The sequence below is a fragment of the Nostoc sp. genome, from assembly GCF_036916985.1.
In the GTDB taxonomy this organism is placed as follows: Bacteria; Cyanobacteriota; Cyanobacteriia; order Cyanobacteriales; family Nostocaceae; genus Nostoc.
This window is the reverse complement of record NZ_JBALFD010000018.1, coordinates 115,344-230,686: the sequence shown is the minus strand read 5'-3', so window position 1 is coordinate 230,686 and position 115,343 is coordinate 115,344. Positions and strand designations below refer to the sequence as shown.

Annotated in this window: 89 protein-coding genes and 1 tRNA gene (1 of these 90 only partly in view); 34 read left to right on the top strand and 56 right to left on the bottom strand. The window is 40.6% G+C overall.

What is annotated here, in order from left to right; all coding sequences use genetic code 11:
- Positions 1-18 precede the first annotated feature (18 nt).
- Entirely contained in the window at positions 19-249 is a 231-nt protein-coding gene (locus V7L07_RS06980) for a DUF6737 family protein (protein WP_335056264.1), read from the bottom strand.
- A 62-nt stretch (positions 250-311) separates the two neighbouring features.
- Positions 312-1,931 carry a cyclic peptide export ABC transporter gene (locus V7L07_RS06975; protein WP_335056262.1) on the bottom strand — a complete coding sequence of 540 codons (1,620 nt, stop codon included), beginning with the start codon at positions 1,929-1,931 and terminating at the stop codon, positions 312-314.
- A 340-nt stretch (positions 1,932-2,271) separates the two neighbouring features.
- On the opposite strand from V7L07_RS06975, the gene V7L07_RS06970 reads away from it, so the two are divergent.
- The 4 genes from V7L07_RS06970 to hpnI all read left to right on the top strand — a co-directional run bounded on the left by V7L07_RS06970 (position 2,272) and on the right by hpnI (position 8,573).
- Positions 2,272-3,927: a B12-binding domain-containing radical SAM protein gene (locus V7L07_RS06970; protein WP_335056260.1), complete on the top strand. Its 1,656-nt coding sequence runs from the start codon at positions 2,272-2,274 to the stop codon at positions 3,925-3,927.
- A 212-nt stretch (positions 3,928-4,139) separates the two neighbouring features.
- The gene (hpnJ, locus tag V7L07_RS06965; protein WP_335056258.1) at positions 4,140-5,594 is read left to right on the top strand and encodes a hopanoid biosynthesis associated radical SAM protein HpnJ; all 1,455 of its coding nucleotides are present in this window, start codon (positions 4,140-4,142) and stop codon (positions 5,592-5,594) included.
- Positions 5,595-5,828: 234 nt separating this feature from the next.
- Positions 5,829-6,761 carry a hopanoid biosynthesis-associated protein HpnK gene (hpnK, locus tag V7L07_RS06960; RefSeq protein ID WP_335056256.1) on the top strand — a complete coding sequence of 311 codons (933 nt, stop codon included), beginning with the start codon at positions 5,829-5,831 and terminating at the stop codon, positions 6,759-6,761.
- 585 nt (positions 6,762-7,346) lie between these two features.
- On the top strand, positions 7,347-8,573 hold the full coding sequence (gene hpnI, locus V7L07_RS06955) for a bacteriohopanetetrol glucosamine biosynthesis glycosyltransferase HpnI (RefSeq protein ID WP_335056254.1): 1,227 nt from the start codon (positions 7,347-7,349) through the stop codon (positions 8,571-8,573).
- 301 nt (positions 8,574-8,874) lie between these two features.
- Here the strand turns inward: hpnI and V7L07_RS06950 are convergent, their stop codons facing one another.
- From V7L07_RS06950 to V7L07_RS06905, 10 genes are all read right to left on the bottom strand, one after another.
- The gene (locus V7L07_RS06950; protein ID WP_335056251.1) at positions 8,875-10,488 is read right to left on the bottom strand and encodes an iron uptake porin; all 1,614 of its coding nucleotides are present in this window, start codon (positions 10,486-10,488) and stop codon (positions 8,875-8,877) included.
- A 228-nt stretch (positions 10,489-10,716) separates the two neighbouring features.
- The gene (locus V7L07_RS06945) at positions 10,717-11,763 is read right to left on the bottom strand and encodes a Gfo/Idh/MocA family oxidoreductase (RefSeq protein ID WP_335056249.1); all 1,047 of its coding nucleotides are present in this window, start codon (positions 11,761-11,763) and stop codon (positions 10,717-10,719) included.
- 319 nt (positions 11,764-12,082) lie between these two features.
- On the bottom strand, positions 12,083-13,483 hold the full coding sequence (locus V7L07_RS06940; protein ID WP_335056247.1) for a sugar porter family MFS transporter: 1,401 nt from the start codon (positions 13,481-13,483) through the stop codon (positions 12,083-12,085).
- Between the two features lie 106 nt (positions 13,484-13,589).
- The gene (locus V7L07_RS06935; protein WP_335056245.1) at positions 13,590-14,588 is read right to left on the bottom strand and encodes an ABC transporter permease subunit; all 999 of its coding nucleotides are present in this window, start codon (positions 14,586-14,588) and stop codon (positions 13,590-13,592) included.
- A complete protein-coding gene (locus V7L07_RS06930) occupies positions 14,585-16,141 on the bottom strand; it encodes a sugar ABC transporter ATP-binding protein (RefSeq protein WP_335056243.1) in 1,557 nt (518 codons plus the stop codon). The genes V7L07_RS06935 and V7L07_RS06930 overlap by 4 nt, the downstream gene beginning before the upstream one ends.
- A gap of 419 nt (positions 16,142-16,560) precedes the next feature.
- Positions 16,561-17,616, bottom strand: coding sequence for an ABC transporter substrate-binding protein (locus V7L07_RS06925; RefSeq protein ID WP_335056241.1), 1,056 nt, complete (start codon positions 17,614-17,616; stop codon positions 16,561-16,563).
- 120 nt (positions 17,617-17,736) lie between these two features.
- The gene (locus tag V7L07_RS06920; protein WP_335056239.1) at positions 17,737-18,738 is read right to left on the bottom strand and encodes a substrate-binding domain-containing protein; all 1,002 of its coding nucleotides are present in this window, start codon (positions 18,736-18,738) and stop codon (positions 17,737-17,739) included.
- A gap of 957 nt (positions 18,739-19,695) precedes the next feature.
- Positions 19,696-20,592, bottom strand: a complete 897-nt coding sequence (locus V7L07_RS06915; RefSeq protein WP_335056237.1) for an inositol oxygenase family protein — start codon at positions 20,590-20,592, stop codon at positions 19,696-19,698.
- Between the two features lie 372 nt (positions 20,593-20,964).
- Entirely contained in the window at positions 20,965-21,288 is a 324-nt protein-coding gene (locus V7L07_RS06910; RefSeq protein WP_334696371.1) for a DUF1815 family protein, read from the bottom strand.
- A 138-nt stretch (positions 21,289-21,426) separates the two neighbouring features.
- A complete protein-coding gene (locus V7L07_RS06905) occupies positions 21,427-21,936 on the bottom strand; it encodes a gluconokinase (protein WP_335056235.1) in 510 nt (169 codons plus the stop codon).
- A 191-nt stretch (positions 21,937-22,127) separates the two neighbouring features.
- Between V7L07_RS06905 and V7L07_RS06900 the strand changes: the two genes are divergently transcribed.
- From V7L07_RS06900 to V7L07_RS06870, 7 genes are all read left to right on the top strand, one after another.
- Positions 22,128-23,156, top strand: a complete 1,029-nt coding sequence (locus V7L07_RS06900; RefSeq protein ID WP_335056233.1) for a LacI family DNA-binding transcriptional regulator — start codon at positions 22,128-22,130, stop codon at positions 23,154-23,156.
- A gap of 142 nt (positions 23,157-23,298) precedes the next feature.
- Positions 23,299-24,726 carry a glucuronate isomerase gene (gene uxaC / locus V7L07_RS06895; protein ID WP_335056231.1) on the top strand — a complete coding sequence of 476 codons (1,428 nt, stop codon included), beginning with the start codon at positions 23,299-23,301 and terminating at the stop codon, positions 24,724-24,726.
- Positions 24,727-24,782: 56 nt separating this feature from the next.
- Entirely contained in the window at positions 24,783-25,619 is an 837-nt protein-coding gene (locus V7L07_RS06890) for an SDR family oxidoreductase (protein ID WP_335056229.1), read from the top strand.
- Positions 25,620-25,621: 2 nt separating this feature from the next.
- Positions 25,622-26,905 carry a lactate racemase domain-containing protein gene (locus V7L07_RS06885; RefSeq protein ID WP_335056227.1) on the top strand — a complete coding sequence of 428 codons (1,284 nt, stop codon included), beginning with the start codon at positions 25,622-25,624 and terminating at the stop codon, positions 26,903-26,905.
- A gap of 169 nt (positions 26,906-27,074) precedes the next feature.
- Entirely contained in the window at positions 27,075-27,710 is a 636-nt protein-coding gene (tmk, locus tag V7L07_RS06880) for a dTMP kinase (RefSeq protein WP_335056225.1), read from the top strand.
- Between the two features lie 458 nt (positions 27,711-28,168).
- Positions 28,169-28,384 carry a hypothetical protein gene (locus V7L07_RS06875; RefSeq protein ID WP_335056223.1) on the top strand — a complete coding sequence of 72 codons (216 nt, stop codon included), beginning with the start codon at positions 28,169-28,171 and terminating at the stop codon, positions 28,382-28,384.
- Positions 28,384-28,644, top strand: a complete 261-nt coding sequence (locus tag V7L07_RS06870) for a type II toxin-antitoxin system RelE family toxin (RefSeq protein WP_335056221.1) — start codon at positions 28,384-28,386, stop codon at positions 28,642-28,644. The genes V7L07_RS06875 and V7L07_RS06870 overlap by 1 nt, the downstream gene beginning before the upstream one ends.
- Before the next feature lie 58 nt (positions 28,645-28,702).
- Here V7L07_RS06870 and uvrB read toward each other — a convergent pair whose 3' ends face one another.
- Positions 28,703-30,700 (bottom strand): excinuclease ABC subunit UvrB, encoded by a 1,998-nt coding sequence (gene uvrB / locus V7L07_RS06865; RefSeq protein WP_335056219.1) that lies wholly within the window; start codon positions 30,698-30,700, stop codon positions 28,703-28,705.
- Positions 30,701-30,954: 254 nt separating this feature from the next.
- Here uvrB and V7L07_RS06860 point away from each other — a divergent pair, with 254 nt between their 5' ends.
- Both V7L07_RS06860 and V7L07_RS06855 read left to right on the top strand, forming a co-directional pair.
- Entirely contained in the window at positions 30,955-31,419 is a 465-nt protein-coding gene (locus V7L07_RS06860) for a hypothetical protein (protein WP_335056217.1), read from the top strand.
- A gap of 728 nt (positions 31,420-32,147) precedes the next feature.
- A complete protein-coding gene (locus tag V7L07_RS06855) occupies positions 32,148-32,330 on the top strand; it encodes a CsbD family protein (protein WP_179063932.1) in 183 nt (60 codons plus the stop codon).
- Between the two features lie 660 nt (positions 32,331-32,990).
- On the opposite strand, the gene V7L07_RS06850 is transcribed toward V7L07_RS06855, so the two are convergent.
- The 5 genes from V7L07_RS06850 to V7L07_RS06825 form a co-directional block, all read right to left on the bottom strand.
- Complete coding sequence (locus V7L07_RS06850) at positions 32,991-33,788, bottom strand: WecB/TagA/CpsF family glycosyltransferase (protein ID WP_335056424.1); 798 nt, start codon at positions 33,786-33,788, stop codon at positions 32,991-32,993.
- Between the two features lie 789 nt (positions 33,789-34,577).
- Positions 34,578-34,661: transfer RNA gene (locus tag V7L07_RS06840), tRNA-Leu, on the bottom strand.
- A gap of 93 nt (positions 34,662-34,754) precedes the next feature.
- Positions 34,755-35,894, bottom strand: coding sequence for an alpha-hydroxy acid oxidase (locus V7L07_RS06835; protein ID WP_335056213.1), 1,140 nt, complete (start codon positions 35,892-35,894; stop codon positions 34,755-34,757).
- Between the two features lie 3 nt (positions 35,895-35,897).
- A complete protein-coding gene (locus tag V7L07_RS06830; protein ID WP_335056422.1) occupies positions 35,898-36,782 on the bottom strand; it encodes a hypothetical protein in 885 nt (294 codons plus the stop codon).
- A gap of 249 nt (positions 36,783-37,031) precedes the next feature.
- Positions 37,032-37,910, bottom strand: coding sequence for a M48 family metallopeptidase (locus tag V7L07_RS06825; RefSeq protein WP_190943730.1), 879 nt, complete (start codon positions 37,908-37,910; stop codon positions 37,032-37,034).
- 315 nt (positions 37,911-38,225) lie between these two features.
- Between V7L07_RS06825 and V7L07_RS06820 the strand changes: the two genes are divergently transcribed.
- Positions 38,226-38,630: a hypothetical protein gene (locus V7L07_RS06820; RefSeq protein ID WP_335056211.1), complete on the top strand. Its 405-nt coding sequence runs from the start codon at positions 38,226-38,228 to the stop codon at positions 38,628-38,630.
- A gap of 91 nt (positions 38,631-38,721) precedes the next feature.
- On the opposite strand, the gene V7L07_RS06815 is transcribed toward V7L07_RS06820, so the two are convergent.
- Entirely contained in the window at positions 38,722-38,892 is a 171-nt protein-coding gene (locus V7L07_RS06815) for a hypothetical protein (RefSeq protein WP_335056209.1), read from the bottom strand.
- 51 nt (positions 38,893-38,943) lie between these two features.
- Between V7L07_RS06815 and V7L07_RS06810 the strand changes: the two genes are divergently transcribed.
- The gene (locus V7L07_RS06810; protein WP_335056207.1) at positions 38,944-40,161 is read left to right on the top strand and encodes an acetate kinase; all 1,218 of its coding nucleotides are present in this window, start codon (positions 38,944-38,946) and stop codon (positions 40,159-40,161) included.
- 33 nt (positions 40,162-40,194) lie between these two features.
- Here V7L07_RS06810 and V7L07_RS06805 read toward each other — a convergent pair whose 3' ends face one another.
- The 3 genes from V7L07_RS06805 to V7L07_RS06795 all read right to left on the bottom strand — a co-directional run bounded on the left by V7L07_RS06805 (position 40,195) and on the right by V7L07_RS06795 (position 42,708).
- A complete protein-coding gene (locus tag V7L07_RS06805) occupies positions 40,195-41,145 on the bottom strand; it encodes a hypothetical protein (protein ID WP_335056205.1) in 951 nt (316 codons plus the stop codon).
- Positions 41,145-42,020 (bottom strand): hypothetical protein, encoded by an 876-nt coding sequence (locus V7L07_RS06800; protein WP_335056203.1) that lies wholly within the window; start codon positions 42,018-42,020, stop codon positions 41,145-41,147. Before V7L07_RS06800 ends, V7L07_RS06805 begins: the two co-directional genes overlap by 1 nt.
- 223 nt (positions 42,021-42,243) lie before the next feature.
- On the bottom strand, positions 42,244-42,708 hold the full coding sequence (locus tag V7L07_RS06795; protein WP_335056201.1) for a hypothetical protein: 465 nt from the start codon (positions 42,706-42,708) through the stop codon (positions 42,244-42,246).
- A gap of 608 nt (positions 42,709-43,316) precedes the next feature.
- Between V7L07_RS06795 and V7L07_RS06790 the strand changes: the two genes are divergently transcribed.
- Positions 43,317-44,105, top strand: coding sequence for a hypothetical protein (locus tag V7L07_RS06790; protein WP_335056199.1), 789 nt, complete (start codon positions 43,317-43,319; stop codon positions 44,103-44,105).
- A 59-nt stretch (positions 44,106-44,164) separates the two neighbouring features.
- Positions 44,165-44,443: a hypothetical protein gene (locus V7L07_RS06785; protein WP_335056197.1), complete on the top strand. Its 279-nt coding sequence runs from the start codon at positions 44,165-44,167 to the stop codon at positions 44,441-44,443.
- On the opposite strand, the gene V7L07_RS06780 is transcribed toward V7L07_RS06785, so the two are convergent.
- Together V7L07_RS06780 and V7L07_RS06775 are read right to left on the bottom strand one after the other, a co-directional pair.
- Positions 44,385-46,097 (bottom strand): efflux RND transporter periplasmic adaptor subunit, encoded by a 1,713-nt coding sequence (locus V7L07_RS06780; protein WP_335056195.1) that lies wholly within the window; start codon positions 46,095-46,097, stop codon positions 44,385-44,387. The two genes, V7L07_RS06785 and V7L07_RS06780, sit on opposite strands and share 59 nt — an antisense overlap.
- 376 nt (positions 46,098-46,473) lie before the next feature.
- Positions 46,474-46,740 carry a hypothetical protein gene (locus V7L07_RS06775; RefSeq protein WP_335056193.1) on the bottom strand — a complete coding sequence of 89 codons (267 nt, stop codon included), beginning with the start codon at positions 46,738-46,740 and terminating at the stop codon, positions 46,474-46,476.
- A 190-nt stretch (positions 46,741-46,930) separates the two neighbouring features.
- Between V7L07_RS06775 and V7L07_RS06770 the strand changes: the two genes are divergently transcribed.
- From V7L07_RS06770 to V7L07_RS06755, 4 genes are all read left to right on the top strand, one after another.
- On the top strand, positions 46,931-49,639 hold the full coding sequence (locus V7L07_RS06770) for a DUF3131 domain-containing protein (RefSeq protein WP_442936016.1): 2,709 nt from the start codon (positions 46,931-46,933) through the stop codon (positions 49,637-49,639).
- A gap of 702 nt (positions 49,640-50,341) precedes the next feature.
- Positions 50,342-52,348, top strand: coding sequence for a glycosyltransferase (locus tag V7L07_RS06765; RefSeq protein WP_335056189.1), 2,007 nt, complete (start codon positions 50,342-50,344; stop codon positions 52,346-52,348).
- A 46-nt stretch (positions 52,349-52,394) separates the two neighbouring features.
- A complete protein-coding gene (locus V7L07_RS06760) occupies positions 52,395-53,108 on the top strand; it encodes a PIG-L deacetylase family protein (protein WP_335056187.1) in 714 nt (237 codons plus the stop codon).
- A gap of 106 nt (positions 53,109-53,214) precedes the next feature.
- Complete coding sequence (locus V7L07_RS06755) at positions 53,215-53,541, top strand: STAS domain-containing protein (RefSeq protein WP_335056185.1); 327 nt, start codon at positions 53,215-53,217, stop codon at positions 53,539-53,541.
- 131 nt (positions 53,542-53,672) lie between these two features.
- On the opposite strand, the gene V7L07_RS06750 is transcribed toward V7L07_RS06755, so the two are convergent.
- Positions 53,673-54,863, bottom strand: a complete 1,191-nt coding sequence (locus V7L07_RS06750; RefSeq protein ID WP_335056183.1) for a SpoIIE family protein phosphatase — start codon at positions 54,861-54,863, stop codon at positions 53,673-53,675.
- Positions 54,864-55,013: 150 nt separating this feature from the next.
- On the opposite strand from V7L07_RS06750, the gene V7L07_RS06745 reads away from it, so the two are divergent.
- Complete coding sequence (locus tag V7L07_RS06745; RefSeq protein ID WP_335056181.1) at positions 55,014-55,430, top strand: ATP-binding protein; 417 nt, start codon at positions 55,014-55,016, stop codon at positions 55,428-55,430.
- Positions 55,431-55,484: 54 nt separating this feature from the next.
- On the opposite strand, the gene V7L07_RS06740 is transcribed toward V7L07_RS06745, so the two are convergent.
- The 4 genes from V7L07_RS06740 to V7L07_RS06725 all read right to left on the bottom strand — a co-directional run bounded on the left by V7L07_RS06740 (position 55,485) and on the right by V7L07_RS06725 (position 65,060).
- Entirely contained in the window at positions 55,485-57,548 is a 2,064-nt protein-coding gene (locus V7L07_RS06740) for an ATP-binding protein (RefSeq protein WP_442936019.1), read from the bottom strand.
- A 355-nt stretch (positions 57,549-57,903) separates the two neighbouring features.
- Complete coding sequence (locus V7L07_RS06735) at positions 57,904-58,065, bottom strand: hypothetical protein (protein ID WP_335056177.1); 162 nt, start codon at positions 58,063-58,065, stop codon at positions 57,904-57,906.
- A gap of 545 nt (positions 58,066-58,610) precedes the next feature.
- Entirely contained in the window at positions 58,611-63,308 is a 4,698-nt protein-coding gene (locus tag V7L07_RS06730) for a response regulator (protein WP_335056175.1), read from the bottom strand.
- A 321-nt stretch (positions 63,309-63,629) separates the two neighbouring features.
- A complete protein-coding gene (locus tag V7L07_RS06725; RefSeq protein WP_335056173.1) occupies positions 63,630-65,060 on the bottom strand; it encodes a hypothetical protein in 1,431 nt (476 codons plus the stop codon).
- A gap of 335 nt (positions 65,061-65,395) precedes the next feature.
- On the opposite strand from V7L07_RS06725, the gene V7L07_RS06720 reads away from it, so the two are divergent.
- The gene (locus V7L07_RS06720) at positions 65,396-65,983 is read left to right on the top strand and encodes a Uma2 family endonuclease (protein ID WP_335056171.1); all 588 of its coding nucleotides are present in this window, start codon (positions 65,396-65,398) and stop codon (positions 65,981-65,983) included.
- Between the two features lie 2 nt (positions 65,984-65,985).
- On the opposite strand, the gene V7L07_RS06715 is transcribed toward V7L07_RS06720, so the two are convergent.
- The gene (locus V7L07_RS06715; protein WP_335056169.1) at positions 65,986-67,461 is read right to left on the bottom strand and encodes a hypothetical protein; all 1,476 of its coding nucleotides are present in this window, start codon (positions 67,459-67,461) and stop codon (positions 65,986-65,988) included.
- Positions 67,462-67,966: 505 nt separating this feature from the next.
- Positions 67,967-69,694 (bottom strand): ShlB/FhaC/HecB family hemolysin secretion/activation protein, encoded by a 1,728-nt coding sequence (locus V7L07_RS06710; protein ID WP_335056168.1) that lies wholly within the window; start codon positions 69,692-69,694, stop codon positions 67,967-67,969.
- 587 nt (positions 69,695-70,281) lie between these two features.
- Between V7L07_RS06710 and V7L07_RS06705 the strand changes: the two genes are divergently transcribed.
- The gene (locus tag V7L07_RS06705) at positions 70,282-73,098 is read left to right on the top strand and encodes a CHAT domain-containing protein (protein ID WP_335056166.1); all 2,817 of its coding nucleotides are present in this window, start codon (positions 70,282-70,284) and stop codon (positions 73,096-73,098) included.
- 231 nt (positions 73,099-73,329) lie between these two features.
- Here V7L07_RS06705 and V7L07_RS06700 read toward each other — a convergent pair whose 3' ends face one another.
- The 7 genes from V7L07_RS06700 to V7L07_RS06670 all read right to left on the bottom strand — a co-directional run bounded on the left by V7L07_RS06700 (position 73,330) and on the right by V7L07_RS06670 (position 82,361).
- Positions 73,330-76,269 carry an S-layer family protein gene (locus V7L07_RS06700; protein ID WP_335056164.1) on the bottom strand — a complete coding sequence of 980 codons (2,940 nt, stop codon included), beginning with the start codon at positions 76,267-76,269 and terminating at the stop codon, positions 73,330-73,332.
- A 77-nt stretch (positions 76,270-76,346) separates the two neighbouring features.
- On the bottom strand, positions 76,347-77,003 hold the full coding sequence (locus V7L07_RS06695) for a DUF928 domain-containing protein (protein WP_335056162.1): 657 nt from the start codon (positions 77,001-77,003) through the stop codon (positions 76,347-76,349).
- Positions 77,004-77,169: 166 nt separating this feature from the next.
- Entirely contained in the window at positions 77,170-79,050 is a 1,881-nt protein-coding gene (locus V7L07_RS06690) for a sensor histidine kinase (protein WP_335056160.1), read from the bottom strand.
- Positions 79,051-79,081: 31 nt separating this feature from the next.
- Entirely contained in the window at positions 79,082-79,792 is a 711-nt protein-coding gene (locus V7L07_RS06685; RefSeq protein ID WP_335056158.1) for a response regulator transcription factor, read from the bottom strand.
- Between the two features lie 691 nt (positions 79,793-80,483).
- Positions 80,484-81,203 carry a hypothetical protein gene (locus V7L07_RS06680; protein ID WP_335056156.1) on the bottom strand — a complete coding sequence of 240 codons (720 nt, stop codon included), beginning with the start codon at positions 81,201-81,203 and terminating at the stop codon, positions 80,484-80,486.
- 382 nt (positions 81,204-81,585) lie between these two features.
- Complete coding sequence (locus V7L07_RS06675; RefSeq protein WP_335056154.1) at positions 81,586-81,981, bottom strand: hypothetical protein; 396 nt, start codon at positions 81,979-81,981, stop codon at positions 81,586-81,588.
- 152 nt (positions 81,982-82,133) lie between these two features.
- Complete coding sequence (locus V7L07_RS06670; RefSeq protein ID WP_335056152.1) at positions 82,134-82,361, bottom strand: hypothetical protein; 228 nt, start codon at positions 82,359-82,361, stop codon at positions 82,134-82,136.
- A gap of 584 nt (positions 82,362-82,945) precedes the next feature.
- Here V7L07_RS06670 and V7L07_RS06665 point away from each other — a divergent pair.
- A complete protein-coding gene (locus tag V7L07_RS06665; protein WP_335056150.1) occupies positions 82,946-83,398 on the top strand; it encodes an Hsp20/alpha crystallin family protein in 453 nt (150 codons plus the stop codon).
- A gap of 85 nt (positions 83,399-83,483) precedes the next feature.
- On the opposite strand, the gene V7L07_RS06660 is transcribed toward V7L07_RS06665, so the two are convergent.
- From V7L07_RS06660 to V7L07_RS06615, 10 genes are all read right to left on the bottom strand, one after another.
- Entirely contained in the window at positions 83,484-85,667 is a 2,184-nt protein-coding gene (locus V7L07_RS06660) for a CHASE2 domain-containing serine/threonine-protein kinase (protein WP_335056148.1), read from the bottom strand.
- Between the two features lie 297 nt (positions 85,668-85,964).
- A complete protein-coding gene (locus tag V7L07_RS06655; protein WP_335056146.1) occupies positions 85,965-88,076 on the bottom strand; it encodes an FHA domain-containing protein in 2,112 nt (703 codons plus the stop codon).
- Complete coding sequence (locus V7L07_RS06650; RefSeq protein ID WP_335056144.1) at positions 88,073-88,276, bottom strand: DUF6760 family protein; 204 nt, start codon at positions 88,274-88,276, stop codon at positions 88,073-88,075. The genes V7L07_RS06655 and V7L07_RS06650 overlap by 4 nt, the downstream gene beginning before the upstream one ends.
- Complete coding sequence (locus V7L07_RS06645; RefSeq protein WP_334778302.1) at positions 88,219-88,602, bottom strand: phage tail assembly protein; 384 nt, start codon at positions 88,600-88,602, stop codon at positions 88,219-88,221. Before V7L07_RS06645 ends, V7L07_RS06650 begins: the two co-directional genes overlap by 58 nt.
- A 118-nt stretch (positions 88,603-88,720) precedes the next feature.
- On the bottom strand, positions 88,721-88,966 hold the full coding sequence (locus V7L07_RS06640) for a hypothetical protein (protein WP_335056142.1): 246 nt from the start codon (positions 88,964-88,966) through the stop codon (positions 88,721-88,723).
- 70 nt (positions 88,967-89,036) lie between these two features.
- Positions 89,037-89,384 carry a hypothetical protein gene (locus V7L07_RS06635; protein WP_335056140.1) on the bottom strand — a complete coding sequence of 116 codons (348 nt, stop codon included), beginning with the start codon at positions 89,382-89,384 and terminating at the stop codon, positions 89,037-89,039.
- Between the two features lie 11 nt (positions 89,385-89,395).
- The gene (locus V7L07_RS06630; RefSeq protein WP_335056138.1) at positions 89,396-89,890 is read right to left on the bottom strand and encodes a phage tail protein; all 495 of its coding nucleotides are present in this window, start codon (positions 89,888-89,890) and stop codon (positions 89,396-89,398) included.
- A gap of 99 nt (positions 89,891-89,989) precedes the next feature.
- A complete protein-coding gene (locus tag V7L07_RS06625; protein WP_335056136.1) occupies positions 89,990-90,445 on the bottom strand; it encodes a phage tail protein in 456 nt (151 codons plus the stop codon).
- A 143-nt stretch (positions 90,446-90,588) separates the two neighbouring features.
- The gene (locus V7L07_RS06620; RefSeq protein WP_335056134.1) at positions 90,589-92,250 is read right to left on the bottom strand and encodes a phage tail sheath family protein; all 1,662 of its coding nucleotides are present in this window, start codon (positions 92,248-92,250) and stop codon (positions 90,589-90,591) included.
- A gap of 30 nt (positions 92,251-92,280) precedes the next feature.
- The gene (locus tag V7L07_RS06615) at positions 92,281-93,120 is read right to left on the bottom strand and encodes a Pvc16 family protein (RefSeq protein WP_335056132.1); all 840 of its coding nucleotides are present in this window, start codon (positions 93,118-93,120) and stop codon (positions 92,281-92,283) included.
- 687 nt (positions 93,121-93,807) lie between these two features.
- Here V7L07_RS06615 and V7L07_RS06610 point away from each other — a divergent pair.
- The 5 genes from V7L07_RS06610 (at position 93,808) to V7L07_RS06590 (ending at position 99,685) form a co-directional block, all read left to right on the top strand.
- A complete protein-coding gene (locus V7L07_RS06610; RefSeq protein ID WP_335056130.1) occupies positions 93,808-94,926 on the top strand; it encodes a sensor histidine kinase in 1,119 nt (372 codons plus the stop codon).
- Between the two features lie 163 nt (positions 94,927-95,089).
- Positions 95,090-95,770 (top strand): response regulator transcription factor, encoded by a 681-nt coding sequence (locus V7L07_RS06605; protein WP_335056128.1) that lies wholly within the window; start codon positions 95,090-95,092, stop codon positions 95,768-95,770.
- Positions 95,771-95,813: 43 nt separating this feature from the next.
- Entirely contained in the window at positions 95,814-97,949 is a 2,136-nt protein-coding gene (locus V7L07_RS06600; RefSeq protein WP_335056126.1) for a substrate-binding domain-containing protein, read from the top strand.
- Entirely contained in the window at positions 97,927-98,571 is a 645-nt protein-coding gene (locus V7L07_RS06595; protein WP_335056124.1) for an FHA domain-containing protein, read from the top strand. Before V7L07_RS06600 ends, V7L07_RS06595 begins: the two co-directional genes overlap by 23 nt.
- 40 nt (positions 98,572-98,611) lie before the next feature.
- Entirely contained in the window at positions 98,612-99,685 is a 1,074-nt protein-coding gene (locus V7L07_RS06590; RefSeq protein ID WP_335056122.1) for an anthranilate phosphoribosyltransferase family protein, read from the top strand.
- 43 nt (positions 99,686-99,728) lie between these two features.
- Here the strand turns inward: V7L07_RS06590 and V7L07_RS06585 are convergent, their stop codons facing one another.
- Both V7L07_RS06585 and V7L07_RS06580 read right to left on the bottom strand, forming a co-directional pair.
- Positions 99,729-101,153, bottom strand: coding sequence for an LCP family protein (locus V7L07_RS06585; protein WP_335056120.1), 1,425 nt, complete (start codon positions 101,151-101,153; stop codon positions 99,729-99,731).
- Between the two features lie 286 nt (positions 101,154-101,439).
- Positions 101,440-101,907, bottom strand: coding sequence for a hypothetical protein (locus V7L07_RS06580; protein ID WP_442936018.1), 468 nt, complete (start codon positions 101,905-101,907; stop codon positions 101,440-101,442).
- Positions 101,908-102,016: 109 nt separating this feature from the next.
- Between V7L07_RS06580 and V7L07_RS06575 the strand changes: the two genes are divergently transcribed.
- Positions 102,017-103,183 carry an AI-2E family transporter gene (locus V7L07_RS06575; protein ID WP_335056118.1) on the top strand — a complete coding sequence of 389 codons (1,167 nt, stop codon included), beginning with the start codon at positions 102,017-102,019 and terminating at the stop codon, positions 103,181-103,183.
- Between the two features lie 150 nt (positions 103,184-103,333).
- Here the strand turns inward: V7L07_RS06575 and V7L07_RS06570 are convergent, their stop codons facing one another.
- Together V7L07_RS06570 and V7L07_RS06565 are read right to left on the bottom strand one after the other, a co-directional pair.
- Positions 103,334-104,665, bottom strand: coding sequence for a serpin family protein (locus V7L07_RS06570; RefSeq protein WP_335056116.1), 1,332 nt, complete (start codon positions 104,663-104,665; stop codon positions 103,334-103,336).
- A 441-nt stretch (positions 104,666-105,106) separates the two neighbouring features.
- Positions 105,107-106,702, bottom strand: a complete 1,596-nt coding sequence (locus tag V7L07_RS06565) for a S8 family serine peptidase (RefSeq protein WP_335056114.1) — start codon at positions 106,700-106,702, stop codon at positions 105,107-105,109.
- A 280-nt stretch (positions 106,703-106,982) separates the two neighbouring features.
- On the opposite strand from V7L07_RS06565, the gene rpe reads away from it, so the two are divergent.
- The gene (gene rpe / locus V7L07_RS06560; protein ID WP_335056112.1) at positions 106,983-107,690 is read left to right on the top strand and encodes a ribulose-phosphate 3-epimerase; all 708 of its coding nucleotides are present in this window, start codon (positions 106,983-106,985) and stop codon (positions 107,688-107,690) included.
- Between the two features lie 788 nt (positions 107,691-108,478).
- On the opposite strand, the gene V7L07_RS06555 is transcribed toward rpe, so the two are convergent.
- The 4 genes from V7L07_RS06555 to V7L07_RS06540 all read right to left on the bottom strand — a co-directional run bounded on the left by V7L07_RS06555 (position 108,479) and on the right by V7L07_RS06540 (position 113,795).
- Positions 108,479-108,949 carry a HetP family heterocyst commitment protein gene (locus V7L07_RS06555; RefSeq protein WP_335056417.1) on the bottom strand — a complete coding sequence of 157 codons (471 nt, stop codon included), beginning with the start codon at positions 108,947-108,949 and terminating at the stop codon, positions 108,479-108,481.
- Between the two features lie 102 nt (positions 108,950-109,051).
- Positions 109,052-109,324 (bottom strand): hypothetical protein, encoded by a 273-nt coding sequence (locus V7L07_RS06550; protein WP_335056111.1) that lies wholly within the window; start codon positions 109,322-109,324, stop codon positions 109,052-109,054.
- A 1,323-nt stretch (positions 109,325-110,647) separates the two neighbouring features.
- Positions 110,648-110,944: a cysteine peptidase family C39 domain-containing protein gene (locus tag V7L07_RS06545; protein ID WP_442936014.1), complete on the bottom strand. Its 297-nt coding sequence runs from the start codon at positions 110,942-110,944 to the stop codon at positions 110,648-110,650.
- A gap of 421 nt (positions 110,945-111,365) precedes the next feature.
- Positions 111,366-113,795, bottom strand: a complete 2,430-nt coding sequence (locus tag V7L07_RS06540) for a GH116 family glycosyl hydrolase (RefSeq protein ID WP_335056107.1) — start codon at positions 113,793-113,795, stop codon at positions 111,366-111,368.
- 148 nt (positions 113,796-113,943) lie between these two features.
- On the opposite strand from V7L07_RS06540, the gene V7L07_RS06535 reads away from it, so the two are divergent.
- Positions 113,944-114,189: a type II toxin-antitoxin system Phd/YefM family antitoxin gene (locus tag V7L07_RS06535; protein WP_442936013.1), complete on the top strand. Its 246-nt coding sequence runs from the start codon at positions 113,944-113,946 to the stop codon at positions 114,187-114,189.
- Between the two features lie 440 nt (positions 114,190-114,629).
- A protein-coding gene (locus V7L07_RS06530; protein WP_335056105.1) for a dynamin family protein crosses the window boundary here: on the top strand, positions 114,630-115,343 show its 5' portion. The gene runs 1,692 nt beyond the window's last position; only the first 714 of its 2,406 coding nucleotides appear in the window; it begins with the start codon at positions 114,630-114,632; the stop codon falls past the right edge of the window.

The window sequence follows — 115,343 nt, the reverse complement described above, 5'->3', positions numbered from 1 at the left end:
CTTTAAGTCGGGGAAGTGTTAATCTTTATACGACTCCAAAATACCACTGCGAATCATTAGTTGAGGCCAAAACAACACAAAAAACCCCATCCATGTTACTACAGGGATGGAAACGAGAATTGTTAGCCAGATAGTTTTAAATAGTAACCAGCTACCACCAATCAGTGTTACACCTGTGAGAACTATAGACCAAGGCTGACACCACCAAGGTTTGTAGTTCCAAGGACTTATGGGCTTTTGTTCAGACATTGGTTTTATTTAGTCAAACTCAAGATATTCCTTCATTAACAATTATGAATTGTTTTGACAGATTAAGTTTTGTCATACTCGATTTTTCCATAGTCAAGTTTGATAATTCGGTCTGCTAAATGAAAATAGCGATCGTCATGGCTAATCACCAGCACTGTTTTACCCCGCGATCGCAGTTCTGGTAGAATTTGAGTGTAGAATATTTCCTTGAATACTGGATCTTGATCGGCTGCCCACTCGTCAAATAGATAAATTGGTCGATCTTCCAAGTAGGCTGTGAGCAAAGCTAGGCGTTTCCGTTGTCCTTGAGAAAGAGCAGTTGTAGAAAGTTGGCCGTTTTCAACTTTCACTTTATGGTCTAGTTGCAGTTGTTTTATATATTTTTTAGCTTGCTCGTCCAAGTCAGAATTTTTTAATCCTAAAAGTTCTTCAAATAAATAAAAGTCGGAAAATACCACAGAAAAATGCTGGCGATACCATTCTCGATTCTGTTCGCTAATTAGCTCGTCATCAAACCAAATTTCGCCTTTTTCTGGGATGTAAAGTCCGGTAATTAGTTTAGCTAATGTAGATTTGCCGCTACCATTACCGCCGACAATGAAGACTAATTCTTGAGGATAAAGTGTCAAATCTATGGGGCCAAAAATAAAGCTGTTGTCTTCTTTATCTGTATAGTAAATATGGGTAACACTTTTAAATTTTAACCTATGCCAGTCAGATTTTAGAGCAGGCGGAACAGTGGATATTTCCGTTCGACTTGCTAGAGATAAACCCAGGGATTCGATTTTTTGTAAAGCAATGCTGGCTTTGCTTAATAAAGGAAGTTTGCTGATGATGTTATCCATAGGTAACACCAAGTAAGTGAAAGTTAAAATGTAGCCAGAGAGAGTTTCGGGATTGATGGTAAGCAGATTAGGTAGCACAAACAGTACAAAACCGAGGGCAAAAAAGAATATGAGTTGACCCCAACTTGAAGTTATGGCAAAAAGGGTTAGACCTTTAACATTGTGATGACGGAACTCGTTAGCAGTTGATTGCAGCTTTTCTGCTAAAAAGTCTTCACGCCGTCTGTAGTTGAGTTTGAGTTCCTTGACTCCTTCGGTAATGGTGCGAAAATGTTTAAACAGATGATCTTCATCTTCACGAGCTAGGGTCAGTAATTGCCCGCCTCGGTTGAGTAGCCACTGACAACTAGCGATCGCAACTACTGAAATTCCACAAACCATCAGCAATACTAACCAAGAGAGCCAGGTTATATATGCTATACAACCCAGGACGATCGCTAAATTAATAAAAATGAAAGGCATCTGATAAACAGCATCGGCAACCGCCTGAATATCTTCTGTAAGAGTTGCCAATAATCGAGGATTCCCTAAGCGTTCCAGATGACTCAACTCGGAAGCGAGAATCTGGCGACTTAAACGCATTCGTAATTGTAAGACTGCATTCTGAGAAAGACGAACTAGCATCACTTGAGAAATGATACTGGTAATTAATGCAACTATTGCCAGCCCCGCAAAACCCCAAATTATCGATGTGAGGCGGGAAGCACTACCACTACTAGCAGTATGGCTAATTAAGGCAATCAAGCCAGCACTACTACCGCCACTCAAGAATCCCGTAGCGATCGCGATCGCCACCATCCCCCACGAAGAACGCAAAAGAAAGTAAATCAAATTCATGACAGATGCCTATACCCAGTTGGATACAACAAAAAATGAAAATCTCTCTTTTTATGTCCCATGCGCGATTTCCATAATTGTTGTTTGCCAACTAATTAAATTTGCATTGCTAGGGGAGATTCTATATTTTACCAGTTAAACACCCTCTTCAAATATCACGATGAATCAGGCAGAAGGCAAGATTGGGCAATTTATAATCGCTAGGACTTTGCTTTGAGCAAAAATACATTCCTAATGCCTTCTGCGTCCTGCCTTTCTTTGGTAAGCTAGTTGGAATTACAGCTAATTATGTCAATAAACTGTCAAATTACCTGCTCAGTTTTCCAGAGTGAAATTTGCAATGACTGTAAATCTAAAGTCTTCAGAGAAACGGATTAATGTCGCGGTCGATTCTAAAACCGCTCCTGTCATTCAAGGAACCCGCTACGTTCCTTTGCACCATCGACGCATTCTGTGTATCTTTCCCAAATACAGCCGCTCCTTTGGTACTTTTCATCACGCTTACCCACTGATGGGTAAAGTTCGGGCTTTTATGCCACCCCAAGGTATTTTAATTGTGGCTGCCTACTTACCTAAACAATGGGAAGTGCGCTTTATTGATGAGAATGTCAAATCAGCAACGAGGGCTGATTATCAATGGGCTGATGTGGTGATTGTGAGTGGAATGCACATCCAAAAACCGCAGATTAATCAAATTAATGAACTTGCCCATCGATCTGGGAAAATTACCGTTGTGGGTGGTCCTTCGGTATCTGGATGTCCAGAATATTATCCTGAATTTGACATTTTAAATTTGGGTGAATTGGGAGATGGAAGCGATCGCCTGATCGAATATCTAGACCAAAATCTAGAACGTCCCCAACAGCAAATTCGCTTTGAAACCAAGGAACGTTTACCCTTAACAGAGTTTCCAACTCCAGCTTATCATTTGCTGAATATCAATGATTATTTCCTGGCAAATGTCCAGTTTTCTAGTGGTTGCCCTTATCGCTGCGAGTTTTGTGATATTCCCGAACTCTATGGCAACAGTCCCCGAATGAAAACACCAGAGCAAGTAGTCGCGGAGTTAGACGCAATGCGACAATCTGGCAATTTGGGGGCAGTGTATTTTGTCGATGATAACTTTGTTGGCGATCGCCGCGCCGCCATGAAGTTACTTCCTCACCTGATTGACTGGCAAAAGCGCAATGGCTACCCCATCCAGTTTGCCTGTGAAGCAACGCTCAATCTAGCACAAAGTCCAAAATTGCTAGAAATGATGCGCGAAGCCTATTTTTGCACAATCTTTTGTGGCATCGAAACACCAGAACCAAATGCCCTCCATGCGATTTCCAAAGACCAAAATCTGAGTATGCCCATCTTAAAAGCAATTCAGGTTTTAAATAGCTATGGTATGGAAGTAGTCTCAGGAATCATCATTGGGTTAGATACAGATACACCAGAAACAGCAGACCGAATTATCGAATTTATTCGGGCATCGCAAATTCCCATGTTGACAATTAACCTACTTCATGCATTACCTAGAACTCCATTATGGCGGAGATTAGAAGCAGAAGGACGACTTGTCTATGATGAAAACCGCGAATCAAATGTTGAATTTTTGATGCCCTACGAGCAAGTTATTGAGATGTGGCGGCGCTGCATCACAACTGCTTATGAGCCAGAATTTTTATATCAGCGGTTCGCCTACAACATGGAACACACTTATCCAAACCGCATCAAAATTCCTAACAGCCCGTCTCGCGCTTCTGCGGCTAATATTCGCAAAGGTTTAACTTATTTAAGCAATATTTTGCTGCGGGTAGGCTTATTTAGTAACTATCGTCAGACTTTCTGGAAAATGGCCAAGCCAGCACTCAAAGCAGGAAATGTAGAAAACTTGATTCACGTTGGACTTGTTGGCCATCATTTGATTAAGTTTGCCCAAGATTGTGCCAAAAACGAAGAATCAGCTTCGTTCTATTCCCAAAAAATCCTCACCAAAGTTCGTAGCTAACTGTCAAGTGCAGGAGGCAGGAGGTAGGAGGTAGGGGGACAATCTTTATTTCTTACCTCTCTGCGGTTTGATTAAAAAATATTTTTCGCAAAAGAGAGAAATAGAGAATTTTATAAATGATTTACCACTGCGATCGCATCTGCTGCCCTTTAGGTTTTATCCTAAAGAAGTATTAAGTAGAACCTCCGAACTATATACAAGGAAATATACCTGTGAAGAAAACTTTGTTTCTCAGTCCTCCTTCCTTTGATGGGTTTGATGGTGGCGCAGGTTCTCGATACCAAGCCAAGCGTGAGATTACTTCCTTCTGGTATCCGACATGGCTGGCACAACCCGCAGCCCTTGTACCTGGTAGCAAGCTGATTGATGCACCCCCACACGATCAAACAGTAGAAGATGTCATCAAAATTGCTCAAGATTACGAGCTAATTATCATGCACACCAGCACGCCTTCACTGCCTAATGATGTGAAGTGTGCCGAGACAATCAAAGCTCAAAACCCTAATGTCCAGATTGGCCTGATTGGAGCGCACGTAGCAGTCTTACCAGAACAGACGTTGCTGGAAAACCCAATCATTGACTTTGTGTGTCGTCACGAATTCGACTATACCTGCAAAGAAATCGCAGAGGGTAAATCTTGGGAAGAAATTACAGGTCTAAGTTACCGCGATCGCCAGGGTAATATACGTCATAATGAAGACCGCCCCTTGATTCACGATTGGGATTCGATGCCCAGTGTCTTGCCGATTTATCACCGTGATTTAGATATTACTAAATACTTTATTGGCTACTTGCTGCATCCATACATTTCCTTTTACACTGGGCGGGGTTGTCCAGCAAAATGTACCTTCTGCCTTTGGCCGCAAACAATCGGCGGACATTTATACCGCACTAAAAGCCCCGAAGCAGTTGGGCGCGAGATGGAAGAAGCGAAAGCCATCTTCGGCGACAAGGTGCGAGAATACATGTTTGATGACGATACTTTTACTATAGACAAACAGCGTGCGATCGCAATTAGCGAACATCTGCGGCGACTCAAACTGACTTGGAGTTGTAACGCCCGTGCAAATCTGGATTATGACACCCTCAAAAAACTACGCGATAACGGCTTACGTCTACTTTTGGTAGGATTTGAATCTGGGAATCAGCAAATTTTGGATGGCATTAAAAAAGGAATCAAGTTAGAAGTAGCGCGGAAGTTTATGGAAAATTGTCATAAACTTGGCATTACCGTACACGGCACATTTATCATTGGTTTACCCGACGAAACGCCAAAAACAATAGAAGAAACAGTCCGGTTTGCTTGCGAGATTAGTCCTCATACAATTCAGGTTTCGATTGCCGCTCCCTATCCTGGAACAGAACTTTATCGTCAAGCACAAGAAAATAATTGGTTTAGCAACAGTTCTTTAGTTGCTAGTTCCGGAATTCAAATGTCTACACTGCAATATCCAAATCTCTCCAGTGCTGAGATTGAAGATGCAGTTGAGAAGATGTATCGGAAGTTCTACTTCCGTCCCAGAGCGATTATCCCAATCGTTGGCGAAATGCTCACCGATCCGCAAATGTTAGTACGCCGTTTGCGTGAAGGACGGGAATTTTTCTCATACTTGAAAGACCGTCGTACCCAAGCAACTGCGAAAGCAGAATCAGTAGTTGTTGGTTAGTTGTTCTTTTTGGAACAATTGACATAACGTGAGTTCGATAAGTCTTATTTGACCTCTCCCCCAGCCCCTCTCCGATGCGGAGAGGGGGGCAAAAAGCTTAATTTTTGGTTGCTCCTGCCTTTCCGTTTCGGAGAGGTTCATCGAATTCACGTTGACATAATACCATTTTGGATTGAGATCGGCATCAATCCAACTCAATAGCTCAATTATCGGAACCTTAAAAATCTAAAACTTATGCCAGCACAGCGTTTCGCTATCATCAATGGTGATGACTTTGGTTTCTCTGAAGGAGTTAATCAAGCAATTATCAAAGCACACAAAGAAGGAGTGCTAACTAGTACCAGCCTGATGGTGAGCGCTGATGCTGCAAAAGAGGCTGTCACCTTGGCAAAGGCCAATCCAAATCTGGCCGTTGGACTACATCTTGTGTTGATATGTGGACGTTCTGTCCTACCGCCAGAGCAAATTCCCCATTTAGTTGACAAACAAGGTAACTTTTCAAACAGTCCATTTTTTGCCGGGTTGCGCTATCAATTTGTTAAGGAAGCCCGTAAAGAACTGCGGCAAGAAATTCGCGCTCAGTTAGAAAAATACCGTTCTACTGGTTTGCCTCTTTCTCATGTAGATGGGCACTTGCATTTACATATACATCCGGTAGTCTTGCGTATTTTAGTTGACTTAGCACCAGAATTTGATATTAAAGTTATTCGTCTTCCCAGTGAGGAACTGGGAATGACCTTGAGAGTTGATCGCAGTAATTTACTAACAAAGCTAGTTTGGTCAGGAGTATTTGGCAGACTACGCCGCTATGGTGAGAGGCTGTTAGAGTCCGAAGGTATTAGCTTTACTCAAAGAGTTTACGGTTTATTGCAAACTAGTGGTATTACAGAGGAATATTTACTTGGGTTGATACCCCAAATTCAGGCAAACTTGGTAGAGATTTACTCTCATCCGGCGATGCCTACAGAGGGCAACTCTTGGAGAAGCTACGCCAACGCCAACGAAATTCACGGCGATTCTTTAAATGAAGAACTAGTGACAGGTGAAGCAGAACTGGCTGCCTTGTTAAGTAGTAAGGTACGCGAAGCGCTGCTGAGTAATGGCTTTGAAATTACCAACCACCATTTTCTATCCCAACATACCATCTCAGGGAACTCCAAGAAATAAATTATCCAATATTGTGGGGTGAGCAACATGAGCGCCATATAGCCTGGGCGGGCGAGACGCCATTAGTGTCAACTTAAGGTTAAAACCCATTTGTCAACGATGGGTTTTGTTAGGAACGAAGTATAAAGGTGAACTTTTTTCTAACTTTTATAGGCAAGCTGGGAGTGATGCTAATAAACAAAGCATTAATAGTCCCTGAAAAAGTTCGTTTTTTGTCCCTTTCAAACCGAATTTATCAGCATAAATGCTTATTGACATAGGAAGTTTGAGCTTAACTTGACACCTATGGCGAGACGCCCACCCCACAAGAATTAATTGGATATTTTTTTATTTTTCAGTGCCTAAATTTGATTTTCCAAAATTTTTAATTAATGATAATTAATCCTAAAACTATCTGTACTTGATTCAGATAGTTTCGGAAATAATTCAGCCAGCCAAAAATATTTCGTGAAAATTTAAAAGTAAAATTTCTCTAAAGTAATCACTTTGTCATCCCAATTTCATTTAACTTACATAAGAAAATCTTAAACTTATCGGCAAGGAATCTAGAAAATGCTAATATTAGCCGCCCGCTAATCAATGTTTATGTTTGTATCTACCTTCTTAACAAATATTCACCTACTTTTCATTGATTTATTACTAGTTTTATGCGTTTCATCGGTCTGGTTTTATTGCTATGCAATTTATGCGGCAATCATTTTTTTTGCTAATCCCCAGCCAATTGATCTAGATTTCCATCCACCTGTTAGTATCCTCAAACCCATTTGTGGACTTGATAGTGATACTTATAAAAACCTAGCCTCCTTTTGTCAGCAGAACTATCCAGAATATCAAATCATCTTTGCAGTACAAAACTCTCAAGACCCTTGTATAGAGGTTATAGAGGAAATCATCCACAATTTTTCAGATTTGGATATTTTGCTGATTGTAAGCGATCGCGTCATTGGTACAAACTTCAAAGTTAGCAACTTGGCCAATGCCGCAGACAAAGCTAAATACGAAATTCTAGTCCTTGCTGATAGCGACATCCGAGTTGGAAGAGACTATTTGCAAAGAGTTGTCCAACCTTTACAAGACGAAAGCGTGGGTGTAGTCACCTGTATGTATCGCTCCTTAGCTAAAGGATGGATATCGACATTAGAGGCTATTACGACTACGACTGAGTTTCATGCTGGAGTTTTTGTCAGTAATCTGAAGGAAAACGGTGTAAAATATGCTTTTGGTTCCACCATTGTCATCCCTAAAAAAGTCCTCAAAGCCATTGGTGGATTTGAAGCGATCGCTGATTATCTGGCAGATGATTTCCAACTCGGCTATCTACCTGTACAAGCAGGTTACAAAGTTGTGCTTTCCGACTACATAGTTGAACATGTACAGATAAGCAACAATTTAGTTGACGCTCTCAGGCGACAGATTCGTTGGGCGCGTGGTAAACGAGTTTCTCGTCCTTGGGGTTATCTAGGACTAATTTTTACCTATGGAGTCGTCACCAGCTTGCTGCTACTGATTGCTACTGATGGTTCAATAGTAGGATGGCTAGGACTATGTATCTGTTGGGCAACAAGATTACTGATGGCTTGGATCGTTGGTACTGTTAGTTTGAAAGATCCAATAGTCAAAAAATTTCTGTGGCTCGTTCCTGGGTGCGACTTGTTAAGCTTTGTGATTTGGTTTTTTGGCTTTATTGGCAACACCATAGAGTGGCGGGGACAGCAACTAAAGCTAACTAAAGATGGAAAGCTATTATTACAAGAAGACAAAAAATATCCAATTAACTCTTGTGGGGTGGGCGTCTCACCCGCCATATTATAAACTGGGCGGGCAGGATGCCATAGGTGTCAAGTTAAGCTCAAACTTTCTATGTCAATAAGCATTTATGCTGATAAATTCGGTTTGAAAGGGAAAAAAAACGAACTTTTTCAGGGACTATGAATGCTTTGTTTATTAGCATTACTCCCAGCTAGCGTCTAAAAGTCAGAAAAAAGTTCACCTTTATACTTCGCTCCTAACAAAACCCATCGTTGACAAATGGGTTTTAACCTTAAGTTGACACCTATGGCAGGATGCCCACCCCACAATATTGGATAATTTATTTCTTGGATTTACCTTAGAGTTAAAAATCGAAGGTTGTGCGAAGCACACCCACATACTGGGTATCATTTCTGCTGTCGTTTTCTGGGTTGAGAATCACCCAAAAGCCAGGAGTAACTGAAATATTGTCGTTCAGACGGTAACGATAAAATGCTTCGATATGATAAGCGTTATTTCGTTCTTGACGGACATCACTGTTAGAGACATGCGGTGGTATACCAAAGAGAATTCCTGGCAGATTGCCTCTACCACCCACATCGGGAAACGACACCCCAATCGCCCCAAACCAGACATTGGCATTGTCACCATTGTTCACAAATAGAGAATCTGTTCCACCCCTACCATTGGAAATATCACTCAAACCAGAACTCTTGGCATTTGCCCAAATATATCCCCCCCAAGCGTGGACTTGGAAATTTGGGGAGAAGCGATAGTATCCCTGTGCGCCGACAATATCGTTGGAAGTAGCAATGTTGTTGCCAAAGGGAGCGTTTGACAGCACGCTACCCGTCCCAGCCGAGAGATCGATTACTCCAGCAGGGCTATAGCCATGAGAGTAGGCAACACCGATCGCTCCTTGCTTACCATAATAGGCTAAGTGCGCTAGGGCATTGTAGCCGCCATTAAACAAGCCGTTGCTCCCCGATGGCACATTGGGACTGTTTGCTAAATAGCCCAAGGTGAGAACCAAGTCTTTGGTGATGTTCCAGTTAGCGGCTGCACCACCACCACCTCGCCGGAATAAGGGACTATATGATCCAAATAATGAAGGAACCCCATTGCCGTCATCAGCGATCGTGGCGGGAGTGATGGTGTTTGTAATGTCGGTGTAACCAATGCCTGTAGGCCCAACAACAAAGTTAAGGGAATCACTGACTGGGAAGTAATAACGGATATGGGGGACAAAAAGTGTCTCGTTGCTGTCATAATCGAAGTTCAGGCGTGTCATCCCTGTGCCTGTAGCTGCGGCAATTTGGCTTACACCATTGGAATTCGCAAAGTTGCCAAATTCTAGCCGGACTCGCAATAAGTCTTTGCCAGTGAAACTGCTCTCAAAGTTGAGACGACCCCGATTTGCAAAGTAGATACGGGAGTCATCGCGATTGCCACCAACTCTATTACCAAAGGTATCACTAATGGCAGTAATAATTTGAGCATTCAGCTTGGTAGTGGTGGAAAATTGCTGTTTCTCTAGGGTTGCTGTTCGTGCTTCTAGCGTATCCACTCGCCCACGCAGAGTTGTCAATTCTGCGGCAAAGTCTTGCTGCAATTTTTGCAGCACTGCCAAATCTTGCTTATTAACTAAATCGCTAGTAGCTGTGGCAATTAACTCATTAATCCGATCCAAACAAGCATTTAAACCTGCGGCAAACTCATAACGGCTTAAGGCACGGTTCCCGCGATAGGTAGAATTGGGATAACCTGCAATACAGCCGTAGCGTTCCACCAGTGATTGCAATGCACCAAACGCCCAATCAGTTGGTTGTACATCAGAAAACTGAGAAACAGAATTGACTTGCCCCTGCAAATTCCTATTCGCATCTGCTGGATTAGAATTATCTTCTGGAGGTGCTGCCCAAACTGCCGGAATTGCCAAAAACAGAAGAAAAAAACTATAAAAAAGAGTTTTGATCATCGACTTGTGAGTTGAAAATGGTTGAATTCTGACTTGGTAACGAAAGAGATTAGGCTCAAACTAAAGCTTTCAGCTTACGAGCTAATCTACATATTTTGAGCTAAGGTTTTAGGTCAATATGGTTCAGTTAAGGGCTACTGGTAACATTTTTGGGTTCTCAAGACGCGATAAATCGCCGTCTCTACAAGTGTTTTGGGCTTATCTGAACTGTATAGGGTTTTAGGTCACTTAAAGCAACGCTATGACTTTTTGCTCATTGCTGCTTTTAATAGCTGCTTCTATAATTCGCATTACATTAATTCCGTCTTCGGCAGTAACAGCAATTGGCTGATTATTAGCAATGGATTTGTACACCGCATCGTAATAACCTAAATAACTGCCCTGTGAGCTTTTAACTTTTTCCCGAATTACTTTTGTGTCTTTTTCGGTATGAAGTAAGCCATATTCACTTTCTGGCTCTGTATACCAATCAAGTGTATTAGGCTTCATCCCCGCTACTAAATACTCTTCTTGTTTATCGGCTCTGCTTTTGAGAAAAGAACCATGAGTGCCATGTATGATATAGGCAGGCGCAGGCTCACGCACCAGAAAACTTGCTTTTAATTTGACCCGCAGTTTATTGTAGTATAGTATCAACTCAAAATAATCATCTACCTGCGATCGCACTCTTGTGATGCGGATGTCTGCAAAAATAGCATCAGGCATCCCAAATAAATGCAAAGCTTGGTCTATTAAGTGCGGCCCTAAATTATTTAATGTTCCTGCCCCCGGACTTGGAACTTCTACGTGTTGTTTATGACTGAGGGTTGGTTTATATCTTTGGAATTGGAATTCTACTTCAATAATATCACCTAATAAACCTTCTTGAACAATTTTTTTGATTGTTTTAAAATCACTATCCCACCTGCGGTTTTGATATACAGATAATTTCTTTCCCTGTTTTTGTGCCAATTCTTTCAGGTTTTCCGCTTCTGCTACTGTTGTGGTGAATGCTTTTTCTACCACCACATGTTTGTCTGCAAGTAATGCCTGTTTAGCATAATCATAATGGGTATAAGTGGGTGTATTTACGACCACCAACATTACTTCCTCATCTGCTAGCAATGCTTCTAAAGAAGGATAGCTTTTTACATCAGGATAATGTTCCTGTATCAGCTTTTTACTTCTTTCCCAAGAACCGGCTAATTTAAATCCGGGATGTAAATCAATAAACGGCGCATGAAATACCATGCCGGACAAACCAGAAGAACAAAGAGCCGTATTGATAGTTTCCATCTTTTTCGTGATTGACTGAAGCGAGAGTTTTTATTTAGTTTTTTTCTGATATTTTTCCGGGAGAATCACCGAAGAAAGCAGGGGAGGCAAGAGGAGAAAAAATACCTTTCCTGCTCTACAAATCACGTTAGTGCAGTGGGGCGTAGCCCATTAAGAATTAACGTGAGTTCGATGAACCTCTCCGACACGGAGAGGGGCTGGGGGAGAGGTCAAATAAGACTTGTCGAACTCACGTTAAGAATTACGTTAGCGTACCATTCCGTGGAAGCAAGTTACGCGCAGCATCTCGTAGAGAGGAACGAGCGTCATTACGAATTAATTACATGTGTTCTAACTCAATTCCTTTGGTTTCTTTAATAAAAAAGAGAATGAAAAAGAATGAGGTAGCTGCTGCAATTGTATAGAGTCCATAGGCAGAACCTAGACCGAAATATTGCAGTATAGGAGGAAATGTTGTGGAAATAACGAAATTCGCAACCCATTGTATAGCAGCAGCAATCGAAAGTGCGGCGGCTCGAATTTTGTTATTAAACATTTCTCCCAACAGTACCCAAACCACTGGCCCCCAGGAGAAGCCGAAGCAAAAGACGTAGAGGTTAGCTGCAATCAGAGCCAGAGTCCCGGCGCTTCCAGTCAGATTGGGGTTCCCAGCAGCATCGAGAGGAGCATTACCAAAAAGATAAGCCATCGTCCCCAAGGTCAAAGTCATGCCTATTGACCCTATGATGAGTAAGGGTTTACGACCAAATCGATCCACGAAGGCGATCGCAATCAGTGTTGTAATAATGTTGACGGCTCCTGTAATCACTGTGATTGTTAGGGAATCTTTTTCAGAAAACCCGACTGCCCGCCACAAAACGCTGCTGTAGTAGAAGATTACATTAATCCCAACAAATTGCTGTAATACAGATAAGCCTATTCCTACCCAAACAATGGGGAGGAGTCCGCCACTTCTGCTTAAGAGGTCAGAAAACCTGGGTTGGCGTTCACGAAGCACTGTCTGGCGAATTTCTTCGATTTTTGGCAGCACATCGCCCCCTAAAATCTTGGTTAGAACGTTAACAGCTTCCGGTTCCCGTCCTTTGGCAACCAAATAACGGGGAGATTCAGGAATTGTTAAAGCTACCATCCCGTAGAATACTGCTGGTGGGACTGCTGTCCAAAACATCCAGCGCCAAGCTGCAACCCCAAACAAAAACGGCGAGTCTGCTGAACCTGCTGACGTAGCGATAAAGTAGTCGCTCAATAAGGCGACGAAAATTCCTACTACGATCGCTAATTGTTGCAGAGATCCTAATCTTCCTCGCAAATGGGTGGGAGAACATTCGGCAATGTAAGCCGGTGCGATGACGCTAGCAACACCGATGCCAATCCCACCCAATAATCGCCAAAAGATAAAATCCCAGATTGTGAAGGCAAACCCAGAGCCGATCGCACTGATGGTAAACAACGCCGAAGCAACCACCATTGCGTTGACTCGACCATAACGATCTGCAATCTGTCCGGCAAAGAAGGCTCCAACAGCAGAACCCAGCAACGCTAGGGACACTGCCAGCCCTGTCACCCAACTACTGGTGTTAAAAGCTTTTGCTAGAGATAAAACCGCGCCGTTGATTACAGCAGTATCAAAACCGAATAAAAACCCGCCGAGGGCAGCCGCACCAGCAATCAAAATCACATAAAAGGTGTTGGATTTGCGACGAATAGTAGTAGATGACATAGTTTATATATTGGGAATTGGGCGTTAGGAGTGCTGAGTGCTGAGTGCTGAGTTAAGAGTTTTGTTTATCTCCCTCATCCCTCCAGTCCCCAGTCCCCAGTCCCTTTTATCGTCTGGAACGTCTGCGTAACCGATCAATCATTACTGCCAAAATAATTACTAGTCCTTTGACGACTAGTTGCCAGAAGTAAGATAGGTTCAACAAGGTTAAACCGTTGTTGAGAATCGCAATAATCAATGCACCGAGAAGAGTGCCGCCAATGGTACCAATACCACCTGTAAAGCTGGTTCCACCTAGAATAACAGCTGCGATCGCATCTAATTCATAACCCTGACCTAATACGCCACTGGCACTATAAAGACGGCTGGCGCTCATGATTCCTCCTAAGCCTGCCAGTAATCCGCTAATACCATAGACGAATAACAACACCCGATTAACTTTAATCCCAGTTAATCTCGCTGCCCTCTCGTTACCACCAACAGCATATATCTGCACTCCTAAAACAGTTTGCCGTAGCACAAACCAGCTAGCGATTACCGTCAGTAGCGCAATGATTACTAGCCACGGCAGAGGGCCGATATAACTATTACCCACCCAAGCAAAATTGATGTCCCGGTTAATCAGCGTTGTCCCCTTGGCAATTAAAAAGGCCACACCCCGCAAGGCGGTAAGTGAACCCAAGGTGACAATAAAAGGTGGTACATCCAAAAAGGTAATAAGCGCACCGTTAAGTAAACCTAAAAGCAATCCTGCCAGCAAGGCAGCAGGTACAGCCGCCCAACTTAAAGCCGGCAGTAGCGATACTAGCAATGCAACTACGGCAGAAACGGCTAAGATTGACCCAACGGAAAGGTCAATACCGCCGGTGAGAATTACAAAGGTCATTCCTGTTGCCAGCACAATATTGATTGATGCCTGACGCAAGATATTGACGATGTTACCGCCGGTGAGGAAGTTGGGAGAAAGGAATGCAAATAAGATGCAGATAATTACTAAGATTGGCAGAATACCCGCAACTTCCAACAGAGTGCCGATTGATTTCCGGTTGCCAGATGCGGGATTGTTGGCTGATTTATTGATAGGCGGTCTGACTGTCTGACTCATGATGCTAATACCTCCGATGCTCCTGTTGCATAGTGCATAATCTTTTCTTGGGTGATTTCTTTGCCAAGACTGCCATCCAGTTCACCTACCAGCTGTCCTTCTCGCATCACTAAAACGCGATCGCTCATGCCGACAATCTCCGATAGTTCGCTGGAAACCATTAAAATAGCAACCCCTTGTGCTGCTAATTCGCTCATGATTCGGTAAATTTCGCTTTTAGCACCGATATCTACGCCCCGTGTCGGTTCATCTAACATCAACACTCTCGGTTTAATGGCTAACCAACGCGCTAGCAGTAGTTTCTGCTGATTACCACCAGAAAGATCCAATGCTCTAATTTCCAAGTTGGCTAGGCGGATATTAAAGTTTTCTACCGCATCTGTTGATAGCCGATTCACTGAAGCCCAGTTAACAATTCCAGCCCTTGCATCCTGTTTGAGTGTGTTGATGGCAATATTCTTGCGGGCGCTCATTTCCAGAAATAAACCTTGGTCTTTGCGGTCTTCGGGGACGTAGCCAATTCCGGCTGCGATCGCATCACTGGGCGTATTAATTTCCAGTTTTTGGCCGTTCAAGAATACTTCACCACTGGCCTTACGATCTGCACCAAAAATCAGCCGGGATAGTTCTGTGCGTCCAGCACCAACCAGCCCCGCTAAACCGAGAATTTCTCCAGCATGAAGTTCAAAACTAGTCGGCTCAAGCTTCTGACGCGCATCGCTCATATTTCTGACTGACAGCACGACGGGGCCAGGATTCATTTGTCGTTGATGTTCGTAAAAGTCTTGCATGGAGCGACCGACCATCATCTGCACCAATCGCTGTGGAGAAATTTCGCTGCGTGTCAAACTACCAATATATTGACCATCGCGCAACACACTAATCCGGTCAGCTAGAGCATAAATTTCTTCCATCCGATGGCTGATGTAAATAATAGCAATGCCATCACGCCGCAGTTTGCGAATTACCTCAAATAAATGGTCGCTCTCGCGGTCAGATAGGGCTGCTGTTGGCTCATCCATCACCAAAACGCGGCTTTTATCTTTCAGCGCCCTGGCAATTTCCACTTGCTGCTGTTCGGCGATGGACAAAGTACCAACTATCGTCTGGGCGGTAAAATTGGCTCCCAGGCTTTCCAACACTTCCTCTGCTTCCAGTTGCATCGCTTTGCGGTCTAAAAGCTGACCTCGCCGCAACTCGCTACCCATAAACATATTTTCGGTAACGCTTAAATTCGGTGCAACATTCAATTCTTGATAAATCAGATTAATACCTGATTTGCGTGCTGTCGCCGGATCGGTAATTTTCAGGGGTTGACCATTGATGCGAATTTCTCCTTCATCAGCAATGTAAGCCCCAGCCAGGATTTTCATCAATGTGCTTTTGCCTGCTCCGTTTTCACCCATGAGGGCGTGAACTTCTCCCGGATAAATCGTCAGATTCACATTTTGGAGCGCAGATACACCATGAAATCGCTTTGTAATTCCTTGCATTTCTAACACTGGAGTGCTAGTTGGTGCATCAGAAAGTGAGGTTTCAATATTTGTTGTCATGAGCAAAACCTGTAAAAACTATTTAAAATTTGCGAACCTGAATTAGAAATTAATAAATTCATATTTGATTGATCGCAAAATCATGTTTTAAAAGCTGACTAGGAGTGGAAAAGAGATATTTTCATCCTTTGTTGTTAACGTTAGTTTATAAAGATTTTTGGAAAAGTCTGAGTGCTAGAAATGCACACTCAGACTCTCCGCTGATGCACATACATAGCGGTTATTGTTTTGTACAGCAGAGTTATAACCTCTTTCCAAACTCATCTTTCTATTAAATAAAAGACAGGCATAAAGATGAGGTTTGGTATTAATTTAAATGAAAACTGCCGGACATTCTAGGTATGTGCAAAAACTTTACAAATGCACCAAAGGACTTATATCAAAAGACATAATTTCCAATTGCAAATTCACAATTTCTATTACTTCCAGCCTTTTTCTGTGCTGACGTTATCTTTTGTGATTAACTTAACTGGAATCAAAATGGTGGAACTGCTAGGTTTTTTCCCATTTAAAATGTCGTTGCCAACTTGAACTGCTTTTTCGGCCATCCCTCGCGGATTTTGAGTAGCAGTTGCCGCATATATACCATCTTTCGCTGCGATCGCAGTTATTGCTTCTGGTGCGCCATCAACCCCGACAATAAAGAAATCTTTACGTTGTGCTTGGTTAGCCGCTAGTTCTGCACCTACTCCACTTGGGTCATTGATGGCAAAAACCGCATCAATCTTTGGAAAAGTTGTCAGCAAATCAGTCATAACTCTGAGTCCTCCATCCCGACTACCCTCTGCATTTTGGTTTTTGGAGAGGATTTTGATATCAGGATATTTGGACAATACATTCTCACAACCACTAACTCGCTGAATCACCGAGTCCACTGGTGGGCCGTTAACTATGACAACATTACCTTTACCTTTGAGGCGGTCAGCAATATATTTGCAACTAACTTCTCCAGCTTGGACATTATTAGTGGTAATGGTGGCATCTACACCACCTTCTGCACCTGTGTCTACTGCAATGACAATTCTACCTGCTTGTTTTGCTTTTTCAATTGCTGGTTTAATGCCGCTTTTATCAGCAGCATTGACAATAATGATGTCAGTATTGGCAGCAGTGAAATTCTCAATTTGATTAGCTTGTTGATTGAGGTCATAGGCACTAGAAACTACGGTAACATTGACATCCTTACCGCCGATTTTCTTCGCTTCTGCCTCAGTTGCTTGTCCCATAAGGACGAAGAAGGGATTACTTAAATCACCAACAGTAAAGGCAACGGATCGTAATTTTCCATTCCCAGTAGCGATTTTAGTTTCTGCACTAGTATTAGTAGCCGGTTTGGTTTCAGGGTTAGTAGCCGTATTGCTATCGGGAGAACCATTTGTACAGCCGAAAAGACTGCCACTCATGATACCTAGTAGGCTAGCTGCGATTACGCGAAGCGTAACACCAGAGGTGAACGTAATCTTTTTCACATTCATATATCTCCTAGAAGTCTTTCTTATTTACACCAAACTTAAAAACGATCTATGAAAAAACAGGGTCAAGTACTGTAACTCTGCTGTATCAAGCCTTTTTCCGTAATTACGAATTACGAATAATTACCAGCCTTTGTAGCTGCTGAGGTTCTCTCTAGTAACCAAGTTGACTGGAATCAGAATATTCGGTGACTCAGGTTTTTTACCCTGGATGATATCATTGCCAATCTGAACCGCTTTTTGGGCCATCCCTGCGGGATTTTGAGCAGCAGTTGCAGCAAATACACCGTCTTTATCTTCCATTGCTTTGGTTGCATCTGGCGATCCATCAACCCCAACAATAAAAAATTCTTTACGTTTCGCTTGTCTAGCTGCTAAATCTGCGCCGACACCGCTTTGGTCGTTGGTGGCAAAAACGGCATCAATTTTGGGAAAGGTTGTCAGCAAATCACTCATGACTCTCAATCCTCCATCCCTTGTCCCTTCGGCGTTTTGGTCTTTAGAGATGAGTTTGATATTAGGATATTTGGACAATGATTTCTCACAGCCACTCACTCGCTGATTGATTGAGTCCATCGGCGTACCGTTGAGGATGACTACACTACCTTGACCTTTGAGGCGATCGCCAATATATTGACAAGCAACCTCACCAGCTTGAGTATTGTTGGAACTAATCATCGCATCCACATCAGCATCAACGGCTGAATCTACTGCAATCACAATCCTACCTGCAAGCCTTGCTTGGTCAATTACGGGTTTAACTCCTTTTTTATCAACAGCGCTAAGGATAATTAAATCAGTCTTCGCAGCGGTAAAATTTTCGATTTGGTTGCTTTGTTGGTTCAGATCAAAAGCACTGGAAACCGCATTAACTCTGATATTACCCCCGATTTTCTGGGCTTCTATCTCAGCGCCATTCTGTACTGCATTATAGAAGGGATTGCCTAAGTCACCTAAAGCAACGCCGATTGTTTGCAATTTTTTATTTGGATTACTAAGACTCTCTGCACTTATATTAGTAGCCCTGTTAGTATTATTAGTAGCAGTGTCGCTATTTTGAGCGCCATTTGTGCAACCAACAACCGCAAAACCTAATATACCAACTATCAGCGCAATTCTCTTCATATTCATCTATTTCTAACAACGGATTTAAATTTGATAAAGGTCAGTAGAATATAAATCTGTAGAGTCATCACAATATAAACTAAGTCTGAAAACTTTAGACCTGCTTAGTGATGTTACTAGATTTTGGAATTTCAACTCCAAAGGTCTTCTAATTTCAATACGGTTCTTAAGGGCTACTGGCAACAATTTTGGGTTTTAGAGACGCGATAAATCGCCTTCTCTACAAGTGTTTTGTTGCTCTATCTGAACTGTGTTGCTTCTAATATGACCCATCAGAATTGGAGTTATTACTGTTAGTTTCACGAAACTAGATGTTTTATTTTTAAAGCAAAGCTATGAACATTACACTACTTCAAATAATCACATTATTTTCTGGCGAAAATAATTCAGTAGTGCGTAGTCTGAAAACAGCTTTTACGTGAAACTGCCAAAAATTAGTTTTATTAAACTTGTAATTATTATTTGTTTTGACTTGTCTCATTTTATATCGCTCCAGTGCAAAAATTAATTTTGTTTATTGAACTTTACAAAAAGAAAGAGTTGAAATCTCTCTACATAACCTAAAGTCTTCATTGCAAAGCATCTGTATAAATTCGCCTATTAAATAAAATATTTAATGTTAAAAACTTTAACATTTCTTAATCAAGCTCCTTCAGAAAAGATATTGTTATAGTAGGGAAAACTTTGACTGTGAATGCCAGATTTTGAGAAATGTAAACATCCTTTAGTTAGATTTTTTAAATTAACTCAAATCTGCTTGACAAGCGTATTTATTTGTTATTACTCCTCCATCACTTGAAGGCAATAGAGGAGTAAACAAGATAAGCTTTTTAAGCCTGATTAGGGATAAAGAACATTTGCATATCTGTTTTATTCTTGTAGAAATGTAATATCTTGCTCTTACTCTATCCCTTCATAGATATAGGATTCTGAATTCTGAATTCTTCTTCAAGCAGTTTAAAACTTTAACGTTGCGGGTAAATATTTAGCCACCAAATCTTCATAGTATGGTTTTAATTTTTGCCAATCAGGAGGAATAGGGTTTTTTGAATACAAATCGTAGGGATTGAATAACTTTACCCATTTAAACATTTCTTTGTCGTGTTTATCCATCAAATGTTCATAAGCATTTTCACGATGTTGAGGATAAAATGAGTGATAGCGAAGCATATACAATGCAGGTTCAGGCAAATAGTTTTTCATCATCTGATAAAAATACTCATCATGCCCCCATGATATATGTACATTACTCAATCCACAGTTAGGCTCATAAATGCCATATTTAGTGTTGTAGTCGGGGTTCTGATAATCAGGGTTTTCTTTGAAGAATTCTGAGAAAACAATTTTATCAGAAAATGCACAACCTACAGGATAAGTATCACCGACAGTAGCCCATTGAGGCTCACCAAACAGACAAAGTACTTTCCCCATATCATGAAAGAAGCCAGTAAGTACCATCCAGTCAGGATGACCATCGGCGCGAATGGCTTCTGATGTTTGCAATAGATGTTGTAATTGATCCATGTCTGTATCAGGATCGGAATCATCAACCAATTGATTCAAAAATTCGACCGCATCCCAAACAGACATTTCTTTTTTATCAAACTTCAAAAATTCTTTTTCTTTTTGAAGTACAAAATCATAAGTTTGATTAATATGATTTAACCGATAAAACTCTTTTACCGTATCTCTAATAGTCGTTTCGTAATTTCTGTACTCTTCAGTGGTTTTACCTTCTTTAACTATGTTTTCTGGATCAGGATAGCGATTTAGTAAGTCTTCTTCCCATTCTTCTAAGGAATGTAAGGGATTGTTTTGAGCTTGAGCAACTACATGATTTAGAGTTTGCGACATATTTTCTTACTTGTTGATTTGTTAAATAATACTTTTACATTCCTTTTTATGCACAGGTGTGCAAAACCTTTATTAGACTTATTCTTTAATTCTTGCACACGTGTGCAAGAATGTGTGTTAAGTTTCTTTTCGTCTTTGGATACCTGTGCATGATTGACTGGTGAGAGTTGTCACCCCTTCATCTACAAATACATCGATAGAGGCGTACATTTGTATGCCTCTATTGTTGGATAGACTTTTGAAAATGGTATGATTATTAGTTTATACACACGTGTGCATAAACCCGTGTTAAATATAAGTTTATCTTTTGTTTTACACACGTGTGCAAAAACTACGCTAATTTTTGTCGAATTCAGCCAAGGGAGTCGTTAATTATTTTATTAATTGTATGGCAGTGGAATACTTGACAAGATTAGCCAACTCTTGCAGTTGGTTTATTGCTTCTGCACCTTCCAACTTCATTAATTCGCGATCGTCCCACAATTCCATCCAAGTAATCCCGTAATCAGACACTAAAAATCGAATCAGGTGCTTTTCTCTGAGGCTAACCATAAATGAAGCACTCTTCATTTGGTCGCCGCATGTATAACATGACGCAGTGTAACCACGCCGCTCAAGTATAATTGTCAAGGCTTGCAGGCTCATTACCAAGTCTTGGACGAACTCTCGATGTTGTTGTGCTAATCTTAAAAACACTAGTTTTCTCCTACCACTCTCAGATATATGGTTGCTTTGATATCTATTTAGACTTACATCTGATGTGATTTAGTTGCCAAAAGTTCATGTTTTCGTAGATACGTGATTAATCTTAATATTACGGTTGTCACTAATAAGCTAAATTTCCAAAGCCGCTCTAATATTTTGGACAATTATCTGGGGTGGCTGTGCAACATCAATACATAGAGCGTCTAATGGTTCTTCAAGAGTATAAAACTGGCTGTCGAGCAGTTTTTCACTCATGTAATGATTGCTACGCTCTTGCAACCGCATTTGAATCAACTCATAAGACCCTTTGAGGTAAACTAGCTTGATGCGTTCGCCCTTGGCGTTGGCGAAGCCATCGCTATCCAATACCAAAAATTTCCGATAACTATCTTTTAAAGCGGAACACGCCAACACCACATTTTTATTTTCTTGTAGCCAGTGTTTAATAGCTGTTTGCAAATCTTGTAACCAAGGTATCCTATCAGCTTCACTCAGAGGGATAGCACACCGCATTTTCTCAATATTCTCTGGCGAGTGGAAAGAATCAGCATCACTAAACTCCCAGTCTAAGGAGTCTGCTAGCAGTTTTCCGATGGTAGTTTTCCCAGAACCTGATACACCCATAATGATAATAATCATTTTTTTCTTAATAAAAATTTAACTAATTCCTAATTTGTAGTTGTAATTATGAACAGAGGTAAAAGTCAGGACTTGTAAATCCTTTCCATCCCAAATGTGAGTTGTATTAAAATCTCTTGACAAATAACGATTATTTTCTATAATACATACAAATGCACACGTGTGCAATATTTAAAAGCTAAGATAAAATAATGAATAAACGAAGAATTTCGATTGAAGATATTGCCCGCAGGGCAGGCGTTTCTCATTCTACCGTTTCACGTGCTTTGCGAGATAACGCTCTAATTAGCCCGAAAGTGCGAGAAGAAATTAAGCGACTGGCGCAGGAAATGAGCTATGTGCCGAATGCTATTGCTCAAAGCTTGCAAAATAAACGTACTAATACCATTGGTGTGGTAGTAACTTCAATTTCAGATCCTTTTTTTGCAGAGGTAGTAGAGGGAATCGAGAAGATAGCTAGACCAGCAGGCTTGAGTGTTTTATTGAGTGCTTCACACCGAGATTTTGATCAGGAAATGGCAGCTATTGATACTTTTCATCGCCGCAGGGTGGACGGTATCTTGGTAGCCGACTCACGAATTAGTAAGCAGCATATCAAGCAACTCACACAAATTGCTGTGCCAACGGTTCTGATTAATAGCCAGACTGAAGATCAATCGGAAATATTTCACTCAGTAGAAATAGACGATCGCTTAGGTGCTAAGTTAGCTACAGAGCATCTAATTAGTCTGGGACACACTGCCATTGGTTATCTGGGTGTAGGCGATCGCAGTAGATCAAACCAGCAGCGCCTAGAAGGATATCAAATGGCTCTTGCGGAAGCTGGTATCCCACAAAATACTGATTGGGTTTCAATTAGTGATGAATATAATATCAGAAGAAGCGATGTTGCCACTGGGCAAAATATGCTTGCTAAACTATTGGCTGCGGAAGTTACAGGCATCTTTTGTTACAACGATATGGTAGCAGTTGGCGCTCTGTTAGCTTGCCAAGAATTAGGTATTTTAGTACCGCGAAATTTAAGTCTGGTCGGATTTGATGGTATTGCTTTGGGCAATTACGTTACGCCGGCACTGACCACAGTTAGTCAGCCAATGTTAGAAATTGGTGGCTATGCCATGCAAATGTTACTCGATTTAATAGAAGAAAAAACTGTGGAAAATCGTGTTTTATCTCCTTTTCTAGTAGAGCGTGGTAGTAGTACTAAATTAATTAAATAATTTCATACTAATTTGTTGTGAAGATGCAGTTAATTATTAAACGAACCGCCAAGTACGCCAAGTACGCCAAGAGGGAAAGAGTAGGCTGTTTATCGTTCTTATTTGCACTCAGCAACACTAAAAACTTTAATCGGACAAAAATATGTTAACCAAAAAACCGAGTTTATCTCCCGATCGCTGTTTTTCTCCAGAACCACTTCAAAGACGACTAGCTCACCAATTTTTTGATAGCATATCTGCGTTACCTCTAGTTTGTCCACACGGACACGTAGATCCAGCTTTGTTAGCTAATCCCGCAGCCCGTTTTGGTTCACCAACGGAATTACTGATTATTCCTGACCACTACCTTTTGCGGATGCTATACAGTCAGGGCGTATCTCTGCAAGCTTTGGGCATACTTACTAATGATGGTTCACCAGTAGAAACCGACCACCGCAAAATCTGGCAATTGTTCGCTGACCATTTTTATCTATTCCAGGGTACTCCCTCTGGGTTGTGGTTGAAAGAGGAACTAACTAACGTCTTTGGGGTGGATGAACCTTTAAATTCTCGCAATGCAAGATATATTTATGATTGTCTAGAAGGTTTGTTAGCCTTACCTGAGTTTTCCCCTCGTGCTTTATTCAAACGCTTTAATATCGAAGTGCTTTGTACTACCGATGCCGCCAGTGATAACCTAGAGAATCAGCGATCGCTCCACGAAGAAGGTTTTACTCAAATTAGACCAACTTTTCGTCCCGATGCAGTGGTTAATCTGGATGCTCCTGGTTGGCGGGAAAATCTTAGCAAGTTAGAAAGCAGTATCGGTAGAGAAATTAACACTTATGCCAATTTTGTGCAAGCTTTAGAAGAACGTCGAGCTTTCTTTAAAAAAATGGGCGCGACAGCTACCGATCAAGGTGCAGCTACACCTTATACTACACGTCTTTCTGACCAAGAAGCTGAAGCTATCTTTGCAAGAGCATTAACCAGCAAGCTGAATCCAGGGGATGTCGAAAATTTTACCGGTCATATTTTCATGGAAATGGCGCGGATGAGTGTAGAAGATGGCTTGGTAATGCAAATGCATTGCGGTGTGATGCGTAACCATAACCCGGCTTTATTTGAGAGATTTGGAGCTGATAAAGGTGCTGATATTCCCATAAAAATAGAGTGGACTCAAAATCTGCGTCCGTTGTTGTCAGCTTATGGTAACGATCCGTGCTTCCATTTAATCATTTTTGGTATGGATGAAAGCGCTTATAGCCGCGAGATGGCTCCTTTAGCTGGTCATTATCCTACTGTATTGCTTGGGCCGCCTTGGTGGTTTCATGACAGCCTAAATGGTATGGAGCGTTATTTCAATCAGGTAATGGAAACTGCGGGAATTTATAATACTGCTGGATTTAATGATGATACGCGGGCTTTTGTTTCGATTCCGGCTCGTCATAATGTTTGGCGGCGGGTAGCTTGTAATTGGTTGGCTGGATTGGTTGCACGGGGGTTGGTTGAGGAGGAAGAAGGGTATGAAATGGCTCGTGCTTTGGCTTATGACCTCGCTAAGGTTGCTTATAAGTTTGAGGGGAATTGAAAACGCAAAGGGGCGCGGAGGGAAGCGCAGAGGTACGCAGAGAGGGGGAATGGGTGATGGCTGAGTTGATTTTGAGTAAACTTTTTAGTTTGAAGGAGCGGGTTGCGGTAGTTACTGGTGGTTCTGGTGTGCTTGGTGGGGCTATGGCAAGGGGTTTGGCTCTAGCGGGAGCGCGAGTTGTTGTTTTGGGTCGCAATGAAGTTAGGGCGGGGGCGGTGGTGGCTGAGATTACTGCTAATGGTGGAGAAAGTATTGCTGTGGTAGCCGATGTTAGCGATCGCTCCCAATTAGAAATCGCTAGGGATATTATTATACAGCGTTGGGGTGAAATAGACATCTTGGTAAATATGGCTGGTGGTAATATTCCGGCTGCCACAATTACTGCTGATGCAACTATTTTTGATATGCCACATACAGCTTTTGAGGAAGTAGTTAGCCTCAACTTAGTTGGCACTCTCCTACCTTGTCAGGTTTTTGGTCAAGCAATGGTGGAAAGAAGTCAGCCCCACGGTTGCATTGTCAATATTTCTTCTATGTCTGCCATTCGAGTGATTAGTCGGGTGGTTGGCTACTCAGCTGCGAAAGCGGGGATAGATAACTTTACTCGCTGGTTAGCTGTAGAACTCGCCCAAAAGTATGGTGATGGAATGCGAGTAAATGCGATCGCACCAGGTTTTTTTATTGGCGAACAAAATCGAGATTTACTCCTAAATTCTGATGGTAGTTTGACCGTTCGCGGGCAAAAAATCATTGACCATACCCCCGCCGGACGTTTCGGAAAACCAGATGAATTACTCAGCACTTTGATCTGGTTATGTAGTTCTGGTTCGAGTTTTGTTAACGGGGTAGTTGTAGCGGTAGATGGTGGATTTAGTATCTACAGTGGAGTCTAATAATGTATTCACTGGCTGTAAATGACGGGACACTTTCAGACGAGCAAGTTTCCGAGTTAGTTCATCAAGCTTTTGCAGACCCGAAGTTAGATGGACAGCGCATCTTGGTGTTAATTCCAGATAGTACCCGCACTGCTCCCATCCCGCAAATGTTTCGATTGCTTCATCAGGAGTTGAGTAAAAGAGTAGAAGCTCTGGATTTTTTAATTGCTCTGGGTACACATAATCCCATGAGTGAAGAACAAATCAATCACTTGGTAGGAGTAACACCAGATGAACGGGAGACAACTTTTAAAAAAGTTCGCATCTTCAACCACCTTTGGAATGAGCCGGATACATTTATTTCTTGTGGAGTAATTTCGGCAGACGAGATAGCAGAAATTAGTAGTGGAATGCTGCATCAGTCGGTTGATGTGCGGATTAATAAGCTGGTAACAGAATACGATTTGATCGTGATTTGTGGCCCAGTTTTCCCCCATGAAGTTGTCGGTTTTTCTGGTGGAAATAAATATTTTTTTCCTGGTATTGGTGGTCAAGAAGTAATTAATCTCTCCCACTGGTTAGGTGCTTTAATCACCTGTTATGAAATTATTGGCACGCTGGGAATAACACCAGTCCGACGCTTGATTAACCGAGCCGCTAACCTGATTTCTACCCCAAAACTTTGTTTAGCGATGGTAGTCGCACCCAAAACAAATCAGTTAGCTGGACTCTATATAGATAAACCAGAGTCAGCCTGGGAAGACGCTGCAAAATTATCAGCTAAACTGCATATTAAATATGTAAATCAGCCTTTTAAACAAGTACTTTCAGTCATGCCCCAAATGTATGACGACATTTGGACAGCAGCAAAAGGTATGTACAAGCTAGAGCCAGTAGTGGCCGATGGAGGCGAGGTAATTATATATGCACCTCACATTACTGAGTTTAGTTATACACACGGCGAAATTTTATCCGAAATTGGCTATCATGTGCGCGATTACTTTCTCAAACAGTGGCATAAATTTCAAGATTATCCTTCTGGAGTGTTGGCCCATAGTACTCACTTAAAAGGAATGGGTACTTTTGATCCGATAGAAGGAGAACAAGCACGGATTCGTGTTACTTTAGCTACTGGCATTTCTGCTGAACGCTGTGCTGCTCATAACTTAAACTATCGCGATCCGGCGACGATTCAACCCACTGAATGGGCGAATCGAGAGGATGAAGGCATTTTACTTGTGCCGAAGGCTGGCGAGATACTGTACCGTCTCAGTTACGGCAATTTTCAGGCAACTAAATCGTAGTTTTCGAGTTTTAAAGACGCGATAAATCGCCGTCTCTACAAGTGTTTTGGTCTTATCTGAACTGTATTGAATCATAAACTGCAATTGCGATCGCAGTTTAATATTTTACACTTCGCGCTATTCTTGATCAAACGTCAGCGAATCAGTTTATTGCAGCGAACAAAAAAGCATGGGTGGGAAATTAATTGTATTTGAAGGGGTGGAAGGCTGTGGCAAAACCAGCCAAATTCAGCTTTGTTCTGAGTGGTTGGAAAGTCTCGGTGTTTCTGTGGTGGTAACTCGCGAACCAGGGGGAACAGAGTTAGGTTTACATCTTCGGCGCTTGCTACTAGAAAAGTCAGAAGATAAACCAGTTGCAGAAGTAACAGAACTCTTATTGTATGCTGCTGACCGATCGCAACACGTTGAACAAGAACTCAAACCAAATCTCGCAGCTGGGAAATATATTTTATGCGATCGCTACACTGACTCTACCATTGCTTACCAAGGATATGGTCGTGGTCTAAACATCAGTTTAATCAATCAGCTGAACAATATTGCCACTGGTGGTTTAGAAAGCGATTTAACTATTTGGCTAGATGTCGATGTCGAAGTGGGACTTTCCCGCAAACTCTCAGGTAAAGTAGGATTAGACCGCATTGAACAAGAGACAATCGCTTTTCATCGCCGCGTTCAGCAAGGATATGCACATTTAGCAGCATCCCATCCCTCACGAATTGTTCGGGTAGATGGCAGTTTGAGTAAAGAAGCTGTACAACAGTTAATTCAAGAAATTTTGCGCGTACATCTGCACTTGGCGAAGTAGTAGCGTGACAAGGCTAAAATAGTGCATTAAGAAAAAAGTAGAAAACATTCAGTAGACCGAAAACTTTTGCGATCGCTAAAAAATAGTAGTGTATGATACCATTTTTAGAGGAATGGAAAAAAGCTGTTCATCTGCGATAAATGATAAGATGAGCTTATTGATTAGCGACAAAATCAACCAAAATCAGCCAGATGGCAAGTACACTTCGCAAGCTAACCCATAGTTGCGGTCTACTGTTTGACGTAAAAATTCAAGCATTTGCTTGAGGGTAAATAGATGAGGAAAAACTTAATTAGGCGAATATTGGTAAGCATAAGATTCACGTTAACTTCCTAACATTTTATCCCGCAGATGCTTAATGTGATGTGCAAGCGGTTTGTTACGCCGCAGCGATCGCCGCAATATGCCACAATAGCAGGTAAAACAGTAAGAGTAGTACTCACTAACCATCATCCCCTATGCAAGTCAAAGATATGACCATCGAAGAACTCAAACTTCTGATTCAAGAAACTGTTGCCGAAACGATTCAATCTCTATTGGTTGATCCTGATAAAGGCAAACAAATAAAGCCAGAAGTGAAACAGCAACTACTCGACTCCTTACAACGTACTCAATCTGGAGAACGTGGAATCCCTGCTGAGGAAGTAGCAAAAAACCTGGGATTGTCCAGGTAATGAGCTACGAGATCGAATTTAAATCAGAGGCGATTATCGGGCTTGAAACTCTCACCTCAAGTATTCAAGAGCGCATCTTGCGTAAAATTCGCTGGTTGTCTGAGAACTTTGAGGACTTAACCCCTCAACCTTTGAGTTCTGATTTAAGCGGTTTGTTCAAACTCAGAATTGGGGACTACCGAGTTATTTATTCCTTTGATACTGAAGCACAACTCATTACAATTCATCAAGTTGGGCATCGCCGTGATATTTACAATTAACAATGGTTCATCAGTGTCCCCTCAATCACACTCCAATTGAAGACTCAGTAGATTCACGTTAACGTCCTAGCATTTTATCCCGCAGATGTTTAATGCGATCGCGCAATTTACCCGCCTCTTCAAATTCCAGTTTCTTCGCCGCTTCTTTCATCTGCACTTCTAACAGAGTAATTAACCCTGGAATCTGTTCTAATGGCAGTTCATCTAGATGTTCATCTACTATTTTCAAATCAGTTGCATTCAACCGCCGAGATACATCTAAAAAAGCCAAAATCGCATTACTTGATTTTTTCACAATTGGTTGTGGTGTAATCCCATGCAATCGATTATGTGCTGTTTGAATCCCACGCCGCCTATCTGTTTCATCAATAGCTTTAATCATGCTACCTGTCATATTATCGGCATACAAAATCGCTTGTCCCTGGACGTGACGCGCGGCTCTACCAATAGTTTGAATTAAGGAACGCTCGGTTCTCAAAAAACCTTCTTTATCTGCATCCATAATTGCTACTAAGGAAACTTCGGGTAAATCTAAACCTTCCCGCAGTAAATTCACACCAACCAAAACATCAAATTTTCCCTCGCGTAAGTTTTGCAAAATCTCTATGCGCTCAATAGAAGTAATCTCGGAATGTAAATACCGTACCCTGATACCGTGGTCTTGCAAATATTCGGTTAAATCTTCCGCCATCCGCTTAGTTAATGTGGTGATTAACACTCGTTCATGGCGATCGGCTCTATCTTTAATTTCGCCTAACAAATCATCAATTTGTCCTTCTGTGGGACGCACAGAAATTTCTGGATCAACCACCCCAGTTGGTCGAATCACTTGCTCAATTACATGGTCTTCAGAGACTTCTATTTCCCAATTTCCGGGAGTTGCGGAAACAAAGATACACTGATTTACTTTTTGCCAAAATTCCTCGGCTTTTAAAGGACGATTATCAGCAGCGCTAGGAAGCCGAAATCCATGATCGATTAAAACTTTTTTTCTTGCTTGATCGCCGTTATACATGCCGCGAATTTGGGGTACGGTAACGTGAGATTCATCGATAATTAATAGCCAATCTTTCGGAAAATAATCAATTAAACATTCTGGTGGATCTCCAGCTTGTCTTCCTGCTAAGTGACGGGAATAGTTCTCAACGCCGTTGCAATAACCGACTTCGCGCAGCATTTCTAGGTCATAGCGTGTACGTTGATCTATGCGTTGCGCTTCTAATAATTTGCCAGCTTGTTCTAAGTCTAGTTTTTGCTGTTTTAACTCGGCGGCAATATCATGGCAAGCTACTTCTAATCGTTCTTCTGGGGTGACAAAGTGACGTGCTGGGTAGATATTCACCGCTTCCAAACTCTTGAGAATTTCACCTGTCACTGGGTCAATATAGCGAATCGCGTCTATTTCGTCACCAAAGAATTCGACGCGAATAATTCGGTCTTCATAAGCTGGGCCGATTTCTAAGACATCACCCCGGACGCGAAATTTTCCCCGGCCCATTTCGATGTCGTTGCGGCTATATTGAACATTTGCCAAATCTCGTAAAATTTGACGTTGATTTACTTCCATACCTATCTGAAGAGGGATGGCAGCTTTTAGATATTCTGCTGGCATTCCCAAACCGTAGATGCAACTGATGGAAGCAACGACAATGACATCACGACGTTCAAAAAGCGATCGCGTCGCTGAATGCCGCAACATATCTATTTCATCATTAATCGCTGCCGTTTTTTCAATATAAGTGTCGGTAACGGGAATATACGCTTCTGGCTGATAATAATCGTAGTAGCTGACGAAATACTCGACTGCGTTGTTGGGAAAGAAATCTCGCAACTCGTTACAAAGCTGTGCAGCCAGGGTTTTGTTATGCGCGAGAACTAAAGTAGGCTTGCCAATTTTCTCAATAACTGCTGCTACCGAAAATGTCTTACCAGTTCCAGTGGCTCCTAATAAAGTTTGGTAACGATTACCAGCTTGGATACTCGCAGTAAGTTGTGCGATCGCTTGTGGTTGATCGCCTGTGGGACTAAAGGGAGCTTGAAGACAAAATTCTGTCATACAGTTTTGCTATAAATACCCTATCTCATGGTGATGATTCCGCCCTATACCCATTGTAGCTGGCTTGTTAGACTAAAAAATTAGTAATAAATTTTTACAAAACTTATTAATTTAAATTTACTTATGTATCTGTTTTAAAGATTCTTATATCTATATGAGGTTTTTTAAGGTTAAACTCTAGAATATATGGGAAAAAAATTTCATCTTTCCTTAATTATTGTAAAATTCAATTAACAAACCAGAGGTCTTCGTTTATGACTATTAGCAGCGCTGGCAAAGCAATCAGTTCTCGGCAAAAGCCTGCCAAGTCCCCAGGAGAAACTACAGAGGGAGTTGAAAATCAACAAGACCAGAGCTTGAATGCAGATCAAGTTGAGGAAGTTACTGAACTGCCAGTGGGAGCTTCTGGAACACTCGCCATTTCTGGAATTCGTCCTATAGGTGCTAGCGACTTAGAAGTTGCTGAACACCTCTCAATTGCTGGGGTGCGTCCCGTTAGCACCAGTACCTTGGAAGTAGTTGAAACCTATAACTCAATGGGTATTCGTCCAATTGGTGCTAATACATTCCAAGTTGTTGAAAGTATAAATCTCTCTGGGATTCGTCCAATTGCCTCAAGTTCATTGGCAATTTCTGACAGTTATTCCACCTTTGGGAATCGTCCCATAGCACCAAACGAGATTGACAATTCTGAAAGCCTAATGGGTTTTCTAGATTAGACAGAAAACATCCCCATAACTTTATTAACCCAGTTCCGTAGAGAAACTGGGTTTTTTAATTAATAGAGTCGAAAATAGAGATTACGATATTTGCACTTGTTGGGAGCATCTCACTTTTGTAAAAACACACCTTGCCCTGGCGAATAGAATGAGACTGTTGGCGAATTAATAGGGGGTCAAACCCATCATTCCTCATTAGTCTGATTTGGGCCCGTTTCAACGGACTTGAGCTATTAGCCCGAAATTTATTTCAGGGCGGGAAAGCAACGCCAAACCAATGTTTTAGGGGTGAGGGATCAAACCCACCGTGAATTGACCAATAGTCTCATAGAATTCCCAGCTATACAGACAAAACCCACCTCTGTAGGTTTCTAATTCTTTGAGTCTGCGTAGGCGGCCTACCCTCCGGGAACGAACGCTAAGGGCGAAAGTTTGTGTAGCCACGATTTCTAATAGCCTGGTATATTTGCTTATTCTATGTCTTTGAGCATAGATAACTAAACTTTTTTGGCTTTAATTTACATTCAGCTAACGGCTAGGATGCCTACCACCATTACTTTTCTTCATTTTGAATTTTGAATTTTGAATTTTGAATTATTTAATATGCCTTGTGGTGGAAGGCTTTAGCAAAAACTTTAAGCTACTGTGTAAAAGTAATCATAAAGGATTTATTTCAAAGTGATTTATACAGCTTTGAAATGAATTTTTCATTAAATCAGGAGTACAAAATGAGCATTGAAGATCGCGCAAAAGCTGCCGCTAAAAATGTCGAAGGCAAGGCCCAAGAAGCATTAGGAAATATCACTGGAGATCCAGAAGATAAAGCAAAGGGTAAAGCAAAGCAAGCTGAAAGCGAAGTACGTCATGGAATTGAAGACGTGAAAGATAGTGTGAAGAAAAATATTGACTAATAATTCATAATTTTTTTGCAGAAACTCTAGGAATAAAAATGGGGTGGATTCCATTTTTGCAGAAAAATATGATATGAGTTGTTTGATAACCAAGTGAAACTTTTTTGATATTCCCTAAGTAAGGGGTAAAGAATAGAGTACTAACTTGATTTACAGAATTTTTGTAGAGACGTAATTCATCACGTCTCTACACTTTCCAAAAGTTTTAAAATTTAGTTATGCTTGAAAAGATACAAGATACCCGACTTCCTGAAGAAGTCGGGTATCTGAGTTTTTTGGTGTTCTTCTCTAAAGTATTACAGCTAAAATAGTTGTTAAATAAATTGCTAAATGGTCGCGTAGCGTCTGTCTGCGACACGCTGCGCGAACGCAGAGAAGAAAGTCTTATTTTTTATAAAATAGGAGCTAAAAATTAAAATAAAGGTGATGCTAGGCTTAAAGCACAAAATTCTGCGATCGCAATTCCCTCTGCATCTAAAATATACTTAATTTGATAATGGCTTAAGGTCTATTACTCCTGATCAGGAACATACCATTTATTTTTATCGTAAATTAAGGGGTTTAAGACCCCTACATCTAGATGTAGTACCCATTTCAGTCGGGGTTTCAATCCCCATCTGAAATGTCTTTAATTTTGAATTTTGAATTTTGAATTGTTAATCACTCCCCAGTTTCGTGAAGGAAGACTGCTGCAATCCGACTTGATGATAGTAGTTGCTTAGTAGCCAGCCATATAAAGAGTGGAATAGTCCTAGCATAGCGACTGAAAAGGCGGCGTGGTTCTTGAATACATCGATACAGCCATTCAAGTCCTAAATCTCTAACTATGCGGGGTGCCCGCTTGTAAATTCCTGCATAAACAGGGAAAACTCCACCCAGTCCAATCATTACAGCTTGTATCTTGCCCTTATGTTGAGCTATCCAATTTTCTTGTTTAGGACATCCCAGAGACACTAAGACGGCACTAGCACCACTAGAATTAATCTTTTTCACCAAAGCTTCGTCTTCAGTTTCAGTCAAGGGACGAAAAGGTAGAGGTTCCATCGCCGCAATCTTCACCTGCGGAAATTCCTGCTCTAACCTTTTTCGCATCTTAGAAAGAATTTCTGTTTGGGAACCTAAAAAGAAAATACTAATATTTTGTGTTTGAGTTAGCTGACACAATGCTAAGAAAATATCCATCCCTGCTACTCGGTCTTGGTAAATAGCTCCCATTTTCCGCATCATCCATACCAGAGGCATACCATCAGGAGTAACTATATCTGCATTTCGCAATATGGTAGCAAAATCTGGATTCCAATGAGCTTCAATGAGCATGTGTACATTTGCTACATATACACTTTTACTCTCACGCCTACTCGCCCACTTCAGTATTGTTTGTATCTGGTCGTCAAAGCGTAAAGCAGTAATAGAAAAATCAAGCACTTTTTTAGTAGGTAGAAGCACTCTCGCCACAATCAATAACTCCTGTGTCGAAGAAAAAAATCCATAGATTACATAGACCATTCCGAATATTGAATAATTCGCATCGGATGACTCCTGACTTTTTGTAGGCTTGTGTCATCGTTGGAAATTAACACATGGAGATGCAATTGCCTTCTTAGTATACTTTTGACTTAATCGGTAATATCGATAATATTGTAATTATTTCCTGCTGTGTCCTAGCTTACTGTTTTAAGTTAGGGATTTTAGACGCAGTGTGACAAAATTCATACTTCCTTCATAATTAATTTTTGATTGGTTCATACAAACATTATAATTGCGATATATTTCTATAGATATGTATTTTATTTAGTAATATTTACTACACAGAATGCTCGCGTCGCCAAGCAAAATGCCAGACAAGTCTACCGATTTTGATACGTAAGTATGCGCTTAAGAGGTTTAATTTAGATTTAGTATATTTTAAAGAATGTAAAATAATTTTTTCTTATAGATTTCCAAATCTATTACAGATTTAATTTAGTCTCCATGTTAAAAAATCCCTTCCCTAAATTTTATTTTTTTCCTAGATAAAATCCCAAAAAATAAGGAGAAGATAAACTTATCTCCCCCTGCTCTTTCGTTTTTGTTATTGTCTGGTTTGTTACTTTCCTTAAGTCTTTGCCGTAGCATTTGCCTTTGTTTTTTGAGTTGCCGCTTTCTGGCTGAACCTCCTCTACCTTTATCATTCCTACCTTCTTTCCGGGGAGATTCCCATCTTTTTAGGCGCATAAGTTTTTTAGCTCTTTAGCACTTGCTTGGTAGTGGGCAGGAGGAGAATCGAACTCCTATGACCGTAAGGCCGCCACATTTTGAGTGTGGTGCGTCTACCAATTCCGCCACCCGCCCTTATATCCAACATTAACTAGTATACACTCATTAAGTGATTTTTAACAAGTATGAAAATTATTTCTCAAAGTTTTGCTGGAATAACAAACAGTTTTAATAATTTTCCCGCTTAAGACTTGGCAGGGTCAATAAACTAGGGTCAATATCCTGTAGTTTGGCACAGCCGCTAAGTGCCATTCCCACATTTAACTCATCTTGTAGCAGTGAGATGATATGAGATACGCCGATTTGTCCTGCTACCGCTAGTCCCCACAAAATAGGTCGTCCGATTAGTACTGCTTTTGCCCCTAATGCCAGAGCTTTAAGAATGTCTGTGCCCCTACGAATGCCTCCATCTAACAGTACTTCTACATTATCATCTACTGCTGCTACTATTTCAGCTAGGGCTTCTATTGAAGCGATCGCACCATCAAGTTGTCTACCGCCATGATTGGAAACAACAATTGCTTTGGCTCCGTATTCTACAGCCCGCACAGCATCATCTCCCCGTAAAACGCCTTTGATGACTAAAGGTAACGGAGACAAGGACTGTAACCATTCCAAATCATGCCAAGTGACTGCTGGATTTAGCTGTTGGGCAAAATAGGTAAATAACCCAGATTCGCCTTTTTCATGGGAAATATCTAATCCTGAGATGGTGGCAAGATTAGCCAGATGTAAGTCTTGGGGTAAAGCAAACTCATTACGTTTATCTCTCTCGCGCTGTCCGAGAACAGGTGCATCTACAGTTAGACAAAGTGCTTTATAGCCTGCTTTATAGGCTTTTTCTACCAAAGCACGAGTCAACCCCCGATCTTTATGAATGTAAAGCTGGAACCATCGCAGAGAATCTGGAAACTGATTACATGCAGTCGCCACTTCTTCAATGCTCTTTGTTGCCATTGTACTTAATACCATGCCTACACCAGCTGATGCAGCAGCTAGGGCTGTGGCAACTTCTCCGTCTGGATGGGCTAGACATTGAAAAGCCATCGGCGCAATTAACAAAGGTAGTTGCAGGGGTTGTCCTAAAATGGAGGTAGTTAGATTGCGATCGCTCACATCGACTAAGATCCGAGGTCGCAGCTTGACTCGCTCAAAGGCAGCACGATTATCTCGTAATGTGATTTCGTCCCAAGCGCCACTGCTATAGTAATCAAGTGTCGTTTGAGACAGGCGCTCTTTTGCTAATTTTTCGTACTCAAATAGGTTGATGGGTTGAAAGCGATCGTTGTTGGAAAAGTAGGTAGACATCTTCTAGAGGAACCTATTTAATAATTCGTCCCTGGATAGTTCCAGCAATAAAGGAGTAAATTCCTCTGGAGATAATACCAATAAAGGTTCAATAATTACTCTGAGTTCTGTATCTAAAGAACCAAAGCGAACTCGCAATAAATTTTCTATAACATTACGACGTTCCGCTTGAATTCCTTCTTGTTTAACTGCTGCTAATTTTTGTTCGTAAATGGGTGATAAGCGCATAATTAAATCTCTGTCCTCCTCGTCTATATTTTGATTGAATTCTAAGGTAGTCTTTAAATTCAATAATAAATCAATTGCCTTGGAACGTAAGGGATTATTTTGAGAAAGCGCTTCTAGTTCATCTATGGCTTGTTGTTGGACTCTTCCCTTACCTAAAATTCTCAACCATAGTGTTTCTTCTGTACACGGTAATTGATGAATTGCCACAATTGCTGTTCTCAAATAGTCACCTAAAAAGTGTACTCCTATTCCCCAATTGTCTTCATCTAGCTGAGTTCTAAAACCATCCAAGATGGATTTAGAAGCTGTAGGTGAAAAAATCCATAGGCGTGGTAAATCTGATTCTGTAATCCGACTTTTATCACTTTTCCTCTGACGCTTTACTTCAGCGAAAATATCAAATAGCTTATTTATACAGCTACGAATTTCCGCAATTGTAGCCGCATTTCTAAATGGTTCAATTAATGCAGGTTCAGCCGCAAATTTTCCTAACAGTCCTAATTCTATTGTATCGCTTCCCGATTCGAGTGAAGGGACAAAATAAACATCAACCTCTCGGATTTCCGCCGGAACTTTCCGACTTGTTTCAACTTCTCCCAATGGTTGTAACAATTCTTTAAGATAGTCTTTTGCGAACTGGTCGTAGGGAAACCTGGTCATTAGCTGATTTTTTGGCTGTACCAATATTTTATCTGAGTGCGTAGACATATACTTCCAGAACAGCTTGTTGCCAGACATCAAATTTATAATGCCTTAAGACTACTACTAAAGCTTTACTAAATATTCTGCATTTCTGGTGAAAAAGAATTGTTTTGACGTAGCACTGCTACGTCAAAACAAGGATTCTGGGTAAAGCATATTTAATTTCTGGAAATGTCTAGTAGATAAAAGTACTTGCGATTAGTAACTCTACCAATTGCGCCATCCGCCTTTGGGTGCAACTTCATTATTAGTAGACTTCAGTCCGTGACTTTGCAACAGAGTTTGATATTCTGTGCTACTTGCCCAACGGTCAATTTCTCGCGCCCGTAGCACTGGCACTGGATGGGTTAATTGGGCTGTACGGGCAGCTTTCACCATTTCACCTAGTTCTGTCTTACTAATATCATCGTAAGCGCGGGCTTGAGCCACAAAGGCATCGAGATTCAGTTGTGGCGCTAAGGTGGGGGAACCACCTGCCAACTTCATCAACACTGACATGACAACTTTGGGATCTTGGGTTGCTAGTAATGCGGCGCGATCGCAGGTAAACTCAGCACAACGTACCCATTCTAAAAGCTGTGCCTGTATGGCTTGGGCAACGAAAGTGCCAACATTGGGCACAATTGCCGCAGCTAATATTAATAAATTTACAGGAGTCAAGTAAACACTATGATCGCACTTGAGATGCCCCAACTCATGGGCAATTACTGCCTGTATTTCCTCTGGTGTGAGCATATCAATCAGGGAAGTGTGTAGCACCACAAAGGGCTGCTTACCCCGCACAGCAAAAGTATAGGCGTTGGGAGCCGGATGTTGCCGGACATACAACTGGGGAGGATCTATGTCCAGGATTTTACAGGCATCTAACAACAATTTGTATAAATCGGGCAGTTGCTTTTCACCCACCAGAACACTGGAGGCAATATTTTCCACGTAGAAAACCTGCTCTGCCATTGGCCCAAGCCAATTTCGCACTAACATATCTATGCCTGGTATCTGCTTGAGCGCTCTGGTAGCTTCCAGGTCTAATGGATGACGAAATGAGTCAGCTTTTAAACCAATCAGCGGGGTTTTGAAGAAGGACATAGTGCAACAAGCTATAAAAAACACAACTATGGAATCTGGCTGGATAGATAAACAGCCTCCCACAGTTAGTATAACGATTTCAGTAGGGGGTTTCCTTTCTTGCATACTCGTAACTTTCGGTATCACCCCTTTGCTGCATACGCCTACCGACGAGCAAACTCTGTCCTTTAGTGTCCGTTGCAGTTAATCTTGATTGGACACACTAATTCACGCTCGGAAAATTCAATGCGCTTTGGTTTTTTTACTTTATGTGTTCTCGCACTAGCAACAACAAGTGGGCACGCCGCTCAGTCTCCCAAGATCCCAGCACTGGTGATGACCAGCCCGGATTCCGCTTCTGCCAACTACGAAGATAAATGCAGCAACGGCAGCAACCAAGACCAGTTTAATCGCGATCGGTTTCTTAAACTTATGCTTGCTGATAAAAAATCAAAGCTATCTCAACTGAAAGTAGCTCTCCTCAATGAAATTAAACAAAGTGGTGATGAGCCACGAGGCGAGGGTGTCCATATTGGTGAATGGAATCAAACCTTCCATGACCGAAGTGGTTGTGGCACAAACACTAACAGTTACTCAGCATTTGTTGTCACCGTAACTGGTGGAAATGCAAACCATACGGTCGTGAAATACCTGGTCACGATTGATGACGACGATAACGCAGGCAAAAGAACCCTCAAGCTCCGCGACATCCGCCCAATTAACCTACGAAATGATAACTGACCGAACAAGGCAAAAGTAAAAAGTAAAAAGTAAAAAGTAAAAAGGCAAAAAAAATGATGAACCACTTTGGACGCATTGTTAATGCGTCAGCTTACATTGTTAATGCGTTAGCTTGCATTGTTAATGCGTCAGCCTGCATTGTTAATGCGTCAGCCTGCATTGTTAATGTGTCAGCCTGCATTGTTAATGTGTCAGCCTGCATTGTTAATGTGTCAGCCTGCATTAAAAACCCTACGTTTTTACGCAAAACTATACTAAGCATAAAGCTAGAATTAGTGACACGATCAAAGGAGATCGTTTTTTTGTTGTCACTATGAAGATATTAGTACTGAATGCCGGATCGAGCAGCCAAAAGAGTTGTCTGTATGAAATTGCAGATGAAGCTCTCCCCAGCCAAGCACCCCAACCTCTTTGGGAAGGGAAAATCACCTGGACTCAAGATCGGGGTGTGGCAGAAATTGAGGTGAAAACTGTTTCGGGTGGAACGCTGCAAAAATCAATCTCTGGTGATTCCCCACAGGCGCACCTCACCTATATGCTCAATACACTCGACCGTGATGCTACCAAGGTAATCGATCGGTTGTCCGAAATCGATGTGGTAGGGCATCGGATCGTACATGGTGGACAGGATTATCGAGATAGTGTGGTAATTACGGAGGATGTCAAAAAGGCGATCGCAGGTCTATCTAACCTTGCTCCAGCACATAATCCAGTGGGTTTGGAAGGCATCGAAGTAATTGAAAAAATCTTAGGAGATGTCACCCAAGTAGCAGCCTTTGATACCGGATTTCATGGCACTTTACCCGATGCAGCAGCAATCTATCCCGGCCCATATCAGTGGGTAGAGCAAGGTATCCGTCGCTATGGGTTTCATGGTATTAGTCACCAATACTGTTCTCAACGCGCTGTCCAAATTCTCGGTAAAGATGTCGCATCTGAGAGGTTAATTATCTGCCATCTGGGTAATGGTTGCTCTTTAGCAGCGATTAAAAACGGTCGCAGTATTGATACTACGATGGGATTCACGCCCCTAGAAGGGTTAATGATGGGTAGTCGTTCTGGTTCAATTGATCCGGGACTTCTGATTTACCTATTGCAGTACTGTAATTACACTGTAGAAGGATTGAATCATGTATTAAATAAAGATTCTGGGTTAAAGGGAATTTCGGGTGTATCTAGCGATATGCGCGAGGTGAGAGAAGCGATTGCTCAAGGTAATTCCCGCGCTCAACTGGCCTGGGATATTTACGTGCATCGCTTGCGTTCTGCGATCGGCGCAATGCTTACTAGTTTAAGTGGATTAGATGCTTTAGTTTTTACAGCAGGTGTGGGTGAACACTCTCCAGAAATTCGCCAAGCCGCCTGTGAAGCCTTTGGATTTATCGGACTAAAAATAGACCTTGAAAAAAATCAACAGCAGCCTGTGGATGAGGATATTGCTACACTTGATTCAGCAGTGCGGGTATTAGTTATTCATACTCAAGAAGATTGGGCGATCGCTCAACAATGTTGGCAACTTTTGAAACAGTAAAAAAAAGAATTACTAAATTTATTATTTATATACTCAAAATGATAGGAACCGACGGATAAGCAGTTTCCCAACTCGTGGCCCGGTAAAATTTAAAATATGCTCCGCAAGTTTTGGAGCGATAAGTGACAAAAGTGGTAATAATAACGCACTAACATTTTTAAAGCCGCTAGTAGCACCAGTAAAAACACTAGGAATAAGACAAATTAGCGACCATGCCCACCAAGTTATAAATTTAGAGTTGATAGAAGTACGTCTTTGCAGTTGACTGACAAGTACATAGCGGGTGGTTGCAAATAATATAGTGAAGCCTATCCAAGCAAATATTAATAGCATCAAATTTGCTGGATACAGATTGTAGACTACTAACGCAGCAGGAAACAGCGAAGCTACCTCCCAAACTAGCAGATTTAATTTAGTCCGAAAGGAACTTAATACTTGTTCAGTCAGCCAATAATGAGCCGAGATAATTATTGAGCAGTTGGAATTCTGCATGAAATTCCACTTAATTTTGTTAAAAATATCACCATGAAGAAGAATAGTGCTTTGTAAAATGATGTCTTCTTCTTCATAAGTATCTAAATTTGATTGATGCTGCTGATAGTAAGAATTAAAGGTGACTCCAGGCTGTAACGCTATTTTGTCCCGTGCAGTTTTACTCAAAAATAGTTTCAAAAAATTAACTATCACAATCAAGTAAAAAAATTTATTAAACTGTTTTTCGGTAATTTGCTTTTTGTTTTCAATTACAATATTTTTGCTGAAGCAGGCGTAATACCAGAGAGAAATTATCAGCTTTGGTGGAATATATAGAGAAATACCAATTTTTTGCGCTTGCTGAATCTGTTCTATAACTCTCTCATTTAGGTAAAAACTACACTGTCCTTGATCAACCTTAAGTTCAAAGCGATCGCCCTGAGGAACTTGTAGAGAAAGGGAGAGTGCAACATCAGTTTGGCGATCTATTTTTGTTATATCAGCGTTCATTATCGAGATAAATTTGCGATACTTTGTACCAAACTAATCAAAAAACTAAATGTTCCACGCCACTGCTTCTCACCAGAAACTACTCCTTGATTATGTGTATTAATAATTAAGTTTTTAGCGTCTTCAGATAAACTAAACAGTTCTTTATGATAACGAGTGATAATATCTCCATCTATCTGCATAACAGTTTGAGCATAAATAATATCAATTTTGGTACTTGTAACATTACTACTATCAAGTGCAGCTTTCAGTTCAGTCATTTTACGTAGTGTACGAACAAATCTAGCATTATTTAAAAGTCTTTGAATTTCTTTAAAATTTTCAATCCAATCTTCTTGGTTGTTTCCATCTTTATCATCAAGAACGGGAGTTGGAGCAGGTAGTATTGGTTCAGCTAGCTTCACATTCTTTTCATCGGCTTCAACAAAGTTTTGTTGATATTTCTTTGCGTATTCAAGCCTCTGACGATATCGTTTTACTCTATCATCCTGCGGATTATAAAAACCTGAATCCTCCTCAAGCAGAAGGTAAAAATATTCTCTTTCAAGTTGATCAAATAGACTTTTATAGCGCTTACGCAGTTCTTGAGCTTGAGAACCTTCTTTTGGAATCCCTTTGGCATCAAAATAATCTGGGTCATGTATAGAATAAATCTCTTGATATGCCTCCCAAGCATTAAACTTTGAAGCATTAATCCTATCCACAACCATCGTATTTACTTCTAAAGCTGTAATATCAGAAACTAATGTCTGTACAGACCATACTAAATTGTTTAACAAGCCTCTAGCTTTGTTTTGAATATCTTCAGATCGAGTACCATTTCGGTTGTCAGCCTGAATAACATTTCGGTCTTTAATTTTAATCTCATTAGACATAATGTTTCATCCTCTTATAGTTCTGACTAATCTGGCTGTAGCTTTGTGTTGATAGCTAGATATACGCAAATGAACCTAAAGATGTTGCTAGTACAGCACGGCGCAAATAAACAGACCATTTCAAATGGCGTAAGAGCTTGAAATACAATTCTTTTGACTTCCGTCTTGCGGTACTAGGCTGCTGTCGATGCTTTAGTTTGAATGAGTAGTTAACAAATAATGCTTACAGTTGTGGTTTTTTGTGAGATTTAACTATTTCCATCAAAAATCCATACAATTTTTCCACGCTTTCTATATTCTTGTGAATAATCTCCCGACTGTCTTTAACTTGAGTTAAATGAAATTCGCGAATTTCTTTATAGGGGCCACTATCAGTAAATTGACTCCCAATTTCATTTTCGATATCCCCGTTAACAAGATTAATCCGAGTATATATTCGATTTCCTGGTTTAGCGGATGCCGATGTTATCTCATTTTGTGACTGCTCTGATGATTCTGCAACCCAAGTAGTGATTTTTAAATCAATCACTTCAACGATTACTGTTTTGATAGCATTAATAACTTCGTCAACATCCAGTCCCTTTTTATCAGCATTAAGATTAGTGACTATTGTTTTAAAATCACTGTTTCTTGCACTAACAGCTAGTCCGTTACTTTCCAAGTTATCTGTAATTACAGTATTTACCATAATCTTCTAGAGAGAAAAGATTTAAATTTCAACAAAATCTCATTTTATATGATGTTGGAAATTTTACCAGTTTTGCTTAATAAAACTAAGTAAAAGCAAAAAAGCTTTAAAATTTTCAGAACTTGTTGTTCAAAATACTGGCAGTAATTTAAGCAAAATTTATACTTTAAAACACTAAGTATTGAACTTGCAGTAAACACTTAGTATTTTGTACTGAGTTTGATAGTATACCTATTTTCAGGTTTATTTAGGAAAAGATATAGCAATCTATGCAGGAGTTACAAGCAAAAAGATCCCTGACTTATTTAAGAATTCAGGGATCTGAGGCTATCGTGGAAAGTAAATCAAATAGGATTACTATAGACTCGTTTACTTCTAGTTGTTACCAAAGAGGAAAGTAGCGGCTTGCAATCAAACATTACAACCTTGAAAAAGTCTCTGTTTATTCGCTACATCACCACTAAACTCTTCTAACTAAAGGTTTTTTAATCTGCTTGATTATGGATGTTATTCTATTTACTCTATTACTGTGTAATTATACATAAAGCATATTATATACAATAAGTTATATACAATAAGTTGCTTATGCCTGGGAAAACGAGAAAAATATGTTGTTGTTATCGCGTAAAGCTATTACTACACCTTTTTTAATTTGTGCATGTATTTTAGGAGTTGGCTTGATTCAATTTTCCCAATTGCAAAAACTAATAAATCGCAAACAATCCGCCTCTATAGAAACTCTAGAAAAAGAAATAAAATCTGAAAATCTCCGTCTAAAAGTTCTCCAAAAAATGCCTAGTTTTAGTTATGATAACCTCATTGGAGATTTAGTATATCTCAAATTTTTACAATATTTTGGAGATGATGAAGTTCGGGATAAAACAGGTTATAGTTTAAGTCCAGAATATTTTGAAATCATTCTAGAACGTGACCCGCGATTTTTAGCAGCCTATCGCAGCCTTTCTGTCAGTACTTCATTATATGCTGCTATGCCAGAACGCGCGATCGCAATATCAGAGAAAGGCTTAAAATCACTATCTCCATCGGTTCCCGAAAAGTCTTATTACGTGTGGCGTTATAAAGGAGTTGATGAGTTATTATTTTTGGGAGATGCTAAAGCTGCCCAAAATTCTTTTGCAACGGCGGCAAAATGGGCGAGCAAATTTTCAGATGTAGAAAGTCAGATGATCGCTAATACTTCTCAAAGAACTGCTGAATTTCTGAGTCGAAATCCTAACAGTAAATATGCTCAAATTTCTACCTGGGCAATGGTTTTAAACAACCAGGCTGATGAGAGAACTCAAAAACGTGCAATTAGACAAATTGAAGTTTTGGGAGGTAAAGTAATTACAACTCCTGAAGGTACTCATCAAATTATATTTCCCCCTAAAGATTAAATTATTAGTCATAACGCAATCTGTTGAATTTTTCTCACACATGATTTAATAGGATAATAATGATATCAATACAATTGGCTGAATCTGACTTTCACATATTAGGGTGTTTTGCTGTGATTTCCCAGTTGCGCCCTCACCTTAAGCCGGCTAAGTTTGTAGAACAAGTTAGATATCAAATGCAAGAAGGATATAAACTTGCATTTTTGGAAGTAGAAAAGCAAGCTGTAGCGGTCGCTGGATTTCGGATTTATAGTTGTTTATCATCGGGAAAGCTAATCACTAACCACCATCTGAATGTCGAGGCCGATCGCGCTCCTCAAGATTTTTATCAGAAGTAGATGTAGATATGGTTGGTTGCTCGTGGTTGTCGAGATAAACCTCTGTTTCATAATTGAACCCGCCGTACTCTAAATTACCTGCTGGTACTAAACGGGAACGGGTACGACGATTAGACCAGAAAGCACCTCCCATGAAAGCAACTGTCGCCAGTGCTACTCCTCCACCTGCTGTTAACCACAAGGGTAGTGGGAAACTGTTAGTTTTAACTTCAGTTTCTTCTGTATGAGAACCACCTTCTTCGTTGGGTTCTTCTTCTTCTGGTTTACTATCACCCCGCAATGATTGAGCATAAAGTTGGGGCGCACGTTGGGTGACGATCGCATCTCCTTCAAACAAACCCGTCTTCACCTCAACCATGTCCCCAGAGGTTTGACCCAAGGTCACTTCCGCAGATTGGAAAGCATTCCCATTTTGGACGTAGATCATTTCTTTCCCATTCGCATCGACTACAGCTGAGCTAGGAACCGCCAAGATAGGTGCAGATGATTGGTTTGTTAGTACCTCCAATTCTGCAAACATTCCAGGTTTGAGTTGTCCGCTTGGGTTATTTACTTCAGCTTGTACTGGGACAACCCGTGTTTCCCCTTGTACTACCGCACCAATCTGTGTAATCTTTCCAGAAAAGGTACGGTCTGGTAAGCTAGCAACTTTTAGACTTACTCTTTGACCTACTTTTACTTTGTCTAAATCTTTTTCATAAATATTGGCTGTGGCAAACACCCGACTATCATTGACAATAGTCATGAGTGTGCCACCTGCATCATTAAAAGTTTGACCAAGGGTAACTTGGCGATCGGCAACTTTACCGGAGATGGGAGCAGTCACTGTCACCAATCCCTTGGCGTTAGGACGGTTCCCTATTTGTTGCAGTCTAGTATTATAAGCAGAATCACTAAGACGTAAACGCTCTTGTGCTACTTGAACAGCAGACTCAGCGCGTTTCATTTGGGCTTCGCTTTCAATGATATCTCGTCTGCTGTTGGCTGAGGTGAGTTTGGCTTTTGCTTCCGCTAATTGTGTTTGAGATTCGAGCGCGTTGCGACGTGGTAAAGCGCCTTCATTAGCTAACTGTAAATCCTTATTATATTTTTCTTCAGCAAATGCTACCTGGCTTTGTGCTTGGGCAATGTCGGCGTTAGATATTTGTAAATATCTTTGATAATTTTGTTGAGCTAATCTGGAATCGGCTTGCGCTTGCTGCAAAGAAGCTATAGCTTCCGCTCGTTTTTCTTGGGAACTCACCCGTAACTCTATCAAGTCGGGACTGGTGACAACGGCAAGGGGTTGACCTTTTTTGACTACAGCACCGGGTTCCACTAACAATTCAACCACTTTTGCCCCTGTAATTGGGGTATTCACTTCTACTTTTTGGCTAGGTAAGGTTTCAATCTGTCCAGTACTTTTGATACCCAAAGCCAGCCGTTGCCGTTTCACTGGCTCGACTTTAATTCCCAGCCTCTGGGCAGTTTCGGCATCAACTTCGACAGAACCACTTGCTTTGCTTCCAGCACCCTGAAATGAACTTCCACCGGTATGATCGTGTCCAGCACCAGCTAACACAGCCGTGGGAGTTGTCAGTAATAAAAGGCTCAGGAGTGTGCCGGAAACACAACGGATTACTGTAGGTGGTTGGAGACTGTTAGAGATTCCCATCGCTATTTTGTGTCCTTGAGTTACTAAGTTACTATGGTGTAGGTTTGTGCTTAGACGTTGGTTGACTTTTTAAGCGGGATTTCGAGAACCGCTTTTGGCAAGCAAGCGGTTTCGCTCTTGGAATTTGTTCACGAAGCCAACTTAACCACTTAACTTAATAGTTTTTCACACAGATATGAAATTGAGATGAAATTAGGACGAGCGATTAGAATTCAAGCAAAAGTTATTTGTATTTGTTGGTAATGAACATATAGCAAGGTATCTACTGGCATTTGCTCTCCAACAGAAGTCAGCTTTGACAGCTAAATAAATGTCGCAGTTTCTTTTATCTACACCTAAATTAGTCGATTTTTTTCGCTTCTCTCAAGATGTAAATTTAGGTAGGATATTTGATAAAGTTAGTATCTCGCGAACGCAAAGCAGTAGAATGTAAGTGACAAGTAATCAAAGCTGAAATTGAGGCGTTGATTTTGGGAACCAAGCAGCCCCTAGTTAGCTGTCTGAGTTTGTCTGGCGATCGCGTATTGCCTGTGATGACATAGAGGCGATCGCTCCCTGCATATAGCAATCCTAAATGAGTTGTGAAAATCGAGAGACTCAGATCCCCGACTTCGTAAAAGTTGTCGGGGATCTTATTGTTCACGAATGATTCGCTACTCGACTGAATCGATCAAGCCATTACGAAAAGAATAGACCTGATCAAAGCTCGATTTATGAATTATAACTGTACAGACGGGCTATGACGCTCCTAACTATTTATTTGCATTATGATATACAAACCCCCTCAACAAAAGCTGTTGAGATGGATTGCATTGTTCCTAATTGGAACATTTATGCAATTTTTGTTTTACATCCCGACACCAGTCTTATCCCAAAATTCCAATAGCTGTAGTAATATTACAGCCCCGCTCACATCTGAAGAACAAACTTATGCTCGTGCGGCTTGGCAGTATTTTGTCAAAAATTATCAGCCAGCAACGGGATTTACCAATTCTACTGGGGGTTATCCTTCGGGTACACTCTGGGATATGGGTAACTACCTGATGGCGTTGAATGCTGCACGCTGGTTGAATCTTACTGACCAAGCAGACTTTGATTCTCGCCTCAATAAGTTTTTGACGACTCTCAACACCCTGAAGTTATTTGAAGATGCTTTGCCAAATAAAGTTTATAACGCGGCCACTGCACAGATGGTTGATTATGGTAACAATCCATTAGAGCGGGGTATTGGTTGGTCAGCTTTGGATGTTGGGCGAATACTGGCTGCTTTTGATGTCATCCGTACCTGTCATCCGCAATATAATGAATGGCTCAAAGGGATTGTAGCAAAATGGCAGGTGGCGCGATCGCTCAAAGATGGACAACTTTTTGGCGCTACTGTTCTCCCTGAAAACAAAACGCTACTGGTGCAAGAAGGACGACTCGGTTACGAAGAATACGCCGCTAGGGGTTATCAACTTTGGGGTTTCTCTGCATCCAAGGCTATTGCTTTAGAACCGTTTAAGTTAGTCGAAATTAATGGTGTCCAAATTCCCATTGATACCCGTGACTTTCAAAGCACCAATGCTAATAATTATGTTGTGAGTGAGTCTTATATCCTGGATGGGATTGAATTTGGCTTGCAAGGTGAGTTAGCTGATTTTGCTGCCAGGGTTTTAGATGTCCAAAAACGGCGTTTTGATACCACAGGTCAGTTAACTGCCGTCACAGAAGATAATATCGACCAAGCACCTTATTTTCTCTACAACACCGTCTATGCCAACGGTGTCAACTGGGCAACTATTACCGATGGCAATCAACCTTATCCACAGTTTCGCAGTATCAGTACAAAAGCTGCTTTTGGCTGGCATTATCTATTTCCAGATAATGCTTATGCCCAAAAAGTTTTTGATGTAGTTAAGGATCTCCGGAGTCCTGATGATGGCGGTTACTATGCTGGTATTTATGAAGAATCAAAACAACCCAATAAAGCTTTGACAGGTAATACTAATGGATTAATTTTGGAGATTTTATACTACAAAGCTAGGGGAAATCACCCTTTAATTGCTTCTGGTTCTGCGAGTGTTTCTAATAGTAAGCCTAGTGAAAATGCTTCTTCAGTAACACCCGCAAATCAACCGAATTCTATTGTTAAGACTGCGATCGCAACTCCTACAGACAATTCTAAACCGACAGAAGTAACCATTGCACCGATTCCACCAGTGGGTAGTCCATCATCTAACCTGAAGCTAGATCGACCACTGACGGTTATTGAACGGCGTTATGCAGAGGCGGCTTGGCGATACTTTCAAGCCAATTATCATTCTAAAAATGGGCTGATCGACGATCGCAGTGATTTCAAAGGCGCGACTCTTTGGGGATTGGGAAATTATCTCGCAGCCCTCCATGCAGCGCGATCGCTCGATATAATTACCCCCAAGGAATTTGACGGGCGCACTCGCCATCTTTTAGCAGCCTTGACAAAGTTACCATTATTTGCAGGTGAATTGCCGAGTCGGAGTTACGATACGCGATCGCTCCAACCAGTAGATTATGGTGGAAATCCTATTCCAGAAGGAAACGGCTGGTCAGCTTTAGATTTAGGGAGAATGCTGGCAGCGCTTTACAACTTAAAAACCTGTTATCCAGAATACACGGTTGCGGTAGATAAAATTGTGCTGGATTGGTCATACTTGCGTGTGGTGCGCGAGGGTATTCTCTCCAGTGCCACTGTCACCAAAGAGCAAGATGGGCGATATCTCACCCGCGTTAACCCAGAAATCCGCTTGGGTTATGAAGAATATGCCGCTCGTGCTTTTCAATTATGGGGGTTTAATCTTGAGCGTTCTGCTGTTGGGGGTGAATATCAAACTGCCTTAGTGGAAGGGGTGAAAGTTCCAATTCAACGCCATCGCACAGATACTAATTCCAAAGTTAACCAATACACTGTTAGCAATCCTTTTGTACTCTATGCACTGGAGTTTGGACTAGATCCACAAATGCGATCGCTCTTTGAGCCAATTTTCCAGGCGCAAGCCGAACGTTATCGTCGCACCGATACCCTCACAGCCTCAGCTACCACCTTGATTGATCGTAAACCTTACACTGTCCACAGTACAATTACTGGACAAGGTTCACCTTGGGCAGCTTTAGGAGATGACGGTCAAGCAGTACCAAAAGGACGATTGGTCAGTACAGCGATCGCTTTTGCCTATCATGCCCTACTTCCAGAAAACAAGTATAGTCAAGAATTACTCCAAGGAACGACTGACTTATATAATCCATTAGCTGGATTTTATGAGGGCTTCTACGAAACCACCGGCAAAACAGCAATTGGTTTCACTAGCGACACCAACAGTATAATTTTGCAATCCTTGCTATACAGCGTGACAAATCGACAACCCTTAATTCGTCCGACTACCACCACGAACTCTCTTTGGTGGCAAGCTGTCACCGAGGGAAATTCTGGGCGGGGTCTACCTAGCACTGCCACACAACAAACCAAGTTAATTTCTGATAGTTCTAGAAGTTACTGGGTTTCAGATCGTGAAAATACCCATTAGACATCTCCGAAAAAGAATGTAGAGATGTAGCACTGCTACGTCTCTACAAGGGTTCTGGATAACGCATATTTAATTTATGGAGATGTCTATTTAGTAACTGGTACAAAATAACAAAATTCTGGTAAAGACGTAGCACCACTACGTCTTTAGGGAACTCCAAGAAATAAATTATCCAATAATATTGTAGGGTGGGCATCTTGCCCGCCCAGTTTAGTGTCGCCTACCCCACAAGAGCTAATTAGATATTTTTTATCGTAAATTAAAGGGTTTAAGAACCTGCAATCTACATATAGCACCCATTTCAGTCGGGGTTTGTCTTGAGAAATCGCTCCACTTGGGCTTTGCCCAAGACCGCGTTTCTCGCTAAATCCCCCGTTAGCGCTAGCGTAAAGCCTTCTCTACGAGAGGCTCCGCCAACGGCATGGCAACGCTATGAGCGACGGAGGAGCGTCAGTTGCCACAACGCGGGGAACCCGCGCAAGGCACTTCTCTTCTCTACGAGACGCTACGCGAACGTCTGAAATTTCTTTAATTTTGAATTTTGAATTTTGAATTGTTAATTGTCAGTCCCTTACATCCGATTTATACCTCAATTCAGCAATGCCAATTTTGGGTTAATCGAGAATAAGTTGTTAGTTACAAATTGAACTAGGGAATACTTATTTTGAGGGGGATGCAGATACATTAACTATCGGTACTCAAATGACTTCAGCTTCTATTATTGATAATTCCGCAAACTTTTCCGGTAACAGCCGCTCATTACTCAAAAAAAGAACCCTGTTATTTCGTTATCTAGCAGAAATCAATTTAATTTTTGGCATCTGGTATTTGCAATGGCGCATCACCCACTCCATCAATTTTGATGCCCTCTGGATTTCTATTCCTTTGCTGATAGCAGAGATTTATAGCTATTTCGGTGGCGTAATGTTTGTAATTGGCTTATGGCGACCCTTAGTCCGACAAATTAAGTCTCTCGACCAAATGACTCCACCTATACCCAGAGCCGACTGGCCAACAGTGGATGTGTTTGTAACCTGCTACAACGAGCCACCGGAAATTGTCGAAGAAACTGCTAAAGCCGCCCTAGCAATGGATTATCCACCCATAAGGTTACGCGTTTATGTGCTGGATGATGGTAACTCGGCTGATATGCGAGCGATGACCGAAAGATTGTGTATTCAGGATTTGCAGTCTGCACAATTACAGAAAGAAGTAGTGCGAATTGATGCAGAACGCTCTTATTTGTTCGAGCGCTTGAAGCAGCTGGAAAATCTCACAACTAATGCTCAAGCTGCTGAACAATGGCTGCAAGCATCATCAAAATCAGTAGTTAAGGATTCTGCTGCTGGATTTGTGCAAAGTCTACGTCAGTTAATTCTTTGGCTACCTCCCGAACATCATACTATTAGCGATTCTCCTGCAAAGACGCTACGCGAACGCCTAATGAGCGAAAGCAAAGCCTTACAAGAAGCTATTAGCAAAAAAGAAATAGAACTAGTTGAACTCGCTCGTTTTCGCTACATTGCTCGTCCCAAACCAGCTGGTGTACCGCATCATGCGAAAGCGGGTAATCTCAATTATGCGATTTTTTCGGGAGAAACTTCAGGACAGTTTCTTCTTACCCTAGATGCTGACCATATTCCTAAACCACAATTTCTCAAGCGAGTTCTGCCTTATTTCTATACCTATAATCTTTTCACAGGTAAATACGAACAGAATCAAATTGCTTTTGTTCAGACCCGCCAAGATTTTTACAATATTCCTCCAGGCGATCCTTTTGGACATCAAGCAAATTTGTTTTATGGGCCACTTCAACAAGGTAAAGATGGCATGAATGCCGCTTTTTATACAGGCACAAATGCGATTCTGAGGCGAGAAGCACTGATTAGTGTGGGACTACAACATTTTGCTGATGAGTTTGCCAAAGATGAAAAACGTCTGAATGAATTTCAATTAATTGGTGGCGTATCCAGCAACAGTATTACAGAAGATATGAATACAGCGATGCGTCTGCATGGTGCTGGATGGAAATCTATTTATCATAATGAACTTCTAGCAGAAGGTTTAGCACCAGATGACCTGAGTTCTACTCTGAAACAGCGACTACGTTGGGCACAAGGAACTATCCAAGTGCTATTGAGAGAAAACCCGCTCACCAAACCAGGACTAAGTTTTTGGCAAAGGTTGCACTATTTTAAGACGATGTATAGCTATTTTTCTGGTTTTGCAACTTTGATTTTTATTTCTTGTCCAATTATCTATTTTTTTACGGATATTATTCCAGTTAAAACTTATGGTCCTGACTTTGCCTTACACTTTTTTCCCGCTTTTATTATCAACCGTCTGACTTTTATATCAGCCACTTGGGGTATTCCAGCTAGAGAAGTTTGGCGCTCTGAACAATATGCGATCGCTTTATTCCCCTTATTAATCCAAGCTGTATGGAGTGTATTTACAGGACAAAAACTCAATTTTCAAGTCACACCTAAGCAACGGCAATCTGGCATTTATCTCCGGCTGGTTTGGCCACAATTAGTTGTCTTTATCTTGACCATTTTAGGAATATTATGGAGTCTTTATAAATTTGCAATTGGTCATCTGAATTATCCTGGCGTTCACTTACTCAATGGTGCATGGGCTATCTATAACTTATTGCTTTTGTCGGCTATCATCCGCGCCTCTGTTTGGCAACCTCCAAAAGAGGCCTAATTAAGAGTGCTGATTTACTTGCAAATTCAATCTATAAAAAACAGCTATGAACACTTATTCAGACTTAAACAACTCTAGTCAGCGAAATGTCTTAACAATTTATGCTCATGCTGATGATGAAGTTCTACCTGCTGCTGGTACTCTCAGTTTGATGTCTAAAGCAGGATGGAATGTTCATTGCTTAATTTTGACTGATGGCGGTCTTTCTAGTTCGCCGATTAAAGGTACACGTCATCAAGAAGCAGATGCAGCGGGTAAAATTATCGGTGCAACTTACGAGTTTCATGCACTTGAAGAGTGCAACTTCTCAACCCAAGCAGTAATAAAAGTTACTGAAGAAGCTCTGGGACGTTGGCAACCCGATTTGATTATTACCCACGCACCACAACCAGAAAAATATGGACATAGAGATCATGAAGTATGTGCGATCGCAGTTTCTAATGTTGCTACCCGCAAAAACATACCTCTATGGTATTCAGCACCGCCTGTTTTCTTACGTGGTTTTGAACCCAATTTTTTTGTAGACATCACCTCTGTAATTGAAGAAAAAGTTGCAGCTATTGGTTGTTATGAATCAGAGTTAAATAAAGCATTTATGCAGCTTGATGCCATACTGGTTTTATCGCGCTTTTGGGCACGAGAATTAGGTCAAAAAGATGGCTATTTTGAAGCTTTTGAAATTTCTCGGCAATGGGTTGATGCTAGCTTTTTTACTGCCATAGCAAATAATAGCAATCCCCAAGTAGTAAACCAGAGCTAAATGCATACCAACACAAAAGCATTGCTCTATCTATTGCGGTTTACCTGATGTCAATGCCAAAATATAAATACATAGTTCTCAAGCCAGAAAATAGGAAAATACAACCATGAGTTTGAGTGTAAAAATACTAGAATTGTCTGGAATTTTAGATGGTATTAGAGGTAATGAATTACGTCGTGAAGTTAGCGATATTCTGGCAGCCGGAGCCGATGTTTTGTTGCTTGATATGAAAGAAGTAAAGTTTATTGATAGCTCTGGTTTAGGTGCTTTGGTATCGGCAATGCAAATGGTAAGAGCTACTAATAGCAAACTGTTTGTTTGTTCGATCAGCGATCAAGTCAGAATGTTATTTGAATTGACTAAAATGGATAGAATTTTTCAAAGCTTTGCCGATCAAGATGACTTCAATCGCCAAGTATTGGCAATACAGTAAGCTGCTAGACAATGCCAAATTTCAAGCTGTATACAGCATATTTTAGGTAAATGAGGTACAAAATTTAGTAAAAAAGCATATATCAAGAGACTTTCAACCCTATTCCCTATTCCCTGCTGTCTTTGACTATACTAACCAAAGTTAACTTTTACTAAAGATAAATCATCATCAAGATTATCTTGGTTATTTAAGGTGAGAATCTTCGCTAATAGTTGATTAAGATTACAAGTATCTTTCTGACTATATTTGGTTAGTAAGTCAATGAAAGCATCAATACCCCAAATTGTACCATCTGACTGATTAATTTCATAAGCACCATCACTAAAGATGTATAGAGTGCTGTTTGCCTCAACCTCAAAAGCAGCATCCTCAAATTGGACTTCCGGTAAAAAGCCAATTGGTAAATCTAAAGAAATTAGTTGTTTAACTTCAATGCTGTTTGTAGAGGTATTAGATAACAATAAACCTGGTGGATGTCCGGCGTTAGCATAAATGAGTTGACGTTTTAGGCGGTGATAAACTCCATACCAGATTGTGAAGTATTTATCACCATGCTTCTTCATTTGGAAGGCATGATTGAGTGCTTTCAAAACTTCACTTGGTTGACAAAAGTTAGTGTTAGGTAGAGATTGCGATCTCAAAACATTTAGCACCGATACAGATAGAAGGGCTGAACCCACCCCATGACCTGATACATCCAACAAATAAATTGCCAAATGATCCTCGTCAATCCAATGATGGTCGAAGCAATCACCCCCTAGTTGTGCTGAGGGAATAAACAGATTTTCTGTAGTTACCGATCCTACAAGTGGTGAGGGTAAAAGCGATCGCACATAAGCAGCAGCCTCAGATAATTCTGCTTCCAAAATTTGCTTTTGAGTTTGCAAATCCTGATTTAATGTCTCCAAAACTCGCTTTTGACTTTGTAAATCCTGATTTAGCTGGTGTAACCTTAGTCCTGCTCTTACCCGTGCTTTCAATTCATTCATCTCTATTGGTTTAGAGATAAACTCATCCGCTCCAGCGTCAAGTCCCCTAACTCTATCTTCCTCCTCTCCTCTAGCTGCTCCTCTAGCCGTCAATAGAATAAAAAAAGTAGTTGCTAATTCTGGATCTGTTCTAATTCGACGACACACTTCTAGCCCATCTACCTGAGACATCATCCAATCACAGATAATCAAAGCAGGATGTAGCCTTTGTGCTTGTATAATTCCTTCTTCGCCATTGCTGGCTACAGTAGTATCATAACCCTGCCTTTGGAGTGTGCTTTTCAGTACTGCTCGCACTGTCGGGTCATCATCAATAACTAGAATTTTAAACATAGATTAGACTTTATGAAGTAAAATTATCGGTAATATAGTTGCTTTAATTCAAGTTATATGAAATTCAGATTTTAATGTATAGTAAAATTACTCAAATTAATAAATTAATTAACGAATATGATGATTTTAAAATATTTTATTAGTTAAGAAGTGAATAAGAAAATTTATCTCCAAGTTAACACAGACCTGAAAGCTTCACCTCAAGTTTTATCTTGGTTTGAGCAGATTAATCAACCACCTATTCTTGATAAACAAATTTGGTGGCAATGTCAAACGCTGATTATAGAAGGCTTTACTAACATTGTTGAACATGCCCACAAAAATTTACCTATTGAAACTCCCATTGAGATAGAAGCTGTGCGGTTAGATGAATACATAGAAATTCGCATCTGGTCTCAAGGCGAACCCTTCGACTTAGAAAAAAAATTGCGTCAAACATCTGAATTTGAAGAAAATGAGCAAGAGCGCGGGCGGGGTTTAAAAATCATGTCCGCCATTGCCGACAAGTTGAGTTATGAGCCGACAGGAGATAATCGTTACTGTTTATTTATTAGTAAATCTTATTAAAGATGCCGATGATAGGTGTAGGGAATGTGGGTAATAACTCCTAACTCCTAACTCCTAACTCCTAATTAAAAATTCTTGGATACGTTTAAGAAACTCTTCTAACTCTACGATTAAGTCAGTTGTACCTCGACGCTCTTGGCCGTAAGCTAGTTGTTCTATTTTTTCTGCTGCTAGACGCATAGTTGTGATTCCCATATTGGCACTCGAACCTTTAATTTGATGTATTTGGAGCGCTATTTGCTTAAAGTCATGAGTTGCGATCGCTATTTTTATGATCTCTAGACGAGGTTCAATATCTTCAACAAACATTTGCAGTAGTTCTAATTCAAATTCTGGGTTGTTTTCTGAAAGTTGATGCAAGCGTTCCCAATCAATTGGGAGGTCAACTAAATCTACATTTGTTGTAGAAACTGTCTGCTCTGTGGTATCTGTTTCTTTTGCTCTGAATATGACATTTTTCCAATGCTCAAGCGTCGCCGCCAAATCTTCTTTCATCACCGGCTTGCTCAAATAGTCGTCCATTCCGGCATCTAGACATATTTGTTTGTCTTGTTTCATCGCATTAGCTGTCATCGCAATTACTACCGGACGACGACCACTAGCAAAGCTGCTTTCTTGCCAACGGTGAATTTGTTTTGTGGTTTCCAAACCGTCGAGAAACGGCATTTGGCAATCCATCAGAATCAAATCGTAAGGAACTTTTTCTAATAGCTGCAACGCTTCTTTCCCATTATTAGCGACATCAGCACTGTAGCCGAGGCTTTGGAGTTGCTTCAAGGCTATTTTCTGATTTACCAAATTATCTTCAGTTAAAAGAATTCTTAATTTATGGAATTCAGGAGACGGGGAAGAATCGGGGACGCTGAATAACTCCTGACTCTTGGAGGCCAGTTGCTTCACTTGGGGAGACTCGATCGCACAGAAGACAGTATTGGCTGTTGCTGATTCCTCTGGAACAACAGAGGCGGCAATCGTAAAGTAAAATGTGCTACCTACACTAAGCTCACTTTCAACCCAAATTCTGCCACCCATTAACTCGCACAGTTGCTTGCAGATGGCAAGACCTAACCCAGTACCGCCATACTGTCGATTAATGGAGGAGTTAACTTGACTGAAAGCTTTAAATAAACGCTCCAGGCGATCGCGTGGAATTCCAATGCCTGTATCTTTAACACTAAACTGAATTTCGTCAATATTTACAGCAGAATGATTAATATCGCTATTCTTGCGGGTTGTAACTGAAACTTCTATGCTTCCAGTTTCGGTAAATTTAATCGCATTACTGATTAAATTAATCAAGATTTGGCGCAGTCTGGTGATATCTCCCACAATCGTAGTAGGAAGCTCAGGAGTATCTAAAAATGTGAGTTTTAAACCTTTTTCTCTAGCTGTCGGCGCAAGCATATAAAGAGCCTCATGAATGCAATTTCGCAAAGCAAAAGGTTCTGCTTCTAGTTCTAAGTGGCCAGATTGAATTTTAGAGAAATCAAGGAAATCGTTAATAATTTTGAGTAAGGAATTTCCATTTGTATAAATGGTTTCAACAAAATCTTTCTGTTCAGCAGTCAATTCAGTATATAGCAACAAACTAGCCATACCACTTACTGATGCGATCGGAGTCCGAACTTCATGGCTAATCATTGCTAAGAATTCCTGTTTAGCAAGTTCTGCCTGTTTTCGTTCAGTGATGTCTCGCAAAATGTAAACATAACCTTGAAAATGTTCAATTTCTGTTTTGACTATTGAGGATGAGAAAGCTACAGGAATTGTTTTACCACTTTTGGTATAGCAAACGGTTTCTACCTCTTTTACTAAAGTATTTATGTCTTGACTGTTAGATATATCAATACATTCTATATCTGCAACTATCAGTGGATAGTTATTCACTTCTCTAATAACTTTTGTGATAGATTGTCCAATTAGTTCCGCCTCGTTGTATTGCAATAAAATTTGTGCAGCATAATTGATTTTTTTTATCTGGCCTGATAGTGTGGTAACTAACAAAGCGTCTGCCATTGATGTCACAATTTGGTCAATATATTGTTTAGAAGCCTTTAAGTTACGTAGCAAAAGATTTGCTTCATTTGCACCTTGAAACAAAGATTGCTCAAGAACCATCCGTTCTGTTGCATCTTCGACAACAATGATGATTCGATTCCTAGAATTGTCTTCTTGGATATTATTAGTAATCCGAATATCAATATACAAGGGAGAATCTGAATCTTGCGATCGCATAATTCCCTTTAATTCAAAATTATCTTGCTCTCCGTGTCGAATTGCATCGAAAATATCTTCAAGTCCCTCTAATTCGGGAAACACAATCCTAATATCCTGACCAAAATTCACTTCATTAGGAACATCAGCAAAATGATTTGCTCCCAAAGACATCTCTAGAATTTTGAAATTTTCATCAATTATTAAATATTCAATACCACATATAGATAATAGCTTTGTCAAGAATGAGTCCATCTTACTAAATTAGCCGATTGGCTAAAGATTGAAATATTTTATCAACATTACTGCCAGTTTTAGCTGAAATTATGTATGTGTCTAATATATTAGCTTGATCGGTGAATTGATACATTTGACGAATTTTCTCTAAATATTCGGTTGACTTGTAAACGAGATGGCTCAATACCTAATTTAATTAGTGCTTGTTGTACAGCTTTTGCTCGCGCCAGCGCTAATTTTTGAGATTTGTTCACAGTATGGTCATAACTATAACCCAATACAGTTCAGTTAAGCATTTTTTTCTTCTCTCTGTTTCCTCTGCGTCTCTGTGGTAGCCTGCGGCAAGCCGCTCCGCGTCTACGTTAAAAAAATTGGCTTTGATAAAGAGTTTTAGCCTTAACCCAAGCGTATTGAACTATAAGCTATATTTTTTAAATGTTTATTTGGATGCTGATTTAGAAAAAACTTGACCTGTTGAACTTATGCTGTAGATCCGTTTTCATTAAACTCGCTGAGTCGGGTTGAAAGTAAAATCGAATTTCAATCTGTGGGGGTTGCACTCACACCAAATACTGCTCGGGTTTTGCATTTTTAACTCGGAATTGGGTTTTGGGAAAAGGTTAAAGGTTTTTTCTTTCCCCTTTCCCCTTCACCTTTTCCCCAAAACCCGACAAGTATTGCACTCGCACCGCACCGCACTAGACACAGATTTTACGCATTATTATTTTTTCATGTTTTGGCGTTACTATTTTTATAGTTCAAGAATTTTTGGATGTGTTTAACAAAGTCTTCTAACTCTAAGATTAAGTTACTAGTACCTCGACGCTCTTGGTTATAAGCTAGTTGTTCTAATTTTTCTGCTGCTAGATGCATGGTTGTAACTCCCATATTGGCACTAGCACCTTTAATTTGATGGGTTTCTTGTGCTATTTGCTCAAAGTTATGAGTTGCGATCGCTATTTTAATTAACTCTAGACGAGGTTGAATATCTTCAACAAATATTTGCAGTAGTTCTAATTCAAATTCTGGATTATTTTCTGAGAGTTGATGTAAGCGTTCCCAATCAATTAGGAGGTCAACTGAATCGATATCTGTTGTAGAAACTGTCTGCTCTTTGACAGATGTTTCTTTTACCATGAATATCAGACTTCCCCAACGCTGTAGCGCCGCAGCCAATTTTTCTTTAATTACTGGCTTGCTCAGATAGTCGTCCATGCCGGCATCTAGACACATTTGTTGGTCTTCTTTCATGGCATTAGCTGTCATCGCAATTACCACAGGACGGCGACCACTGACGAAGCTGCTTTCTTGCCAACGATGAATTTCTTTTGTCGTTTCTAAACCGTCGAGAACTGGCATTTGGCAATCCATCAGAATTAAATCGTAGGGAATTTGTTTTAATAACTGCAAAACTTCTTTGCCATTGCCAGCAACATCAGCACTATAACCAAGGCTTTGGAGTTGCTTCAAAGCAACTTTTTGATTCACCAAATTATCTTCGGCTAAGAGAATTCTTAATTTATGAGAATTAGGAGCCAGGAGTCGGGGGTTAGGAGAATGATAGTTACTCTTGTTCTCAGAATTTTTCAGTTTGAAATCCTGAATTCTGCCTTCTATCTCCTTTTCTTCTAGCTGCCTTCCTAAGATAGTTATGATGGTATCGAGGAGTCGGGATGGCTTAATAGGTTTGACTAAATAAGCCGCAAATCCTATTTTTAGCGATCGCTGGATTTCATCGCGTTGATTAGTAGAGGTAAGCATAATCAAAGGTAGCCCAGCGATCGCGAGATTTGCCTTAATTTGTTCTCCTAGAGTCATGCCATCTATTTCTGGCATCTGCATATCAATCACAGCAATGTCATAGGGATTTTTTCGCTTGGCAGCCTCATGAATAGCTTTAAGACCAGTAGTAGCCGAAGCCGCCTGATCTACCAGCATCCCCCAACGGGTAGCTTGATGGTGAATGATTTTACGATTAGTAGCATTATCATCCACCACTAATAAGCGCCGATTGAGCAAAAGTTCGGGATCGACTTCTGAGGAAATAGGGTAAAGTTGCTTGGCGAGAGTCACTTCAAACCAAAATTTAGATCCTTTCCCGAATCGACTTTCTACGCCCATTTCTCCTCCCATCAAGTTTACCAGTTGCTTGCAGATGGCTAATCCCAAACCTGTGCCGCCATATTTACGGGTGGTGGAAGCATCTACTTGGGTAAATGGCTTAAAGAGTTTGGATTGGTCTTCAGAGGTAATGCCAAGACCGGTATCTATGACGGCAAAATAAATGGTAGCTGTAGTAGAGGTTTGCGATCGCAATTCTGCTCGTAATACTACCTCTCCATCGCTGGTGAACTTGATCGCATTGCTGATCAGATTCATCAGAATTTGCCGTAGGCGGCCAGCATCGCCTTGGAGGTAGGTAGGGACGTTGGGATAAATTAACGCTGCAATTTCTAATGCTTTATTGTGGGCTGGGGGAGCCAATAATTCCAACACCTCTTCTACACAGGTAGATAAGTCAAAATCTAGAGTTTCTAGTATCATCTCCCCAGCCTCAAGTTTGGACAGATCCAAAATTTCGTTGATTAGACTTAAGAGAGCGTCCCCACTAATGCGAATTGTTTCAATAAAATCCCGTTGCTCTGAGTTTAAGGGAGTTTCTAACATTAAGCCTGTCATCCCCAACACAGCATTCATCGGAGTCCGAATTTCGTGGCTCATATTGGCTAAAAAGGCACTTTTGGTTTGAGAAGCTAATTCAGCTTGTTGTCGGGCAATTTCCAGTTCTCGGCGCTGTTGAGTTTCTGCATTTAACATTTGGGCTTGGGCTAAAGCAATACCTACTTGGTCAGCAATTTGCCGTAAAAGATGAGTTTCAAAGCTAGACCAGTGGCGGGTACTGCTACACTGATGGACAATCAGTAAACCGCAGAGTTCTTCTTTGACAAGCAGGGGTATGACTAAATTAGACTTGACTCCAAATTGTTGCAGTAATTCGATATGGTTTTTTTGGGCTTCAACTATATCTAAGTCAGCAAGCCCCAGATTCCGTTTTTGACGGTACTGCTGTAGATAGTACTGCTGTATGTATTCGGCTTCAAAGTAAGCATCGGTGAACTTTTTCTCTTTGATTGCCAGCCAGCCAGAAACTACTGCCTCAACAAGAGTGGTTCCAGATCCATCTGTTAAAGGTTGATAAATTAAAACGCGATCGCTATGGAGAATTTTTTGGACTTCAGTAACAGTGATTTGGAGAATTTCTTTGATTTGCAAAGACTGACGAATCTTGAGGGTGATTTCAGTAAATAGTTGCGATCGCAAGTTTTGGCGTTGGAGTTCTTCTTCTGCCTGCTTGCGCTCGATAAACTGCCCTACTTGTTCACCAATCGAATTCATGACTTTTGCCAAATTTGGATCAGCTTGCTGGATCTCATGGCTAAAGCAGGTAATGACACCAATGATTTTTTTCCCACTGCGAATCGGAAAACCAAAAGCTCCATGTAGTTCTGCTTGGACAGCGATTTCAGAGCGGATGAAATTCTGATCTTTAACAACATCAGCAATCCATACAGGTTCAACACTAGCCCAGACACGGCCAGGCAGCCCAATTCCTGGGGTAAATGTGGTCTGCCGACTGAGGATATCAAATTCTTGCATTTGCAGCGAAGTTTCATACCATGAATTTGACAGGGACAGTAGATTTGCTCGCCGATCTACCATCCAAAATTCACTTAAATCCCATCCCAAACTTTCGCAGATTCCTTGCAGAATTTGGGGCATGGCTTCGTTGATTGTCGTTGACTCTGCTAAAACGCGAGTTGTAGCATACTCTGCTTTTAGATGCTGTTCAGTTCGTTTGCGTAAGCGCAGTTCCTCAAAGACATCGCTGATATCAATACCTGTGCCAACAACGTATTCAACGTTGCCCTCATAGTCTCGTAAGGTAGTGTTAGCCCAAGAAATCAGCCGCCGACTGCCATCTTTCGTTACCCAATAGTTTTCGTATTTTTTAAGGACTTCACCGATTCGTAACTCCTCAAAAACTGCTCTCACCGGCTCTATCTCTTCAGGAATGAGAAACAGATTCCAGAAACGCCTTCCTTTCACTTCATCAAATGAATAACCAGTGGTTTGTTCACAAGCTTGATTGAAGCGAACGATTTGCCCTTTAGAGTCAAGAACTATAACCAAAGCGCTGGTTGTATCCAGAACTGCTGAGATAAAGTTGCGTTCTTTTTTCAGTGTTTCCTCTGTTAATTTCCGCTCTTTTGCCTCACGATAGATAAAGTAGTAGACTGTAGCCAAAATCAGAAAACTTAGGCTAATTGCGATCGCCTGCATCAAAAGAGTATTGCGGGCACTATTTTTGGTGATTTTTAACTGCTGCTGAAGTTCTTCTGTCTCTTTCTTTTCCATCTCACGAATGATATTGCGGATATCACTCATTAAGTTATTTCCCTGATTTGTATTTATTACCTCCAATGCAGCATCTAATCCTAAATTCTGGCGTAAGTTGATAGTCTTTTTCAGTTCGTTCAGTTTTACTGCAATTAAGGGCTCAAGGGTATTGAGTTGACTCAGTTGCCTAGAATCATCTGCTGTTAATTTTCTTAGCTCCTTAATTTCAGGAGCAAGTTTGGCAATTGCTCTCTGATATGGTTTTAGATATGCATCCTGTTTAGTGAGTATGTAACCGCGTTGTCCCGTTTCCGCATCCTTGATGTTAGAAAGCAGTTCTTGCAAGTTGTTGATTGTCAATTGGGTATTGTTCAACTTCTTACTAGAATGAATTAACACTTGCGTACTTTGATACGAAATCGTGCCAATCAAGACTAAAATTGCCAATGCCAATCCAAACCCGGCGGCAACTTTTTTAAAAAATTCTTTGCGTGTCTTCTGCGCCTGTTTGCGGGCATCACTTGCTAAAACCAAACTTGCTAAACTGCGCCGCATTTCTAGTTGCTTAATTACCTGGCGGCCTAAAATTCGTAGTGCTTCAATTTGTTCTGGAGAGAGGTTTCTTGGTACATGGTCAATTACACAAAGGGTTCCTAGCGCATATCCTTCGGGGTTAGTCAGCGGTACACCCGCATAAAACCGAACATTTGGAGCGGAGGTAACAAACGGGTTTGTCGCAAACCTTTCATCTTCTGTTGCATTAGGCACAACAAAAATTTCAGGCTTCATAATAGCATGGGCGCAGAATGCCACATCTCTGGGTGTTTCTAGAGCATCCAAACCAACTTTTGACTTGAACCACTGACGATTAGTATCAATTAGACTGATTAAGGCAATGGGAGTCCCACAAATATATGAGGCTAAACGGGTAAGGTCGTCAAAGGCAGCTTCCGTTGGAGTATCGAGAATCTTATACTGCAAAAGAGATTCGATTCGCTGTGTTTCGTTATCAGGTAATGGTGCTTTCATTCTTCAGCCTTATACCATTTTGGATTTTAGATTTTGGATTTTAGATTTTGAATTACAGCAGGGAATAGGGAGTAGGGAATAGGGAATAGGGCTAAAAATCTCTTGGTATATGACTTTTAATTAAATTTTGTATCTCATTTATCTAAATATGATGTATTTTTAAGGGCTTGTCTCCTGCCCCCTGCCTCCTGCCCCCTGCCTCCTGCCCCCTGCCTCCTGCCCCCTGCCTCCTGCCCCCTGCCTCCTGCCTCCTGCCTCCTGCCCCCTGCCTCCTGCCCCCTGCCTCCTGCCCCCTGCCTCCTGCCTCCTGCCCCCTGCCTCCTAAAATTTGACCCGCAACTGTCCTGTCAAAGAATCACTACCGTAGGAACTTCCCCCGGTTTCTTGATTGCGGACATTACTAAAGCTATAGCCCAAGTCTGCTTCTATATTGGGCGACAGCTTTACCGTACAGCGTGTTTGATAAGTATTAGCATTGTCAAATTCTCCTTTAAGTCGCTGCCGTCCTAAGTTGGCAGCGAGGCGACAGCGTAAGAAATTAGCAATATCTCCTTCCCAAGCCACCTCACCGTTGTAAACTAGGAAGTCTGGTGGAGAAAAGTAGCCGCTTGTGCGTTCTAAATCGCGATCGAAACTCCAAGTGAATAAGTTAGCTGCCAGAGAAAATTGTCCGAACTTGCGCTCTAATCGGCTAAAAGACTGCACATCAGAATTACCATCGTTGTAGTTACCTAAACGCAATGATGAAAACAAGCTGGTGTTACGGTCAATCTGCCAAAATAAATCAGGCCCAAATCGCCAAGCAGTAATTTGATTTTCTAAAGTTCGGATATTGGATTTATAAGGCCCTTGTTCTAAATTACCTGATAGTACTACCGCCGATAGCAATTGACCTGATGTCGAAACTTGCGGCGGTAAAATGGGAGCCTCTACCTTAGCATTTAGATTGATAGCTGTGGGTAAACGATTGAACATATCAACCCCGGCTGCTGTTTGCAGAGTCACTTGCCCAATTTTTCCTTGCCATCCAACTTGCAAGGGAAAATTGGTAATTGATTCAACACCGCGTTGCCCAAAATAGTTAAAACCTGTCCTAAAAAATATTTTATTGCCATTACTCAATCGAAACTGAATTTTTGGTTCGAGGAAAAAATTAGTTTGGCCAAAGTTGTCTGACTCATAGTGATAATCCGTATCAATACTTTCCAAAACAGCATCCGGTGTTCTTGGTTCTATGGAAGTTTTTGGTGGGCTACTTTCTAAAACAGCATCCGGCTTTCCTGATTCGGTGGAACTTTTTGGCGGGCTGGAATTCTGCGCTGGTTCGGGTAGCGCTGGCGGTAATCGCAAATCAGGATTGAAGTTTTCGGGTGCTGCCATCAAAATGGGTAATCGATAGGGAAGGGGTCTTGAAAGTTCTAAGTCATCAAAGTTCAGTTCTCCCTTAGTAAAGTCAGAAGCTCTGGTGCTAACTCTGACTTCTCTATGAGTTGTAAGCTTTGAGTATTGCTCTACTGACTCAGCACTCAGCACTCGGAACTCAGCACTCTTCATTGTGGTAACTCGCTCAGTCAATTCTGAAAATAATTTCCAGTTTTGATGTGCTTGGGTAGCTTGTAACTTAGCTTCTGATAATATCCAAATACCGATGCTACAAATTAATCCCAATTTAATCTGTAGACATCCCAAAATAAACTCAGTGTAAAAACTAGATCGAGAAACAAAGAAATAAACTCTAAAACTATCTGCCATCGGTTGATACTATAAGTTGTAGATAAAAAACTTGCTGCCAAAGAATTTCCTGGCTGCTAGCTGATATATTTATTGGGCTTGGGATTATGATGCCCACAATAGATGCTTGTTAAGACATGGGAAGGAAAAAAACGCTACTAAACGAAGGGATGATTAGCTCTGACTTTTCACGTCATACGGAAAAGCCCATGAAAATAATGGCAGGCTGACGCCAACGGGAAGGATAATTCTAAGCGCTTGTACTATGCCTGTGTAGTTCGCATCTGAAAGTTGTATGGAGTGCGATCGCACCGCACACAGCACTACACTAGAAAGTAAGATGCTCAGAATAGCCTATGAAAGCCACTACAAGCACTTTCCCTTCTACACTCAAATTGAAAATTGACTTAACTGATGAGCAATTTTTCCAGATGTGTCAGAAAAACCGCGATTATCGATTTGAGCGCACAGCATCAGGGGAATTGTTAATTATGCCACCTACAGGTAGTGATACTGGCAACCGTAACTTTGATATGGTTGTTGAATTAGGAATCTGGAATAAACAGACTCAATTAGGCAAAGGTTTTGACTCTTCGACTGGTTTCACCCTGCCCAATGGTGCAGAGCGTTCTCCTGATGTTTCTTGGGTGAAAATTGAGCGATGGAATGCTTTAACTCCAGAACAACAAGAAAATTTTGCCCCGATTTGTCCTGATTTTGTAGTAGAGTTGCGTTCTCGCACTGATTCTTTGAAAGAATTGCAAGAGAAAATGCAGGAGTATATCGAAAATGGTACTCAATTAGGCTGGTTAATTGACCGTAAAAATAAGCGAGTGGAAATTTATCGTCCAGGTAAAGATATAGAGATATTAGACAATCCTGCTAGTTTATCAGGAGAAAATGTACTACCTGGATTTATCTTAAATTTACAGCAGATTATGTAGCTTTATCGATTAGAATACACATGGCGCATTTCAAAGCGACTTTGTTCCCAAAGTGGTAGCAAAGCCTGTTTACCAGCACTTAACTGAGCTTGTGAAAAAGAAATTTTCCCATTTTCTAGAATCCAAATAAATATCCGAGTTATTAAATCTGCATTTAAACTATTTTCATATTCACAATTATAGATTCTTGTTACTTGCTTATCTAAGCAATCTATCGCATATTTAAAAGTTAAGTTTTTCCAGTCTGTGAAATTACTATAATTTTCTTCTTGCGTATTTTTCCATTCAACTCTCCGTAAATTTCCGATAATATAGTCTATACCTATTATGGAAGAATCTGTATTACGCACTAAATTTGTATAGGCTTGATAATATGGTTGCAAGAGTGAAGCAGCAATATTTTCCACATATATATATAGCCAAGATTGGATGTCATGCAGATAAGGTACTAAATTACTGATATGATCAATTTCCTTAATTAGCGCACGTTCACTTGTGTAATTTGTGATTTTGGCTAGCAATTCAGCTTCAGATAGTTGAGACGTTTCTGAATAATAATTAATGACTTTGGGAATATATTTTTCTAATAACCACTGTTTGGTATACCTAGCCGTCCAGGTTCCTCGTATACCGATATCTTGGTGCCATAAGCTAAATTTTTCTGTCTCAATAGATTGTAAATTAAGATCATTTAGCTCATAGATTATATGAATTTGATTTTGAGGCAATAAAGATAAGTCGCTATCGAATTTTGGAAAAATAAATGTATGATCGCGAATTCCTCGACTCACGCGAATTGATCTATTTTCTCTATGAAATAGATGCCATTCTGACTTACCTTTAGTATAATCAAATTCATTAGCAAACTGCTGCATCAACCCCCATAATTCTTGTCTTACAGAAAAAAGGACAAAACCTCGATTTTCTGAAAGCTTGGCGAATTCAAAATCCCATGTTTCTAAAGCATTTTCAAATTCTATTATTAAACTTTTATATTCTTGGCAAACTTCATCAATACATAAACACAATTCTGTTACTTCTAAGTTCGATAAAATGATTGTTGTTTGACCCAAATTTACTTGAAAAGTATTTTTATCTAACTGTTTCAAAAAACGACGACATCCCCAACATGGCTGGGTGTGCAATCCAGTCATTAATTGACCCAAAATATCTTGATGATTTAAGTGAATTTTTAGATATTTAAAAAGAATACTACTGAACTCTATTTGACAATTACCTTCTCTAAAATCTTTGGGTAAATTACAGGCGATCGCAACTTTTGGTTTCACAACGACTAAACGATATCCTTCACGCATTATAGAAGGCTCAAAATCGTATTCTTCTAAAACATCCTGGAAATCTGGATAGCGCCCGATAATTTTCTCTATTAAATTATATCTAGTATGTATTAAACCTGTTGTATGGTCAAAACCTTGTATCCATGTAATGAATTGTTTAATTGATTCTGGAATAGTCATCAGATAATCTACCTACTTGTATAAATTTGCTATGCCTTATTTTGTTCGTGTAATTAGCAATTTATCAAGTCAGTTTGGATTATATCGTGATTATAGATACTAGAATGAAACCATTAGTCTTAGAGCATGTTTGAAAAGTTTTGGGCGAATATAATTCGCTACTACACAAACAAAGTCCGCCTGCGCGGACTAACCAAAAATTGAGGGTTTTAAACCCACGGAGGTGGGTTTTGCCTGTGTAGCCGCGATTTATAATCGCCAAGGCTAGTAATAATTTAAACTTGAACTTGCCAAAACCTATACCAAGAAAAGCTACTTCGCTCGTATTTTGTTAGCAAATATACAGGAAGCACTCTCGGAATTCAATAAAGCCATTCGTCATTAGAAATCGCCCTTTTAACTCAATACGCTTGGGTTTTCGAGACGCGATAAATCGCCGTCAAGACAAGTGTTTTGTTGCTCATTCTGAACTGTATTGCCTTTTAACTTAAATATCAAAAAAATATCAAAATGGCTGATAGCGGATTGAAAAATTAAAGCCATTATCTTGCAGTGAATTACCGCGATCGCTTGTGCCCATCAATGGTATACCATAGTCTGCACGCAATACTAAACCGTTCAAAGGTTGCCAGTTTAAACCCAACCCTAAGCTAGCAATGGTTTGCGGGTCAACATTAATACCGCGATTGTTCCAAGCTGTACCAATATCAAAAAATGGTATTAGCTGTAGTGTTTCCACATTTGATGCTAATGGAATACGAACTTCCATACCTCCAACTACTCCATTGTCAGCGACAAGTTGATTTTGACTATAGCCGCGGACTGTATCTACTCCCCCAATGCTAATTTTTTCTAGTGAAAGTAAGGAATCAGGAGTAAGCTGAGTGTTAACTTTGGCAAGCATCAAAATCCGGGGAGATAGCTTTTGTACCCATTGAAATTGTCCCACCCAAGAGAAAAAACGCCCGTCAGTACCACTATCGTTGATAGTTGGATCAAAAGCATCAATGCCAAAACTAAATTGCGATCGCGCCGCTAAGACACTGTTAGCATTACGTTGTAACCAATCTTGGGAAAAGCGAATTACTGTAACTCTTGATTCCCCATTTTCGGGGCCTTCGGTAAAGGAGAAGGGAATATCATTGAGTATATAGGTTTGACTGCGCCGTAAATCGAATGCAAAACCTAGAGCAAATTCTCTGTTTGGGGTGTGGATTAACGGTTGACGGATATTAAAAGAAAGGGTCTCGGCTTCGCTGCGGATATCTAAGTCACGAAATTCGCTTTCAATAATCCGGCTAGCGCTGTTGCTATAGCGGACACCAATGGTTCCATCTAGGGCGTTAAAGGGAATAGAATAACTGATATTGTAAATGTCTAAACCTTCACTACCAGCATATTCAGCACTGAATTTATCCCCAAACCCTAAGAAATTATCGTGAGCAATAAAAATACTCCCTTGTTCTGAGCCAACGCTAGGGGATTGGTTATTGGCAAAGACTACCCCAGCGTGAAATGGTGGTGATTCGGTAATTGTCACCTGTAAAATATTGTTACCTGGGGTGCTACCTGCGGTTAACTCAGCATTAACTCGTTCAATCACGGGGTCAAGTTGTAATAATTGCAGCGCTTCTTCGAGACGTTTTTGGTTTAAAGGCTTACCTGCTAGCCGTGCAATCCGGGAACGCACGTATGCAGTTTGCAATCTTTCTAACCCTAAAATTGAAATTCCTTCCAGTTCGCCTTCCACAACCTGGATTTGCACGACACCACTAGCAATATTTTGATTGTTGGGAATAAATGCACCACTGGTGATATAGCCATTATCAACATAAAGTTTGGTGATTTGCGATCGCAGTTGTAATAACTGCTCAAATGTGATGTTTTTATTTTCTAGGGGCTGTTTTAACTTGATGATTTCATCTTTTAAAACAGAATAGCCTGTAACTTGAATTTCTTTGACAAAGAACTCTTCACTACTGGGAAAAGTTGTATCGGGTAGATTTTCTTGTGGCAATGATGGGAGTATGGGGACAGTTGGTGTCGGTGGTGTGGGTGAAAGAGTTGGTGTCGGTGATGGTTGGGGTAGAGTTTCTTCAACTTTCCCCGGTGTATTGGGGGGAATTGTGACTCCCGATGGGGGTGTCGATTGGGCAAATACTGCAAGTGGAGTGATGTTGATGCAGGTAAGTAATATGAAAAAAAGCTTTTGAAACCGAAGGTATGAACCCATTGTTGATATATAATGTGTAAGATTTGTAAAAGATAAGGTCTAAATTTTTGCAAGTCACCATTGGGTATCTGAGAGGATCAAATACCCAGATATCCGACTTATGTTTAATAATTAATCTAGCAGGTATGATGTTAATAAATCTTCTAGATTGTGTTCCCAGATTTCAGCCGGGAAGAGGATATTATTATTTAATTAAAATACCATAATAATTTTCTTGATGATTGCATAAAAGTGCAAATCCTCAAGATGCGATTTTTCATGCTTGCAATATATAGTTGCATAAATTGTATGGTGCGATCGCATGATTGTGTGTCTCATTGTGCAGTTTTCTGCACGTTTTCCGAAAGCTAAGTTTTTAATGCCTATTTCTGGTAAGTTAAAAAATAAATCAGGAGTCAGAATTTAGAATACTCTACCCATAAAGGGATAGAGTTTTAAGGCGAGAATATTTAATACTAGTTTCGCCTACTATTCCACTCGCTTTTAACCAATATTCATTAGACCTCTTACAGAATTAATACTGTTAGCGGATAGCTAAGGTTTAGCCCATTCTGACTCCTGAGTTCTGAATTCTTCTTATAAAAGCTATGAAATTACAAAACAAATATCTCAAACGCTTACTTTCTGTACCTTTGCGACTCTACACAAAGCTAATTCATCTCTTCACTCAGCGATACCAAAAACTAAATAATCATCGATTTATTAAAATATTATTTTTAGCAACTATCCTAATTTGTTTATTATTTGGACAAGTTGTATCCGCACAAACGCCAAATGCCACAGTACTCGTTCAACAAGGAATTAAAGACTATAATGCCGGAAATTTCTTTAATGCGATCAAAAATTGGCAAGAGGCATTAAATCAAGATAAAAATAATCCGTCAGCTACGGCGGTTGTAAATGAAAATTTAGCACGTGCTTACCAACAAGTAGGAGAAAATAAAGAAGCGATCGCATCCTTATCAGCAGCAATTCGTGACTATGGTGCTGTCACAAATATCGAGCAAGTGGGACGGATGAAGTCAGAACTAGCCCAAGTTTACAGCAATTTGGGACAACCCCGCAAAGCGATCGCACTTTTGTGTGGTCAACTAGTAGATAAACCAAAAATTTCCGAAAATCAACCAAGTCAGGAAATAAAATGCACTCCAGAAAGTGCTGCACAAATCGCCATCAAATACAATGACAAACGCGGACAGGTTGCAGCTTTAGGCATTCTCGGTGAAGCATATCGCTTAATCGGAAGTTACGACCAAGCAATTTATTATTTAGACGCAGCACCAAAAATTTCACCAGAATATAAATCTTTGGTATTTAATAGTTTAGGCAATGCTTACAAAAGTCGCGGTCAATTACGAGAGTTACAAGCCGATTCTGCAAATAAGGCTAGTATTTTTAGTAAAGAAAAAGAGTTTACTAAAAAGTCTGTAGATGACTACCAAAGAGCCAATAAATATTTTCAGGATAGTATCAAGTTCGCCCGCGATGAAAAACAACCTATAGCAGAGATGCGGGGATTATTAAATTTAATTCAGTTGGGTTCCCAGACAAATAAAAGCAAAATTATTAATAACGAAGAGTTTGATAAAACCCTTAAAGATGCTTTAAAAGTTCTTGAAACTTTGCCAGATTCAGCCACAAAAGTCTATGGGGAAATTGATTTAGCATACTTGCAGCGCGATGCTAAAGGAACTTCACCTTTTACCAACTGTCCAACTCAACTAGTTTTATCTAGTAATATGCAGTTGAACTTGCTGGAAAACTCAATATTAACAAGTAAAAAATTACAAGATAATCATCTAATTTCCTATTCTAATGGTGCTTTGGGTCATTTCTGGGAATGTAGCCCAGATAATGAAAAAGCATTAAAGAATAAAAAAGCATTAAAATATACCCAAGCGGCGATCGTCGCAGCAGATAACAAATTGAGTGCAAAAGATAGCTTGTATTTGTGGGAGTGGCAAGCCGGACGTATTTTAGATCGAGAAAAGCGAAAAGAAGAAGCGATCGCATCTTATCAACGAGCATTTGATACTCTAGAAGATATCCGCAGCGATATTTTGACCGCCGAACGGGATGTACAATTTGACTTCCGCGATGTTGTGCGACCACTATACCAAACATTGGCACAGTCGCGGCTTGATTTGCTAGGAGTTGGGGCAATTGCCGATAAAGAACGTGCGAATGAATTATCCGCAGTAGTTAAAACCATTGATGCTTTAAAATTAGCAGAATTACAAAATTATTTTGGCAATGATTGTATTTTAAGTGCCTTGAATCCTAAACAAGTGGGAGAACTCCTCAAGGATAATAGTGTAGCCTTTCAGAATACTGGGTTTTTGAGTTCGATAATTTTAAAGGGCAAAACCGGGATATTATTGCAGTTACCCAATCAGGCAACTAAATTTAAGTGGATTGAAGACCCCAATCAAGAAGGTACAAACAAAATAGTTAGCAGCGACAAGCTACAGGAAAAGATTGCCGAGTTTCGCACAGGATTAGTTAAAGGACAAGAAGAATTTAACTACGATACAACAACTGCGGCAGAGCTTTATGATTGGATCATTCGCCCAATGCTATCGGATATCAAACCGGAGAAAGTCAAAACCCTAGTATTTATTCAGGATGGGTTTTTGCGTAGTGTACCAATGGCAGCACTTTATGACAGCCAAGAAAAGAAATATTTAGTTGAAACTTACGCAATTGCCACAACTCCCAGTTTACGACTTACCACACCCAAAGCACGCGATCGCAGTACACAAAAAGCGTTAATTTTGGGTTTAACAAAAAAAGCCACAATCGACGGCAAAACTTTTGATGCACTTGTTGCTGTTCCCGATGAAGTGAGTGCAGTTCAAAGTATATTTCCTAATCATACCGACCTGATCGATCAAGACTTTTTCCCCGAAAGTTTTCAGCAAACACTTGACAAAACCACATATCCCATTGTTCACATAGCTAGTCACGCTCAATTTGGGATAATTCCTGAAGATACCTTTATTGTTACAGGCAAAAACCAAAAACTTACCATCAGCCAATTAGAAAACTCACTGCGAAACCTCAACAGTAAATCAGATGGCGTCGAACTACTGACATTGACTGCCTGTGAAACCGCAGTTGGCGATGACCGTGCCACACTAGGATTAGCTGGAGTTGCATTGCAAGTTGGAGTTAAAAGTGCGATCGCATCTTTGTGGAGTGTCACAGATGAATCGACATCAGAACTCGTCAAAACATTTTACACCAACTATCGTAATGCTGGTATGAGTATTGCAGAGGCATTGCAACAAGCCCAAATTAAAATGATTCATCCTAAGAATTTACCACCATCTGAAGAGATGAATCCCAGGTATAATAATCCTGCCTATTGGGCACCAATGATTGCGATCGGTAATTGGCTTTGATGCTAATTACTGTTCGGTTAAGACAAGAGACGCGATGAATCGCCGTCTCTACAATAATCTTTCTTTTGTAGAGACGGCGATTTATCGCGTCTTTGTGATGATTTATCGCATCTCGAAAACCCAAAATTTTTGCCGTAGCCCTTAACCCAAGCGTATTGAGTTATGGTAACGAAAAATGAGAACGACTTGTGTATACCCTCCAGCAAAAAATTACTCATTACTCATTACTCATTACTGACATTCTCGACTCAGTACCAACCCTCCATCAGCAAGTCGATAAAGCCCTTGTGGTTCAACAATTGCATCGCCTTTTTTCCAAGTCCGCGATGTTGCTTCAACATTACGCACCTCACCAGTCGAATAGTTTGAAATTAATCCATCCCCCGGACTATTCCGTAAACCACCAGAACCAGTGATGAAGAATGTACCTTTTTGTTTGGGACTGTGAACAATGCAACTATTAGCAATCAGTGCATTAGTATCGATGACGTTTGGTGATAATCCGGTAAAGCTGTTTTGAATGGAATTGGTATCGGGTGCGTTAATATTTGTTGTACCTGAAACGCCTAATTCCGAACTTGCAGTAATATCGCTTTCTGGAGTTGGTTTTGGACGCGACTCGATACCGAAGATCCCTTGCGAGTTAATTTGGACTTTCCCACCGGAACCAGTATATGCATTGGCGCTGATATCGCTGTTTTCTTTGGGGATGGCGACGATAAATTTAGAATTGATATTGATGTTACCGCCATCGCCACTAGCTTGGCTTCTACCTGCGGTAGTTGAAATAAAAGCGCCATCGCGCAACAGCAATAAATCAGCGATATTGAGGTTTATGTCACCACCATTACCTGCATTCGTTAAAGAAGCGATCGCACTAGCTTTACCAAGAATTTCGATAAAATTAGCCTTAATTCTAATATCTCCAGCGTCACCCGTACCGAGGCTGCTGGATATAATCTGAGCATTATCACTTATATCAAGTTTATTGGTAGTAATATCTATATCACCACCTTTACCGTTAGCACCCTTGTAAACTGATGATGTTATACCAGTTAATAACTCACTATCTGAAGCGCGTAAATCAATTTGCCCGGCATTAATCGTAATATTTCCGGCATTGCCTTGATTGAATGTGGAAGCAGAAATTTGTCCGCCATTGCTGAGGTTTAAGCGTCCTGTTGTCACATCAATGTTGCCCGCAGAACCAATTCCTCCGGTTTGCAAATCGGCAAATAAACCTGATGATGGAAGTGAACCATTTGGTTGTTCTAGTCCAACCCCAGTAATATCAATAGAATTAGTGGCATGAACCACCAAATTACCTCCTTGTCCCCTTCCCTCTAACACTGAGGTTGAGATGTTTCCTCCATTACTCAACCGCAAATTTTCTGTGTCAATCGTTATCGTGCCACTTTTTACATCTGCATTACTTCCCATCACTTGCGAAGATAAGTCACTGATATCAGGAAGACCCTGGAATCGAGACATACCCCCGTCCACTTCTACATTTTTGGCGCGGATAATAATATTCCCGGCATTACCACTGCTTTCAGTGGATGAGGTGTCTATATGTCCTCCTTCAGTTAGGGAGAGTTGAGGCGTTTCTATGATTACATTGCCACCATTCCCTGAGCCAAGAAAAGTGTAACTTGATATATAGCTTCTTTGAGTAAGGGAAAGTCGAGGTGTTTCAATTGTTATATTGCCACTATTGCCTGAACCGGAAGTATTGCTTAATATATCGCTGCCGCTAATATCTACCTGTTCACTAGCTTTAATAAAAATGTTAGCTGCATTTGCATTACTCAAGGTAGTAGTTGAGATATTACTTTTTGGAAAATTATTTTGAACTCGCAAAGTGCCTGTTTCAATCCGCAGATTTCCTGTTGAACCGGAACTGGAGCTAGAGAGTAGTAAATCACCTTGGTTAGTGATATTCACAGCATCTCTAGCTCGCACAGTTAAGTTTCCCGCATTGCCTACACCGCTAGTACCAACCATAGCAAGGCCACCATTGAAGTTAACAGACTCCGTAGCATTAAAAGTAAGATTTCCCCCATTACCTTCACCATAGCTAGATGTAGAGATTTGACTGCTGTTTTCTTGTGTTCCATCTCCGGTAATTGTGATTTTCCCGGTATTGATAGTAACATCACCACCCGCACCAGTATCATCGCTGCTGGAAAAAATTGAACTACGGTTAGCGAGAGTTACTGCATCGCTGGCTTGAATTTGAATATTACCACCCTTTGCTGCACCAGAAGTAGCACTCAAAATTAGAGAGTTATTGTCTAAATTAAATTGAGTGGTATCAACGGAAATCGAACCGCCCTCTACACCAAAGATATGCGAAGCGTTTAGGCCAATTTGTCCGCCAAATAACTCAATTCCACTATTTTCACCTGTAGCAAAAATTATTCCATTTGTTAAGTTGATGGGTGCGCGTTCTACATTTTCTGGTAAATTAAAACCCAATGAGGAGCCATTAACATTTAACCCAACGGTTGTATCTCCACTGACTGCGCCCAATTTTACTTGTCCATTTTGAGTAAACAAAAAACTCCCATCCAAGTTGATTTCACCGCCCATAAGTGCTAGGGTGCTACCAGAGCCAACACTCAACCGACCAACCGCTTGACTAGTAATGCTTCCTGGTTGGGAACCAAACTGCAAGCCAATTGGTACATTGATAGTCAACAACGGTGGTGCTTGGGGATTTGTGGCGCTAAATTCTACCCCATTGGGAAAGACTAAACTATTTGCTGTTGTCCCTAAAAAAGAACCCTGCAAATTCAAACTGGCATTTTTCCCAAACACAATGCCATTGGGATTGAGCAAAAACAAATTCGCATTACCTAATACGCCCAAAGTCCCGAAAATATTTGATGAGTTCTCACCAGTAACGCGAGAAAAAATATTTGTTATCCCCTGTGGATTGGCGAAATAAACCCCTCGACCCTCACCGACGTTAAAATCTTGAAAACTGTGAAATAGGTTAGTGCCACGAGATGCACCGCCTTCGATGCGGTCATTATTTGGATTAAGAGGAATGATCTGCGATCGCTCTTTTCCCAGGCTATTATCAGGAATTAACTGAGCAAAAGTAGGATGAATAGAAACTGCTAATGCTCCCACGCATCCCGCGACGCTAAACCGCAAAATCTTCATAATTTCGATTTCCCTATTTTTTCTGTAGGACTAGATCCCCGACAACTTTTACGAAGTCGGGGATCTAAATCATCAATTTAGCGATCGCTAGCAATTTTCTGGAGGTATTCGATGCGTTGCTGAGTATTTTTTTGTTCTACATCGTTACCTATCAATATTTCGGACTCTGCAAGGTTTTTCACTAAAGTTGCCCCAGCCTGCCCTAGTTTACCATTATCAGTTCCTTTCAATGCTTCTGCCAGTGCTTCATACCACAAATCGTTTTCAGCATAATAATTTACGCTTTCGGGAATGCTAGTAAATTGGTTTTTAGCAAGTGATTGAGGATTTGTGACGGTAAATTCTGCACGTCTAACAATTATGCCGTTTTCGCAGTCAATTGCAATTTGCCATAAATATGTTTTACCCACTGTGAGTTCAGGGTAATCTTGGGGAAGTTCTAGTTTGTTAATCCCGACTATTGTGGATATTTCTTTAACTTTGCCAATTTGTTTAGGGTTGTTGCTTGAATCAAATTCAGCCAATCGGAATCGCACATTTTGGGAACTTGACATATACCAAGCTAACATCGGACGGGTGGAAGCGGTTTTACCAATAAATGTCTGAGGTGCAAGCTGTGTTAGAGGGATATCGCCATTATTTGAACATCCACGAGAACCACCTGCACGGGAATGTCCACTAGCTGGTTTGCGATCGCGTGGTTTAAACTGGGCAAATGCTGGGATTGTAGTCATGAGGAAAACTGCCCCCACAACTAAGCTTGTAAGTCTGTGCTGATTTCGCCAAAATACAAAATTTTGATGACTCATGGTGATGTTGTTGATTGTATGATTATCTAAATAAAACTTTTAATTTTTACACCTTTGCATAAAATTAATCATAAAAATCTCAAATCTGAAATTATTTCATAGGTTTCCAACTAATTTCGCATATAGTCCCGCGAGGAGAAACTGATTCGCGTCGAAACTCTCCTCCTAATTGTTTAGCAACTATTTTGAAATATTTTGTACCTTTGCTTTCTAACTTAGATTTAATTCCTGAACCGTTATCTTTGACCCACAATTTGTATTTATTTTCACTATACACACCTGATGCTTGAATGCGCTTAACTCCTTCGGCGTGTTTACCAACATTACATAAAGCTTCTTCCAAAAACAGACATATTCCCCGTTTATCTTCTATAGTTAAATACTTATCATCAATTGGGTCAAAATTGCGGATTTTAACTTTTAAAGTTTTAAAATGCTCAAAATCTTGACGTTCTAATGTACTAGAATAAACTTCATATAATAAATCATGTAGCGGTCTGTTCAATTCAAGTATTAATCCGCTACCTAAACGCAAGCTTTCTTCTGTGGTTAATGCTTCTAGTTTGAGAAATTCACCAATTTCCCGAATTTCTCGATCGAGTTTTTCAAATTGTCCAACTAGTTGTTCGTAAGGAACATCTTTAGCACGCAGATGCTTTAATCCATAGGCAAGGGTTTGTAAAGGCCCATTATGAATGACGCTAAAAGTGTTTTGAATGGTGTTCTGACGTTCGTTAATTTGCGATCGCAAAAATCTATCATGCTGGTAAAATGCAAAAGCACTCAAACCTACTCCATTGACGGCTAATATCAGAAAACTAGGTGCTACAGGAATCCATACACCCCACACCCACAGCATCACATACCCGCAGGCAAACAGACAAAATACTGCTACACCCACACTCAGTAAATTTCTCCAAACAGATTGGGTAAGCCGTCCGATAAAGATGGGTAAAAAACCCCAAATAAATATCCATGTATACTCTCCGAACTCTCCCCAACTATGCAACATTGTTCGACCATCTATTACACTACTAAGAATTTGACTAATAACATGAGCATGATAGTCAATGCCATAAATTTGACCGCTTAATTTTAAATCAGGCAAAGCAGATGTATAAAAAATATCACCTGCACTCATATTGCGGTTGCCAACTAAGATAATGCGATCGCGCAATAATTCAGCATTAAGTCGACCATTGAGAATATCGCGCATCGACACAACATTAAAAGGTTGCTTCTGGTTGCGGAAGTTCATTAAAATTGACACTCCCCCATCATCAACACTGACGTATCCGCCAAAATTACGGTTAATTCGAGGTAATTCAATCTCACTGAATCTGATTGTATTCGGGTCATTTTTTCCAGTTTGCAACTCAATTCCTGTCGCCTTGAAATACTTAATAACTAACTGTAATGCTAAGGAATATTTATCTTCATTGATATTCTGAGGATTTGGCGTATATAACAAATAGCGTCGATTTTTGCTATCCTCATCATTAGGTAAATCAACAAATCCAACCCTTTCAGGTGGTAAATTCTGGGGTGGTGAAATTTGTCCTGGTTGTAAAACTTTTTCAATGCCAATAATATTAGGATTTGTTCGTAATATCTGCGCTAGTTTTTTACCACCAGGTTCTACAGGCACATTTTTGAAGATATCTAGCCCAATAGCTAGCGGTTTATAAGTTTCCAACTTGGTCAGTAACTCTGCAATCTTCTCATCTGGAATTGGATATTGCTTAACCCATTCAATATCTTTTTCGTCAATACCTACAATTACTACACGTTCATCGAGTTTTTCTACCGGACGCAGACGTAACATGGTATCTAGAAACATCCATTCTAAAGATTGCATTCCTCCAACCATACGTATTAAGATCACCAAAATCAATACTACTATTCCTGGAGGTGCAGCAAGAGACCACAACCCAAATTCTTGGTAAATGCGATTCCAGATTCTCCTTCTCATCTAGTTTTTTTCCGCATTCATTTTCTCTGTATTAATCAATTAAACCTTCTTCACGGGAACGAATTTCGGTTTGGATTCGCATATTTTTACCACCTTGCTTGCAGTCTTCAGGATACACTCCTAAAACATCCTGAATTTTTGTCCAGTAAGTACGTACTGCTCTTTCTGATTTGTACATTTGCTCGGCGATCGCTTTATCTGTTAAACTCTCTTCAAAAGCCAACCGCAATACTTCCAACCATTCTGGTTTGAGTTCTATACTCTTTTTGATATCTTTCGTGTGAGTTCCACCATTAAGCGCCAAATTGAGCCGCATTAGCATTTCATCTTCGGGTAATCCTTTATCTGCGATCGCAAACCCACCCTGATGATTATCAATCTCGTGTTTGATCCGAATTAACGCTTTCACATAACTAGTTTGCACCATGACATTCTGATGAGGATATTCTTGGAGTAAAATTTGCAACAGCTTAATTCCAGTATCAATTTCTGCTGTCTCCCCTTGCTGATCGGGAATTGATAAATCCATCACAATCAAGTGAAACTGGTGAAAATTAAGTTGAGAAAGTGTCTCTTTTCCAGTCTGAGCCTTAATAATAGTAGCTTTGGGATACTCTCGACTTAATACATCAAGAGTACCAGTTAAAATTAATTGATGGTCATCGACAACAAGAATATCCAGTTGTTTTTCCACTGACAAATTTCCATAAAATTGATGTTCTTTGAAACTTATGTTTACCATGTTTTCACTTAAATTCATTCAAATTAAAGTTTCCTTAAGCTTTATAAGAAATCCCGTCCTTTTAGAGGATGATTGAAAAGTTTTGGGCGAATATATTCGCTACTACACAGGCATTGTCCGCCTCCACGAACTAACACAAAATCAAGTTATTCAACCCACGGAGGTGGCTAAAGTTTCGTGTAGCCGCGATTTCTAATCGCTAAGGCTGGTATTAAATTAGACTTTTCAAACAGCCTCTAAGGTGTTTAGCTAATCTTGTATCCTTGATCCTTAACTTCACTTCACTTATTGAAGTATGCGCTTATTTTAATTTGATATGAATTTCCAAGCTATGCAGAAAAGTGCAAGAATATATGCCACTAATAATATTTTGTTAATCCAGATGCAATACAGTTCAGATAGAGCCACAAAACACTTGTAGAGACGGCGATTTATCGCGTCTCGAAAACCCAAAATTGTTGCTAGTAGCCCTTAACCCAAGTGTATTGAATCCAGATAAGGAGGCAGTCCTGATGAAACAAGTTTCAAAAGCCTTGGATGAAAGAATAACTGGGAACTGAGGACTGGGGATTGAGGACTGGGGATTGGGGATTAGGGATTGGTATTTTTACTCATTACTCAGCACTCAGCACTCAGCACTTTTAAGTCAGTAGGCATGAGGAATTCCCATAAATTTGTTTTCTCAAGACGCTCACTGATTTTTAATTTGTTTAGATGTAGCTTCCATAAAATCGAGAAAAACTTTTATGAGTTTATGGATTCCTTCGCTACCTCCTGCAATTAAACCTCCCGTCAGCAATGCGTCTAAACAACGGAAAATAACTACTTGGATGGGATTATCTAAATCAATAACTACAAGTGGTTCAATTGAGCGAATACCAATTGCACTAATTAAAAGACCGAATAAAAGGGATGTCCATAGAGCAATTATTCGCGTATCCGATTTATAGGCTGTTCTTTGACGCTCTTTTTCATTTATTCTATCCATTTGTGGCTTGAATATGTTTAATGCATCTTGTTGACTTTGTGTAAAATTTTGAATGATTTGCTGTTCTAAAGTCATTCCTTCAGGCGGTAGTCCACTGCTTTGATTTGATTCCAGAGAAGAAAACTGTTTTTGTTGGACTTCCATAAGTCTTATCTTCTCAGATACTAGAGCCTTTTCTTGTTGAATACTAATATCTAACTGTTCGACAAATGAACCACGCCAAGTAGTTAGAAAAACTTCTAAAGAGCGTTCCAATAACAAAGAAATAAATAATTGTAAGGTAAGTAACTGAATAATATCATTAACCCCAAATGGTTTTAAAAGGAATGGTTTAGATGATAACCAAGTGGAAAAAGTTACCACTAGAAAACTAATAATGATTAACACAATAAATAGAGGAGATTCTGGAGAAAGCTTTCGCAACGTATCTATACTCCTGTTTCGCGTCACAATATCTAACACAGCCTAGAGGTGGGAACTACACCTGCTGAGTAACTTAACAACGTTAATTTGATAGAACAGTAAATAATTTATTACCCAACTCTTTTTTCTAGGAGTATGATGGCTACGTCACGCACCCCCGCTTTCATCTCGAAAAGATCCCTTGAGGACAGGAAGGCGATTAGAACAAGCAGCAACTAAAAACCCCTCCAAGCTTGGAGGGGTTAAAGTAATTTTTGCTAATAGGATGGTGATTCGGGGGACAAAGCAGCTTTTCCTTGCTGATGACGCATTTTCTTGTCAAAGCAACCAGATGAGAGTACAGCATTTCATAAATCCGTTACGAACCTCTGCAATACTCTACTTAGTTAGATAAATCACCATCAATCTCAAGTGATGTCAGTTGCGATTCCACAGCGTTTAGATAATCTGTATCATTCAAAGCTTGTGCTGGTAACTTTTTAGCGTTGACAGCAGCTTTAACCACATCTAGTGCAGTCAGGCTTCCTTTTTGGTATTGAAATAACAAAGCATTACCGCTGGGAATTCCCTGAGCTTTCAGATTACCTTCATAAGCTAGAAATGCAGTGTCAAAAGGTTTTAGGTAGCTGACGTTTGTAGAATGAGTGGATAAATTGTTAGAGTTGATAACTATAGGTTGGTCACTATTGTTAGCAGGTGTTTGAGCGCCACCGATTCCAGGCAATAAAGCAATAGAAGCAACAATGAATACAGAATCTAGTAAGGTGGAGAGTTTCATAGGATTATCCTTAGTTATAGTAAAGTGCAATTAGTATTCTTGAGTAATACAGTCTTATTTTTTATCGGTCTAAACTTCCTACACTCAGTTCACCTGAACGGTTGATTTGTTCCTCACCCATTCGGGTGATTTAATTGAGTACATCCTACGGTTCATTCAAAATTACTAAGATCCATCATGTGATAAGCAAGAACAGCAGTATCAAAGGGTTTGAGATAATTGATATTTGGAGAATAGCTACGTAAAGTATTAGATTTGATATCTGTGTTGATTGAGATGCCACTCTTGCTATGAGTTGCTATTAGAGTCATAGCGATTCTAGCTAAGACACTAGAATCAACAATATGTGCCAAATTGAGCGAGGGAAAGAGTTTCATCATTGATGCTGTATTGGTTAATAAATCAAGAGCTAAGTTCAAGACAAATTTGAAAAGATATGTATTTAACTCTGACTTTTTAGGTCATGTGGAAAAGCTAACGATTGACCTAACCCCCTAGCCCCCTTCCCGTTTCGGGAAGGGCGAAAATCAAAGTCTCTGATGCCACGTGCTTCAAGTCGGCATAGCCGCCCAACGCAGTCGCTCCTCCTTGTAGGAGAGAGAAATAGAAGAGAGGTTTTCCAGATACCGTGAAAAGTCAGATTTAACTGAGGTAATCTAAAAATTTATTTAGATCCCCACTTACTTACTCAGTTTTAGGCATCGTATTTCTGCACTATCCCTTTCAACAGCAGATTTATTGGTTAAGTATGAGTGAATTTAATTTATCTATTCGGTTTACCGAACACAAAAATTAGAGTAAACCGTAATCTTTTTTCTCTATCTAATTTGGGACGGTAATCATCAATAAATTAGTGCTAATAACCGAATTTACATCAAGCCAAATTTTACATAATATGAATATGTAAGCACAGATTGAAGTGCAAAACTAATTAAATAAAAGCTAACTGCTGCGAGGAATAGTTATGACACTAATTCGTTTAAATACTTCGAGTCAATTTGACAATGTACAACATCTAATTAATAGTTTATTGCAAGAGACTGGAGTAGCATCTGGATTGTTTGATAGAGGCTTAAACAATGTTCCTGCTGCTGAAATACAAGAAACTGAAGATGCAATTTATCTGAAGCTAGAATTGCCAGGGTTGGAAGCTAAAGACCTAGATGTACAGGTAACACAAAACGCTGTTCACATTAGCGGTGAGCGGAAATCTGATACGAAAACTGAGGAAAAAGGCGTTATCAAAAGTGAGTTTAATTACGGTAAGTTTCAACGCATAATTCCTCTATCCGCTCGAGTTCAAAATACTAAAGTTACGGCAGATTATAAAGATGGCATCTTGAATTTGATACTGCCTAAGACTGAGCAAGAAAAGAATAAAGTTGTCAAGATTAATTTGGAACAATCTGCTACCTAATAGGTTGCGATCGCACATTTGACCTCCAATGATTAATTGAGATAACTCAAAGCCTGGTTATGCGAATAACCAGGCTTTTTTCTCACTACTCGATACTTTCGAGAGTTTTAAGCACCTCTGCGGCGGACTGATATCGTTGAGTAAAGTCAAAATGTACCATTCTATTTAAAATCATAACTAACTCGTTTGCCGCGTCAGTTAGTTCGCGCCAGTGTTGCCAAATCTGTTGATTGGCATCAATTCGACTTGGGATAATTATTTCACCAGTATTTGTGTCTCTACGAAATTCTCTCGGATCTACCCCAGTTAAACCTTGTATTCCCATAATTCCCAAGGCATAAATATCACTGTTGAGTTTTGGCAACCCGCTCATTTGTTCAGAAGGTGCATAACTAGGAGTGCCAATTGAAATTGTCTGAGCTTCTTGCTGTTGAGGTTGAATCTGCTTAACAGCACCAAAGTCAATTAAAACAATGTGTTGGTCTGATTCTCGCCTAATCAAGTTACTAGGTTTGATATCTCGATGAATTACGCCATAGCTGTGAACAAAAACCAGCACGTGTAAAACTTCTTTGAGCATCTCCACAACTTCAGCCTGTTTGAGTCGCTTCCCAGAGGTTAGCTCATTATCCATAGCGTGCCCTCGAACAAATTCTTGCACTAGAGAAAATTGGTGATTTTCTTCAAAAAAAGCTAGCAGTTGGGGAATTTGTGGGTGCTTACCTAGAGTTTCTAAAATTTCTGCCTCAGCATCGAATAAGCGTCTGACGACATTTAAATATTCTGCATCTTGGCGGGGAGGTCGCAACTGTTTAACTACACACTGCGGATTTCCCGGACGCTGGATATCGTTAGCGACATAAGTGTTGCTAAATCCTCCAGAACCCAAGCGTTCAGTAATTTGATAACGGTTGTTTAGTAGCGTGCCTAGTGCAATGTCTTGCCCGATGGAATCAGCAATTACCGTTGGCGCTTCATTTGAGGCGTCGCCGCGCTGCCGTAAAAGACCTTGCAATTCCACAATTAATTGTTGGTGTTCTTGAACCCGTTTGGTAATTTCTTTTTGCTCTTGCTTGGTTTGATAAGAACTATAGGCAAGGACACTCCCGGCAGTAAATACTAACCCCAAGGCGGGAGGTATGACTGGGAACCATCCAGCTTGGGTAAAAATGACAAAATTAGCTCCAAATAAGACTGCCAGGACTGTTGCTGCTGCTAATCCTAAACCTAGTGGATGTTGAATTCGCCATACCAGCAACCCACCAACTACAGTCCATCCCCATATCCAAAGAATTTTCCCCCACTCAGGCAAAAACCAAAATAGAGGCTGTTTGTTAAGAACAGCACTGAGAATTTGACTAACGCTGTGGGCATGAATTTCAATTCCTGCCATCTTGCCGGAATTATCTGACTTACCACTAGCAAAGGGCGTATTAAAAATATCATTTAAACTATTAGCTGTTGAACCAATCAAAACGATACGGTCTTTTACCAAATCTGGTTTCACTTGATTTGCAAGTACTTCTGTAATAGTTACTTGTTGGGCAATCTGATGACCAGAACGGTAATTAAGCAGGATTTGGTAGCCATTTGTATCCGCTTTCTGATAACCGCCAGCACTACTTTGCAGGGGTTTAAAGATAGTATTACGTAGTCGTAGTTCCTTTTTGGGAGTAAATTCTAGCTGGATACCTCCGACTTCTAAGTATTTGAGTGCTAGTTGTAAGCTAAAAGAATAAGTACTTTGACAAGAATCGGACTTCTCTGCACTTACTAATAATAGGTTGCGGCGAATTGTAGCGTCAGTATCTTCTACAACATCATTAAATCCGACTCGCTCTGCTTCCACGCCTTTTGGTGGTGCGATTCCCGGATTGTTAGAACCAGAATGTTTACAAATAGGAATGATGATATCACTCTGTTGTAGGCGTTGCAGTAGTTTTTCATGACCTGGCTGTACTGGTAAGTCACGAAAAATATCTAGACCAATGGCTCGCGGTTGATATTCTTCAAGTTTGCCTAACAGCCGGTCTAGAAGTTCGCTAGATAAGGGCCAATTCCATTTTTGGATATCTTTTTCAGTTAAAGCAACAATCAACAGACGAGAGTCTGGGCCGGGGTCGGCACGTAATTGCATCATTTCGTCGTAGACTTTCATTTCTAGAGGCTCGAAAACCCCCAGTTTTTGAATGCCTACTAGTAAAATTGTAGCGATCGCACTTGAAAGAATAACTGGCTGTCTAAATAAACTTTTAAAATTTACAACCATTTTTTTTAATAAGTTTTACTTTAAAATATACGTATATTTTGAGATTAATTTTCATTATTGAAATTATTCTACGCAATTTGCAACTTTTCAAAAAATATAGTAATTATATTTAAACACGGTTCAGTTAAGGCTAAAATCCTTTTTTGAACGAACCGCGAAGGACGCGAAGAAAGAGAAGAAAGAGAAGCTTATCTGAACTGTATTGAATTATATTTTACTTGCAATCACCAGAATGCTCATATCCCCGATTTCTTTAAGAAGTCGGGGATCTTTGTGTTCATAACTCATTTACAATTGCTATATGTGTTTAAGATAATGCACGATCGCTTCTGCTGTTGGCAAATTAGTTGCCAGTAAAACTTGATTAATATTGCATAATCTCAGCAGTGCTTCTTCATTAGCTTGACCAGATTGGGGTTGCAGCAAATCTCTCAAGAAAATCACTGCTAAAATTTCTCCTGCTCCAACCAATGAAGCAATTGTTTGATATCCTCCAGAAGTTGGTGCAGGGGTTTGTTGACTAATAGTTATTCCTGCCTGTTGATGCAAGACTTCGCTAACAGATGGCCACGTAATTGTAAAGCTCTGTGAGAAGAATTCTTGATGCTGAGAAACAAATTCAGCAAGTTCTGATTTCTTGCTTTCATGAGCGATGAGTACTATATTCCTTTCAATGATTGTTTGCGGAGGCTCACTGACATTTGCTTCTTCTAGAGTTTCTTCTGGGGTTTCATGAGGTTGAGTCACTTCTATTTCAGAAATTTCTTCAATAGTTTGATTGATATTCTCAGTGACTCCACTTTCTCTCGTTTCCAAAGATGGAATATCAGCGAATTCAGATACTTCACTTACTTGTGCAGAAACACCATCAACATCTACCCTTACTTCTTCAGTATTTGTATTAGGCAAATCAATGTATTGATTGCTAACAACTGCCGCGATGTTATCATCAGATGCGGTTGATGCCTCAGAAACTTCGCTGATTGTTTCATCGACAGCTGGGCTAGATTCTACTTTGTCAACAACAGGTGATGCCTCAGAAACTTCGCTGATTGTTTCATTGACAGCTGGACTAGATTCTACTTCGTCAACAACAGTTGATGCCTCAGAAACTTCGCTGATTGTTTCATCGACAACCGGACTAGTTTCTACTTCGTCAACATTTGCGCTATCTGCTGTTGTAATTGGCGTATCTAAATCTACTGCTTCATCAGTGATATTTTGTGTAACTTGGCTGGATGTTTCTTGCGGCTCAATATCCGTGTCTACAGCAACATCTGTACTTTCTACCACTGGCGTATCCAAATCTACTATTTCATCATGAGTAGCCTCTGGAACGGCGCTTTCCTCCTCAGATACTTGGTGAAAAATATCACGCGGTTGTACGAAGGTGACTTCTGCTTCTAGTGCTGCTTCTAACTCTGCGTACTCATCGCTACTAACTTCTGAAATGGCATTCTGTGGAGGAACTTCATTGAAAATATCGCGCGGCTGTACAAAGGTGACTTCTGCTTCCAGTGCTGCTTCTAATTCTGCATACTCATCATTGGTAGCTTCTGGAATAGGTATATCACGTCGTTGTACGAAAGTAGATTCTGTTGCCAATGCTGCTTCAAAGTCTATAGCCTCGTCATGGTTAGCTTCTGAAAAGACAATTTCCGCTTCAGGCGTTTCAATGATGTTTTCAGGTGCAGCGATCGCATCATCAGCTAAAGTAGAAGAAACTTCTGAGGCTTCACTGATTTCTGGAACTTCTACTTCTTCAACATCTGGTGCAACTAATGTTCGCAAATCCACAATTTCATCACGAACATCGTGTGGAACTTCGCTGGCTGCTTCAGGAGTTTCAATGATGTTTTCAGGGGCGACTATCTCAACAACTGGGATAACATCATCACTTTGAGTAGAAACAACTGCTGAGATTTCGCTGATTTCTGGAGAAGGATGATTAATTTCAGGGGTTTCTACTTCTTTGACTACCTCTGGGGGTGGATTAACAACATTGGCAGCGCTGACATTTTCAGGCGATCGCGGTCGAGAAAACAGCGAAGGATCTATAATTCTAAAGACTGTCTCTGGTTGCTCATAGGCGGGAGCAACTGCTTCCAAAATCAAAACGTAATCTGCAATCCGAATCACATCTCCATCACTCAAAGAATATGGTCGATCTTTTTCAGCTTGTTTTCCATTAACTATTGAGCCATTTCTACTACCAAGGTCAGAGAAGTAGTAATTTCCACCTTTAACAAAAAACTTAGCATGTACCCGACTGATATCAGGGCTGTCTAGGAGTAAATCAGATTCAGGAGAACGACCTATTAGCCATTCTCCTCTGCTTGTTGTTTCGATGGTAAGGTCAACTTCATTGACTTCACTTAGATTTGGTGAGTAGCTAACTTTTACTTTCATATTAATTTTTGGTTAATTTTATTGATTTCTGCTACCCAGCGCTGACGGGTAGTATGTTCTAAATTTAAAATATCATCTTGTGACCAGTGGAAATGATAAGCAATAAAAGCTACCTCCTCATACAAAGTATCAGAGGGGTAGCTTACGACTCCCCCGCCAGTTCTAGCTCCACTGAAAATTGAGTATTGCAGTGGGGACATTGTGTCGGAATATGTACATTCCCTTGCTGATTAATTCGATTATAAAATTCTCGGAGATAGGCAATGTCATGTAAAAGAAGTTCTTCGAGTAAATCAGGACTAACAGAGTTGAAACTACCCAAACGAGTGATGACCCGTGCAAGCATTACTAAGACACCGTAAGCTGGATTTTCCTGAACTTTGCGCTCTTGTTGCACCAAAATTTCATCTTTGGCGGTGGCTAAACGCATCACCCCATGACGATGTACTCGGTGTTCACTATCACTCAATCCTCTAGGAAGAGTGAAGGCAAATTCTGTACATAGAGTATCTTTCTTACGGGGCATAGGATATTGGGGAGTGCTGAGTGGGGAGTGCTGAGTGCTGAGTGCTGAGTTAGGAGTTAGGAGTTAGGAGTTAGGAGTTAGGAGTTAGGAGTTAGGAAGAAATATTATTGTTTCAAGCTTAAAACTCGGAAATTGAGCCTTTTTGCTTGAACATTGAGCCTTTGAACTCGGAAATTGAGCCTTTTTGCTTGAACGTTGAGCCTTTGAACTCGGAAATTGAGCCTTTTTGCTTGAACGTTGAACCTTTGAACTCGGAAGTTGAGCCTTTTTGCTTGAACGTTGAACCTTTGAACTCGGAAGTTGCACCTTTTTGCTCGAACGTTGAACCTTTGAACTCGGAAGTTGCACCTTTTTGCTTGAACATTGAGCCTTTGAACTCGGAACTTTAACCTCAGCACTCAGCACTCAGCACTCTCCAATACCCCATGCCCAATTCAATTATGAAGAAGCGCTTCGGAAGAATTTACTGTATCTTCTGCTATGGAAGTTTCGCTCTCCAATCCATTGATTCGGCGGTAAAAATCTTGGAGGTAATTTAAATCTTGAGAAAAAAAGTTTTCCACTATTGCCGGAGTCACTTCTGATAAAGCACCCAAGTGGGTAATCACTCGCGCCAAGATAATAATTGTGGCATAAACAGGATTAGCTTTAACGCGTGGGTCACGCAAGGGTGCAATTTCGTCTATCGCCGTTGATAAACGCATTACACCTTTGCGGTGGAGGTTGCCTTCAGAGTCTAGATACCCCTTTGGCAATGTAAATTCAAACTCTGTGGGAAACATAATTCTCCTAATTACTTCACGCGTTTAAATTCCTCAAAAGCAACCTCCACTTCCTCAATTTCGATGTCATGGCTGCGGGCGTTAACATCGGCAATTTTGTAACTTGCAGGCCAAGCACCGGCTAATTCAAATCTAGCGATTTCTTCATTTGCCTGATTATAAATAGACAAAGCAACAAGTCTACGTTGCTGTGACCAATTACCCTTTTCGACTTTTTCAAACCACTTCCAAAAATCCATAGAGTTGGTAGTACCTCTACGCAAAGTGAGATTACCACTCTTGGAATTGCTAGGAAGCTTAGTTCTCACCACCTGACCTTTTGATTGCCCTTTTTTACCCCAGGTTTGAGAAGTGACTTCACAAATTTCAATTACCTCTTGGGTTCTTTTGAAGCCTTGACACTCCAAAAAGAAACAATTGGCATCATTTTGACCTTCTAATGTCAGTTCTAAATAGAACCGATGGGCTGTCAGAACTTCTGGAATTCGGCTTGCGGATTGTACCATTGTTAAATAATTCGTAATTCGTAATTCGTAATGAAGCTTGCGGACTGGCTACCGCTACGCTCTAAGCAAAGCTATACCGCAGGCTTTACGTAATTACGATTATTTGATTCGTTTAATTCCTTCGTGAACCAATTCAACAGTCTCATTCGCCATATCGCCACCAGAAGCAGTTAAGGTAGGCCCGGTGTACTTACAGGGATAACAATTGACGATGTTCCAGCGTGCTTTTTCAGAGCCTTGTTGGTCATAAGCAACCACCGAACCTGTCTTACGATTCTGTGACCACTTCCGAGGATCACCCATGTCTTCGTTACATTCTTGATACCATTTATAAAGGTCTATATCATCTGTGGCGATGACTTTGACTGTAATGTTGGTAAATTTAACAACAGTTGGTGTAGCTTGACGCATTAGTTTAGCGCCCTTAGATGAACCGTGAACTTCTTGTGCTGGGGTATTTTCAACACCTAGTCCGCTAATTTCTTTGATGAATTTATCAGTAATTCCGTCAGCCTCAAAGTAAAATTTACAAGAGGTTAAAAATTCGCCTGCCATACTTTTAGACTCCTTTGTGTGGTTAATTTTGAAATGGGGAATGGGGACAAGGGAGACAAGGGGGACAAGGGGGAATTATTGAATAAATCTCTTCCTTGTCTTCCCCTTCTTCCTTGTCTACCCTGTCTCTTTTCAATGCCCAATTATTCGCTATCTTCAATGCCATTCCATTGGCTGATGCGGAAAACAACAAATTCAGCCGGTCTGACGGGACAAACACCGACTTCAATATATAAACGTCCCAAAATTCTGGTTTCTGGTGGGTTCAATTCTTCGTCACACTTCACATAGAATGCTTGGGCTGGAGATGCACCAAACAAAGCACCTTCACGCCAGATACGCTCTAAGAAATTACTGACGGTGCGGGTAACACGTGCCCATAAATCTTGGTCGTTCGGTTCAAAAACTACCCACTGAGTCCCCAGTTCTAAGGATTTTTCAATATAGCTAATTAGTCTACGCACGCTGATGTAACGCCACTCTGTTTTATCTGGCTCAACTAAAGTGCGTGCGCCCCAAATGCGGATACCTCTGTTGGGGAAGCTGCGAATACAATTTATTCCCAGGGGGTTTAATAGTTCTTGTTCGCGGAAGTTTGTGTCATAGCCCAAACCGATTACGCCTCTGGGAACTTCATTTGCAGGCGCTTTGTAAACTCCTCTGGTTTCGTCGGTACGGGCCCAAACGCCCATCACATGACCACAAGGAGGTACTAAAATTGGATTACCGCGATCGCGTGGATTGGGTACTTTAATCCAAGGATAATAAAGGGCCGCAAACATCGAACGACGGTTAAATCTATTCAACCACTCCACTACTTGCTGGGGTTTGACGGCATCTGGTGGCGCATCAAGTACAACCATCCGGTTGGGCGGATTGGGAATATCGCCACTGGCAGAACCCTCGCACATACTAATCATCAGTTCGATGATGCCGTGGACTTGATCTAAATTAAGTATCTGTTCTTGATAAGCCCGCATCACATCAGGACAGGCTAGCATTGTGATTTCATCAACTTCAAAGATACCGCGTACCCCGGTGCGATCGTCTCGAACGCCTTCTAAATTTTGCGAAAATCTATCGGGTGGGGCGGCGACAATGGGCGGCGCTAGCTCATATTGACCATTAACGGGGCGACGAGCTAAAGGCTGTCCGCTTTGAGTAACATCTTCTACAGTCACATACAGGGAATTTCTCAATGCCGCCAGCGCATAAGTCGCTGTTTGACCATTAGGCTCGCGGTTCATTGTCAAGTTCTCGTATTGCTCTAGAAGTTCATCTCCCCGACGAATTTGGATGGTGAAATATTCGCCTGTATTTGGAGGTGCTTCTCCTTCAGTACCTTCAGGTAAGGCGCGGGGTGAACCATCAATAATTACAAGATTTACTAATCCGCCTGATGCTTGCTCAGGGCGCAAAGTAAAGCGGAGGGCTGGACGATTACCTCTAGAGTTGATTCTGAGGCTAGCCGGTTCTGGATTTGCGGGTCTGGGTGCGTTTGGTAACTGAGTCCCAATGCTTGTTACCCAGCAACGACCGCCACCATTCATAAAGTAGCCGTAGACTGAAAAGGGTAAATAAGCATTGAAGTCGGTGAAGCCGTCAGAGTTGGGACGCGCAAAGTAGTTTAAAAATTGCGTCCAAGTGGTCACTAGCATGGGCTTGTATAACTCAGCCCCACCGCGAACGTCTTCTGTAAAGCCGACAAATCCGGCAACTGCTGTGCTAACACCTTCAATTGGTCGGCTACCCCGGTCAATTTCTTCGATGTAGACACCAGGAGCAAAGTAATCAAGTCTAGCCATGAAAGTTTCTCCAAGTCAGTAAAAATCTAATTATTCAGGAGTTAGAAATATTTCTTTGAAAGTATGACTTTGGTTATCTACCAATGCATTGACGTTTTGGGGTAAATAGCCAGGATTATTCAGAGTCAAAACATAATTACCTAAATGAAGGTCTTCAAAGAAGAACAGCCCTTCTTTAGTGGTTAATATGGATTTTTCAGTTCCCCTCACAGCTACTTCTGTCGCTACCAGCGGTAAATTTGTCACCGCACTTTTGACAATACCCGCGATCGCAACTCGCCTGGTTAATACTAGACTGTCACTATCACGAGACAATTGATTTCGCAAATTGAAAATTCGCTCCCAAACCAAAGGTACTGGGGTCGGTTGTGGCTCGAAGGGTATTGTAACTGTCAAATATAAGGCTGAACGCAATGGCACATTGAGAGCGCTCCATAAAGAGCCAATCTCAATTGGCGGCTCTAGGGCAACTGTCATGTTCAAATTACCATAGCCCCGTAATTCAGGAACCAAAAACTCCTCTTCCAAGGTGCGATGGCGCAACAGCACAGTCAATGCCTCACTAATAAAGTGATGCTCACCTAAAGCTGTTCTATCCCAGGCTGTTAATAGCAGCGAAACATCAAACCAAGCGGGTGCCCAATTGACAGTAGCAGGTTGTAGAGCGCGTGTTAGCTTGCGTTCTACTTGCCTGCCAGAATGTTGTACCTGCTTACTCTCACGTATATCAAAAATGTATAAATTGAGAGTTGGCCCTGCTCCCTCTTCCCTGCGATTACCAGGATGGCTAAAGTCAATTTGCTCTGTACTGGTAAGCGAGGTTCCTCCAGCTAGAATTTCGGCTAAAGTTTGAAGAACGAAGATAAGCATGAAGGTATTATGCTGGTAGCTAATCCAGATGCCTCTAGAGTATATGTATCAGTCTTCTAAAGTTAATTAGACTTTTGTCGATATTTTTTGATGGGGAATTGGGGACTGGGGACTGGCAACGATTTTGGGTTTTCTAGACGCGATAAATCGCCGTCTCTACAAGTGTTTTGGGCTTATCTGAACTGTATTGGGTTATTATCCTTGTCTCCCTACTCTCCATCTTCTCAGAATGATGATTGAGAGGACTGGAAAATATTAGCTTTTCAAGAATCCGAAAAGTAGCAACTTCAGTTTGTAGATTAGTCTTGAGTACTTCTTGATTGGACGCATGACATTTTTTCTCGTGGAGTAGACCGAAAAGCCTGCCCTAGAGCGCCAGTCAAATTTTCATGGATGAATAAGTTCTTAGTCAGGACTTTAGTCTTTAGTTTGAGCGCTGTTCGCGAAGCGTTCCCGTAGGGTAGCGCTCTCTACGAACAGATTCATCCAAGTGTTGTAAATAATAGGTACTATATACCTATATATACTTAGAGAAACGAAATGCGGCTTTAAATGTAAACTTAATAATTCTTTGTATTAATTAGTTACAAAGATAACTTAACAAAAAAATAAACATTCTTGAGGCTGCATAATTTTATACTGGTCAGCAGAATAAAAAATATTTGGTTGCAAAAAGCGAGTGAAGCTATGACACTAGGCTTTTCTGTACAAAAACTAGACAATGGCTCTAATTATTTGAATTCCTCAGATATTCAGAGTTTTTGTCAGCTTGAGTCTGAGCAGTTAACTAGTCAATATCCAATTTTTTTCGCTCGGATTGTCTATCACGATTCATTCTTGAGAGCTAATCAGGAGGTTATAAATTATGGTCAAGACCAAGCTCCTTTTTCTCCAAAAACTTTAGCTTACTTGCGTTCAGAAGTATGGCTTACAGACTTTCCGCCTGCTTTTACTTTACATAAATTTAAACTTAAGAATTTTTCATTTATTTCTTATATTTGCCCTATATCCTATAGAAATCAAAAGCCTGAATACATTCAAATCATTACTCATGAACCTCTCTCATCAAGTTTACAACTATACGTAAAACGCTCGGCTATGCTCCTAAGTAAGTATGTAGATATTTCCTTGGACTATGGAAGACAAAAAACTGAAATTCAACTTTTAGAAGATATTCTGCATCGAGTAGGACACCAATTGCGTAATTCTCTAGGACTCATCGGATTATATGCACATAATCTATGCTTGGGTTTAGAGGATAGCCCTTGGCAAGAGCAAGCAACCATAATTGGCGAAAGCATACAAGATTTAGATACTAATTTAAATGAACTGATTGATTGTGGTCAAAGTGCAAAATTAAGGATATCACTTCAAGATTTAAGAAGTTTGGTAGTTGAAAGTATCACAAATTTACAACCGCTAATCAATCAGAAAAAACTTAAAATATCAATTCCCGATACATCAACAATACTGAAGATAGATAGATTGCAAATGAAACAAGTTTTTGATAATATCCTCAGTAATGCCGTTCATTTCAGCCCTAATTCAGGAACTATTAGCTGTAGTTGGCAAACGTTTCAAGATGAAGTATTAATTAAAATTTCCGACCAAGGTCCAGGATTGTCTCAAGAGGATTTACAAAAAGTTTTTACCCCATTTTATTCTCGGCGGAAAGGAGGCACAGGACTAGGTTTAACTATTGCTAAAAAAATTATTCTGGATCATCAAGGAAGTATCTGGGCACAGGTTTTGTCAGAAAGTGGGGCGCAGTTTTCTATAATTTTACCTCGACCAAGGAATGGTTAACAATTCAAAATTCAAAATGACGCTCGTAGACTCGCTAACGCTGCGCTAACAAAATTAAAGACATTTCAGACGTAGGTTAAAAGCCCGGCTGAAACTGATGCTAAATATAGATGTAGGGGTCTTAAATCCTTGAGCTTATGATAAATAATTCGTAATTAAAGATATGACTAATGATAAGAAAAAACTTTCAGTTTTGCTGGTAGATGACGAAGAACGGTTTCGTCAAGGGTTGCGTACTCTTCTGAATTTTTATAGTATTAATTCTGCGTTACCTGTAGAAGTGATGGGTGATGCTGATTCTGTTGATCAGGTTTTAAAGTTTACAAACCAGAAGTGTCCAGATTTAATTTTGCTGGATATGCAGTTAAAAGGATGTGATGGAATTACAGTTTTGGCACGTCTTAAAGAAACTGCTTACACTGGCAAAGTTTTAGTATTGTCGGCTCATCAAGAAGATGACTGGATTTTTAGAGCGATGCAGGCGGGGGCGGCTGGTTATGTGTTTAAAAATCGTTTAGCAACCCAATTATGTGAAGCTATTGACACTGTAACTAAGTCGGAAATTTATCTACCTTCAGAAGTTGCTAGTCGATTTTTTCGGTTTTTTCAGGCTTATTCAGATTCTTGTGTGAAAGCCTGTCATGAAATGCATTTAACTGAAAGAGAGCAAGAAGTTTTATACTGGTTAACTCAAGGTGCTTCTAATGAAGAAATCGCTAAACATTTATATGTAACAGTTGCTACTGTTAAGGCACATCTCACCAGTATTTTTGAAAAATTGAAGGTTACTAGTCGGACTCAAGCGATTGTGGCCGCCCTCAAGTTAGGATTAGTTCACGCTTGAGCGCGAGAGAAGTAATCGGCGCAATTCACGAAACTCTTTGTATATGGCTTCATTTGAATCTTTTTATCAAGAATACCCCTGTTCGTACAATTCTCCCTTAAATTGCGATCGCCCTTTCCAAACGGCACAGCAAATCAAGGGCGCTAAGTTTTGCTTGGAATGTGGTTTTCCAGCAACTTTACCGCAGGAGGCTGAGATTAAAGGAAGTCAGGGGACTTATCAAATAGCGAGTTTTGTGGGTGTGCGAGGTTTAGGCCGTCTATACTCAGGTGTTCAACTCAAAGATAAACAGCCTGTAATTATCAAAGAATACCTGCTACCCAATCGTTCTTTTAATGAAAGCGAGACTCAAAAGCGCAAAGATACTTTCAAACGAGTGGGTGGGGTAAGTTTAGCCGATAGTCGAATTCAGAATTTCCGTCTTGTGGAAACTAAAGAAGCGATCGCAGATGAAAAAGGAGAACGCTGCTATCTTATTACTCAGGGTATAGAATCATCCCAAAGTTTAGGTAAGTATCTCATAGAAAAGGGAGCAATGACACCTCCTGATGTCCGTGAGGTGCTAAATCAAGGTTTACAAACTCTCCAGTTTCTCCACACCCAAAAGCTACGTTTCCCCTCAAATCAAACACAACTAGGTATCACTCACGGAAATATCAATTTAGACAGTACCTTAATTAAGGTAGAAAATAATCAAAAGTTTTCTATATATTTTTGTGATTTAGCTATCTGGGAAAACTTATTTATTCCACCCATTATTCCTCAACCCGCTCCCGCCAGACCTGAGCAAGATTTAGAATCATTAGGATTGCTAGCCTTTTATTTATGGGTAGGGCGGACAACTAATTTGTTATCTAACCAGCCTCTCAACCCTAGAGATAATCAACAATGGCCAGATACCGATAGCCATTTAAAGCAGTTTATTTATCGTTTAATTGGTCTGGAAACTCCTTTCGAGAATGCGGAAGCAGCTCGCCAAGCACTGCTGAAACTTCCTAAAGAAGATCGTGGCAAAAATTCAGTAGGTTCGTCGCCAGCTTCTCAAAAAATAGAAAAACCTTTGCCAATGCCCTTAATTCTGTTAGGGATTTTCGCTTTATTACTACTTGGCGGCGGAATTTGGTATTGGCTTTGGGGCAAGAAGACAGATAGTCCTAATCAATATATAGAATGGTCTAGACTTGTGCGGAATTTCTCAGAAGTTCCCAACGTTCCTTCGGGACAATTTACTTACACAGGAGAAAAAGACAGTACATGGAGTTATGTTTTAACGCAATCTGTAGACAACACTCGTTTAGGAGATTTATTAACCAGACCAAAATCAGATGCGACAGCAACATTTGATTATAAATCTGTTTTATCATCAAACATAAATAATCCGGTTAAAAGTATCGAAGAAGTCCAAACAAACAAAAAAGATTTTGCAATTACTAGTTTGGTAGACAACATCACAGATAAACTTGCTAAAAAACAAGTTGCTGATGATGGGTTACTTGTGTTTGTAGCATTTAATAAAAGAGATTCAAATCTTGCTAATGCTCTTGGGGGACAAATCAATATTGAACAATTGCGTCAAATTTACACAGGCAAAATTACTAATTGGCAGCAGATTAATTCCAAACTTCCAAATCTACCTGTGAAAGCTTTCGCCCCAACTGAGCCAGAAGCAATTAGTAAATTTCAAGAAATAGTTCTGAAAAACGCCCCTCAAGACGAAGCTTTATTTGCAGCAAAAGTTACTAAACTTGATACAACAAAGACCCAAAATCTGATCCGCAGTGAGACTTTAGAAGGACGAAGCACTGGTATTATTAGTTTTGGGATTATCAGTAAAACTTCTACTCAATGTACAGGCTATCCGCTAGCGATCGCAGATGGCAAAAAGTCAGCTATTCAACCTCTGTTTCAAAGACGCGATCGCCGCTCAATAAATCCCTCAGATGACTTATGTCAGCATGATGATTATTATGTTGATGTCACAACTTTCCAAAGCTACCCCCTGGGATACCCTATTTTTGTAGTGTACCCTAAAGACAGCAACCGCCTGCCCGGTGGTTCTACATTTGCCCAGATGCTAACTACTCGTCAGGGTCAGTGTTTACTTACTAAAGTAGGTCTTGTAGCCTTACAACCTATGCCTGATGATATAAATTCCTATGCCTGCAAATCGGTGCCCTAATCCCAGTTGCGAATATTTTAACCGCGCCCTGCCTAACAATGCTAAGGTTTGTCCCTGGTGTTCCACCCCTGTGGGTAATGTAGTTTCTCCTACACCACAACCGCCGATTCAACCACAGCCTAGTCAACCACAGCCCAATCAACAACAACCTAGTCAGTATCATCGACCAGCAACAGACCAACCTAACTACCAAGTTCCCCAACAAAACCCCGTTGATTATTCAACAGTCTATCAGCCACGGGTTTCTTATCCACCAACACCGCCTGTTTATACCCCTCCGCCTCAAAGAGCGCCTCTCTTAAAGCTAGTTCATAGTACAGGAAGAGAATTTAACCTTGTTGGAGAAGGAGGTTATATTGGTCGCCGCAGTCAGAGTCCAGGAATAGCGCCGCCAGAAATTGACTTGACCGGCATTCCCAGTGAAGGAATAGTCTCTCGTCGTCATGCACGAGTCGATTGGGACTGGTCGCAAAACTCATACATGATTGTTGATATGAGTACAAATGGTATTTATTTAAACAACAATCCTCTAACACCTGGGATGCAATATCGCCTGTTGAACGGTGACTCAGTGCGATTTGGTCAGGATAACCTAGTCAACTTCACTGTATATATTGTGTAGCAAAACCATATTTGATAATTGACTAATGACCAATGACTAAATGAGCAATGTATTTCGGGAATTCCTGCAAAAAGTCGGCGGCGGAAACCACACAGCCGAGAATTTAACTCGCGCCCAAGCAGCCACCGCAACTAAAATGATGTTGTTGGGTGAAGCTACACCAGCCCAAATCGGAGCATTTTTGATTGCTCATCGAATCAAGCGTCCCACAGGGGAAGAATTAGCCGGAATGTTGGATGCTTATGAGGAATTGGGGCCAAAACTGCAACCAATAGCCTCAGAGCGACCAGCGATCGCTCTTGGCATCCCTTATGATGGCAGAACCCGCACAGCACCAATTAGTCCCGTAACAGCTTTACTACTCGCCGCAGTGGGACAACCAGTAATCATGCACGGTGGCGATCGCTTACCAACGAAGTACGGCTTACCCCTGATAGATATTTGGCAAGGTTTAGGAGTCGATTGGACTACCCTACCACTAACAAAAACCCAGCAGGTATTTGAGCAAACGGGAATCGGCTTTATTTATCTACCTCAGCATTTTCCCCTAACTAAAAGTATTTGGGAGTACCGTGACCAACTTGGCAAGCGTCCGCCCTTGGCGACAATGGAGCTAATTTGGTCTCCTTATGCTGGTGATGCCCACGTCATTGCAGGGTTTGTCCATCCGCCAACAGAAGGAATGTTTCAGATCGCTCTAGAACTGCGAGGAGTTACAAAATTTACATTAGTGAAAGGATTGGAAGGTAGTTGCGACTTACCGCGCGATCGCACTGCAATCATCAGCTTATCTTCATCCATAGCATCCCAAGAGGTAGAACGATTGCACCTCGTACCGCGTGATTACGGCTTTACTACCAAAAACGTACCCCTTGGAACTACTGAAGAACTGGTGGCGGATATTCAAGAGGTTTTGGCAGGTAAACCAGGTGAATTGATGCAAACAGCCTTATGGAATAGCGGATTTTATCTATGGCGGAGTGGTATTTGTCCAGATATGTCAGAGGGTTTAGCTAAAGCAGAAGAATTATTAACCAATGGTGTAGTAGCAGCTAAACTCCAAGAACTCAACCAGATAGTAAATTCAGTATCAGCAACATTTATACCAGTGTAAACAGTTCAGCTAAAATAATTCGTAATTAATTACCAATTACGAATTATTTCGTCCCCGAATTCTCCAAAATAGATTTTTGTTGCAACCAATCCTGACCCACTTGGATACTGATATCTGAGCCAAGGTTGCCAGTACTTTCCACGCGCACTTCGCCAAATCCCAAAGTGTTGCGAATTGATTCGGCACTGTCACCATCTCCTTGTTGGGCGACAACGTGAGTTACCTCTAGAGGTTCCCCCCATGCCTTGGCAATATAAATGTTGCGATATCCAGATTTTTCCAAAGCTGTAATTAATGGCTGGAGGTTAGAGCGATCGCCACCTGTACTATCTTGAATTGCTATACGCAAAGAACGGGGGTTAGCCGTAGTTCCTAGCTGTTGTTGTTCTGACTCTAAACCAAAATGTTGAGCCATTAATTTTGCAATACCATCTTTGTTAGGCAACCAATAGCTAGCATCAAATTCACCTTTCTCGCTAAAGCGACCAGGCAGCATTAACATTTGCATATTAGAGCGATTTGTCCGTACCCCAAAACCCATCAACGCCACTAACTCTTCAACCGTCAAGTTAGTATCAATGTGTTCTTTCACTACATCCAGAACTTTAGGTAATTGAGCAACAGTAGCCGGGTTGAGTGTTTGATCCATCAAAGCTCGGATGACCATTTGCTGCCGCTGAATCCGACCAATATCACCGAGTTCGTCATGGCGAAAACGCAGCAATTGTAATGCTTGATCGCCATTGAGATGCTGTTTACCCGCCTTCAAATTGATGTACAAATGCTGAGAATCATCTTGGTATTTCATATTTTTGGGGACGTAAACTGTTACGCCACCCAAAGCATCAATCAGCTTGGCAACTCCCAAAACGTTAATTCGGATATAACGATCAATTCCCGCCCCACCCAAGAGATTACTGACGGTTCTGGCAGTCAAAGCTGGCCCACCTTCAACATTGGCAGCATTAATTTTTTTCACTCCATACCCCTCTATTTGTGTGCGGGTATCTCTGGGAATGGAGAGCATATTTATTTTTTTCGTCTCTGGATCAAATTTGACCAAGAGCATAACATCAGAAAGACCATCAAATGAGTTTACTTGGGGTAGGTATTTGAGGTTTTTGGTTTCTTGGGGAGGGTTTTGGATATCTGGGGGAAGTACGCTCATCCCCATCACCAAAAGATTTACTGGGCGAGTTAATTCTGAAAATCGCAGTACCCCTCCAGAAATGCGATCGCCATCAAAAGCCGCCTCATCCTTTGGACTTAGCTGGGCTTGTTGCAAAGGCGTGCTGGTCAAAGATACCGCCAAAAGTGCCCCCGCAGTTGCAGACACCATTGCAATCCCACTCATCCCTACCCAAAACCACAGCCAACGTCCTGAGGTCGAGTTCTGAGAAATCTTTTTATTGGACTTTGAGGCTTTTCCCGACTGGTTTTCTTCCGCCGAACTTCTTTGAATGGTCACAGACTTCCTCACGCTTACTCACTAATCAAATTTGGTAAATTTGCAGACTAAAAACATCCAAACAAATCAACCCATAATAGCTAACTCTTAATTATCAGTGCTAACTTTTTTAATGTAGTGTCAACCACAACACTTATAGCAGCATTTATCCTTCTTTTGGGCCAATCTAGAGATGTTTTACTGAAGTATGGCAATAATAAACTGGATTTGACTAGATATATGGATAAATCAACTGTAAATTTTTAGGAAATAAGTAAAAACACTGACAATTTGTCACCCGAAAAAATTAAGATAAATACTTGCCAAGCACTCGTTCTGCTAAATTACTAAACCCTGGCAAACGGCCAGATTTGCCCTGCATTAGGCGCAAAATCAACCAGACACTTACTAAAAAGTAACCCGACGTGAGAAAGCTATTCAGGATAAATAGACGTAGCGGAAAATAATCTGAAGTTGCTGCTCCGGTAGTTAATAATAAATAACCCAACAGCCAAGTAAGTGCCAAAGTAATAGATAGACGACTAATAGCAAGTTGTTCTCGACTACCCTGGCCCCGATAGAGAGTCCACAAAGACGGAAAAAAGCCGATAATCGGAATTAAATATAAAAGCAACTGTGTTTTGGGGATTGGGGATTGGGGATTGGGGATTGGGGATTGGGGATTGGGAGGAGACAAAGTAGAGACTTCTTCAATAATTCTTCCTTGTCCCCCTTGTCCCCAGTCCCCAGTCTCTTTCGATTTAAAATTATCCATTGGGGTTTGTCTAACTCCTAAACTAGAAGGATGAATAAGACTCATATAGTTAGAGATAATAAGCTGTAAAGAAAAATTTCATTTAGTTCTATTCCGCAATCAGCTCAAAATGCAGACACGTAAGCTACTCGACTGGTGGCAAACATTTACTCCAATAGCGCGAATCGGGGCGATCGCGCTATTCGCTCCGCTGCTAGTTATCAATGGTTGGGCAATTTCGGTATTTTTTAGTTATTTTCATTCTCTCATAGTGATTTTAGTCGGAGCCTCAGTACTAGCATTTCTGCTCAACTACCCCGTGAGCTGGATGGAGCATCATGGTGCAAGACGAGAGCAAGTTGCTATTTTAGTATTTCTCTTGGCTTTATCGATTTTATTGGCCTTAGGTGTGACACTTTTCCCCCTGGCCCTTACCCAAGCTCAACAGCTAGTGGCTCGTTTGCCAGAGTTGATCGACTCTGGACGCTCTCAGTTAATGATCTTAAACGAAAAAGCTGAGACTTTTGGCTTACCGATTAACCTTGATGCTCTGGTGGTGCAAATTAACGATCGCGTTAAAGGACAATTGCAAGCGATCGCTGGCCAAGTGTTAAATCTGGCTGTACTTACAGTCACTAGCCTGTTAGATATTCTCTTGACGATGGTTTTGACCTTCTATCTTTTACAACATGGGGGTGAACTCTGGGAAAGTTTAGTGGAATGGCTACCGAATAAATTCCGCGATCCTTTCTCTAAAACAGTCCGCCTCAGCTTCCAAAATTTCTTCATCACCCAGTTGATTTTATCTACCTGTATGGCATCAGCCCTCATTCCTACTTTTTTGTGGCTGAAAGTGCCTTTTGGACTGCTATTCGGACTAACTATTGGTCTGATGGCTCTCGTCCCCTTTGGCGGCTCTGTAGGCATTGCCCTGACTACATTATTGGTAGCATTGCAAGATTTCTCAATGGGTGTGAGAGTTTTGATCGCAGCGGTAATTGTACAGCAAATTCTCGAAAACTTGATTGCTCCCCGAATTTTAGGCAGCTTTACTGGTTTAAATCCAGTTTGGATTTTAATTTCGGTCTTAACAGGGGCAAGAATTGGCGGACTATTGGGTGTAATTGTGGCAGTCCCTACTGCTGTTGTGATTAAGACTGCTTTAAGTGCCTTGCGTCTTGGTAGCGAGACAAATGACAGCGCTACTGGGGAGATAACTGTACCCGTCACAGCAAACGAGTCCCCGAAAACTGACCCTAAAAACACTTTGAGCATTTCTGAAGCGACATCACCTTAAGGAGGCAGAAGACCTCGCAATACTTGTCGGTTAAGGGCAAAAGGGTAAGGGGAAAGGGGAAAGAAAAAACCTTTACCCTTTAACCTTTTCCCAAAACCCAATTCCGAGTTAAAAATGCAAAACCCCAGCAGTATTGCGAGACCTCCTGCCTCATTGCGGATCAATGATGGAACCCATAAACAAAAGACTTCCCGTCTGATTATCCCTAATGGCACTGAAGAAAGGACGGTCAACAATCATTCGGAATGGTTCTGGCTCTTGTCTCAAAGATGTTGCTACTATTCCCACTGAAGTCGCCGCAGCCGCTTCGGTGCCTTCTTCGTTTACCTCGACAAAAGTTTTATGTTTAACTTGGCTAATGGCAAAATTCTTACCCATGCCAGAAAAATTAGCTTTGTTGCTGAAAGCCTCTTCCATGCCTAAACTTTTTAAAGCATCATTGAGTGTAACTTCATAGTCTGTTTTGAAACGGGGTAGGCGAATAAACCCTTTTTGTTTGTTGAACTGAGTCATCCATTTTTCCCAGTTTTCAACATTCAAGTTCTCATAGAAGGTTTGGAGGTTAGAATTCTGTTTGGGCAGGAATATATAAAAGCTGAATTTACCATCTTTGCCATAAGGTAAACTAACTGCCTGAAATTGTTCGCTTTCATAATATTTATAATCACCCTTCTGCGACATCATTGGGTGTTGTTTTCGCCTGCCAGATGTGATGTAAAAAGGGTATTGGGCAGTTTCTTTTTTATCAAACTCGTTACTCCAATTACCTTTAAAATATATAGCATTAATCAGAAACAACACTTGATTTGGTTCAATTGTTTCAACTATTTTATTAATTTTACCATTAGTATTCTCTTTTACCCAGTTATTGATAATATTAGATGCGGCGGCATCTTTAAAGTTTAAATTGCTGACCTTGGCTTGATAGAACTCCTGGTTTCGTTTGAGGAAGTCTGGCGCAAAGCTAACATCTTGATTTGCCCAAAATGAGTTAGCGATCTTCAGTTGCACTTTCGCATCAGGATTATCTAAAAGCTGCTTTAATGCCGCCGCGTAAGAAGAGTTGATTTCTGGTAGATTCATCCCTTGTAGTTCTAGAGTTTTTGCCATTGCTTGTTGAGTCGAGCCGCTAGCGCCGTTGTAGGTCATAGCAAGAGCGATCGCCACACTCGAAGGTGAGATAAAAATATTCTTCTCACCCCGATCATTTTTCAGCACTTCTGAAAACAGTTTGAAGCCAAACTTATTGCTAGACTCAACTATTTTTGTATCAGTATTGACTGTTTTTTTTTGCAATGGAGTTTCTGGTTGAGGTAAACTAGATTGGGCTAAGGCACTTTTATTACTATCGACTTGAGAACACCCTAGTACACTGAATAGAACAACACTTGCAGCTGCTAGAGCATAACGTCTGCCCAGACTAACGCCGTAACGTCTTTGCAGGAAATTTTCTTTCGCATTACTAAATTTCTGCCGATTCATTCTGCTACCTCACTTGCCAAAGATTCCCGATCTGTGCTTATGGTTGACGCAGAAACTGTGTCAATGATTAACTATTGCATTTGCTCCAATAGAAAAATCTACTGTTACAGTTTTTGTAACAGCATAGTTAGTGGCTCAGAAGAAGTAAACAGAACTTGTGAGAGTTACTAATTCTTAATTGAGGCGGCTATGCAGACAAGTTATAAAAAATTTTGATTTCTAGCAATTTTTTTATTTACCTATAAACGTATTGTAAGCTACGTAATCAGAAAATAACCAATTATGCTGGATTTTTATAGATAAAATAACGTTGCTCAGTTGCATGAAATACATAAATTTCATTGGGACGCACGGCTGTGCGCCCCAACAAGGGATTATGGTTCAAATAAATAAAAAACGCTGTAAGTTCATACAGATAATAGTTGTGCTACCTGATTTCAATTAATTGATCGGCACACTCCACCAAGCTAAACTATATGGTTGAGTCGCTTCATTCAGCTTTTGACGAAACTGGACACGGATTTTGTAATTGCCAGTAGCAGCAACAGGGCAGAAAATATGTTCTACACTATCGACTTGGCTGATTGAGGAGCAAACAGCACCCGCATCTGAATTATGAGCATCAGCTTTGACTAAGTATAGGTCGAGATTATTCAAACCGCGATCGCGAAAATTCTCGCCCACATCATATTGCTGATTTTTATTTTTATCGTTGAGTTCCACCAATCGATCCCAACTCAGGGTGACAGCAACAAAACTCCCCTGTTTTAGTGGTTTTGCTAATATATAGTCAACAGATGCTCCAACATCAACTGTGCGATAATCCCAACCAATCGCCGGCACCGTAGCTGATGGCTGCCATTGACCAGCACTAAATTGCTGGTAAGCGCGAAATGCGTTTAAATGACCCGCTCCCATTTGGGCATCCAAGGGAATCTTGGGATCTTTATAAGCATCAGAATCTAACCAGTTTTTATTTTGTTTATCAATTAGCGTCCTAGTCATTCCCAAACGCAAGCCATCACCACTATCTTGGATTTTGTCTGCTGAATTCAGCAATACAGCTTTCATTACTTGATGATGTCGAGCATCGATGCTCCAGTGGGGTTGTTTTGTCCGAATCTGTCGGTCAGCAAGTTCTTCCAACAGAGCAACTGTAGCCGTAACTTGAGGCGCTGCAAAACTCGTACCCGTAACCTTGTTAAATTTGCCATCTGGATTGAGCAAAGGAATGTTATTTCCAGGAGCAACTAAACCAATAGCACTACGCCCACCAAGATTAAATTCCCTTCCCGCTAGCTTGTCACTCACTCCTTGGTTGGCACTCGCCAGATTAGCCACGTCTACTTTGTTAAAAACCCCCCCTCGGCGGGATGAAAAAGCGACGTTGACTCCGTTAAAATTATCTGTAGGAATAGGAATACCACCCTTACCCTGATTGCCTGCGATCGCATACAGAACATCATGAACGCGACTAGACCAGTCTACGCATAAAGTTAGTAAAGCATTACCATCTAAAGTAGCCTCCGGTCGAGGATCGCGGCTCAGAGGTTCACCAAAGCTAAAGTTAATAGCACGGACATCGCCACCATTTTGTAACGCTATGTGCTGTGCTGATAAGCACTCTTCTGGCTGACCCATGTTTTTAGTCGAACCCACCGCCGACGAATACAATCGCGCTCCCGGAGCAACTCCTGGCAAAGCTTTATTTTGACTCACCATCACACCAGCTACATTGTAGGCATGGGGGTCAACACCACTATTAGACTTAGCTGGCCCATTGCGTAAGAATACTGCTGCTAAAGAGATAGCACGGTTTTTAGACACCGCCTTATCCCACCCAAACATTCCCGGTCGCCCAATTTCCACTTGACCAATAGCAATCTTACGACCGATTAAATTATAAGGAGCTTGGTGTAGCTTCAGAGCATCAATACCGTTAGTTCCTAGTGCAGATTCTAAAGCTGAAGCAATTACCGGCGCACTCAGACAAGAAGCACTTAATCCCCAAATTATCCAGGTTAGTTTTTTAGTCATTAGTTATTTAGTCATTAGTCATTAGTCATTAGTCATTAGTCATTAGTCATTAGTCATTGGGCATTGGGCATTGGGCATTGGGGACTGGGTACTGGGGATTGGGAGGAGACAAAGGAGAGACTTCTTCAATAATTCTTCCTTGTCCCCCTTGTCCCCCTTGTCCTCCCACCGCCCAGTCCCCAGTCCCTAGTCCCCAAAAAAGCCGGGATCAAAATTATGAGTCTTGCTCAATGTTTTGTTACAATGCTTACAGACGAGGACGCTTAAAAACCCACTAGCCATGACCCAAAACCTATCTCAAAAGCCCATTGTAATTTCTCCATCTATCCTATCAGCCGATTTTAGTCGTCTGGGTGACGAAATTCGCGCCGTAGACGCAGCTGGAGCGGATTGGATTCATGTTGATGTCATGGACGGTCGTTTTGTACCTAATATTACGATCGGCCCTCTGATTGTGGAGGCGATTCGTCCGGTTACAACCAAGCCACTCGATGTCCACTTGATGATTGTGGAGCCAGAAAAGTATGTAGAGGCATTTGCTAAAGCGGGTGCTGACATTATCTCCGTACACTGCGAACATAATGCTTCTCCACACCTACACCGCACCTTAGGGCAAATTAAAGAGCTTGGTAAGAAAGCTGGAGTTGTACTTAATCCTGGTACTCCTCTAGAGCTAATTGAATACGTTCTAGATTTGTGCGATTTAGTACTAATTATGAGCGTCAACCCTGGTTTTGGTGGTCAAAGCTTTATCCCTGGTGTGTTACCCAAAATTCGCAAGTTGCGTCAAATATGTGATGAACGTGGTCTTGACCCTTGGATTGAAGTAGATGGGGGACTCAAGGCAAATAATACCTGGCAAGTTTTGGAAGCGGGAGCTAATGCGATCGTCGCCGGTTCAGCTGTATTTAATACTAAGGATTATGCTGAAGCTATTACAGCAATTCGCAACAGCAAGCGTCCTACTCCAGAATTAGCCAAGGTTTAATTCATTTTTGGATTAAACATTCTCCACAAACAATAAGTAAGGTGGGCAAATTGCCCACCTTATTTTATTTACACAAAAAAACTGGAAGCTATTCAATTTTTGAACTTCCAGTAATTACTATATAAATTGAAAATTTAGAAACTACAGATAATCCAGGTTGGGAGGACTAGGATTACAATAGTCGAAAGAGAAGCGTATGTAGAGACTAGTTCTACCAGCCACCAAAATAATTTTACCGTAACTTTTCTATTTCCGTTCCTGGTATTGATGTTAAGCGTTTGCTTTATTAACTAAAGCAACACCAACCACAGGATAGTAAGTTTTATAAGCATTACCTGCACCGTCTGCAGTCGGTGAAAGCTGTATAAAATTTGGATTGGGGGAATCCACCTCCCCAAATTCTCTTTGCTCAGATAGACTTTCTCAGAAACAGAACCACCAGTAGCAACGGTTGAATTATTAGTCTTGGTGTAGGAGTTATTTACTCCAGGAAATACTGACTACTCTTGTAATCAGGTTGATTTATTTCATAGTCAGAACTAATCATTGATTTTATTTTTTAAAATTAACTTGCTTGCCAATCACCTCTATTTTGGTTTAAGTTGTAGTTATTATTAGTTTACCAATACTGTCAGTATATATTTGCCATTTTGGCATATTTTTACAAAAAATTATTAAATTAATCACTGTTATAGAAAACCTGCAATGCTATAAAATTCAAATTAGCATCGCAGGCTTTCAGGCGCTCAAGCAACTCTAGAACAGAATCTATTGATTCCAATGAATTTTTAATTGAATCCACAAGATTTCAAGGAAATATCTTGAGATTTTTCTGGTTTTAATGGTGATTTACTTGATTGATGTTCGTTAATTTTCTGTGTCAATCTCTGATCTAAACTACCACCACGGATTTCTGTTTTTTGTTTTCCAACGACTTCCAGATAAGCTAGGTCTTTAATTTGGCTTAAGCAGCTTGATGACATATTATTATCAGACCTGGAATCATTAGCATTTTTCAGCATTTTGAGATTTTCACTCTGCTGTTGTTTTGTCCTGTTAGCTTGAGAGTTTTCTTTGAGTAATCGATTGTAGGTGCGATATGGAATGTAATGGAGAGGATTATAACCACCAAATCGCAGCATTAAAACACATGCCCAGGAATATTTTCCAGCCAGAATTGCTTCAACTACTTTGTCAAATTGTTGAGCTTTCACTGTCTTATCTAAGTTGTTACTAATACCAGCAATGTCTTGGTTCATCATAGTTTTTAGTTATCTTGGATGAAGTAAACTAGTTTAATTTCTGCGATTGTTGATGTTGCAATTGAGGTGTACAGACTGCGTTAGCCTTTTTGCAGCTAGTTAAATCGCTTCTGGGAAATTATCAGCAATAGAGCGGTGTTGAATGTTGACGAAGGCTAAAAATCTATCAACAGCCGCGTACAGAACTTTCCCAAACTCTGATTGGTTACCGCAGCTTTGAGCGGTAAAGAAATCGGCTGAAATTCTCTGCTGTTTGAGCTTTACTTTCGCACTGTTGAGCAGAGTTTTAGTGATTTTGGCTGATAACTCCCCTAATAAACTAGTTTTGGCAAGAGCTAGCTCGTAGTAGGGATACAAATTATATAGATTCATTTCTGAACTGTCCCCTTGGCTTGAGGTTTCGACTGCATTTGACCTGATGATTCTTTCCATGAACTGACCCTTGATTAAAAACAATCAAGTTTGTTAGCTGCTCAGTCTTAATTATCTAGATTTCCTCTGATGAATGGAGGAAATTTTGCTTATAGCTTGTTAGTAAGTGAAAGGTAAAAATTTATCTTTTGTCTTGCCAGATGACTTATAAGACAAAAATCTCAGCATGGCTCTTGGTTGATGTAGTCTTGTCTTATTAAACTTTCTCAACTCCTAATTCAATAAATTTTCTCTGTTCACACGCTTGTAATTCTTACTACTGTTGAATTAGGCATTTTCCGGGAAATTTGCATATTTTTTTTAGGCTAGTTGAGAAAATTTATTTATCTTTGGGCTGTAACAATGACATTCGTATTTATACTATTTTTTGTAGTTAATGTCATCTACTAAGCTAGCAGAATTATAGGTTAAATTTACTGAATGTATTACTATACTTACTTGTGTATTGTGCAACTTTTAGTTTCGTCCCTCCCTGCTAATTTTTGAGGGGTCTTACCCCTCACCCGACATCAATTTAAAACCTTTATTATTGTCGAGTCACTAGAAGATATTACCATTAACTATGATGTAAAACAACTTAGAAAAATATTAGTAAATAGAAGATGAAACCTTTTCAGGCATAGGATTTAACATATTTTTTAATAAGTTAAGTTAGATATGTGTACTTATGAAATTTGTAGTTTTTGGAAATCAAAAACTACAGCTTCAGCTTCTCTCAATGAAATCCCTGTAAACTAATCATGAATATTTCATGATTATCAGGTAGTAATCATATATAGCCCAGTTGTGAAATCAAATTACTGGTTAGCGGTAATTATATATAGATAGTTTGCATAAGCATCAACTGAGTAAAGCAAAACATCTGTAAATGAATGCTTTTACTAAAAAAGATGTAGCAGCCTAAGTCAGTACAGAATTAGATAATCTAATAATAGAGATAAAGCTAGTTAATACGGAATACCATTGAGTAAGTTCAGCAGGAATTTATATGTGTATTAATATCTAACAGATTTATATAAGACTCATATTTGATTTCTGAAATATACGTAGGGTGCGTTAGCCTTTGGCGTAACGCACCAGTTAACGATTTAGGTGCGTTAGGCTACGCCATAACACACCCTACAGATACTTAGATTTTTTCAGGAATGAAATCGGATTCCTATATGCAAATTAGATGTTTTTTAGCTTAGACGTGTACTGAGTTTTCTCACGCAATCAAATACGATTTCTATATAAGACTGTGTTATTAAGGCAAGGGGCATTTTAGGTAAAAGAACCAGCTAGATTCAAACTCTCGATGCGAAAGCAGATAGCTGAATCAGAAATCAATGTGCGATCGCCTTTTACTCTCCAGACAATGACACAATGAATTTCTTGCCAATTAGCTATCAACGGGTTAAAATATGAATCCAGCTTAGTAAGACTCTGCCTAACTAATAGCGCTTCATATACCAAAGTTTGGGCTACTTTTGCTAAACCCTGGAGAAATACACCTGTATCTAAGTTACGCAAATTGTAGCGGTTTAAGCGTATGCCCCAGTATTGGTTCATCATTGCCAAACACGCAGCATCACTGTTTGAATGAATTTTGCTGTTGAATGCAGGAGTAGGTACTTCATAAACCTAGCTTTTGATTGTGAACGTAGTTGGGGAAATATTAGCAATATTTATAGCTAGAGCTAGTAATATTTGCATTCTTTGAAACAGTAATCTTTAATTTTCAATCCTTCAACTCTTACCATTACTGAAATTTTCCTTCACTTCCGGAAACACTCAGAAAATAAAATCATAAATAGACATCGAGCGAATTTAAATATGCGTTATCGAGAGACGTAGTTTTTTCACCAGATGTCTAATCTAGACTCTACTTTCTCAGATGACAATGCACATACTATACGTGGAATATGACCATTCGTAGGGGCGTATAGTTGTCCACCCCTACAGTGTGTTGCATCAAAACGGTTCTCGTTTTAATAGTCAATCAATTAATAACTAAGTAAATTCCCCAGATCGCCATTGGCCGTAAGTAAGTGCTAGCGCGGAAAGTACCAGTTGCGGTGATCGCTTCAGGTGTGCGAAATTGCAGACCATTATCATAAATTTGCCGCACCACAGCTTGTGTCAACTTCAACGCTTCATCCTTCATTCCCGTTTGCACGAGAAAAGCCGCCAGCCCAAAGTTTATTCCCGTCCAAACTTCTAAGGGATGAGTCGCTTGGGGATTTTCTGGTGAACCGTCAGGACGAACACCATTAGCAGCACCAAATTCACCATTGCAGAACTTCAAAAAGCAAGCATCATAAACAGTTTTCAGGGCAGAAAGAGCGTGATCGCTCGGTACAATATCAGGTAAGTCCAGCAGACGAGCATAAAACTGTCCACACAATTGATCTGCCATCACCACATCAGAACCACTTTCACTATCGAGTTGGTAATATTTTCCATTCCAGAGTTTTTCGTCGTAGATAGGGCGAGATTGTTTTAACCAAGTTTCATAGATGGATTTTTGCGACGCCAACTCTGTTGTGTTAACTATCTGGTAAGTTAATAAAATATCGCTGATTGCGATCGCAGCCTCCAACGCTGCTAACCACAACCCACCACAATAGGCGCTGACACCTTGTAACCGCCAATCATCAAAGGTTTGGTCAGGCGCACCAGAATTTTCGGGAATCCCATCGCTATCAAGGTCAAAGGTTTTCAGGTAGTCGAGGGTTTGAACGATCGCAGGCCAGCAATCTGCTAAGAATTCTACATCGTCAGCACCCGTAAGCAGAAAATCACGGTATACTTGCAAGACAAAATCACTACCCAAATCTTTCCATAAATTGCAGTCTTGATAGCTGGTGTAATTGGTTTTCTGCCAAACGTGTTCATTCGGTGCGCCTAAATCGTGGGGTGTTGCACCTGCAACTTTGCGAACGGCGATCGGGCTTTCGGCTTTAATTGTCATGTAATAGCCAATGATTCGCGGAGTATCATCACCTTGAGGAATTGCCCTTGCAAATGCCCGAATTACTGACTTTTCTAATTCTGGAAACAGCATTAATAGGGCAAAAGAGCCATATAACCGCACATCTAAACTTTCATACCAACGGTAATCTAAACACTCCAGCACTGCAAACTGACCGATGGGGTCAAGTTCTGATGCTGCACTCCAGAGAGTACCACCACTGGTGAGGTCATAAAGCTCATTAAATAGAGCCATTTTGAACCAGTCGGGTAAATCTTGACGGTCGAGAATGGGTTTTTGCCAACTTTGAATTTGCGATCGCCAGTTTTGGTATTCTTGTAGGGCAGTAGATGCGATCGCCCAAGCATTATTTCCACTTTTATCAAAAAAGTCCGTATATCTGCGGTAATAGTTAACTCCAGCCGCAAATTCTGTGATGGGTAAATCCCAAGCGAGGACAAAGGGAATTTCGAGAGTTTCACCTGGTTGGAGAGTAAAACGGAGTGCGATGCCTGCGGCCGGCGTAGCCATCGCAGCCCCTAACTGTGTATTATTTGCTGCTGGAGTCGTATCAAGATGATTTGGCAAAGAGCCGTCTTCAGCAAAACTTTGCCATACTTCCTCACCCGTTCCTTCAGGATTCCATCGGCTGTGGTGAAATATTTCTACTTGGGGATGCTTCAGCGTCGCAATGCTCCAGGTTCCATCCCCTTCTTGTAATGGTTCATCACTAGCAACCCGACCTAAAACACAGCCAAAGTGTTGTGTATTTTCAACTATTTGGTTATAGTTTCCTTGACTTTCGCCCCAGCGTGGTTGGTATTCATAAACCGGACTACCATCATCGCGCACCTGTACTTGAGGAGATTTGAGAGCGTTTGTAAACCAACCCACCATATTTTCCCAAGTGAGCATAATGCTGAGAGTAATTGGTGCATCTGTTGGGTTGTGAGCATTCCAGAGGAATATTGCCACAGGGTAGCTAGTTTCTTGATAATTACCTGCCCAAATTGGGGAAAACTGCTCACAAGTCAACTGTGCTTGAAATACATTTTCATACACAAACCAACTACGTGGGTATAGCGCGTGATAATTGCCTGTCCCCTTTGTGCCGCGAAGTGTTGGATACCACTGCCAAGCTTTGAGAGTACCATCATCGGGTGCTTGGGTAGATAAAGCGTAGGCTTGGGAAGATGTACCATTGGACTCAAACACACTGAATTGACAAGCGGGAACGTTTTTGAAGGTATGCTCACCACCGTCAATGTGCCACAGGTTAAAATCTCCCCGTGAAGAACGGCCGATGCAACCTGCACCAAAGCCACCTAAAGGCATACCATGCCAAGGACCATCATCGATATTACTTGCATAGCGGACGGTATAAGGTTTGTCCCAGCCTAAGCCGATGGGACGGCTCCAAGTGCAAGAGGGAATTTTCGGAGAAAGTTGATTTGTCATCGCCTGATTTTACAGCGTGCAGTTACGTCCATGAAGACTAACGCGATGTGCGATTTTTCTCAAGTAAAACGCAGTACTGGCGTAACAATTAACTTTGTACTGGACGGAAGCTATTGAGATAGCATTAAATTGAGTGCAATTGTAATGCATGATCAACCTTATGCTAAATATTAGTCGAGACATCCATTCACTCTCTAGCTTTAAACGCAATACATTGGAATTCCTACAGCAGATGAAGCAGACAGGAAAACCCGTAGTGCTGACAGTTAATGGCAAAGCCGAACTTGTGGTTCAGGATGCAGAGTCTTACCAAAAACTGCTGGATGCATTGGAAAGGTTGGAAGCAATCGCCGGAATTAAGCAGGGACTTGAAGATAGATGTAGAGGCTGGTAGAACCAGTACTCTTAGCGAATTTGAGCAAGAAATGCAGCAAAAGTATGGCATTTCAAGTTAGGCTGACTCAGACTGCAAAAGCTGAAATTGATACTGCTTACTCTTGGTTGAAAGAGCGCAACCCAGTTTATGCGGATAAATAGTTTCGGGAGTTGATGGATACTATTTTTAACTTCGCTTTGCCAATGATAAGGGCGATCGCGCATCAAACTAGTGGCAAGCAATAAATCGTGTTGATATCAATATACGTACAACCATAAAAATTTTAAACACTTTAATAGTCAATTAAGTAAAATTACGTAAGCTATTCAGCTTGTTTACGATTATAAATAAATAGTGAAAAAACTCAAATTGAGCTACATATTAACTAAATAAATTTATTGGAAGTGTACAGAAATTAAAAGTTCTGTAGTTATAAAAAATTAGCAAGAGGTTTTCAAATGACCAATAAGTTATACAAAGTATTTGAAGATGTAGAACAAAATGCCCAACTTCTCTCCAAATATTGGCATAATTTTTCTACCGAAATATCTGAGCATTTGCCAGATACATATCACGCCGAACTACAAGAACTTTCTGACAAGTTAGAGATAGCTATTGATAATTTAGTAGATGAGCTTCGCAATCCTACTCTTACCCTTGCAACAACAGGAACTACCAGTAGCGGTAAAAGCACTTTAGTAAATCTATTATGTGGAGCAGAAATTGTTCCTGTGGCTGTCAGCGAAATGAGCGCCGGAGCAGTAACCATAGAATACAGCGAAACAAAATCTTTAATAATCCATGAAACTCCAGGAGCATTATGGGAGTGTGGAGAATGGGCAGGTATTAGTGATGAGCGAATTTATCAACGCTTGTACGATGTCATGATAAATTACATCGATAACAGAGAGAAACAAGCTAATTTAGCTTGTCCCCAATCGACCATATCTTACCCTTTCAGACTCATCAAAGAATCGAAACTGGAATTACCCAGAGGTGTCAAGGTAAGAATTTTGGATTTGCCTGGTTTAGCCTATGTGGGCGATGAAGGTAATGCGAATGTGATTAAACAGTGTCGTGAGGCATTGTGCTTAGTAACATATAACAGTGCAGAAACCGACAAAGAAAAAGTTAGAAGCTTGCTGCAAGAAGTAGTTGAGCAAGTAAAAGAT

What these genes read in the sequence shown, in the direction of transcription:
- V7L07_RS06715 (WP_335056169.1), bottom strand. Translation starts at nt 67,461, where the DNA reads ATGACTATTCCAGAATCAATTAAACAATTCATTACATGGATACAAGGT.
- V7L07_RS06620 (WP_335056134.1), bottom strand. Translation starts at nt 92,250, where the DNA reads ATGGCTAGACTTGATTACTTTGCTCCTGGTGTCTACATCGAAGAAATT.
- V7L07_RS06940 (WP_335056247.1), bottom strand. Translation starts at nt 13,483, where the DNA reads ATGTCATCTACTACTATTCGTCGCAAATCCAACACCTTTTATGTGATT.
- V7L07_RS06640 (WP_335056142.1), bottom strand. Translation starts at nt 88,966, where the DNA reads ATGTTCAAGCAAAAAGGTGCAACTTCCGAGTTCAAAGGTTCAACGTTC.
- V7L07_RS06970 (WP_335056260.1), top strand. Translation starts at nt 2,272, where the DNA reads ATGACTGTAAATCTAAAGTCTTCAGAGAAACGGATTAATGTCGCGGTC.
- V7L07_RS06785 (WP_335056197.1), top strand. Translation starts at nt 44,165, where the DNA reads ATGATATCAATACAATTGGCTGAATCTGACTTTCACATATTAGGGTGT.
- V7L07_RS06920 (WP_335056239.1), bottom strand. Translation starts at nt 18,738, where the DNA reads ATGAAGAGAATTGCGCTGATAGTTGGTATATTAGGTTTTGCGGTTGTT.
- V7L07_RS06915 (WP_335056237.1), bottom strand. Translation starts at nt 20,592, where the DNA reads ATGTCGCAAACTCTAAATCATGTAGTTGCTCAAGCTCAAAACAATCCC.
- V7L07_RS06805 (WP_335056205.1), bottom strand. Translation starts at nt 41,145, where the DNA reads ATGAACGCTGATATAACAAAAATAGATCGCCAAACTGATGTTGCACTC.
- V7L07_RS06690 (WP_335056160.1), bottom strand. Translation starts at nt 79,050, where the DNA reads ATGAGAAGGAGAATCTGGAATCGCATTTACCAAGAATTTGGGTTGTGG.
- V7L07_RS06740 (WP_442936019.1), bottom strand. Translation starts at nt 57,548, where the DNA reads ATGGTTCTTGAGCAATCTTTGTTTCAAGGTGCAAATGAAGCAAATCTT.
- V7L07_RS06760 (WP_335056187.1), top strand. Translation starts at nt 52,395, where the DNA reads ATGAACACTTATTCAGACTTAAACAACTCTAGTCAGCGAAATGTCTTA.
- V7L07_RS06630 (WP_335056138.1), bottom strand. Translation starts at nt 89,890, where the DNA reads ATGGTACAATCCGCAAGCCGAATTCCAGAAGTTCTGACAGCCCATCGG.
- V7L07_RS06885 (WP_335056227.1), top strand. Translation starts at nt 25,622, where the DNA reads ATGTATTCACTGGCTGTAAATGACGGGACACTTTCAGACGAGCAAGTT.
- V7L07_RS06615 (WP_335056132.1), bottom strand. Translation starts at nt 93,120, where the DNA reads ATGCTTATCTTCGTTCTTCAAACTTTAGCCGAAATTCTAGCTGGAGGA.
- V7L07_RS06730 (WP_335056175.1), bottom strand. Translation starts at nt 63,308, where the DNA reads ATGAAAGCACCATTACCTGATAACGAAACACAGCGAATCGAATCTCTT.
- V7L07_RS06930 (WP_335056243.1), bottom strand. Translation starts at nt 16,141, where the DNA reads ATGACAACAAATATTGAAACCTCACTTTCTGATGCACCAACTAGCACT.
- rpe (WP_335056112.1), top strand. Translation starts at nt 106,983, where the DNA reads ATGACCCAAAACCTATCTCAAAAGCCCATTGTAATTTCTCCATCTATC.
- V7L07_RS06685 (WP_335056158.1), bottom strand. Translation starts at nt 79,792, where the DNA reads ATGGTAAACATAAGTTTCAAAGAACATCAATTTTATGGAAATTTGTCA.
- V7L07_RS06750 (WP_335056183.1), bottom strand. Translation starts at nt 54,863, where the DNA reads ATGTTTAAAATTCTAGTTATTGATGATGACCCGACAGTGCGAGCAGTA.
- uvrB (WP_335056219.1), bottom strand. Translation starts at nt 30,700, where the DNA reads ATGACAGAATTTTGTCTTCAAGCTCCCTTTAGTCCCACAGGCGATCAA.
- V7L07_RS06825 (WP_190943730.1), bottom strand. Translation starts at nt 37,910, where the DNA reads ATGTCCTTCTTCAAAACCCCGCTGATTGGTTTAAAAGCTGACTCATTT.
- V7L07_RS06570 (WP_335056116.1), bottom strand. Translation starts at nt 104,665, where the DNA reads ATGAATCGGCAGAAATTTAGTAATGCGAAAGAAAATTTCCTGCAAAGA.
- V7L07_RS06590 (WP_335056122.1), top strand. Translation starts at nt 98,612, where the DNA reads ATGAGCAATGTATTTCGGGAATTCCTGCAAAAAGTCGGCGGCGGAAAC.
- V7L07_RS06770 (WP_442936016.1), top strand. Translation starts at nt 46,931, where the DNA reads ATGCAATTTTTGTTTTACATCCCGACACCAGTCTTATCCCAAAATTCC.
- V7L07_RS06790 (WP_335056199.1), top strand. Translation starts at nt 43,317, where the DNA reads ATGTTGTTGTTATCGCGTAAAGCTATTACTACACCTTTTTTAATTTGT.
- V7L07_RS06535 (WP_442936013.1), top strand. Translation starts at nt 113,944, where the DNA reads ATGATCAACCTTATGCTAAATATTAGTCGAGACATCCATTCACTCTCT.
- V7L07_RS06800 (WP_335056203.1), bottom strand. Translation starts at nt 42,020, where the DNA reads ATGTCTAATGAGATTAAAATTAAAGACCGAAATGTTATTCAGGCTGAC.
- tmk (WP_335056225.1), top strand. Translation starts at nt 27,075, where the DNA reads ATGGGTGGGAAATTAATTGTATTTGAAGGGGTGGAAGGCTGTGGCAAA.
- V7L07_RS06765 (WP_335056189.1), top strand. Translation starts at nt 50,342, where the DNA reads ATGACTTCAGCTTCTATTATTGATAATTCCGCAAACTTTTCCGGTAAC.
- V7L07_RS06610 (WP_335056130.1), top strand. Translation starts at nt 93,808, where the DNA reads ATGACACTAGGCTTTTCTGTACAAAAACTAGACAATGGCTCTAATTAT.
- V7L07_RS06950 (WP_335056251.1), bottom strand. Translation starts at nt 10,488, where the DNA reads ATGATCAAAACTCTTTTTTATAGTTTTTTTCTTCTGTTTTTGGCAATT.
- V7L07_RS06905 (WP_335056235.1), bottom strand. Translation starts at nt 21,936, where the DNA reads ATGATTATTATCATTATGGGTGTATCAGGTTCTGGGAAAACTACCATC.
- V7L07_RS06780 (WP_335056195.1), bottom strand. Translation starts at nt 46,097, where the DNA reads ATGGGAATCTCTAACAGTCTCCAACCACCTACAGTAATCCGTTGTGTT.
- V7L07_RS06550 (WP_335056111.1), bottom strand. Translation starts at nt 109,324, where the DNA reads ATGAATCTATATAATTTGTATCCCTACTACGAGCTAGCTCTTGCCAAA.
- V7L07_RS06720 (WP_335056171.1), top strand. Translation starts at nt 65,396, where the DNA reads ATGAAAGCCACTACAAGCACTTTCCCTTCTACACTCAAATTGAAAATT.
- V7L07_RS06820 (WP_335056211.1), top strand. Translation starts at nt 38,226, where the DNA reads ATGACCAGCCCGGATTCCGCTTCTGCCAACTACGAAGATAAATGCAGC.
- hpnK (WP_335056256.1), top strand. Translation starts at nt 5,829, where the DNA reads ATGCCAGCACAGCGTTTCGCTATCATCAATGGTGATGACTTTGGTTTC.
- V7L07_RS06870 (WP_335056221.1), top strand. Translation starts at nt 28,384, where the DNA reads ATGAGCTACGAGATCGAATTTAAATCAGAGGCGATTATCGGGCTTGAA.
- V7L07_RS06875 (WP_335056223.1), top strand. Translation starts at nt 28,169, where the DNA reads ATGCAAGTCAAAGATATGACCATCGAAGAACTCAAACTTCTGATTCAA.
- V7L07_RS06900 (WP_335056233.1), top strand. Translation starts at nt 22,128, where the DNA reads ATGAATAAACGAAGAATTTCGATTGAAGATATTGCCCGCAGGGCAGGC.
- V7L07_RS06860 (WP_335056217.1), top strand. Translation starts at nt 30,955, where the DNA reads ATGACTATTAGCAGCGCTGGCAAAGCAATCAGTTCTCGGCAAAAGCCT.
- V7L07_RS06580 (WP_442936018.1), bottom strand. Translation starts at nt 101,907, where the DNA reads ATGGATAATTTTAAATCGAAAGAGACTGGGGACTGGGGACAAGGGGGA.
- V7L07_RS06980 (WP_335056264.1), bottom strand. Translation starts at nt 249, where the DNA reads ATGTCTGAACAAAAGCCCATAAGTCCTTGGAACTACAAACCTTGGTGG.
- V7L07_RS06935 (WP_335056245.1), bottom strand. Translation starts at nt 14,588, where the DNA reads ATGAGTCAGACAGTCAGACCGCCTATCAATAAATCAGCCAACAATCCC.
- V7L07_RS06700 (WP_335056164.1), bottom strand. Translation starts at nt 76,269, where the DNA reads ATGAAGATTTTGCGGTTTAGCGTCGCGGGATGCGTGGGAGCATTAGCA.
- V7L07_RS06635 (WP_335056140.1), bottom strand. Translation starts at nt 89,384, where the DNA reads ATGTTTCCCACAGAGTTTGAATTTACATTGCCAAAGGGGTATCTAGAC.
- V7L07_RS06705 (WP_335056166.1), top strand. Translation starts at nt 70,282, where the DNA reads ATGAAATTACAAAACAAATATCTCAAACGCTTACTTTCTGTACCTTTG.
- V7L07_RS06625 (WP_335056136.1), bottom strand. Translation starts at nt 90,445, where the DNA reads ATGGCAGGCGAATTTTTAACCTCTTGTAAATTTTACTTTGAGGCTGAC.
- V7L07_RS06835 (WP_335056213.1), bottom strand. Translation starts at nt 35,894, where the DNA reads ATGTCTACCTACTTTTCCAACAACGATCGCTTTCAACCCATCAACCTA.
- V7L07_RS06695 (WP_335056162.1), bottom strand. Translation starts at nt 77,003, where the DNA reads ATGACTACAATCCCAGCATTTGCCCAGTTTAAACCACGCGATCGCAAA.
- V7L07_RS06710 (WP_335056168.1), bottom strand. Translation starts at nt 69,694, where the DNA reads ATGGGTTCATACCTTCGGTTTCAAAAGCTTTTTTTCATATTACTTACC.
- V7L07_RS06650 (WP_335056144.1), bottom strand. Translation starts at nt 88,276, where the DNA reads ATGTCCCCACTGCAATACTCAATTTTCAGTGGAGCTAGAACTGGCGGG.
- V7L07_RS06645 (WP_334778302.1), bottom strand. Translation starts at nt 88,602, where the DNA reads ATGCCCCGTAAGAAAGATACTCTATGTACAGAATTTGCCTTCACTCTT.
- V7L07_RS06815 (WP_335056209.1), bottom strand. Translation starts at nt 38,892, where the DNA reads ATGCTTAGTATAGTTTTGCGTAAAAACGTAGGGTTTTTAATGCAGGCT.
- V7L07_RS06810 (WP_335056207.1), top strand. Translation starts at nt 38,944, where the DNA reads ATGAAGATATTAGTACTGAATGCCGGATCGAGCAGCCAAAAGAGTTGT.
- V7L07_RS06555 (WP_335056417.1), bottom strand. Translation starts at nt 108,949, where the DNA reads ATGAACCAAGACATTGCTGGTATTAGTAACAACTTAGATAAGACAGTG.
- V7L07_RS06675 (WP_335056154.1), bottom strand. Translation starts at nt 81,981, where the DNA reads ATGAAACTCTCCACCTTACTAGATTCTGTATTCATTGTTGCTTCTATT.
- V7L07_RS06855 (WP_179063932.1), top strand. Translation starts at nt 32,148, where the DNA reads ATGAGCATTGAAGATCGCGCAAAAGCTGCCGCTAAAAATGTCGAAGGC.
- V7L07_RS06975 (WP_335056262.1), bottom strand. Translation starts at nt 1,931, where the DNA reads ATGAATTTGATTTACTTTCTTTTGCGTTCTTCGTGGGGGATGGTGGCG.
- V7L07_RS06660 (WP_335056148.1), bottom strand. Translation starts at nt 85,667, where the DNA reads ATGGTTGTAAATTTTAAAAGTTTATTTAGACAGCCAGTTATTCTTTCA.
- V7L07_RS06565 (WP_335056114.1), bottom strand. Translation starts at nt 106,702, where the DNA reads ATGACTAAAAAACTAACCTGGATAATTTGGGGATTAAGTGCTTCTTGT.
- V7L07_RS06890 (WP_335056229.1), top strand. Translation starts at nt 24,783, where the DNA reads ATGGCTGAGTTGATTTTGAGTAAACTTTTTAGTTTGAAGGAGCGGGTT.
- V7L07_RS06605 (WP_335056128.1), top strand. Translation starts at nt 95,090, where the DNA reads ATGACTAATGATAAGAAAAAACTTTCAGTTTTGCTGGTAGATGACGAA.
- V7L07_RS06540 (WP_335056107.1), bottom strand. Translation starts at nt 113,795, where the DNA reads ATGACAAATCAACTTTCTCCGAAAATTCCCTCTTGCACTTGGAGCCGT.
- V7L07_RS06795 (WP_335056201.1), bottom strand. Translation starts at nt 42,708, where the DNA reads ATGGTAAATACTGTAATTACAGATAACTTGGAAAGTAACGGACTAGCT.
- V7L07_RS06945 (WP_335056249.1), bottom strand. Translation starts at nt 11,763, where the DNA reads ATGGAAACTATCAATACGGCTCTTTGTTCTTCTGGTTTGTCCGGCATG.
- V7L07_RS06665 (WP_335056150.1), top strand. Translation starts at nt 82,946, where the DNA reads ATGACACTAATTCGTTTAAATACTTCGAGTCAATTTGACAATGTACAA.
- V7L07_RS06655 (WP_335056146.1), bottom strand. Translation starts at nt 88,076, where the DNA reads ATGAAAGTAAAAGTTAGCTACTCACCAAATCTAAGTGAAGTCAATGAA.
- V7L07_RS06755 (WP_335056185.1), top strand. Translation starts at nt 53,215, where the DNA reads ATGAGTTTGAGTGTAAAAATACTAGAATTGTCTGGAATTTTAGATGGT.
- hpnI (WP_335056254.1), top strand. Translation starts at nt 7,347, where the DNA reads ATGTTTGTATCTACCTTCTTAACAAATATTCACCTACTTTTCATTGAT.
- V7L07_RS06575 (WP_335056118.1), top strand. Translation starts at nt 102,017, where the DNA reads ATGCAGACACGTAAGCTACTCGACTGGTGGCAAACATTTACTCCAATA.
- V7L07_RS06670 (WP_335056152.1), bottom strand. Translation starts at nt 82,361, where the DNA reads ATGATGAAACTCTTTCCCTCGCTCAATTTGGCACATATTGTTGATTCT.
- V7L07_RS06830 (WP_335056422.1), bottom strand. Translation starts at nt 36,782, where the DNA reads ATGACCAGGTTTCCCTACGACCAGTTCGCAAAAGACTATCTTAAAGAA.
- V7L07_RS06595 (WP_335056124.1), top strand. Translation starts at nt 97,927, where the DNA reads ATGCCTGCAAATCGGTGCCCTAATCCCAGTTGCGAATATTTTAACCGC.
- V7L07_RS06725 (WP_335056173.1), bottom strand. Translation starts at nt 65,060, where the DNA reads ATGGCAGATAGTTTTAGAGTTTATTTCTTTGTTTCTCGATCTAGTTTT.
- V7L07_RS06925 (WP_335056241.1), bottom strand. Translation starts at nt 17,616, where the DNA reads ATGAATGTGAAAAAGATTACGTTCACCTCTGGTGTTACGCTTCGCGTA.
- V7L07_RS06600 (WP_335056126.1), top strand. Translation starts at nt 95,814, where the DNA reads ATGGCTTCATTTGAATCTTTTTATCAAGAATACCCCTGTTCGTACAAT.
- uxaC (WP_335056231.1), top strand. Translation starts at nt 23,299, where the DNA reads ATGTTAACCAAAAAACCGAGTTTATCTCCCGATCGCTGTTTTTCTCCA.